Annotated in this window: 106 protein-coding genes, 4 tRNA genes, 2 pseudogenes and 1 riboswitch (2 of these 113 only partly in view); of the genes and pseudogenes, 56 read left to right on the forward strand and 56 right to left on the reverse strand. The window is 65.5% G+C overall.

What is annotated here, in order from left to right:
- The 4 genes from EJO69_RS08175 to EJO69_RS08190 all read right to left on the reverse strand — a co-directional run.
- On the reverse strand, nucleotides 1–903 hold the start of the coding sequence (locus tag EJO69_RS08175; protein WP_126040894.1) for a transglycosylase domain-containing protein. 1383 nt of this gene lie to the left of the window's left edge; only the first 903 of its 2286 coding nucleotides appear in the window; its start codon is at nucleotides 901–903; its stop codon lies beyond the left edge, outside the window.
- 8 nt (nucleotides 904–911) lie between these two features.
- The gene (locus tag EJO69_RS08180; RefSeq protein ID WP_126040896.1) at nucleotides 912–2264 is read right to left on the reverse strand and encodes an AI-2E family transporter; all 1353 of its coding nucleotides are present in this window, start codon (nucleotides 2262–2264) and stop codon (nucleotides 912–914) included.
- Nucleotides 2265–2342: 78 nt separating this feature from the next.
- A complete protein-coding gene (locus EJO69_RS08185) occupies nucleotides 2343–3647 on the reverse strand; it encodes an MFS transporter (protein WP_126040898.1) in 1305 nt (434 codons plus the stop codon).
- Complete coding sequence (locus EJO69_RS08190; RefSeq protein WP_281272835.1) at nucleotides 3647–5092, reverse strand: CCA tRNA nucleotidyltransferase; 1446 nt, start codon at nucleotides 5090–5092, stop codon at nucleotides 3647–3649. Before EJO69_RS08190 ends, EJO69_RS08185 begins: the two co-directional genes overlap by 1 nt.
- Nucleotides 5093–5197: 105 nt before the next feature.
- Here EJO69_RS08190 and EJO69_RS08195 point away from each other — a divergent pair, with 105 nt between their 5' ends.
- The 7 genes from EJO69_RS08195 to EJO69_RS08225 are packed head-to-tail and all read left to right on the forward strand — an operon-like array spanning nucleotide 5198 to nucleotide 14598.
- Nucleotides 5198–5716 carry an NUDIX domain-containing protein gene (locus EJO69_RS08195; RefSeq protein ID WP_126042456.1) on the forward strand — a complete coding sequence of 173 codons (519 nt, stop codon included), beginning with the start codon at nucleotides 5198–5200 and terminating at the stop codon, nucleotides 5714–5716.
- Nucleotides 5713–7716 carry a DUF6049 family protein gene (locus EJO69_RS08200; RefSeq protein WP_126040900.1) on the forward strand — a complete coding sequence of 668 codons (2004 nt, stop codon included), beginning with the start codon at nucleotides 5713–5715 and terminating at the stop codon, nucleotides 7714–7716. The genes EJO69_RS08195 and EJO69_RS08200 overlap by 4 nt, the downstream gene beginning before the upstream one ends.
- A gap of 3 nt (nucleotides 7717–7719) precedes the next feature.
- Entirely contained in the window at nucleotides 7720–11037 is a 3318-nt protein-coding gene (locus EJO69_RS08205; RefSeq protein ID WP_126040902.1) for a lipid II flippase MurJ, read from the forward strand.
- A gap of 10 nt (nucleotides 11038–11047) precedes the next feature.
- A complete protein-coding gene (gene trxB / locus EJO69_RS08210) occupies nucleotides 11048–11980 on the forward strand; it encodes a thioredoxin-disulfide reductase (protein ID WP_126040904.1) in 933 nt (310 codons plus the stop codon).
- Nucleotides 11970–12269 carry a thioredoxin family protein gene (locus tag EJO69_RS12775; protein WP_164519913.1) on the forward strand — a complete coding sequence of 100 codons (300 nt, stop codon included), beginning with the start codon at nucleotides 11970–11972 and terminating at the stop codon, nucleotides 12267–12269. The genes trxB and EJO69_RS12775 overlap by 11 nt, the downstream gene beginning before the upstream one ends.
- Before the next feature lie 24 nt (nucleotides 12270–12293).
- Nucleotides 12294–13625, forward strand: a complete 1332-nt coding sequence (locus EJO69_RS08220; RefSeq protein WP_126040908.1) for an aminotransferase-like domain-containing protein — start codon at nucleotides 12294–12296, stop codon at nucleotides 13623–13625.
- A 13-nt stretch (nucleotides 13626–13638) separates the two neighbouring features.
- Nucleotides 13639–14598 carry a D-alanine--D-alanine ligase family protein gene (locus tag EJO69_RS08225; protein ID WP_126040910.1) on the forward strand — a complete coding sequence of 320 codons (960 nt, stop codon included), beginning with the start codon at nucleotides 13639–13641 and terminating at the stop codon, nucleotides 14596–14598.
- A gap of 1 nt (nucleotide 14599) precedes the next feature.
- Here the strand turns inward: EJO69_RS08225 and EJO69_RS08230 are convergent, their stop codons facing one another.
- The 8 genes from EJO69_RS08230 to rpmH all read right to left on the reverse strand — a co-directional run bounded on the left by EJO69_RS08230 (nucleotide 14600) and on the right by rpmH (nucleotide 21342).
- Complete coding sequence (locus EJO69_RS08230) at nucleotides 14600–15655, reverse strand: ParB/RepB/Spo0J family partition protein (RefSeq protein WP_126040912.1); 1056 nt, start codon at nucleotides 15653–15655, stop codon at nucleotides 14600–14602.
- Nucleotides 15655–16614: a ParA family protein gene (locus EJO69_RS08235; protein WP_126040914.1), complete on the reverse strand. Its 960-nt coding sequence runs from the start codon at nucleotides 16612–16614 to the stop codon at nucleotides 15655–15657. Before EJO69_RS08235 ends, EJO69_RS08230 begins: the two co-directional genes overlap by 1 nt.
- A 1266-nt stretch (nucleotides 16615–17880) precedes the next feature.
- The gene (rsmG, locus tag EJO69_RS08240) at nucleotides 17881–18507 is read right to left on the reverse strand and encodes a 16S rRNA (guanine(527)-N(7))-methyltransferase RsmG (protein WP_126040916.1); all 627 of its coding nucleotides are present in this window, start codon (nucleotides 18505–18507) and stop codon (nucleotides 17881–17883) included.
- 5 nt (nucleotides 18508–18512) lie between these two features.
- Entirely contained in the window at nucleotides 18513–19097 is a 585-nt protein-coding gene (locus EJO69_RS08245) for a Jag family protein (RefSeq protein ID WP_126040918.1), read from the reverse strand.
- Nucleotides 19098–19151: 54 nt separating this feature from the next.
- Nucleotides 19152–20420: a membrane protein insertase YidC gene (gene yidC, locus EJO69_RS08250; protein ID WP_126040920.1), complete on the reverse strand. Its 1269-nt coding sequence runs from the start codon at nucleotides 20418–20420 to the stop codon at nucleotides 19152–19154.
- A gap of 3 nt (nucleotides 20421–20423) precedes the next feature.
- Nucleotides 20424–20861: a membrane protein insertion efficiency factor YidD gene (gene yidD / locus EJO69_RS08255; RefSeq protein ID WP_342769200.1), complete on the reverse strand. Its 438-nt coding sequence runs from the start codon at nucleotides 20859–20861 to the stop codon at nucleotides 20424–20426.
- Nucleotides 20831–21169: a ribonuclease P protein component gene (rnpA, locus tag EJO69_RS08260; protein WP_245993587.1), complete on the reverse strand. Its 339-nt coding sequence runs from the start codon at nucleotides 21167–21169 to the stop codon at nucleotides 20831–20833. Before rnpA ends, yidD begins: the two co-directional genes overlap by 31 nt.
- 35 nt (nucleotides 21170–21204) lie before the next feature.
- A complete protein-coding gene (gene rpmH, locus EJO69_RS08265; RefSeq protein WP_126042460.1) occupies nucleotides 21205–21342 on the reverse strand; it encodes a 50S ribosomal protein L34 in 138 nt (45 codons plus the stop codon).
- A 378-nt stretch (nucleotides 21343–21720) separates the two neighbouring features.
- On the opposite strand from rpmH, the gene dnaA reads away from it, so the two are divergent.
- From dnaA to EJO69_RS08330, 14 genes are all read left to right on the forward strand, one after another.
- Nucleotides 21721–23250 carry a chromosomal replication initiator protein DnaA gene (dnaA, locus tag EJO69_RS08270; RefSeq protein ID WP_126040924.1) on the forward strand — a complete coding sequence of 510 codons (1530 nt, stop codon included), beginning with the start codon at nucleotides 21721–21723 and terminating at the stop codon, nucleotides 23248–23250.
- A 366-nt stretch (nucleotides 23251–23616) separates the two neighbouring features.
- Complete coding sequence (gene dnaN, locus EJO69_RS08275; protein WP_126040926.1) at nucleotides 23617–24756, forward strand: DNA polymerase III subunit beta; 1140 nt, start codon at nucleotides 23617–23619, stop codon at nucleotides 24754–24756.
- A gap of 53 nt (nucleotides 24757–24809) precedes the next feature.
- Nucleotides 24810–26003: a DNA replication/repair protein RecF gene (gene recF / locus EJO69_RS08280; protein ID WP_126040928.1), complete on the forward strand. Its 1194-nt coding sequence runs from the start codon at nucleotides 24810–24812 to the stop codon at nucleotides 26001–26003.
- Nucleotides 25993–26583 carry a DciA family protein gene (locus tag EJO69_RS08285; RefSeq protein ID WP_126040930.1) on the forward strand — a complete coding sequence of 197 codons (591 nt, stop codon included), beginning with the start codon at nucleotides 25993–25995 and terminating at the stop codon, nucleotides 26581–26583. Before recF ends, EJO69_RS08285 begins: the two co-directional genes overlap by 11 nt.
- Nucleotides 26584–26724: 141 nt before the next feature.
- The gene (gene gyrB, locus EJO69_RS08290) at nucleotides 26725–28797 is read left to right on the forward strand and encodes a DNA topoisomerase (ATP-hydrolyzing) subunit B (RefSeq protein ID WP_126040932.1); all 2073 of its coding nucleotides are present in this window, start codon (nucleotides 26725–26727) and stop codon (nucleotides 28795–28797) included.
- Nucleotides 28798–28805: 8 nt separating this feature from the next.
- Entirely contained in the window at nucleotides 28806–31433 is a 2628-nt protein-coding gene (gene gyrA / locus EJO69_RS08295; protein WP_126040934.1) for a DNA gyrase subunit A, read from the forward strand.
- A 5-nt stretch (nucleotides 31434–31438) separates the two neighbouring features.
- On the forward strand, nucleotides 31439–31861 hold the full coding sequence (locus EJO69_RS08300) for a DUF3566 domain-containing protein (RefSeq protein ID WP_245993591.1): 423 nt from the start codon (nucleotides 31439–31441) through the stop codon (nucleotides 31859–31861).
- A gap of 196 nt (nucleotides 31862–32057) precedes the next feature.
- Nucleotides 32058–32131 (forward strand) — tRNA-Ile (locus EJO69_RS08305).
- Between the two features lie 20 nt (nucleotides 32132–32151).
- The gene (locus EJO69_RS12440; RefSeq protein ID WP_211331397.1) at nucleotides 32152–32277 is read left to right on the forward strand and encodes a DLW-39 family protein; all 126 of its coding nucleotides are present in this window, start codon (nucleotides 32152–32154) and stop codon (nucleotides 32275–32277) included.
- A tRNA-Ala gene (locus tag EJO69_RS08310) sits at nucleotides 32278–32350 on the forward strand.
- A gap of 300 nt (nucleotides 32351–32650) precedes the next feature.
- Entirely contained in the window at nucleotides 32651–33460 is an 810-nt protein-coding gene (locus EJO69_RS08315) for an ABC transporter ATP-binding protein (protein ID WP_126040935.1), read from the forward strand.
- Nucleotides 33457–34107: an ABC transporter permease gene (locus tag EJO69_RS08320; protein ID WP_126040937.1), complete on the forward strand. Its 651-nt coding sequence runs from the start codon at nucleotides 33457–33459 to the stop codon at nucleotides 34105–34107. The genes EJO69_RS08315 and EJO69_RS08320 overlap by 4 nt, the downstream gene beginning before the upstream one ends.
- Nucleotides 34074–34790: an ABC transporter permease gene (locus EJO69_RS08325; RefSeq protein WP_211331398.1), complete on the forward strand. Its 717-nt coding sequence runs from the start codon at nucleotides 34074–34076 to the stop codon at nucleotides 34788–34790. Before EJO69_RS08320 ends, EJO69_RS08325 begins: the two co-directional genes overlap by 34 nt.
- Nucleotides 34787–35677 (forward strand): ABC transporter substrate-binding protein, encoded by an 891-nt coding sequence (locus EJO69_RS08330; protein ID WP_126040939.1) that lies wholly within the window; start codon nucleotides 34787–34789, stop codon nucleotides 35675–35677. Before EJO69_RS08325 ends, EJO69_RS08330 begins: the two co-directional genes overlap by 4 nt.
- Before the next feature lie 64 nt (nucleotides 35678–35741).
- Here the strand turns inward: EJO69_RS08330 and EJO69_RS08335 are convergent, their stop codons facing one another.
- Entirely contained in the window at nucleotides 35742–36512 is a 771-nt protein-coding gene (locus EJO69_RS08335; protein WP_126040941.1) for a hypothetical protein, read from the reverse strand.
- Nucleotides 36513–36660: 148 nt separating this feature from the next.
- On the opposite strand from EJO69_RS08335, the gene EJO69_RS08340 reads away from it, so the two are divergent.
- Together EJO69_RS08340 and EJO69_RS08345 are read left to right on the forward strand one after the other, a co-directional pair.
- Nucleotides 36661–37182, forward strand: coding sequence for a peptidylprolyl isomerase (locus tag EJO69_RS08340; RefSeq protein ID WP_126040944.1), 522 nt, complete (start codon nucleotides 36661–36663; stop codon nucleotides 37180–37182).
- Complete coding sequence (locus EJO69_RS08345) at nucleotides 37179–37862, forward strand: rhomboid family intramembrane serine protease (protein ID WP_126040946.1); 684 nt, start codon at nucleotides 37179–37181, stop codon at nucleotides 37860–37862. The genes EJO69_RS08340 and EJO69_RS08345 overlap by 4 nt, the downstream gene beginning before the upstream one ends.
- 303 nt (nucleotides 37863–38165) lie before the next feature.
- Here the strand turns inward: EJO69_RS08345 and EJO69_RS08350 are convergent, their stop codons facing one another.
- On the reverse strand, nucleotides 38166–39491 hold the full coding sequence (locus EJO69_RS08350) for an MATE family efflux transporter (protein WP_245993593.1): 1326 nt from the start codon (nucleotides 39489–39491) through the stop codon (nucleotides 38166–38168).
- Between the two features lie 302 nt (nucleotides 39492–39793).
- Here EJO69_RS08350 and dnaB point away from each other — a divergent pair, with 302 nt between their 5' ends.
- Nucleotides 39794–41137, forward strand: coding sequence for a replicative DNA helicase (dnaB, locus tag EJO69_RS08355; RefSeq protein ID WP_126040947.1), 1344 nt, complete (start codon nucleotides 39794–39796; stop codon nucleotides 41135–41137).
- Nucleotides 41138–41179: 42 nt separating this feature from the next.
- On the opposite strand, the gene EJO69_RS08360 is transcribed toward dnaB, so the two are convergent.
- Genes EJO69_RS08360 through EJO69_RS08370 form a run of 3 tightly spaced genes read right to left on the reverse strand, consistent with a single transcriptional unit; the run spans nucleotide 41180 to nucleotide 43381 of the window.
- Complete coding sequence (locus EJO69_RS08360) at nucleotides 41180–41752, reverse strand: YdcF family protein (RefSeq protein WP_164519914.1); 573 nt, start codon at nucleotides 41750–41752, stop codon at nucleotides 41180–41182.
- Nucleotides 41736–42551, reverse strand: a complete 816-nt coding sequence (gene thiD, locus EJO69_RS08365; RefSeq protein ID WP_342769201.1) for a bifunctional hydroxymethylpyrimidine kinase/phosphomethylpyrimidine kinase — start codon at nucleotides 42549–42551, stop codon at nucleotides 41736–41738. The genes EJO69_RS08360 and thiD overlap by 17 nt, the downstream gene beginning before the upstream one ends.
- Entirely contained in the window at nucleotides 42548–43381 is an 834-nt protein-coding gene (locus EJO69_RS08370; RefSeq protein ID WP_126040951.1) for an aldo/keto reductase, read from the reverse strand. The genes thiD and EJO69_RS08370 overlap by 4 nt, the downstream gene beginning before the upstream one ends.
- Nucleotides 43382–43514: 133 nt before the next feature.
- Between EJO69_RS08370 and EJO69_RS08375 the strand changes: the two genes are divergently transcribed.
- The 6 genes from EJO69_RS08375 to EJO69_RS08400 all read left to right on the forward strand — a co-directional run bounded on the left by EJO69_RS08375 (nucleotide 43515) and on the right by EJO69_RS08400 (nucleotide 49870).
- On the forward strand, nucleotides 43515–43865 hold the full coding sequence (locus EJO69_RS08375; protein WP_126040952.1) for a VOC family protein: 351 nt from the start codon (nucleotides 43515–43517) through the stop codon (nucleotides 43863–43865).
- A complete protein-coding gene (locus tag EJO69_RS08380; RefSeq protein ID WP_126040955.1) occupies nucleotides 43835–44386 on the forward strand; it encodes a methylated-DNA--[protein]-cysteine S-methyltransferase in 552 nt (183 codons plus the stop codon). The genes EJO69_RS08375 and EJO69_RS08380 overlap by 31 nt, the downstream gene beginning before the upstream one ends.
- Before the next feature lie 42 nt (nucleotides 44387–44428).
- Nucleotides 44429–45763, forward strand: a complete 1335-nt coding sequence (locus EJO69_RS08385; RefSeq protein WP_126040957.1) for an alpha/beta fold hydrolase — start codon at nucleotides 44429–44431, stop codon at nucleotides 45761–45763.
- Nucleotides 45764–45897: 134 nt separating this feature from the next.
- Nucleotides 45898–46737 (forward strand): phosphotransferase, encoded by an 840-nt coding sequence (locus EJO69_RS08390; protein WP_126040959.1) that lies wholly within the window; start codon nucleotides 45898–45900, stop codon nucleotides 46735–46737.
- A gap of 113 nt (nucleotides 46738–46850) precedes the next feature.
- Nucleotides 46851–48191, forward strand: coding sequence for an SWIM zinc finger family protein (locus EJO69_RS08395; RefSeq protein ID WP_126040961.1), 1341 nt, complete (start codon nucleotides 46851–46853; stop codon nucleotides 48189–48191).
- Nucleotides 48192–48214: 23 nt separating this feature from the next.
- Nucleotides 48215–49870, forward strand: a complete 1656-nt coding sequence (locus EJO69_RS08400) for a DEAD/DEAH box helicase (RefSeq protein WP_126040963.1) — start codon at nucleotides 48215–48217, stop codon at nucleotides 49868–49870.
- An 89-nt stretch (nucleotides 49871–49959) separates the two neighbouring features.
- On the opposite strand, the gene EJO69_RS08405 is transcribed toward EJO69_RS08400, so the two are convergent.
- The 5 genes and pseudogenes from EJO69_RS08405 to ilvA form a co-directional block, all read right to left on the reverse strand.
- On the reverse strand, nucleotides 49960–50577 hold the full coding sequence (locus tag EJO69_RS08405) for a 1-acyl-sn-glycerol-3-phosphate acyltransferase (RefSeq protein WP_245993595.1): 618 nt from the start codon (nucleotides 50575–50577) through the stop codon (nucleotides 49960–49962).
- Between the two features lie 4 nt (nucleotides 50578–50581).
- Entirely contained in the window at nucleotides 50582–50890 is a 309-nt protein-coding gene (locus tag EJO69_RS08410; RefSeq protein ID WP_126040966.1) for an antibiotic biosynthesis monooxygenase family protein, read from the reverse strand.
- A gap of 18 nt (nucleotides 50891–50908) precedes the next feature.
- Nucleotides 50909–51739: a thioredoxin domain-containing protein gene (locus EJO69_RS08415; protein ID WP_164519915.1), complete on the reverse strand. Its 831-nt coding sequence runs from the start codon at nucleotides 51737–51739 to the stop codon at nucleotides 50909–50911.
- Nucleotides 51736–52754 (reverse strand): annotated as a pseudogene (locus EJO69_RS08420) (pyridoxal-phosphate dependent enzyme). Before EJO69_RS08420 ends, EJO69_RS08415 begins: the two are co-directional and overlap by 4 nt.
- A 10-nt stretch (nucleotides 52755–52764) precedes the next feature.
- Nucleotides 52765–54012, reverse strand: coding sequence for a threonine ammonia-lyase IlvA (gene ilvA, locus EJO69_RS08430; RefSeq protein ID WP_126040974.1), 1248 nt, complete (start codon nucleotides 54010–54012; stop codon nucleotides 52765–52767).
- Between the two features lie 81 nt (nucleotides 54013–54093).
- Here ilvA and EJO69_RS08435 point away from each other — a divergent pair, with 81 nt between their 5' ends.
- Genes EJO69_RS08435 through EJO69_RS08445 form a run of 3 tightly spaced genes read left to right on the forward strand, consistent with a single transcriptional unit; the run spans nucleotide 54094 to nucleotide 55702 of the window.
- Entirely contained in the window at nucleotides 54094–54726 is a 633-nt protein-coding gene (locus tag EJO69_RS08435; RefSeq protein WP_126040976.1) for a CYTH domain-containing protein, read from the forward strand.
- The gene (locus tag EJO69_RS08440; protein ID WP_126040978.1) at nucleotides 54726–55232 is read left to right on the forward strand and encodes a gluconokinase; all 507 of its coding nucleotides are present in this window, start codon (nucleotides 54726–54728) and stop codon (nucleotides 55230–55232) included. Before EJO69_RS08435 ends, EJO69_RS08440 begins: the two co-directional genes overlap by 1 nt.
- 47 nt (nucleotides 55233–55279) lie before the next feature.
- Nucleotides 55280–55702 (forward strand): YccF domain-containing protein, encoded by a 423-nt coding sequence (locus EJO69_RS08445; RefSeq protein ID WP_126040980.1) that lies wholly within the window; start codon nucleotides 55280–55282, stop codon nucleotides 55700–55702.
- On the opposite strand, the gene EJO69_RS08450 is transcribed toward EJO69_RS08445, so the two are convergent.
- Together EJO69_RS08450 and EJO69_RS08455 are read right to left on the reverse strand one after the other, a co-directional pair.
- The gene (locus tag EJO69_RS08450) at nucleotides 55699–56487 is read right to left on the reverse strand and encodes a cadmium-containing carbonic anhydrase (RefSeq protein WP_126040982.1); all 789 of its coding nucleotides are present in this window, start codon (nucleotides 56485–56487) and stop codon (nucleotides 55699–55701) included. The genes EJO69_RS08445 and EJO69_RS08450 overlap by 4 nt on opposite strands.
- Before the next feature lie 3 nt (nucleotides 56488–56490).
- Nucleotides 56491–56760, reverse strand: a complete 270-nt coding sequence (locus tag EJO69_RS08455; RefSeq protein WP_126040984.1) for a cell division protein CrgA — start codon at nucleotides 56758–56760, stop codon at nucleotides 56491–56493.
- A 65-nt stretch (nucleotides 56761–56825) separates the two neighbouring features.
- Here EJO69_RS08455 and EJO69_RS08460 point away from each other — a divergent pair, with 65 nt between their 5' ends.
- Genes EJO69_RS08460 through EJO69_RS08465 form a run of 3 tightly spaced genes read left to right on the forward strand, consistent with a single transcriptional unit; the run spans nucleotide 56826 to nucleotide 58372 of the window.
- Complete coding sequence (locus EJO69_RS08460) at nucleotides 56826–57581, forward strand: class E sortase (RefSeq protein ID WP_126040986.1); 756 nt, start codon at nucleotides 56826–56828, stop codon at nucleotides 57579–57581.
- A complete protein-coding gene (locus tag EJO69_RS12345) occupies nucleotides 57582–57737 on the forward strand; it encodes a hypothetical protein (protein WP_164519916.1) in 156 nt (51 codons plus the stop codon).
- On the forward strand, nucleotides 57737–58372 hold the full coding sequence (locus tag EJO69_RS08465) for an anthranilate synthase component II (RefSeq protein WP_126040988.1): 636 nt from the start codon (nucleotides 57737–57739) through the stop codon (nucleotides 58370–58372). Before EJO69_RS12345 ends, EJO69_RS08465 begins: the two co-directional genes overlap by 1 nt.
- 243 nt (nucleotides 58373–58615) lie before the next feature.
- Here EJO69_RS08465 and pknB read toward each other — a convergent pair whose 3' ends face one another.
- Genes pknB through EJO69_RS08495 form a run of 6 tightly spaced genes read right to left on the reverse strand, consistent with a single transcriptional unit; the run spans nucleotide 58616 to nucleotide 65848 of the window.
- Nucleotides 58616–60490 carry a Stk1 family PASTA domain-containing Ser/Thr kinase gene (gene pknB, locus EJO69_RS08470; protein WP_245993597.1) on the reverse strand — a complete coding sequence of 625 codons (1875 nt, stop codon included), beginning with the start codon at nucleotides 60488–60490 and terminating at the stop codon, nucleotides 58616–58618.
- 12 nt (nucleotides 60491–60502) lie between these two features.
- Nucleotides 60503–61960: a peptidoglycan D,D-transpeptidase FtsI family protein gene (locus EJO69_RS08475; protein ID WP_126040990.1), complete on the reverse strand. Its 1458-nt coding sequence runs from the start codon at nucleotides 61958–61960 to the stop codon at nucleotides 60503–60505.
- The gene (locus EJO69_RS08480; protein WP_126040992.1) at nucleotides 61957–63393 is read right to left on the reverse strand and encodes an FtsW/RodA/SpoVE family cell cycle protein; all 1437 of its coding nucleotides are present in this window, start codon (nucleotides 63391–63393) and stop codon (nucleotides 61957–61959) included. Before EJO69_RS08480 ends, EJO69_RS08475 begins: the two co-directional genes overlap by 4 nt.
- Nucleotides 63393–64661, reverse strand: a complete 1269-nt coding sequence (locus EJO69_RS08485; protein WP_126040994.1) for a PP2C family protein-serine/threonine phosphatase — start codon at nucleotides 64659–64661, stop codon at nucleotides 63393–63395. Before EJO69_RS08485 ends, EJO69_RS08480 begins: the two co-directional genes overlap by 1 nt.
- 6 nt (nucleotides 64662–64667) lie before the next feature.
- Nucleotides 64668–65150, reverse strand: coding sequence for an FHA domain-containing protein FhaB/FipA (locus EJO69_RS08490; RefSeq protein ID WP_126040996.1), 483 nt, complete (start codon nucleotides 65148–65150; stop codon nucleotides 64668–64670).
- Nucleotides 65147–65848, reverse strand: coding sequence for an FHA domain-containing protein (locus EJO69_RS08495; RefSeq protein WP_126040998.1), 702 nt, complete (start codon nucleotides 65846–65848; stop codon nucleotides 65147–65149). The genes EJO69_RS08490 and EJO69_RS08495 overlap by 4 nt, the downstream gene beginning before the upstream one ends.
- Before the next feature lie 282 nt (nucleotides 65849–66130).
- On the opposite strand from EJO69_RS08495, the gene EJO69_RS08500 reads away from it, so the two are divergent.
- Nucleotides 66131–66217, forward strand: a tRNA-Leu gene (locus tag EJO69_RS08500).
- Nucleotides 66218–66418: 201 nt separating this feature from the next.
- Complete coding sequence (locus tag EJO69_RS08505) at nucleotides 66419–66898, forward strand: cupin domain-containing protein (protein ID WP_211331399.1); 480 nt, start codon at nucleotides 66419–66421, stop codon at nucleotides 66896–66898.
- Nucleotides 66899–66971: 73 nt separating this feature from the next.
- Here the strand turns inward: EJO69_RS08505 and EJO69_RS08510 are convergent, their stop codons facing one another.
- The 5 genes from EJO69_RS08510 to EJO69_RS08530 all read right to left on the reverse strand — a co-directional run bounded on the left by EJO69_RS08510 (nucleotide 66972) and on the right by EJO69_RS08530 (nucleotide 71550).
- Complete coding sequence (locus tag EJO69_RS08510) at nucleotides 66972–67802, reverse strand: phosphoenolpyruvate hydrolase family protein (RefSeq protein ID WP_126041000.1); 831 nt, start codon at nucleotides 67800–67802, stop codon at nucleotides 66972–66974.
- Nucleotides 67802–69019 (reverse strand): Tm-1-like ATP-binding domain-containing protein, encoded by a 1218-nt coding sequence (locus tag EJO69_RS08515; RefSeq protein ID WP_126041002.1) that lies wholly within the window; start codon nucleotides 69017–69019, stop codon nucleotides 67802–67804. Before EJO69_RS08515 ends, EJO69_RS08510 begins: the two co-directional genes overlap by 1 nt.
- Before the next feature lie 96 nt (nucleotides 69020–69115).
- Nucleotides 69116–69937 carry an ammonia-dependent NAD(+) synthetase gene (nadE, locus tag EJO69_RS08520; RefSeq protein WP_126041004.1) on the reverse strand — a complete coding sequence of 274 codons (822 nt, stop codon included), beginning with the start codon at nucleotides 69935–69937 and terminating at the stop codon, nucleotides 69116–69118.
- Between the two features lie 248 nt (nucleotides 69938–70185).
- Nucleotides 70186–70578 (reverse strand): RNA-binding S4 domain-containing protein, encoded by a 393-nt coding sequence (locus EJO69_RS08525; RefSeq protein WP_126041006.1) that lies wholly within the window; start codon nucleotides 70576–70578, stop codon nucleotides 70186–70188.
- A 9-nt stretch (nucleotides 70579–70587) separates the two neighbouring features.
- Nucleotides 70588–71550 carry an IS481 family transposase gene (locus EJO69_RS08530; RefSeq protein WP_126041008.1) on the reverse strand — a complete coding sequence of 321 codons (963 nt, stop codon included), beginning with the start codon at nucleotides 71548–71550 and terminating at the stop codon, nucleotides 70588–70590.
- A gap of 214 nt (nucleotides 71551–71764) precedes the next feature.
- Here EJO69_RS08530 and EJO69_RS08535 point away from each other — a divergent pair, with 214 nt between their 5' ends.
- Nucleotides 71765–73093 (forward strand): hypothetical protein, encoded by a 1329-nt coding sequence (locus EJO69_RS08535; protein WP_126041010.1) that lies wholly within the window; start codon nucleotides 71765–71767, stop codon nucleotides 73091–73093.
- Here EJO69_RS08535 and EJO69_RS08540 read toward each other — a convergent pair.
- The 3 genes from EJO69_RS08540 to EJO69_RS08550 all read right to left on the reverse strand — a co-directional run bounded on the left by EJO69_RS08540 (nucleotide 73080) and on the right by EJO69_RS08550 (nucleotide 77020).
- Nucleotides 73080–74048, reverse strand: coding sequence for a hypothetical protein (locus EJO69_RS08540; protein WP_126041012.1), 969 nt, complete (start codon nucleotides 74046–74048; stop codon nucleotides 73080–73082). The genes EJO69_RS08535 and EJO69_RS08540 overlap by 14 nt on opposite strands.
- Before the next feature lie 226 nt (nucleotides 74049–74274).
- Entirely contained in the window at nucleotides 74275–76446 is a 2172-nt protein-coding gene (locus EJO69_RS08545) for an acyl-CoA dehydrogenase family protein (protein WP_126041014.1), read from the reverse strand.
- Nucleotides 76403–77020 (reverse strand): TetR/AcrR family transcriptional regulator, encoded by a 618-nt coding sequence (locus tag EJO69_RS08550; RefSeq protein ID WP_164519917.1) that lies wholly within the window; start codon nucleotides 77018–77020, stop codon nucleotides 76403–76405. Before EJO69_RS08550 ends, EJO69_RS08545 begins: the two co-directional genes overlap by 44 nt.
- A gap of 46 nt (nucleotides 77021–77066) precedes the next feature.
- On the opposite strand from EJO69_RS08550, the gene EJO69_RS08555 reads away from it, so the two are divergent.
- From EJO69_RS08555 to EJO69_RS08570, 4 genes are read left to right on the forward strand one after another with little or no spacing between them, the layout of a single operon-like run.
- Nucleotides 77067–78359, forward strand: a complete 1293-nt coding sequence (locus EJO69_RS08555) for an acetyl-CoA C-acetyltransferase (protein WP_211331400.1) — start codon at nucleotides 77067–77069, stop codon at nucleotides 78357–78359.
- Nucleotides 78360–78368: 9 nt separating this feature from the next.
- Entirely contained in the window at nucleotides 78369–79706 is a 1338-nt protein-coding gene (locus EJO69_RS08560) for a 3-oxoacyl-ACP reductase (RefSeq protein ID WP_126041018.1), read from the forward strand.
- Nucleotides 79707–79708: 2 nt separating this feature from the next.
- Nucleotides 79709–80575: a MaoC/PaaZ C-terminal domain-containing protein gene (locus tag EJO69_RS08565; RefSeq protein ID WP_126041020.1), complete on the forward strand. Its 867-nt coding sequence runs from the start codon at nucleotides 79709–79711 to the stop codon at nucleotides 80573–80575.
- Nucleotides 80576–80622: 47 nt separating this feature from the next.
- On the forward strand, nucleotides 80623–81141 hold the full coding sequence (locus EJO69_RS08570) for a PepSY domain-containing protein (RefSeq protein WP_126041022.1): 519 nt from the start codon (nucleotides 80623–80625) through the stop codon (nucleotides 81139–81141).
- Between the two features lie 141 nt (nucleotides 81142–81282).
- Here the strand turns inward: EJO69_RS08570 and EJO69_RS08575 are convergent, their stop codons facing one another.
- Nucleotides 81283–82395 (reverse strand): IS1249 family transposase, encoded by a 1113-nt coding sequence (locus tag EJO69_RS08575; protein WP_126037883.1) that lies wholly within the window; start codon nucleotides 82393–82395, stop codon nucleotides 81283–81285.
- A gap of 222 nt (nucleotides 82396–82617) precedes the next feature.
- On the opposite strand from EJO69_RS08575, the gene EJO69_RS08580 reads away from it, so the two are divergent.
- The 4 genes from EJO69_RS08580 (at nucleotide 82618) to tgt (ending at nucleotide 86008) form a co-directional block, all read left to right on the forward strand.
- On the forward strand, nucleotides 82618–83580 hold the full coding sequence (locus EJO69_RS08580; protein ID WP_126037940.1) for an IS481 family transposase: 963 nt from the start codon (nucleotides 82618–82620) through the stop codon (nucleotides 83578–83580).
- Nucleotides 83581–83619: 39 nt separating this feature from the next.
- Nucleotides 83620–83967 carry a winged helix-turn-helix transcriptional regulator gene (locus EJO69_RS08585; RefSeq protein ID WP_211331401.1) on the forward strand — a complete coding sequence of 116 codons (348 nt, stop codon included), beginning with the start codon at nucleotides 83620–83622 and terminating at the stop codon, nucleotides 83965–83967.
- A gap of 107 nt (nucleotides 83968–84074) precedes the next feature.
- Nucleotides 84075–84743: a queuosine precursor transporter gene (locus tag EJO69_RS08590; RefSeq protein ID WP_126041024.1), complete on the forward strand. Its 669-nt coding sequence runs from the start codon at nucleotides 84075–84077 to the stop codon at nucleotides 84741–84743.
- A 47-nt stretch (nucleotides 84744–84790) separates the two neighbouring features.
- Nucleotides 84791–86008: a tRNA guanosine(34) transglycosylase Tgt gene (gene tgt / locus EJO69_RS08595; protein WP_425454745.1), complete on the forward strand. Its 1218-nt coding sequence runs from the start codon at nucleotides 84791–84793 to the stop codon at nucleotides 86006–86008.
- Between the two features lie 82 nt (nucleotides 86009–86090).
- Here the strand turns inward: tgt and EJO69_RS08600 are convergent, their stop codons facing one another.
- A complete protein-coding gene (locus EJO69_RS08600; protein ID WP_126041027.1) occupies nucleotides 86091–87476 on the reverse strand; it encodes an FtsX-like permease family protein in 1386 nt (461 codons plus the stop codon).
- Nucleotides 87473–88102, reverse strand: a pseudogene (locus EJO69_RS08605) (ABC transporter ATP-binding protein); the annotation flags it as partial. The gene EJO69_RS08600 and the pseudogene EJO69_RS08605, both read right to left, overlap by 4 nt.
- Before the next feature lie 165 nt (nucleotides 88103–88267).
- Between EJO69_RS08605 and EJO69_RS08610 the strand changes: the two are divergent.
- Both EJO69_RS08610 and EJO69_RS08615 read left to right on the forward strand, forming a co-directional pair.
- Nucleotides 88268–89083 (forward strand): sensor histidine kinase, encoded by an 816-nt coding sequence (locus tag EJO69_RS08610; RefSeq protein ID WP_126041031.1) that lies wholly within the window; start codon nucleotides 88268–88270, stop codon nucleotides 89081–89083.
- A complete protein-coding gene (locus EJO69_RS08615; protein ID WP_126041033.1) occupies nucleotides 89074–89730 on the forward strand; it encodes a LuxR C-terminal-related transcriptional regulator in 657 nt (218 codons plus the stop codon). The genes EJO69_RS08610 and EJO69_RS08615 overlap by 10 nt, the downstream gene beginning before the upstream one ends.
- Nucleotide 89731: 1 nt before the next feature.
- Here the strand turns inward: EJO69_RS08615 and EJO69_RS08620 are convergent, their stop codons facing one another.
- Nucleotides 89732–90913: an alpha-amylase family glycosyl hydrolase gene (locus EJO69_RS08620; protein WP_245993599.1), complete on the reverse strand. Its 1182-nt coding sequence runs from the start codon at nucleotides 90911–90913 to the stop codon at nucleotides 89732–89734.
- A 116-nt stretch (nucleotides 90914–91029) separates the two neighbouring features.
- On the opposite strand from EJO69_RS08620, the gene EJO69_RS08625 reads away from it, so the two are divergent.
- On the forward strand, nucleotides 91030–91596 hold the full coding sequence (locus EJO69_RS08625; protein ID WP_126041036.1) for a hypothetical protein: 567 nt from the start codon (nucleotides 91030–91032) through the stop codon (nucleotides 91594–91596).
- Between the two features lie 104 nt (nucleotides 91597–91700).
- Here EJO69_RS08625 and EJO69_RS08630 read toward each other — a convergent pair whose 3' ends face one another.
- The 5 genes from EJO69_RS08630 to EJO69_RS08650 form a co-directional block, all read right to left on the reverse strand.
- Entirely contained in the window at nucleotides 91701–92201 is a 501-nt protein-coding gene (locus EJO69_RS08630) for an O-acetyl-ADP-ribose deacetylase (protein ID WP_126041038.1), read from the reverse strand.
- 20 nt (nucleotides 92202–92221) lie between these two features.
- Nucleotides 92222–93427, reverse strand: a complete 1206-nt coding sequence (locus tag EJO69_RS08635) for an APC family permease (protein WP_126041040.1) — start codon at nucleotides 93425–93427, stop codon at nucleotides 92222–92224.
- A 31-nt stretch (nucleotides 93428–93458) separates the two neighbouring features.
- The gene (locus tag EJO69_RS08640) at nucleotides 93459–94505 is read right to left on the reverse strand and encodes an acyltransferase family protein (RefSeq protein WP_164519919.1); all 1047 of its coding nucleotides are present in this window, start codon (nucleotides 94503–94505) and stop codon (nucleotides 93459–93461) included.
- Nucleotides 94506–94556: 51 nt separating this feature from the next.
- The gene (locus EJO69_RS08645; protein ID WP_126041044.1) at nucleotides 94557–95315 is read right to left on the reverse strand and encodes an enoyl-CoA hydratase/isomerase family protein; all 759 of its coding nucleotides are present in this window, start codon (nucleotides 95313–95315) and stop codon (nucleotides 94557–94559) included.
- 85 nt (nucleotides 95316–95400) lie between these two features.
- Nucleotides 95401–96351 (reverse strand): P1 family peptidase, encoded by a 951-nt coding sequence (locus EJO69_RS08650; RefSeq protein WP_126041046.1) that lies wholly within the window; start codon nucleotides 96349–96351, stop codon nucleotides 95401–95403.
- Here EJO69_RS08650 and hrpB point away from each other — a divergent pair.
- The 6 genes from hrpB (at nucleotide 96350) to ribH (ending at nucleotide 103574) form a co-directional block, all read left to right on the forward strand.
- Nucleotides 96350–98770 (forward strand): ATP-dependent helicase HrpB, encoded by a 2421-nt coding sequence (hrpB, locus tag EJO69_RS08655; RefSeq protein WP_245993601.1) that lies wholly within the window; start codon nucleotides 96350–96352, stop codon nucleotides 98768–98770. The two genes, EJO69_RS08650 and hrpB, sit on opposite strands and share 2 nt — an antisense overlap.
- The gene (locus EJO69_RS08660) at nucleotides 98767–99765 is read left to right on the forward strand and encodes a hypothetical protein (protein ID WP_126041048.1); all 999 of its coding nucleotides are present in this window, start codon (nucleotides 98767–98769) and stop codon (nucleotides 99763–99765) included. The genes hrpB and EJO69_RS08660 overlap by 4 nt, the downstream gene beginning before the upstream one ends.
- Nucleotides 99766–100026: 261 nt before the next feature.
- Nucleotides 100027–100156: riboswitch (FMN riboswitch) on the forward strand.
- A gap of 89 nt (nucleotides 100157–100245) precedes the next feature.
- Nucleotides 100246–101298: a bifunctional diaminohydroxyphosphoribosylaminopyrimidine deaminase/5-amino-6-(5-phosphoribosylamino)uracil reductase RibD gene (gene ribD, locus EJO69_RS08665; protein ID WP_126041050.1), complete on the forward strand. Its 1053-nt coding sequence runs from the start codon at nucleotides 100246–100248 to the stop codon at nucleotides 101296–101298.
- A complete protein-coding gene (locus tag EJO69_RS08670) occupies nucleotides 101283–101885 on the forward strand; it encodes a riboflavin synthase (protein ID WP_126041052.1) in 603 nt (200 codons plus the stop codon). The genes ribD and EJO69_RS08670 overlap by 16 nt, the downstream gene beginning before the upstream one ends.
- Nucleotides 101882–103102 (forward strand): GTP cyclohydrolase II, encoded by a 1221-nt coding sequence (ribA, locus tag EJO69_RS08675; RefSeq protein ID WP_126041054.1) that lies wholly within the window; start codon nucleotides 101882–101884, stop codon nucleotides 103100–103102. The genes EJO69_RS08670 and ribA overlap by 4 nt, the downstream gene beginning before the upstream one ends.
- Nucleotide 103103: 1 nt before the next feature.
- Entirely contained in the window at nucleotides 103104–103574 is a 471-nt protein-coding gene (ribH, locus tag EJO69_RS08680; RefSeq protein WP_126041056.1) for a 6,7-dimethyl-8-ribityllumazine synthase, read from the forward strand.
- 72 nt (nucleotides 103575–103646) lie between these two features.
- Here ribH and EJO69_RS08685 read toward each other — a convergent pair whose 3' ends face one another.
- From EJO69_RS08685 to EJO69_RS08725, 9 genes are all read right to left on the reverse strand, one after another.
- On the reverse strand, nucleotides 103647–104750 hold the full coding sequence (locus EJO69_RS08685) for a class I SAM-dependent methyltransferase (protein WP_245993603.1): 1104 nt from the start codon (nucleotides 104748–104750) through the stop codon (nucleotides 103647–103649).
- Nucleotides 104751–104892: 142 nt separating this feature from the next.
- Complete coding sequence (putP, locus tag EJO69_RS08690; RefSeq protein ID WP_126041058.1) at nucleotides 104893–106503, reverse strand: sodium/proline symporter PutP; 1611 nt, start codon at nucleotides 106501–106503, stop codon at nucleotides 104893–104895.
- A 435-nt stretch (nucleotides 106504–106938) separates the two neighbouring features.
- Nucleotides 106939–107856 carry a glycine betaine ABC transporter substrate-binding protein gene (locus EJO69_RS08695; RefSeq protein ID WP_126041060.1) on the reverse strand — a complete coding sequence of 306 codons (918 nt, stop codon included), beginning with the start codon at nucleotides 107854–107856 and terminating at the stop codon, nucleotides 106939–106941.
- A gap of 47 nt (nucleotides 107857–107903) precedes the next feature.
- A complete protein-coding gene (locus tag EJO69_RS08700) occupies nucleotides 107904–108812 on the reverse strand; it encodes a glycine betaine ABC transporter substrate-binding protein (RefSeq protein ID WP_126041062.1) in 909 nt (302 codons plus the stop codon).
- A gap of 127 nt (nucleotides 108813–108939) precedes the next feature.
- Entirely contained in the window at nucleotides 108940–110115 is a 1176-nt protein-coding gene (locus EJO69_RS12605; RefSeq protein WP_126041064.1) for an ABC transporter permease, read from the reverse strand.
- Nucleotides 110115–111392, reverse strand: coding sequence for a quaternary amine ABC transporter ATP-binding protein (locus EJO69_RS08710; RefSeq protein WP_126041066.1), 1278 nt, complete (start codon nucleotides 111390–111392; stop codon nucleotides 110115–110117). Before EJO69_RS08710 ends, EJO69_RS12605 begins: the two co-directional genes overlap by 1 nt.
- A gap of 547 nt (nucleotides 111393–111939) precedes the next feature.
- Nucleotides 111940–112584 carry a DUF2510 domain-containing protein gene (locus EJO69_RS08715; RefSeq protein ID WP_126041068.1) on the reverse strand — a complete coding sequence of 215 codons (645 nt, stop codon included), beginning with the start codon at nucleotides 112582–112584 and terminating at the stop codon, nucleotides 111940–111942.
- A gap of 172 nt (nucleotides 112585–112756) precedes the next feature.
- Nucleotides 112757–112832, reverse strand: a tRNA-Arg gene (locus tag EJO69_RS08720).
- A 134-nt stretch (nucleotides 112833–112966) separates the two neighbouring features.
- A protein-coding gene (locus EJO69_RS08725) for a peptidoglycan bridge formation glycyltransferase FemA/FemB family protein (RefSeq protein WP_126041070.1) crosses the window boundary here: on the reverse strand, nucleotides 112967–113516 show its 3' end. Its footprint extends 728 nt past the window's final position; only the last 550 of its 1278 coding nucleotides appear in the window; its start codon lies off the right edge, out of view — the gene reads right to left on this strand; its stop codon occupies nucleotides 112967–112969.

The raw sequence follows: 113516 nt of genomic DNA on the forward strand, positions 1-113516 counted from the left end.
CTCCCGGCGCACCTCGTCGAGGATGTGGCCGGTGGGTCCTGCGAACTGGTTCTGGCTGGCGGGCTCGACGGTCTGCGGAAAGCGTGCCTCGGCGGCCTGCTCGGGGGTGATCCAGCCGTCCTCCGTCATGCGGCGGATGACGCGCTCCCAGCGCGCGGCCGCGGTGTCCGGGTCAACGGCCGGGTCCCAGCGGGATGGGGAGGGGATGACGGCGACGAGCAGCGCAGTCTGGTCGAGCGTGAGGTCGGCTGCGTCGACGTCGAAGTAGGCCTGGGCGGCCTCCTGGATCCCGTACGTGCCGCGACCGAAGTAGATCGTATTGAGGTAGTTCTCGAGGATCTCGTCCTTCGACTGCTCCTGATCGATCTTGAGGGCGAGGACCGCCTCGCGGAGCTTGCCGGCGATGTCGGTCGTCGTGCCCATGTAGTACCGCTCGACGTACTGCTGGGTCAGGGTCGACCCGCCCTGGCGGGGCAGGCCGCGAAGGTTGTTGATCGCCGCGCGGGCGGTTCCGCGGATGTCGACGCCTGCATTCTCGTAGAAGCGCTGATCCTCCGATGCGACCACGGCGTGGGGCACATACTCGGGGAGCGACGTGAGGGAGACAGAGGTGCGCTGGACGTCGGCGAACGTGCCGAGCTTCGTCTCGCCATCGGCGTAGTAGATGTCGGTCGACTGGGCGAGCGCGAAATCGTCGGGCTCCGGCACGTCGGTGGTGGCGTAGAGGTAGGCGAAGGCACCGACCCCGATGGCGATGACGGCGAGGATGGAGCCGAGGATGAACCGCCATGACGGCAGCCAGCGCCGGATCGGGCCCTTCCCCCTGCGGGGGTAGTTCCACAGCGGCGTCCGGGTCTTCTGCGCTCTGCCCGTCCGGGCGGCGCTGGTTCGCTTTCCTGCCATGCGCCCGATTATTCCCTACGTGCGCTGCGTCTGCGCATAATCCTGCGCTGTTTCACTTTTTCCGAGCCACCCGCCGGCCGCTTGATTCCCCGGGCCGCGCGGGCGACCACCGTCGGCAGACCGCCCCACATGTGGGGCGAGGAATAGGTGACCTCGTAGCGCCCTGAACTGAGCTTCCGCTCCGCCTCGCTCTCCGAGATGAGGAACGCGTCGAGCCATCTCGTCGACGTCGAGGAGTCGACGAGGATCGCCTTGAAGAAGAGGGTGAGCGGCACCGCGAGGAGTGCACCGAGGGGGCCGATGACGACCCCCCACACCATGAGCGAGAGGAACGTGACCGTCACCGACAGTCCGACCGCATCGGCCGTGAACTTCGGCTGGATGAGGGACTGGATGACGAAGTTGATGAGGGAGTAGGCGACGATGACCCACAGCATGAGCTGCCAGCCGCCCTCGAGGAGACCGATGAGGGCGGGCGGGACGACGCCGAGGATGAAGCCGATGTTCGGGATGTAGTTCGTGACGAAGGCGATGACGGCCCACGCGAGCGAGAGGGGAATGCCCAGAGCCTCGAGCGCGATCCAGTCGAAGACGGCGACGATGGCGCCGAAGATCGTCGACACGAGCCAATACTGGCGCACACGTCCCTCGAAGCCGGACAGCGCCTCGTGCAGCTCCGGCTCCGCCTTCTCGACGATCGAGGAGCGAGCATCCATCGTCATCGTGTCGATGACGATGAAGAAGATGGACAGGGCGATGACGGCGAGCAGCCCGCCGAAGCCCGAGATCTGGTTGATGAGGGTGCCGACCGTCGACATGATCGTATTGAGGTCGAGCTGGCCGAGCAGGGTATCGATCCCCGACACGTCATACCCCTGCTCCTGGAGGAACTGGTTGTTCTCGAGGAAGTCGGAGATGTCGTTGACCATCCGGGTGAAATCCCTCTGGTAGGAGGCGATGACGTCCGGCAGGGGGAGGAACGCGAGCACGGTGACGCCGATGACGAGGGACAGCGTGAGGACAAGGACGAGGATCGAGGCGATGGCGGAGACCCACTTCGGAACCCCTCGGCGCACCATGAATCGGTGGATCGGGCGGATCGTGAGGACAAGCGTGAGCGCGAGGAAGGCCGGGGCGAGGATCGCGGAGAAGCGGCTCAGCCCCCACAGCCCCACCGTCATGAGGGCGCCGACGATGATGATCCAGGCCCCGCTCGGAATCGTGCTCCGCCTGCCCTGGTTGAGGACGACCGATTGGTCAGCGGCCTCTCGGGAACGTGTCCCCTCACTCTCCCTGCCGGTCTCAGCCGTGTCCGGGGTTGCCGCGCTCGGCGCGGTCGGTTGCGTCTCGTCTCTGGTCACGCGAGCCACCCTTCTCTTCCAGATCTGAGAGTACAGCCACAGCCAGCCATTATCCGCACGATGGCGGGGACCCCCGGGTCAGCCGGGCTGGGCGATCGGGCGCGGCATGCCGCTCAGCCTTCTCGTCGCATGTGTGTACCAGGCGGCCAGCAGCAGATAGAGAAGGACGAGCGAGGCGAAGCTGATTCTCGACCAGCCCGTGTCGGGAAGGATGAGGGCGGCAAGTGCCGCCGCGCCGACGAAGGCCGCGTTGTACAGCATGTCGTAGAGGGCGAAGGCCCGGCCTCGGTAGCCGTCGACGACGTCCCGCTGGACGATCGTGTCGACCGCGATCTTCGCTCCCTGCACACCGAGCCCCATGAGCACCGCGGCGACGGCGATCCACGGCAGGGTTGGGGTTGCCAGAAGGATGGCCTGCGAGAGGGTGGAGATGCCGAGGCAGGCGACGATCCACTGCCACGGCCGCATCCGCTCATGCGCAATCGGGGTGAGGACGATGGCCGACCCGTTGCCCGCGAGAGAGAGTCCCGCGAGGAGGGCGAACATGGCGAGGCCCGCATCGGGATCAGCCGGGTCTGTCAAGAGGTTGCGGGAGATGAGGAGGAGGGCGATGAAGTTGACGCCGTAGAGGAAGCGGTGGACCGCCATGACGACGAGGGCGTGGGCGGGAGTGCCGCGCATCGCGAGGTACCGCGCGCCGAGCCACAGCTCCTCGAAGACTGCCATGACCTGCGATCCGAGGGGCACCTCGGCTCGGTCATCGGGGCCGAGCTCGCGGTAGCCGAGCCTCGCGGCGGCCCACACGGCGCCGAGAAGAAGCAGCGCGGCCACGACCAGCGCCGAGGCGTCGCGCGCTGCCCCCTCCGGGGTCAGCCTGTTGATGACGAAGCCGAGGGCGGCGCCGACTGCCGTGGCGACGGCCCCGATGGTGGGAACGATGGAGTTCGCCATGATGAGCTGCCTGCGCGGCACGACGTGGGGCAGGCCCGCGGACAGCGCGGAGAGGAGGAAGCGGTTGATGCCGAGGGTGATGAGTGCGAGGACGGAGACGGGGAGGAAGCCTGCACCCGTGAACATGAGCGCGGCGAGGATGAGGCACAGCAGTGCCCGGATCGCGTTCCCCCAGAAGAGGACCGCCTGGCGGCTCCATCGGTCGAGCAGGGGGCCGACGAACGGGCCGACGATCGTGAACGGCAGCAGGAGGACCGTGAAGGCGGCCGCTACGCCGGCGGCCGTCGTCATCGTCGTCGGGTTGAAGAAGTAGAGGGTGGCGAGACCAACCTGGAACATACCGTCCCCGGACTGGGAGATGAGGCGGACGCGGAAGAGCCGCCTGAAGCCGTCGTGGACTAGGAGGGATCTGAGGTCGGCGAGGACCGCCACTAGAGGTTCTCCTCCGCCCATTCCCGCAGGCGCCGCTCGGCCTCGTCCGGGTCGAGCGGACCGTGCTCCATCCGCAGGTCGAGAAGATGCTTCCGGGCCCTGCCGACTGCCGGCCCGGGTGCGAGTCCGAGGATCTCCATGATCTGACTGCCGTCGAGGTCCGGGCGGACGGCGGCGAGCTCCTCCTTCTCCTCCAGCTCCGCGATCCTGTTCTCGAGATCGTCGTAGGCGGCCTGCAGCCTCATCGCCTTGCGCTGGTTGCGCGTCGTGCTGTCGGCGCGGGTGAGCCTGTGGAGCCGCTCGAGGAGATGCCCGGCATCATTGACGTAGCGGCGCACCGCCGAATCGGTCCACACCGCCTCGCCGTACCCGTGGAAGCGCTGATGAAGCTCGACGAGGCGGGACACGTCCTTGATCGTCTGCTTGTCGAACCGCAACTCCCGCATGCGCTGGCGGGTCATCTTCGCCCCGACGATGTCGTGCTGATGGAAGGTGACCTTGCCGCCCGGTCCGAACCGGCGGGTGGGCGGCTTGCCCACGTCATGCATGAGCGCCGCGAACCGGAGGACGAAGTCCGGTCCCGGCACGGGGCCGTCCGCGTCGGTCTCGAGCTCGATGGCCTGGTCGACGACGGTCAGCGTGTGCTCGTAGACGTCCTTGTGCCGCCCATGCTCGTCGACCGTCGACTTGAGGGCCGCAACCTCGGGCAGGACCAGCTCGGCCACGCCCGTGTATTCCATGAGCTCGATGCCCCGCCTGGGGTGGGGGGAGATCATGAGCCTCTCCAGCTCCGAGCGGATCCGCTCGGCTGAAACGATCGACAGCCGGTCGGCGAGCTCCGACATCGCCGACATGGTCGGCTCGTCCACGTCGAAACCGAGCTGGGCCGTGAACCGGGCCGCCCGCATAATCCGCAGCGGATCGTCGGAGAAGGAGATGATCGGGTCGATCGGGGTGCGGAGCAGCCCGTCGACAAGGTCGGACAGGCCACCGCAGGGGTCGACGAGCTCGAGCGACGGCAGGCGCACCGCCATCGCGTTGACCGTGAAGTCCCGGCGTGTGAGATCCCCCTCGAGAGTATCGCCGAAGGCGACCTGGGGCTTGCGGGAATCCGGGTCGTACTCGTCCGATCGGTAGGTCGTCACCTCGACGGTGAGGCCGTGGAGGGACGCACCGATGGTGCCGAACTCCCGGCCGATATCCCACGTCGTCGCGCCCGCCGCGTTGAGCAGGGCGAGGGTCTCGTCCGGCCGCGCAGACGTGGTGAAGTCCATGTCGTTCGCGGCGATGCCCAGGAACGCGTCGCGCACCGGCCCGCCGACAAGAGCGAACTCGTGGCCCGCCTCCGCAAAGCGCTTGGAGAGGCGCATGACTGCGGGCGGCAGATGCGTGAGGGCCGCCTGTGCGACCCCGAGACGGCGCGCGGTTTCCTGAGGGTTGGACACCTTCTGTCACGTCCTTAACTGGGGCAGGGCCACGCCGTGACGTGCCTGCTGGGATAGACTTGCGCGAACATTATTACAGTTAAGAGTATGCCGATGCCGGACCCGATGCCTCGACCGCGCGGCCCACAGCCGTGGCGCCGTGCGGCTCCGGCGACCCGAATCGGCGCCCGCCGCTCCTATCTGCCTGTGGTCAATGAGACATCGGCCGGTGGGATTGTCGTCAAGCCCGTCGAGGGCATCGCCTGGGTCGCGGTCATCGCTCGCCGCAACCGGGCCGGTCGCCTCGAGTGGTGCCTTCCCAAGGGTCATCTCGAGGGCGAGGAGACGGCCGAGGAGGCCGCGGTTCGGGAGATCCACGAGGAGACCGGCATCCTCGGACAGATCCTCACCCACCTCGCAACCATCGATTATTGGTTCTCCGGCACCGATCGGCGTGTTCACAAGGTCGTTCATCACTTCCTGCTCGAGGCCCTCTCCGGCGAGCTGACGACGGAGAACGATCCCGACCAGGAGGCCGAGGACGTCGCATGGATCCGGCTCGACCAGGTCGCCTCTCGCCTCGCCTATCCGAACGAGCGCCGCATCGCATCGCTCGCCCGGGATGTGCTGACAGGGAAAGCGTGAAACGGCTGCTGACGGCGGTCTGCGCTGCCGCACTGCTCGGTGCCGCTCCGCCCGCCGCGGCGAGCAGCGCCGAGCCGATCGAGATCGAGATCACCGACATCTCCCCCGTTCACCGCGCGGGCGACTCACTCCCGGTGAGCGTGACGGTGACGAACCCGGGTTCTCGGATCGAGAACGTGCCCTTCGACCTCACCGTCCAGGCCTCTGTCCCGCTTTATCGCTCGACCGTGACCTCCTGGCTGGCGGACGAGACGATCAATGCGCAGATGCTCACCCTCGACCGCCGCACGGTTGACCTGCCCCGCGGGGAGACAACCTTTGACATCGACCTGCCCTCGGACGTGCTGACGTGGGGCAATACCGCGACTTCGTGGGGTCCGCGCGGCGTCCAGGCCAGCGTCAATGTCGACGATGAGACGATCGTCGACCGGACCTTCCTCACGACCGAGCCCTCCTTCGAGCTGGAGCCGATGACGTTCACGGCGATTGTCCCGATCACGGTCTCAGCCGAGGAGCTCGAGCAGGTGCCGACCTCTCTCGAGCGCTACGACCAGTCCGTGACGGCGCTCCGAGAAGGATCCCTCGAGCCGGGCGAGGATCTGCCGGACCCGATCGGCGCCGCCCTCCAGTCCGCGACCGACCGCGTCATTGACGACATCGAGTCCCTCACCAGCCCCGGCATCACCCTCGCGCTCGATTCCTCCTTCGCGGCCTCCTCCTACGGGACGGTCAACGAGACGGAAGAGGCGCTCGATGACTTCGCCTCGGGCGACGGCCACGAGCTGGCCCTCCTGCCCGCACTCGACGCCGATCTCTCCGCCTGGGCGGAGACCGCCGCAGACGACCTCTTCCTGCCCCACATCGAGCAGATGGAGAGCGCGCGGGCGGATCTGGCGGAGCGCGGGATCACGGCCCGGACTGATCTGCTGGTGGCACCCACGACCGCGGAGGTCGCCGCCCTCGGATTGGAGAACGGAGCCGAGGTCCTCGCGGTGCTCGGCTCCGATGTGCCGGCGAGCCAGCCGCTCAACTGGACCCCCTCCGCCCATGCCGTCATCGACGGAAGCCCGGCGATCGTCGCCGATGAGGAGCTGTCGCGCCTCCTGTCGGGCGAGGGGGATCTGTCGGACCTCGACCGCCGGCAGGCACTCGTCGCCCTCACCGCCATCCACTACCGTGAGCGCCCGAACGACCACCGACCGCTCGCCCTGCTCCTGCCCCGCGGGACGGACCCGGCCGCGATCAATGACAGTATCGAGTCGCTCAACGGAAGCTCGTGGCTCGAGGGCGGGACGGCATCCGACATCGAACGACTGCCGCTCGACCCGTTCGACCGTGAGGGTTTGACGAGCGCCGACGCCGAGACGGGCGCCCTCGGTGCGGCGGTCCCCTCGATCAACGAGGCGGGCCGTCTCGTCACGACGATCGGGGATCTCACGACGCAGCCGAGACTCTTCCGCGACGCTGTCGCCGCGACGGCCGGCGTGGTCGGATCGGGATCACTCCCTCCCCGGGAGCTCGACCGCCGGACGAACGACCTCGTCGAGCTTGCGGACACGCTGACCTCACAGCTCGCAGTCCAGCCCTCATCGACCGTCAATCTCATCTCCCGCGCATCCGAGTTCCCCGTCCATGTCACCTCGTCTCTGCCAGTCCCGATCACGGTCGCTGTCGAGATGCAGAGCGACGACCGGAGACTCCAGTTCGAGCCCGTGTCAACTGTTCTCCAGCCGAACACGACGACGACCGTCGGCGTCCCCGTCCGGGCGATCGGCTCGGGCAACGTCAGCACGCAGGTCGATATCCTCGGTCCCGTTGGACAGGTCATCGGCACCGGGACCGAGATCAATATCCGAGTACGAGCGGACTGGGAGAATGTGGGCACCGCGATCATCGCGGGGGTCTTCCTCCTCATCCTCATCGTCGGCATCATCCGCTCAGCCCGGCGCGGCACCCGCACCCCGCCCATCGCCGAGGCTGACCTTGAATCGGAGGAGTAGACAGTGGCTGGCGGTATTGCCCGCAGTTCTGCGGTGATGTTCGCGGGCACGCTCGTGTCACGCCTCCTCGGGCTCGTCAGGTCCCCGCTGCTGTTCGGCATCGCAGTCGGCCTCAACTACCCCGCAGGCAATGCGTTCGACATCGCCAACAAGCTTCCAACCCTCATCTACATGCTCGTCGCCGGTGGTGTCGTCAACGCCGTCCTCGTGCCCGCCATCGTCCGGGCCTCGAGCCGCCATGATGATGGCGGGGCCGCCTACATCAACAAGATGGTGACCCTCGGCGTGCTCGTCCTCGGCGCGATCACGACCGTGCTCACCCTCGCCTCCCCGCTCCTCGTCACGCTCTTCGCCTCGGGGCTCCAGGGCGAGTGGTATCAGCTGGCTGTCGCCTTCGCCTACTGGTGCGTGCCCCAGGTGTTCTTCTACGGCATGTACACGCTGCTCGGCCAGATCCTCAACGCGCGGGAGAACTTCGGGCCGTTCATGTGGGCCCCGGTCCTCAACAACATCGTCGCCATCGGCGGCATGCTGGCCCTGCTCAGCATCGACGGGCCGACGACCCCGGAGAATGCTCTCGACGCGTCACTGTGGGACGGCAGCCGAATCGCGATCCTCGGCGGCAGCGCCACCCTCGGTATCATCGTCCAGGCCGCCATTCTCCTCATCCCGCTGTATCGGATGGGGGTGCGGCTCAAGCCCGACTTCGCATTCCGCGGGGCGGGGCTGCGCTCTGTCGCCCAATCGGGCGGCTGGGTTCTCGCCTCAATGGGTGCCGGTATGATCCCGACCCTCCTCATCTCGAACGTCGCCTCGGTCGCCTCCCAGCGTGCGTCGACGATGAGCCCGCTCGATGCGCTCGGAGTACCCGGCAACGCGGCCTACACGACCGCCTACAGCCTCTACTCGCTCCCGACCTCCCTTGTCGTCGTCTCGATCGTCACGGCGATCTTCACGCGCATGGCCCAGAAGGCCACGAGCGGGAACCTCGCAGGGGTTCGTGACGATACGTCGCGCGCCCTGCGCATCGTCGCCGTCTTCACGTTCCTCGCGACCGCCCTCATCGCCGTCCTCGCCACCCCCGCCATCCGCATCATCAGCCCCGGATCGGCGTGGGAGGAGGTCTCCTCGATCGGCCCGGTCCTCCTGACCATGTCGCTCGGACTGGTCGGCGTCGGCTCCTTCACCGTCCTCCAACGGGTCTACTACGCCCTCGAGGATGCCAAGGGCCTGTTCGTCATCCAGATCCCCTTCTTCATCCTCCACTCCGTCCTCATCCTCTCGACGATCCTCCTGCCCGCCCGGTTCATCGTCGTCGGCGTCGGGCTGTCGATGGCGATCACCAACACGGCCACCTTCGTCGCCGCGCTCCTGCAGCTGCGTCGCCGCCTGGGCGGGATCGACGGTCACACCATCCTCGCCTCCTTCACTCGGCTGGGAGCAGCGGCCCTCGTCGCCACCGCCGCAGGCTTCATGGTCCTGCGGCTATTCGGCCCCCTGACGGCCGAGTTCACGTTCTCGCAGGCGGTCGCCCGAATTCTCGTCATCACCCCCGTCGTCACCGCCATCTACCTGGGGATCATGTGGCTGGGGAGGATGCCGGAGCTGCAGGTCCTCATGCGGCCCCTCATGGGCGTGTTGCGGCGCCTTCAGCGCAGGCCATCACCACAAGCCACTACACTGGATGGAATTGAGAGATCCTCGACCGACGGAGTGAATGTGTCCTTGAACCTGTTGCCAGGACGGCGGCTGCGCGATCGCTACGAACTCGTGGACCACTTGGAGTCGACGGACGGCATGGAGATCTGGCAGGGCGTCGACACCGTGCTCGGCGCGGACGTCCGCCTCATGATCCTGCCCACCGACCAGCCGACGCGGGAGGCGACCGTGGATGCCGCCCGCCGGGGCGTCCTCGTCGACGACGTCCGACTCATCAAGCTTCTGTCGATCTTCGACATGCCGGGCGCATCCGTCATCGTCTCCGAGCTTCCGACCGGGACGACGATGGCGGAGTACATCGCCTCTGGCCCCGTCCCCGAGGATCAGGCGCGCGCGATCGTCGGCGAGACGGCGGGCGCGCTTGATGCGGGGACGCGCCGCGGCGTCCGTCACCTGACCCTTCGCGAGGAGCTCGTTCGCCTTGACCCCGAAGGCTCGGTCTTTGTCGACGGGCTCGGGGTCGATGCCGCGTTCGCCGGCGAACACGCCGCCGACGTCGATCCGGATGCGCTCGACCGGAGGGACGCCGAGAATCTTGCCGTCCTCCTCGCAGCCCTCGTCCTCGGTGAGGAGTCCCCCGAGGCTGACCGGACAGAGTTTCTCCAGCGCGCCGCGGAGGAGAGCAGTGACGAGACAATCTCGACGCTCCTTGCCGATGTGAGCCGCGGTGAGGGCCCCCAGTCGACGAGCGGCATCATCAAGGCCCTCGCACCGTGGGGCAGCATCGACGCGGCCAGCATGCCCGACCTTCAGCCGACGCAGGCGATGACAGCGGTCACCGATCCGTTCGCCGAGCCGGTCCAGCCTGCGAAGGCCACCGTCGCCAGCCCGATCGCCGCCCCGGTGATCCGTCCGGCCCCAACCGTCTGGCCCCAGCGCACCCCCGAGTCGCCCTCCGATCCCTCCTCATGGACCGCCCTCTCGGCCGAGCCGGAGGACAATAACCGGTCCGATAACTCGTCGAATATCCTCCTCGGCATCATCGCCGTCCTCGTCCTCCTCATCGGCGTCTTCGCGTTCCGCTACCTGACGAGCGACACGAGCCCGGTCACGATCGCGGACGATGAGACGACGGCCGCCGCCGAGGAGACGACCGGCGAGGAGCCGACGCCGGCCGAGGAGCCGACGACGGAAGAGGTCATCGAGTACCCGGATCCGCAGATCCAGTCGATCAGTCTCCTCAACCCGCAGGCGGCACAGCTCGATCCGACGACGGTCGACTCCCAGGACAACCCGGGCTCGATCCCGAATCTCTCCGACGGCAATCCTGGTACGTCGTGGTCGTCCTGGTGGTATTCCGATCAGGGCTTCTGGCTCAAGGACGGCATCGGCCTCGAGATTACGCTCGCTGAGGAAACCGAAATCACCGACGTTGTTCTCGCCGTTGATGGGAATGGCGGGCTGGTCCAGTGGCGGGATACCGTCAACGCCGCTCCCGACTCGGGCCAGATCCTTGCGGAGTCCGCCATGTCCTCCGAGACGGTGCTGACAGCAGCCGAACCGGTCGTCTCTCAGACGATCATTCTGTGGTTCGACGAGCTGCCGACCGCCAACTCGGATGGACTGTTCCGCATCGACATCTCCGAAATCACTGTTCGCTGAAGAGGAATCAATGACTGAGATCCACGACATCATCATCGTCGGCTCCGGCCCTGCCGGATACACCGCCGCCATCTACACCGCACGCGCGGGGCTCAACCCGATCGTGCTGGCGGGTGCCATCGACGCGGGTGGTGCGCTGATGACCACGACTGAGGTCGAGAACTTCCCGGGCTTCCCGGAGGGCATCCAGGGGCCCGAACTCATGGAGAACATGAGGGAGCAGGCGGAGCGCTTCGGCGCCGATGTCCGCTTCGAGGACGCGGTTGAGCTCAAGCTCGAGGGCGACATCAAGGAGATCAAGACCGACACGGCCGACCACAGGGCGAAGGCGGTCATCCTCGCCCTCGGCAGCGAGTACCGCAAGCTCGGCCTCGAGGGTGAGTCCACCTACTCGGGCAAGGGTGTCTCGTGGTGCGCCACGTGTGACGGCTTCTTCTTCAAGGGACAGGAGATCGCGGTCGTCGGCGGCGGCGACTCCGCCGTCACGGAAGCCCTGTTCCTCACGAAGTTCGCCTCCAAGGTGACCGTCATCCACCGCCGCGACGAGCTGCGCGCATCGAAGGTCATGGCGGACCGACTGCTCGCCGACGAGAAGGTCGAGATGGCGTGGAACAGCGCCGTCACGAAGATCAATGGAACGCCCGATGGTCGCCTCCAGTCGGTCACGCTGACGGATACAAAGACGGGTGAGCAGCGCGAGCTTCCCGTCGGTGGTCTCTTCATCGCCATCGGCCACGACCCTCGCACAGCCATCGTCAAGGACGAGATCAATCTCGACGCCAACGGCTACATCACCGTGGACCAGCCGACGACGGCGACTTCGATCCCCGGCGTCTTCGCCTGCGGCGATGTCGTCGACCACCGCTACCGCCAGGCCATCACCGCGGCCGGGACGGGATGCTCGGCAGCGCTCGATGCCGAGTCCTACCTTGATGCACTGTGAGGTCCTGTTCTTCACAGCTCCCTGGTGCGATCCCTGCCATCAGGCAGCCCCGATCTTCTCTGAGGTGACGAGAGAGCTCGGCATCGCCGCATCGATCGTCGATGCCGACTTGACCCCGGACCTGGCCGACAGGTTCGGGGTTGAGTCTCTCCCAACGGTCGTCGTCCTCTGTGAGGGTGAGGTTCGCGATAGTCTTGCAGGGACCAGGCCCAAAGCTGAGCTGCGGAGCTTCCTTCGCCGTTCAATCGGCGCGGTACACCCGCCTGACGGCCCCGGGGTGGCAGACTAGAACAGGTCCAGCAGAGGAGTAGACATGGCACATCCGTCCGACAGCAGCGCGGGATCGGCACGTGCCTCGGCCGGCAATCGGCTCGACCCCTGGTACTCCTCCTACGCGGACAGATCGCTCGGCATGCGGGCCTCCGAGGTGCGCAGCCTCTTCGCGGTCGCCAACAGGCCCGAGGTCGTGTCCCTCGCCGGCGGCATGCCCAATATCGAGGGTCTCCCTCTCGACTTCCTTGCGGAAATGACGGCCAGGCTCCTGCGGGATCGCGGCCCCAAGCTGCTCCAGTACGGCGGAGGTCAGGGTGAGGAGGAGATCCGCACCCAGATCGTCGAGGTCATGCGCTATGACGGCATCCACGCGCATCCCGACGATGTCATCGTGACGACGGGCTCCCAGCAGGCGCTCGACCTCATGACCCAGATCTTTATCAACCCAGGCGACGCGATCGTCGCCGAAGCCCCCTCCTACGTGGGCGCGCTCGGCGTCTTCCGGGCCTACCAGGCCGAGGTCATCCACACCCCCATGGACGATCACGGCCTCATCCCCTCGGCCCTCGAAGAGACACTGCGGCGCGCCGAGGCCCTGGGCAAGCAGGTGAAGTTCCTCTACACGGTCCCGAACTTCCACAACCCTGCGGGCGTCACACTGTCCCTCGAGCGGCGACCCCAGGTCGTTGAGATCTGTCGGCGCCACGGCGTCATCATCCTCGAGGACAATCCCTACGGCCTTCTCGGCTTCGACTCGGAGCCCCTGCCTGCTCTTCAGACCTTCGATCCCGATGCCGTCGTCTATCTGGGATCGTTCTCGAAGATCTTCGCCCCCGGCTATCGTGTCGGGTGGGCGCTTGCGCCTCACGCCGTCACCCAACGCATGGTCCTTGCCGCGGAATCGGCGATTCTGTCGCCGAACATGATGGGACAGCTCTCGATCGCGGAGTACCTCAAGTCCTACGACTGGTTCCAGCAGGTCAAGGAGTACCGCAGCATGTACCGTGAGCGCCGCGATGCGATGCTCGAGTCCCTTGCGGAGTATCTGCCGAGTTCAACATGGACAGTCCCGGACGGTGGTTTCTACACCTGGGTGACGCTGCCCGAGGGCCTGGACGCCCATGCGATGCTTCCACGGGCCGTCACCCACCGCGTCGCCTATGTCTCCGGCACGGCATTCTTCGCCAACGGCGAGGGCCGAGATTACATGCGGCTCTCCTACTGCTATCCCACGCCTGAGAACATCCGTGAGGGCGTCCGCCGCCTCGGTACCGTCGTCGAGGCAGAGAAGGAGCTCGTCAACATGTTCGGTGCACAGCGCCGGACACCGCCGGGATCCACTGTTGAATATCCGTCGACCGAGACCATCTGAAGCTGGAGCAGCCATGACTCAACCACGCACTGTCGCGATTCTCGCCGGAGGACTCAACCACGAGCGGGACGTGTCGATCCACTCGGGTCGCCGCGTTGCGGGCGCCCTCGCGGAGGCCGGCTTCCACGTCAAGATGCTCGATGTCGACTCGAACCTCCTCCAGCGCCTGGATGCGATCGAACCGGACGTCGTCTGGCCTCTCATCCACGGTTCGACGGGTGAGGACGGCTCTCTGCAGGATCTCCTCGAGCTCATCGGCCTGCCCTATGTGGGCTCAAACGCCCACGGCTGCCGGCTTGGCTTCCAGAAGCCGGTGGCGAAGACGATCCTCTCGAATGTGGGCATCGCGGTGCCGGATTCCACGTCGCTTCCCCAGTCCCTCTTCCGTGAGGTTGGTGCAACCGCGATCCTCGATCTCGTCGCCGCCCGCTACGGCTTCCCCGTTGTCGTCAAGCCCGCGGCCGGAGGCAGCGCCCTCGGTGTCAGCATTGTCTCGGAGGCGAAGGACCTGCCCGGCGCGATGGTCGATAGCTTCGCGTACGGCAATCAGGTCCTCATCGAGAAGTACATCGCGGGCTCCGAAGTGGCCGTGTCCGTCATCGAGGTCGAGAAGGGCGAACCATTCGCACTTCCGCCCGTCGAGATCGTCACCAACGGCCGTTACGACTACGACGCCCGGTACAACGCCGGTCGGTCGGAGTACTTCGTCCCTGCCCGACTCTCGGACGACCTGCTCGACAGGTGTATGGAAGCAGCACTGACCGCCCACCGCACTCTCCATCTGCGCCATATCTCCCGCACGGACCTCATCGTGGACGCCGATGGCACACCGTGGTTCATCGATGTCAATTCCGCACCTGGAATGACACAGACATCACTCCTCCCACAGGCCGTTACGCGATACGCCGAGGAGAACGGAATGGCCCCGACAGATCTGTATGCACAAATCGTCGAGGCCGCACTCACGTTCTGACCTACACGCCGTCCGGAATCCGTTCGACGGGCAGCGAAAGGACGTCGAGGATGCGGTTGAGATCCTCGATTGAGCCGAAGTCCACGGTCATCGTCCCCTTCCGTGCGCCCAAGCGAATCTTGACGCGGGTATCGAGCCTGTTGGACAGGTCTTCCGACAGTCGCATGAGCTGTGGAGCCGTCTCGCGAGTAGCCCGCCCTGCAGAACGCACACGCGGTTCGTCACCCAGCGCGACGATCTCTTCGACGGCGCGAACCGAGAGGCCCTCTGCGACGATCCGCTGAGCGAGGCGTTCCATGGCAGCAGGATCTGTCAGTCCTAGCAGTGCCCGTGCGTGCCCGGCTGAGAGCACTCCCGCGGCGACCCGCCGCTGCACGAGGGGCGGCAGCTTGAGCAGCCGAAGTGTATTGGAGATCTGCGGTCGCGAGCGTGCGATTCGGCGCGACAGCTCCTCCTGCGTGCATCCGAAGTCCTCGAGAAGCTGCTGATAGGCGGAGGCCTCTTCGAGGGGATTCAACTCGACGCGATGGAGGTTCTCCAACAGAGCATCGCGAAGCAGATCATCATCGGCGGTATCGCGGACAATTGCCGGAATCGACTCCAGGCCAGCTCTCGCCGAGGCGCGCCAGCGACGCTCGCCCATGATGAGCTCATATCCTCCATCGGGAACATGTCTCACGACAATGGGTTGGAGTAATCCAACCTCGGCGATGGAGTCTGCGAGCTCGGCCAGTTCGTCCTCGTCGAAGACTGTGCGGGGCTGCTTCGTATTGGCAAAAATCTGGTCAACAGGAATCTCAGTGAGCACCGCGCCTGGTACGGGAACGAGCCCCGCAGGTTCGTCTGGTGTTGGCACGTAGGGCTCCGGAGTCTCCACTTGGTCGAGTGCCTCCGGAGTAGGTGCGGATTCGACAGCCGTCAATGGGCCGTCACCGAAGAAGACATCGATCGCCTGCCGCTTGGGGAGGTCACCGTCGGTCTCTTGGGGTGCAGGGAATAGCGCCGAGATTCCCTTCCCGAGACTCTTGCGCGCCGGAGTTTTCCGCCGTTCTGCCATTACTTCGCCCCCTGCTTCACGATCTCCAACGCTGCCTGCTCATACGCAATGGCACCAGGCGAGGAGGGGTTGTACGTGATGACTGTCTGTTCGAAGCTCGGTGCCTCAGAAATTCGAACGGATCGCGGAATTTTGGTGTTGAGCGTCTTGTCCGGGAAGTGCTCCCGCACGTCCTGGGCCACCTCGTTCGCGAGGTTTGTCCGACGATCGAACATCGTCAACAGGATAGTTGAAATATCAAGTACTTCGTTGAAGGCGTTTTTGACGAGCTGGACGTTATTGAGCAGCTGGCTGAGGCCTTCGAGCGCGTAGTATTCGCACTGAATAGGGATGAAGACCTCGTTGGCCGCGACCATCGCATTGATGGTCAGAAGACCAAGACTGGGCGGGCAATCGATCAGGACGTAGTCCAACCGTGCCTCGCCATTGTCTTCAGCTGAACTGAGGTAATCATCGAGAGCTGCCTTCAATCGGCTTTCCCGATTCTTCACTGTGACCAGCTCGATTTCGGCGCCAGACAGTTCTATGGTCGCCGGCACAACAGAGAGTGCAGGGCCTTCTTCGCTGTGCTGTACAACCTCGCGGATAGACATGTCCCCCAGGAGCACGTCATAGATTGAGGCGACTTCGGAGTGATGCTCGATGCCAAGTGCGGTCGAGGCATTGCCCTGCGGGTCAGAGTCGATCACCAACACGTTCAGCCCATGCTTTGCCAAGGCCGCGGCAATGTTGACGGCTGTAGTTGTCTTGCCGACACCGCCCTTTTGGTTGGTGACGGCCATGATCCTGGTACTTATGGGCTTCGCAAAATCCGCCTCCATGAGCCTCTGACGTGCAGATTTGGTGTGAGCCAGCTCTGAGGCGATTGGCGAGCCGGCGCTCTCGGTCGCGATAGTGTCGTAAAAGGTTGAGTTTCGCGCTGTTTGTGAGCGCAATTGCTTGTTACGGGGATCAGCCATTCGAACTCCTGTTGTTCTTATGCCTTGATTCTACGCACCGACGGTAGATTTTCCGGGAAGCCATATGCGTGTTTCACGTGAAACACGTCGTACGTTTTTTCGTGACACTACGGCCATTGAGTAAAGCTGCGGTTGTCGATGCGCGGTCGTTCCTCGCTCCAAGTTTCACGTGAAACACTGCGAACAAACTGACGTCTGTGTTCGAGGCAGTGATCTGCCGTCCGGTCGAGGGTACAACCGTGTACTTGCTCAGGTCGCGTTTCACGTGAAACCACGCGTCCACGCTAATGACGTACAATCTGTGCGCACCGGTTCGAGACCGCAGCACATGACCTGCCGACCTTGTACCTGCGCGACTCGAATATGCGCTAGTCCTAGAATTCGAGAGTTGTTTTGATCGATCGCTACTGACACGCCACAGTCCGCCTCACCCGTGTTTCACGTGAAACACCAGTTGAGCGTAGTCGGTTTGCGGGAGGTTATCTTGCCTTCTTGTAGCCGTTTCACGTGAAACACTCACGTCGCCCGTTTCCGGCCGACACTCGGGACAGTGGGATTATGGGCCACGCAATACGTGACATGCGAAAAGGCTCTAGCGTTCGAGCGCGTAGTTACCATTTATGCGCACGCCTTAGTGAAGGCCGGCTTTCCAACTGTGACAAGCCCCCGAATGTGAGTAAGAAACCATGGTATAGCAGACCCCAACGAGGCGTTGCACCGCAATGCGGCTTCGACGTCCTATGTGCCACCATCCGTGACGATTCGGAAGAAACTGATTGAGGGTAACGATCAGCCAAAACTGCGGCTAGCTATCAAGGCGTTGCGATGAGGGTTAATGCGGGGTGCATCGATGGAGAGACAGAGTGAAGAGGTCGATGGCTGCGGGGAGGGAGCCCGGCTCGTGAAAATGTGAATGTACGTCAGACGCCGGGCCGCGAGAGCTGAACCGTTTCACGTGAAACAATACACGGGGGACATCGCCGGCACAGCACTCGAACCGGAGCACTGCCCGCCGGGGAGATACGCAGGTGGGTGCCTCCAATCAACCTTGTGGAGACAGTTTGTCGACGTAGATACTTCCGGCAACAGTCAACGACGCTGACCGTCAATCGGAACGAAAAGATCTCCGGAAAACGCTCAGTTCGAAAAGGGTTCAGGAGGATAGCCGGCCATGTACATAGGCAATGACAGTACTGACCATCTGAGTCACCTACATCGCGCGGTCAAGCCAATCCTACTATAGCATTACAGTAAGACTATATCTTGTCACTTCTTTTCGGCCACAACGACGCGTGTCGCCTCGTCGGTCCCCGGGACGTCCACGACGTGAAGGTCAACCCACGCCACCTTGTTCTTCTTGAACACCGACTGTGCATCGTCGATCTCGATACCGGCGCGCTCTCCCTTGAGCGCGACTAAGTGACCGCCACTCTTGAGGACAGGCATTGCCATTGGAATCAGCTTCTTGAGGGCCGCGACTGCACGGGCGGTGACGACCTGGACTTGGAACTCACCATGCAGCTCTTCAATCCTTGTGCGATGGATCGTCACGTTGGAAAGGTCCAAGGCGTCGGTCACTTCGCTGAGCCACGCGACCCGGCGTTCCATCGACTCAGCCAGATGAACATGCACATCGGGTCGAGTCGCTGCGAGCACAATTCCTGGGAGGCCGCCGCCTGACCCAACGTCGATCGTGACCGCGCGGTCCGGAATGAAGGAATTGATCGCCATCGAGTTAAGGATGTGACGCGACCAAAGCCTCGGGAGTTCCCGGGGACCGATCAAGCCCCGCTCCTCGCCCTGGTCCCAAAGCATCTGGGCGTAGGTATCCAGCTTCTCCCAACTGTCACCGAGCAGCTCGGGACCGTTGGAGGGGGTGTCATCGTGACGCATAGAGACTAGTCTTCGTCCTCGGTGTCATCGCCGTCGCCGTCCTCATAATCCTCGCTGTCATCGACATACTCCTCAGCGTCGTCCTCGTCATCCGCGAGACCGATGACGACGTGACGATTCGGGCCGACGCCTTCCGAGTCGGATGCAAGACCCGCAGCGGCGACAGCATCGTGAACGACCTTCCGCTCGAACGGGTTCATCGGCTCGAGGTGCTTCTCTTCTCCGCTTTCGAGAACATCCTTGATCGCCTTCTTGGCGAGAGCCAGCACGCGCTCTCGATGGTGTGCACGGTAACCATCGATGTCGAGCATGAGGCGCGACCTCTCACCAGTCGCCGTCTGCACGGCGAGGCGAGTCAACTCCTGAAGAGCATCAAGGACCTCTCCGTTCTTGCCGACAAGCTTCTTGAGTCGGGGATCCGAGCCGTCGTCGGTGACGATGGCAAGGCTGGCCCGATCAGCCTCGATCGAGATGTCGATATCGCCGTCAAGGTCAGCAATATCGAGAAGCTCCTCGAGGTAATCTGCGGCAATGTCGCCCTCTGCGTCGAGGCGCTTGATCAGGTCCTCGCGGTCTTTCGAGTCAGGCATGATGTCCCTATCTGTGTATGTGAAGCGAACAGCGCTTCAAAGCATTGATCTGTACTACTTGCCCTTGCGCTTTTCGCGCTGGATGCGACGCTGCTCGGCACGTCGTGCGGCCCTGACGGCGGCCCTCTCGGCAGCCGTCAGCCCACCCTTGTCGACCTCTTCGAGGTCTTCAGCGATGTGCTCCACCGCCTCGTCCACGATGTCCTCAGGCTCGCGCTCAGCTTCGGCTGATGGCTGGGGTGCATCGGCGCGGCGCTGCTTCTTCGACTTCTTCTTCGGTTGCGAAACCGGCGTTTCCTCGAGTTCTGCGGTGGGCTCGGGCTCGGCTCCGGGAATGATCTTCTTGGCCTCGTCCTTGTCGATTCCACGCTTCTTCGCCCGGTTCTTCCCAACCGGCTGCTGACGCTGACCCTTCGTCTCCTCGACCACGGTCGATTCGGCCTTCTCCTCCGGAGGAAGACCCTTCTTGATACGGCGTTCACGGTCACGCTTCTCCTTCGCCTTGTAGGCGTCAGAGCCGGGTGCCGGTGCGTTGGTGATCATGTAGAGCTGCTGGCCGAAGGACCAGATATTGGAGACGACCCAGTAGATGAGAACGCCAACGGGGAAAGCAATGCCTGAGACAAGGAAGATGACCGGGAAGAGCCAGATCATGATCTGCTGCGTCCGGTACATCGGGTTGTCGGAGCTCTTGGCCTCCTCCGGCATGTTCTTCGAGATCATCATGCGCTGCGACACGAACATCGTGGCCGACATGATGATGACGAGAATCATCGCGACAATGCGGACGGTGAGCTCGTCGCCGCCGCCGAGCGTCGGCTGGTTGAACGAGGCTGCAAGAGGAGCACCGAATACCTTTGATGACTCGATCTCCAGCGCTGCCGCCTGATCAAGAGGACCAATGGCGCCGCGGCTTCCCTCAGCGATCGGAACAACGTTATTGAGAACCCGGAACAGCGCGAGGAAAATGGGCGTCTGGATGAGGAGCGGCATACACGCCGCGAACGGAGAGGTGCCTGCATCCTTGTAGATCGCCTGCATCTCCGCCTGCATGCGCTGCTGAGAGTACGTGTCCTTCTTACCCTTGTACTTCTTCTGCAGCTTCTTCAGCTCCGGCTGGATGAGCTGCTGGGCGCGAGAGGAATTGATCTGCTTCTTGAACAGGGGCAGGATCAGGATCCTGACGACGACGGTGAGGCCGACGATCGACCACACCCACGCCGAGCCGGCGCCATCGGCAAGACCGATGGCTGTGAGCCCGCGGTGGATGATGTCCATGATCCACGCGATGACCCACATAATGGGGAAGAGGATGGTATCCAAGGCTCAGTCTTTCCTAGTCTCGCAGTCATGCCGCTCGCGCGGCCCGTCAATATTCGTGTTCTGCTGTGCCTCATGCGGCACGCTGTCCTCGCCTGAGTGATTCTCTCTGGACGCGGCAGAACTGCTGGCCTCTTCTTCGCCCCACAGACTGAGGAGCTCACTGTGTCCCAGCGGCCTGCCGGGCCATGCCCCCTTCTCAGGAACATAGTCGGCTCCACCTTTGGACCACGGGTTGCATCGGAGAATACGCCAAGTGGCTATCAGTGTACCCTTGCCCGCACCGTGGATCTGAACCGACTCGAGCGCATAGGAGGAGCAGCTCGGGTAGTACCGGCATCGCGGCGCGAAACGTGGTGAAATGCGCCGCTGATAGAAGCGGATAATGGCGGACAGCGCCCGGGCCACGATACTCATCGACTCAGACCCGTTGCGTTCGACCATGCGCGATCCAGGTCCCTTGCGAGTGCGTCGGCGGTCAGTCCCGCGGCGTCGGGGAAGACGCGGATGACGAGACTCTCACCCGGGTGCAGTCGGTCGAGGCGATCCCGCATGAGATGGCGCAGCTGCCGCCGGACACGGTTGCGCTTGATCGCGTTGCCAACGGTTTTCGGCACGACGAAGCCGACCAGGGCAGAATCCTGGTCGGCTGTGCCCGCTCTGTCCGGAGAACAGAGGTGGACCATGAGGCTATGTGCCCTGCCTCGAACTCCGCCTCTGATCGTGGCCCGAAAGTCTCCGGACGTCCGCATACGGTTGTGCGCCGGAAGCACGAGCCCTCAGCGACTCAGGCAGAGAGCTTTGCGCGGCCCTTGCGACGGCGACCGGCCAGAATCGCGCGGCCGGCTCGGGTAGCCATGCGCTTGCGGAAGCCGTGCACCTTCGAACGCTTGCGGTTGTTGGGCTGGAAAGTCCGCTTCACCATGATGATCTCCACTCGGTCGTCGGCTAACGAGTCGGTCGATAGCCACATAACCAGAAAAGACTAGGCAAAAGGGTGCGACGGGTCAATGAGATGCCTGGTGAGGTGAGCAGTCTCACCGGCACCGGGACCGCATGAAAATTTGTCGTCGACGTAATTCACATCCGGGGAAAAAGTTTCATCCACAGCTGTGTAATCACAATATTGTAGTTCCATGGTTTGGCCAAAGCTCAGGCCGAAAAACCACCCTCGAACTTTTCCACAGTTGTGGATAAGGCTGTGGAGAGAGGCCCGCCAAACGTGTCGTGGAACGAGGAATCTGGCCTACGATGAGGCGAGTACCCGCGAGCAGCGGCCCGCTTTCACACAAGGAGTTCCTCAATGTCAGATCCTCGCGTTGCCCTTGATGCCTGGACCGCTGCCATTGAGCTCCTTCGAGCTGAAGACGAACTGACCGACTCACAGACCGCTTTCGTCCGCATGGCGCACCCGCTTGCGACCGTGGACGACATCTTCGTCGTCGCCGTGAGCTCGGACTTCATCAAGTCGTGGATCGAGGAGAACGCCTCACGGGCAATGGAGGGCAAGCTCACCGACATACTCGGCCGGGAGAAGCGCATCCTCATCTCTGTGGATTCGTCGCTGGGCGAGGCTCCGCTCCAGCAGACATCTGAACCCATTCATTCCCGCGGATTCACGCCGGAACCGACGCCCGCATCGACGCACACGGAATACGCCGAGCCTGTCAGTCCTTCCGCCATGTCCTTTGATCCGAGGGACGATGCCCTGTCTGTTGCCTCGGCGGCTGATGCCGCTGCGGATCGGCCCCGTCGAGGACCCGGCGCCTCGGAGACGACACTGCGGACGGCCGGGCTCAATCCGCGGTACACATTCGACTCCTTCGTCATCGGCGAGTCCAACCGATTCGCGCACGGGACCTCCTTCGCCGTCGCCGAGGCGCCGGGTCAGACCTATAGTCCGCTGTTCATCTACGGCGACTCGGGAATGGGCAAGACCCACCTCATGCATGCGATCGGGAACTACGCCCTCAATCTGTACCCGGAGCTCAAGGTCAAGTACGTCTCCGCCGAGGAGTTCACGAACGACTTCGTCAACTCGCTCGACAAGAACACGAAGCATCGCTTCAAGGAGCGCTACCGCTCGATCGATATCCTCCTCATCGATGACATCCAATTCTTCGGCGACAAAGAGGGCACGGTCGAGGAGTTTTTCCACACGTTCAATGCCCTCTCCAACGCCAATAAGCAGATCGTCATCTCCTCCGACGTTGCCCCGCACCTGCTGCGCGACTTCGAGGACCGCATGATCTCGCGCTTCGCGTCCGGCATCACCGCCAATATCAGGCCCCCTGACCTCGAGACGCGCATGGCGATCATCAATCGCAAGGCGGCGAGTGATGGCCTGTCGGTTCCCCCGGACGTCTCCGAGTACATCGCGACGAAGGTTGCGACGAACGTCCGTGAGATCGAAGGGGCACTGCGGCGCGTCACCGCGTACTGCGATCTGTCGAAGCAGGACCTCACGGTGGCACTCGCCGAGATGGTGCTCAAGGACATCATCGCCGACCCGGATTCACTCGAGATCACGGCCGGCCTCATCATGGCTCAGACCGCGAGCTACTTCCGGATCACCATCGATGACCTCAGTTCCCCGGATCGGACGAGGATGATGGTGACGGCTCGACAGATCGCCATGTATCTCTGCAGGGAGCTGACCGACCTGTCGCTGCCGAAGATCGGCGATCTTTTCGGCGGTCGCGACCACACCACGGTCATGCACGCCTACCGGAAGATCTCGAACCAGATGGCGCAGAAGGAACAGGTCTTCGGCGACGTGTCCGCTCTCACAGCACAGATCAAGCAGGCGGCCACGAAGAACGCGCGGGGATAAGGAAAACTCGGCTTGTCCACAGATTCTGTGGACAAAGCAGGACAACTCGCCAATTTCTGTGGATGAATCATCGTATTTGTGGATTCGATTTTGTCTCGAATGGCTCAATCCACAGAATTGCGAAATCATCCACAGAGCCGTCCAGGATCTTCCCACAGGCGAATTGTGGCCGATGCGGGGAAAGAGTCGGTTTTCAACATGTTCCACAGGGCCTACTACTGCTTCTGAAATTACATATTCTTTGGAAATTCGAGCCAACAGATGCCTCAACCGGCTCAGTTCGCGGATTCCCGCAGTCGCCATCCGCACTGCGAGGAAGTCGCGTAAGGTAATGCTAGTTACAGGACTTACAGGAAGGACTCCAGGGTGGAGCTGAGGGTCGATCGCGACGTGCTTGCCGATGCTGTCACGTGGGCAGCGAAAACAATTCCGAGCCGTCCAGCCATACCCGTCCTCGCGGGCATCAAGCTTGTCGCCGACAGTGCAGGCACGCTGCAGGTCTCGGCGTATGACCCGGAGACGACAGCGTTGGTCGAGACGGAGGCCAGTGTCGACACCTCGGGAGAGTGCCTCGTCAACGGCCGGATCCTCGCCGAGATCTGCCGCAGCCTTCCCGGACGGCCGGTTGATCTCAAGCTCGACGGAACAAAGCTCGAACTCGTGTGCGGCAGCGCCCGCTTCTCGCTTCACTCGATGGCGCTCGACGAATATCCGTCCCTGCCCTCGACGGACGACGTCATCGGCACCGTCGATGGCTCGGAATGGCTCGAGGCGGTCACCCAGGTGTCCTCCGCAGCGTCCCATGATGAGACGCTGCCACTGCTCGTGTCGGTCTGCCTCGAGATCGATGGCGAGAACATGACGCTCATGGCGACCGACAGGTATCGACTCGCCGTTCGCGAACTGACCTGGTCCCCATCCAAGACCGATGTGTCGGATCGAATCCTCGTCAAAGCATCGCGACTCCTCGAGATCGCAAAGTCCTACGGCTCGGCCGGTCCTATCACGCTCGCCCTGGATGAAGCCGGCAGCGCGAAGATGATCGGTTTCGACGCGGTCGGCCGCGAGAGCACCTCCCGGCTCATTGACGGGGATTACCCGCAGGTGCGCTCGCTGTTCCCGAAGGACATCAACGGCTATGCCGTCGTCTCTCGCACGGATCTGCTCGAGGCGATCAAGCGCTCGAGGATCGTCGTCGAGCGTAACTCGGCCGTTCGACTCTCCTTCACGGAGGGTCAGGTCACGGTCGAGGCGGGCCAGGGAGGCGATTCCGCCCAGGCGAAGGAAGTGCTTCAGGCGAGCCTCAATGGCGAAGACATCACGATGGCGTTCAACCCGTCGTACCTGCTTGACGCCCTGACCGTGACGAATGCGCCGTACGTTCGAATCTCTTTCACCCATTCGACGAAGCCAGCCGTTGTGTCGGCCCAGGAGGAGCTCGGGGGTGACGACTCGCTCGACTTCCGCGTCCTGCTCATGCCGATCCGCGCGTTCGGTGTCAATTGATGTGGTGGAGGGATACTGTTTCGGGGGTTTGACAAGAGGGGGCGGCTGCTAGCGTGTGGATCTCGAATCTTGCGCTCAACGACTTCCGCTCCTACCCGAATGCGGTTCTCGAATTCGAGCCGGGCGCCACTCTGTTCATTGGAGAGAATGGCCAGGGCAAGACCAACATCGTCGAGGCGATCGCCTATCTCGCGACGTTCTCGTCCCACCGAGTTGCGGCCGATGCCGCACTCGTCCGACAGGGAGGGCCGGCCGCCGTCATCCGTGCCAAAGCACACAATGGCGAGCGGGAATCGATGCTCGAGATTGAGATCCTTGCCGGAAGGGCGAACAGAGCGAGGCTCAATCGCGGCGCCGTCAAGCCTCGCGAGCTCCTCGGGATTGTCAGGGCCGTCGTCTTCGCCCCGGAAGACCTGCAGCTCATCTCCGGTGACCCAGGTGTGCGACGTCGATTTCTTGACGATGCCGCAATTCAGCAGCGGCCGCGAATGGCGGGCGTCAAGACCGAATATGACAAGGTTCTGCGCCACCGCACGGCACTGCTCAAGTCATCCGGCGCCGCGCGACGTCGAGGACAGCCGGTCGACGAGATCAGCTTTGCTGTGTGGGATGACCGATTGGCCGATCTCGGCGCCCAGATCGTCGCTCATCGTGCCGCCCTCGTGCGAGACCTTCGCCCCCACGTTGTCACGATGTACGAGAAGATCGCCCCCGGCCGGGGCACACCCCACGTCGTCTACGAGGCGAATGTCGACCGGCAGGCGTCGGCAGTTCCGTCGCCGCAGGACCTGGAGGCGTCCGGTTATGGCGCGCTCGAGGAGATAGAAGATGGTCTGCTCGATGTGGATGCCGTCAGGGAGCGGCTCAGGGCATCGATCGTGGAGCGCCGAGATCGTGAGATCGACAGAGGAATCAACCTCGTCGGACCCCATCGCGACGACCTCGTTCTCGGGTTGGGGACGCTGCCGGCCAAGGGCTTCGCATCGCACGGCGAGACGTGGTCCTACGCGCTGGCCCTGCGGCTCGCCGAATGGGCGCTGCTGCGTGAGGGCGACGAATCCGATCCCATTCTCATCCTCGACGATGTCTTCGCCGAGCTCGATCTGCGCCGGCGCTCTGCCCTCGCGGACATGATCGTCGACACCGAACAGGTCTTCATCACCGCGGCGGTCGGCGACGACATTCCGCCGGAGCTCGACGGCACACGCTTCCGTGTCCATGACGGGACCGTGACCCGTGATCGTTGAGGAGGCTCGTGCGCAGGCCCGTCGGTCGACGGGCGATGACGTGTGCCTTGCCGCGCTCGAGCGGGCGCGTGAGATGCAGGTGCGCCACGGCTATCGGAGAGTCGGCAAACCGAAGCCGTTCGTCGGCAAGGGCGCCCACCGTGAGGACCCGGGCGTGAACCTGGCGATTCAGACGCCGGGGCCGGGATGGGGTGACGTCGGATCCGGCCCTCGTCCGTCGTGGCGGGATCCGCGTCCGATCGGGGAGACGCTCGGCCGTTTCACGGCGGGTGCCGGATGGTCTCGGCAGCTGGCTGTGGCGAAGCTGCGCAACTCGTGGGAGGAGATCGTCGGCCCGACGGTTGCCAAGCACGCCGTCCTTGAGGAGTTCGAGGATGGTGCGCTCACGATCCTCGCCTCGTCGCACTCCTGGGCAGTCAACCTGCGCTCACTCCTTCCGCAGGTGGAGAAGGCGATTGTCGACGCGATCGGCGAGGGGATCGTCGAATCGATCACCGTGCGAAATGTGCAGCAGGTGTCGTGGAAGCATGGGCGCCTCTCGGTGCCCGGGCGGGGCCCGCGAGATACCTACGATCAGTGACATTCTGAATAGGCCATTTCGACAAATACCGGTAGAATGAGATGGGCCCCGATTCTGGGTTGACCTACTGGTCTCAGGGGCCAGGCCGCGAGAAGCGATTCTGAGTACGTTATCGGGGACGCCGGTCTGCATTGAACCTATATGAGGAGAATCCTGCACGTGGATGACGAACGCTCGCCCGAGACCCGCCGGCCCGGCACGGTCGATGAGAATCAGGCCTATGACGCCGCCGACATCACGGTCCTCGAGGGCCTCGAGGCGGTTCGCAAGCGACCGGGCATGTACATCGGCTCGACCGGCGAGCGGGGCCTGCACCACCTGGTATACGAGGTCGTCGACAACTCCGTCGATGAGGCTCTCGCCGGGTACTGCGACCATATCGAGGTGACGCTGCTGGAGAATGGTGGTGTTCAGGTCGTCGATAACGGGCGAGGAATCCCCGTGGCGATGCACCCGACCGAGGGTAAGCCTGCCGTTGAGGTCGTGATGACCGTCCTGCACGCCGGCGGCAAGTTCGGCAACGGCGGGTACGCGGTGTCGGGCGGCCTGCACGGCGTCGGCGTCTCCGTCGTCAACGCGCTGTCGACTCGGATGGCGACAGAGATTAAGCGGGACGGATCGTACTGGACGATCGGCTACGAGAACGGCGTCACCGTCGAACCTCTCGAGCAGGGGATCGCGACGGACGAGACGGGGACGACACAGACCTTCTGGCCGAACCCGAGCATCTTCGAGACGGTCGACTTCGACTTCGAGACTCTGCGCAAGCGCTTCCACCAGATGGCGTTCCTCAACAAGGGTCTGCGGATCACGCTCATCGACCACCGCCCCGAGGCTGTGCCCGAGGGTGACGAGGTGACGGGCGATGAACAGGGCACGGCGAATGACCCGATCATGGGCCATCGCGAAGTCTCCTACCGCTATGAGGGCGGGCTCCTCGACTACGTCAAGTTCCTCAACGGGATGAAGAAGGTCGAGCTCGTCCACCCGGACCCGATCTACTTCGAATCGGAGGACACCGAGAAGCAGATCTCCCTCGAGATCGCGATGCAGTGGACGGGTGCCTACTCGGAATCGATCCACACCTTCGCGAACACGATCAACACGACTGAGGGCGGTACCCACGAAGAGGGATTCCGGTCGGCGCTGACGACGATCATCAACAAGTACGCCCGCGAGAAGAGTCTCCTCAAGGACAAGGATCCGAACCTGTCGGGCGAGGACGTTCGAGAGGGCCTCACGGCCGTCATCTCCGTCAAGCTCGGCGAACCGCAGTTCGAGGGCCAGACGAAGACGAAGCTCGGCAACACCGAGGCCCGGACCTTCGTCCAGCAGCAGACCTATCAGCAGCTCGCCGACTGGTTCGACTCACACCCGAACGAGGCGCGGGACATCATTCGGAAGTCGACCCAGGCCTACCAGGCCAGGATCGCGGCGAGGAAGGCCCGTGAGGCGACGCGTCGCAAGTCTGTCCTCGAGTCGGCGTCGATGCCCGGCAAGCTCAAGGACTGCACATCAAGGAATCCCGCGGAGTGCGAGATCTACATCGTCGAGGGCGACTCGGCGGGTGGGTCAGCGGTCAACGGCCGCGATCCGAAGCACCAGGCGATCCTTCCCATCCGAGGAAAGATCCTCAACGTTGAGAAGGCACGGCTCGATCGTGCGCTCTCGTCCGATACCATCCAGTCCCTCATCACCGCCTTCGGCACCGGAGTCGGCGAAGAGTTCGACATCAGCAAGCTGCGGTACCACAAGGTCATCTTCATGGCGGATGCCGACGTCGATGGCCAGCACATCGCGACGCTCCTGCTCACCCTCGTCTACCGGTACATGCGGCCGCTCATCGAAGAGGGCCATGTGTTCCTCGCGATGCCGCCGCTCTACCGGATCAAGTGGACGAACGCCCCCCACGACTATGTCTTCTCCGATAAGGAGCGGGAGGAGGCTCTCGAGGCGGGCAGAGCCGCTGGCAAGAGGCTCCCGAAGGACAAGACAGTCGGCGCCATCCAGCGCTACAAGGGCCTGGGCGAGATGAACGACAGCGAGCTGTGGGACACGACGATGAACCCGGAGACCCGCACGCTCAAGCAGGTGGAGATCGGCGAGGCGGCCGCGACCGATGAGACGTTCTCGATCCTCATGGGTGAGGACGTCGAATCCCGCAGGAGCTTCATCCAGCGCAACGCGCACGACGTGCGCTTCCTCGATATTTAAGGGCAGCAGTGAGCGAAGAAACCGAAGTCTACAACCACGGCGCAATCGTCGAGGTCGATCTCCAGCGGGAGATGGAGAAGTCGTACCTCGACTACTCGATGTCCGTCATCGTCGGGCGTGCGCTGCCCGACGTCCGAGACGGGATGAAGCCCGTCCACCGCCGCGTCATCTACGCGATGTGGGACGGCGGCTACCGGCCGACCTCGTCCTTCTCAAAGTCGGCGAAGATCGTCGGCGATGTCATGGGTCACTACCACCCGCATGGCGACTCGGCGATCTACGACACGATGGTGCGCCTCGTCCAGCCGTGGAGCATGCGTTACCCGCTCGTGTCCGGCCAGGGCAACTTCGGTACGGCCGGCGACCTGGGGGCGGCAGCCCCCCGATACACCGAGGCGCGGATGGCGCCGCTCGCTGTTGAGATGGTGCGCGACATCGAGCAGGAGACCGTCGATTTCGAGCCGAACTACGATGGCTCGCTCATGGAGCCAAAGGTTCTCACCGCACGTTTCCCGAACCTGCTCGTCAACGGTTCCGAGGGCATCGCGGTCGGCATGGCGACCCGTATCCCGCCCCACAACCTCCGCGAGGTCGCCGAGGGAGCCCAGTGGTTCCTCGAGAACCCGGATGTGACGAAGGAGGAGCTGCTCGCGCAGCTCATGCTCCGCATCAAGGGTCCGGACTTCCCGAGCGGCGCAACGATCCTCGGGAAGAAGGGCATTGAGGACACGTACCGCACCGGCCGCGGCTCGATCACGCAGCGTGCGGTTGTCGAGGTCGATGAGATCAATGGTCGTCAGTGCCTCGTCGTCACGGACCTGCCCTACCAGGTCAACCCCGACCGGCTGCTCGAGAAGATGGTCGAGGGGATCAAGGAGGGGCGCCTGCCCGGCATCGCCGACATCCGCGACGAGACGTCGGGCCGCGCCGGCCAGCGCATCGTCATCGTCCTCAAGCGGGATGCCGTGGCGAAGGTCGTGCTCAACAACCTGTACAAGCACACGCAGCTGCAGAACAACTTCCCGGCCAACATGCTCGCCCTCGTCGACGGCGTTCCGCGCACGCTCTCGCTCGACGGCTTCATCCGGCATTGGGTGAACCACCAGATCGAGGTCATCCAGCGCCGGACAACCTTCCGTCTCCGGAAGGCGAAGGAGCTTCTCCACATCCTCACCGCCTATCTCAAGGCGCTCGATAATCTTGACGAGGTCATCGCCCTCATCCGTCGCTCGCCGACGGCCGACGTCGCCCGCGAGGGCCTCATCGAGCTTCTCGACATCGACGCGGAGCAGGCGAATGCGATCCTCTCCCTCCAGCTGCGCAGGCTTGCCGCGCTCGAGCGGCAGAAGATTCTTGATGATTACGCGAAGGCCGAAGCGGAGGTGCTCGATTACGAGGACATCCTCGCCCGCCCTGAGCGTCAGCGCTCGATCGTGTCATCGGAGCTCGCGGAGATCGTCGACAAGTTCGGTGACGAGCGTCGGACGAGGATTCTTCCCTTCGATGGGGAGATGTCAGTCGAGGACCTCATTCCCGAGGAGGATGTCGTCGTCACCGTCACCCGCGGCGGCTTCGCCAAGCGTACGAAGGTGTCGGAGTACCGTGCCCAGCATCGCGGCGGCAAGGGCGTGCGCGGAGCCTCGCTCCGCGGCGATGATGTCATCGATCGATTCGGGGTGGCCTCCACCCACGACTGGCATCTCTTCTTCACGAACCTCGGTCGTGTCTACCGGATCAAGGGCTACGAGATCCCCGAGGGAGGACGCGATTCGAAGGGCCAGCACGTGGCGAATCTGCTTGCATTCCAGCCGGGTGAGCACATCGTCACCGCCCTCAACATCTCGTCGTACACCGACGCGGAGTACCTCGTCCTCGCCACCCAGGATGGCCTCGTCAAGAAGACGAAGCTCGCGGATTTCGACTCCCCGCGCACAGGTGGCCTCATCGCCATCAGGCTGCGCGAGCACGTCGATGGGTCGACGGACCAGGTTGTGGCGGCACGGCTCGCCGACGACAGTGATGAGCTCATCCTTGTCTCGAAGAAGGGCCAATCGATCCGCTTCAGCGCGAACGACGACAGCCTGCGCCCCATGGGCCGAGCCACGTCGGGTGTACGCGGGATGAAGTTCCGTGACGACGACTCGCTGCTGTCGATGGACGTGGTCCGCGATGACTGTGAGGTGTTCGTTGTGACAGAGGGCGGGTTCGCGAAGCGGACACGCGTGTCGGAATACCGCAGCCAGGGCCGCGGCGGTTACGGAATCAAGGTCGCCAACCTGGTGGAGGAGCGCGGCGACCTCGTCGGTGCACTCATCACCCAGCCGACCGACGAGGTCCTCGTCATCATGAATTCCGGCAAGATCGTACGATCTGCAGTGGCCGAGGTGTCGTTGACAGGACGCAACACTCAGGGGGTCATGTTCGCTCGGCCCGATGCAACCGACAGGATCGTCGCGATCGCGAAGAACGTCGAGAGCGCCGTTGACCGCCTGCCGGGGGACAGCGCAGAGTCTGCCGGATCGGCGGAATCGACGTCTCCCGCGGACGTCGAGGCGCCGCTCCAGACCGAACCCAACGCGACGACGGACGACGGTGCGGTAGCGTCTGACGTAGACCATGCCGACGATGAGGACTGAGAGTGATGAGCATCGACGAGACGAAACAGGCTGAGGCGCCCGAGGCGAGGCCGGCGAGAACCCGACCCGGCATCCGCCGAGCTCATATGACGATCTCGAGGATCGATCCGTGGTCGGCGCTCAAGGTCTCCTTCCTCCTCGCGGTTGGCCTCGGTGTCATGATCGTCGTGTCGGCGGTTGTCCTGTGGATGGTGTTCGATGCGATGAACGTGTTCGCGTCGATTCGTGATCTTCTCGAGACACTCGGATCGGAACCGCTGCTCGAGCTCATGCAGTATCTCGAGTTCGGCCGCGTCGTCTCCTTCTCGATCATCGTCGCCGTCATCGACATCATCCTCTTCACGTTCCTCGGCGGAATCATGGCGCTTCTCTACAACCTGATCGCGGCGCTCGTCGGCGGTACGCACATCACCATCACCGACGAGTGACCGTCGCCGGCCGCGAGCTGTATGGAATTGCGGTCGACAGACGATCACGGTATGATAACGGCAGTGCCGTGGCCGCCAGTTGAATCATCCTGGCGGCCACGAGACATGTAAGTGTCGGCAGGCTCACGGTCAGCCCGTTTTGTAGGGAAGCGGCCGCTGGGTTAACCTTGTTTGGCACGTTGCAGCAACGTACAGAGGGCCTATAGCTCAGTCGGTTAGAGCGCTTCCCTGATAAGGAAGAGGTCGCTGGTTCGAGTCCAGCTAGGCCCACTCCCAACTGATTGGTGACCATGAAGAAGCTCGTGATGCTCCTCCTCGCCAGCGGCGTCGGCTATGCGGCGTGGCTGAGGATTGCGGCGGACCGTGCCAATCAGGCAGTATGGGAAGAGGTCGCGGACCCGGCTCCGACGATCTAGGGGGCTATGGCGCAATTGGTAGCGCATCTGCTTTGCAAGCAGAGGGTTCGGGGTTCGAGTCCCCGTGGCTCCACAGGAAAGCGCGGCACTTCGGTGCCGCGCTTCTGCATTGTCGCCGGGGCACGCTCGAACGACCGAGCCGTCCTGGCAAGCGCCCTGACGGTCGCAACATTCCCCACGCACCATTGAAGCTGTGAGCGTGGCACGACGATGATCCGGCTTCGCCGCGATCGGCCTGCGGCATGCTCGGCGGCGGGTACAGGGCGCGCCCGATAGTTGTCGCCGCATGGTTGCGTCTCGTGATGGAAGTTACAGATGTGGCTCACTTTGTCGCTAAGCTTGGCACCACCGTCAGACAAAGCGAGGTTCGCACATGATCCAGTTCCGTGAGGTGGGCAAGACGTACCCGGATGGAACCGTTGCCGTCGACAGCTTCACCTACACGGTCGACGATGGCAGGATCGTGGCGCTCGTCGGATCATCCGGCTCAGGCAAGACCACACTCCTGCGTATGGTCAATCGGATGGTCGAACCGACTCGCGGCAGTGTGCTCGTGGCCGGCAGGGACGTGGCGAGTCTCGACAGAGTCGCCCTGCGCCGCTCAATCGGGTACGTCCTCCAGGCGGGCGGACTCCTGCCGCACCGAACTGTTATCGACAACGTCGCGACTGTGCCGATTCTCCAGGGTGTGAAGCGGAGGGAGGCGAGGTCGGCGGCTGCGGAACTTCTGGAGCGCGTGGGCCTGAGCGCGGCGATGGGCCGGCGCTACCCGGCACAGCTGTCGGGCGGCCAGCAGCAGAGGGTGGGCGTCGCCCGGGCGCTCGCCGGCGACCCCACGGTGCTCCTCATGGACGAGCCGTTCGGAGCCGTGGATCCGATTGTGCGCCGCGACCTTCAGGATGAGCTGCGGAGGCTCCAGCGGGAGATTGGAAAGACCATCGTCCTCGTCACCCACGACATCGACGAGGCGTTCAACGTGGCCCACGATGTTGTCCTCCTTCGTCAGGGTGGGGTCATCGCGCAATCAGGGACGCCGGAGGAGATTCTGGCCAATCCGAAGGACCAGTACGTGCGCGACTTCATCGGAGCGGACCGGGCCGACCGGAACTTCTCGGTGAGGGAGATCGGGGGGCGCAGGATCGTCGTCGATGGTGATGGCCGCCCGGCGGGGCTCCTGCGATGACGTGGCTCTCACACTCCTGGGGCCGCATCGGAGAGCTGCTCCTCACCCACCTGTCGATCGCGATCCCGCCGATCATCTTTGCCATCCTCCTCGCTGTCCCCATCGGTCGAATCGCATTCCGCCACCCACGGGTCGGCGGCCCGCTGCTCTCGGCCGCGACGCTGCTGTACGCCATCCCGGCGCTGCCCCTCCTCATCGTCATCCCCGTCGTCTTCGGCACAAGCCTGCGGTCGCCGACGACGATCATCATTGCGCTGACCGCCTACGGGGTTGCCCTCCTCGTGCGGAGCGCGGCGGACGGCTTCGCGTCGGTCGAGACGACGGTCCGTGAGGCGGCGATCGCGGTCGGCTACTCGAACCGGCAGATGCTGTGGATGGTCGACCTGCCGCTCGCCACCCCTGTCATCATCTCCGGAGTCCGCGTCGTCACGGTCAGCACGGTCGGCTTGACGACGATCGGGGCGCTGGTCGGCATACCGAGCCTCGGGAGCCTCTTCACGGATGGTTTCCAGCGGGCGATCCCCGCCTCCGTCATCACCGGCATCCTCCTGACGGTCATCGTCGCGCTCCTCCTCGACGGCATCGTCCAGTACGTCGGTCGGCGGATCACGCCATGGACGAGGGCGACATCGGCGGTGCCGGCATGATCCTCGAGGACACGATCGCCTGGCTGACCGATGCAGACCGCTGGACGGGGGCCGGCAGCATTCCTCAGCGCCTGGCCGAGCACGTCGGCATCACATTCCTCGTCGTCCTCCTCGGCGCGCTCATCGCCATCCCAGTCGGCATCCTCATCGGGCATTCGCGGCGCGGGAAGACCGCGGTCGTGGGCCTTGCTGGCGCGCTCCGAGCCATTCCATCTCTTGGCCTGCTCACCCTCGTTGGCCTCTATCTGGGGATCGGGCTCAAGGCCCCGATCGTCGCCCTCCTCGTCCTCGCCATTCCGTCGCTCCTCGCGGGGGCCTACGCGGGTGTCGAATCCGTCGACCGGCAGACGGTCGATGCGGCGCGGGCGATCGGCATGAGCGAGTGGCAGATCATCACGCGGGTGGAGCTGCCGCTCGCGTCCCCTGTCATCATCGGCGGGATCCGCGCCGCCACCCTCCAGGTCGTGGCCACGGCGACCCTGGCCGCGTATGTCTCTGACTATGGGCTGGGTCGGTATGTATTCTCAGGCCTCAAGGGTGGAGACTATTCGCCCATGCTCGGCGGCGCGATCCTCGTCTCGGTTCTCGCCATCGTTCTTGAACTCATCCTTGCGGGCGTCCACTCCGTCTCCCGCAGACTCTCCGATCCGGCAAGCACAGCTACTGCAAAGGGAACATTATGAAACGCATCATCGCCATCGCAGCCGTCCTCGGACTGGGCCTTGCGGCCTGTTCGGATGACGACCCGCTCGAGTCTGGAGGGGAGCAGCAGGCCGACGCGATCGTCATCGGCTCCCAGGACTACTACTCGAACGAGATCATCGCCGAGATCTACGCCCAGGCGCTTGAAGCGGAGGGGTACGAGGTCAAGAGGGACTTCCGCATCGGCCAGCGCGAGGCCTACGTTCCCGACATCGAATCCGGCGAGATTGACCTGTTCCCCGAGTACTCCGGGCCGCTCCTGCGCTACTGGGAGGGTGAGACGGACGTGAGGGAGGCCGATGAGGTCTACGAGGCGCTCGGCGGCGCCGCGCCCGATGGCATCCGCCTTCTCGACTACTCGCCGGCGACCGACCAGGACGCCTACTTCGTGACGACGGAGTTTGCGGAGGAGTGGGGCCTCGAGTCGCTCGCCGACCTGGCCGATGTGGATGTCCCCATTGTCATCGGAGGCAACTCCGAGCTCGAGACGAGGCCGAATGGTCCCGATGGTCTCAAGGAGTTCTACGGCGTCGATGTCGGGTTCACCCCGATTGAGGATGGCGGGGGCCAGCTGACGGTCAACGCACTCGAGGCCGACGATATTCAGATGGCGCTCATCTACACCGCCGATCCGAAGATCGCCGATCTCGACATCGTCATGCTCGAGGACACCGAGAACATGTTCCTCGCCTCGCACGTCGTGCCCATCGCCTCCGAGAACGTCGACGAGGGGGCCGAGGAGATCATCAACAGGATCAGCGCGGCAATGGATACCGACGCGCTCGTCGCACTCAATGCGCGCTCGGTGAACGAGCAGCTGCCGGCCTCGACGATCGCCGCAGACTGGCTCGCCGAGCAGGACCTCTGAGTCCGATCCAGCCCAGCATACGAAGGAGGAGGCCCGAATCATCGGGCCTCCTCCTCGTCTCTGACTAGCTGTTCTCGGGCTTGCCGAGATCCGACCTGCGGTCGGCATCGGCCAGACCGGCCTGTGCGGCCGCCTCGGCCTCGCTCAGCGGGGGCGTGTCGACCTTCTCGCCCTGGACGGGGTCGTTGACGACGGCCTGAGCCTCGGCGACCGGGTCGACCGGGGCGGGGGGCGTCGGCTCAGCGGCACGCGCGGCGGCGTCCTCAGCGGCGATGTCCTCCCAGTAGGCCTCTGCCCACGGGTCCTCGACGGGCTGGCTGCGCTTCCAGACGACGTAGCCGATGCCGGCGGCGGATGCGGCGACGACGAGCCAGCCGAAGCGCATGCCGCGCCTCTTCTTGGCGGGCGGCGTCGTGAGGGCCTTGGAGGACGCGGCGGAGATGGCCTGCGCCCTGCTCTTGAGGTCACCCTCCTTGGCGGCTTCAATGCGGGCGGCCTCGGCGGCCGCGCGCAGGCGCGGAAGGTAGTCCTGCTCCCACATCTCGCCCGCGTGGTGGGTGGCATCCTGTGCCCGGCGGGACGCCGTCTCGATCTTCGGTGCGGCCCACTTCGCGCCGTGGTCTGCGTAGCGCTTGGCCTGCTTGCTCGCGCGGGTTGCGTAGACGTTGGCCTCGCTGCCCGCCTTCTCCGCGAAGTGCTTCGCGTGCTCGCTGAGGCTTCCCGCACGGGTGCCGAGGAGCTCTGCCCACTCGTGCGCCTGGCGGCTCAGCACGTCTCCCAATTCCCCAGTCTGGGACTTCGCCAGCTCTGGAGCGCTCTTCTTCTTGCCGAACATTCGACACCTCCATGTGGATGGTAGTAACCCAATGAAGTCTATCTCTCATCAAACACCTCTGCTGGCCTTGAGGAAACTTGGCAGTGAAATACGCCGATGGCGCAAGGAGATGTTGGGACGGGGGGCTGTTAGTGGGAAGATGGTCCACATGAAAGCAACACTGCATACGAATCATGGCGACATCGTCGTCGAACTGTACCCCAACCACGCCCCCGCGACAGTCGCCAACTTCACCGAGCTCGCGACCGGCGAGCGCGAATGGCAGGACCCGAAGACGGGCGAGCGCACCTCCGAGCCGCTGTACAACGGCGTTGTCTTCCACCGCATCATCCCCGGCTTCATGATCCAGGGCGGCGACCCCCTCGGCACGGGCACCGGCGGCCCGGGCTACAACTTCGACGATGAGATCCACCCGGAGCTCACGTTCACCGAGCCCTACGTGCTCGCAATGGCGAACGCGGGCAAGATCCAGGGTCGCGGCACGAACGGCTCGCAGTTCTTCATCACGGTCGCCCCCACGACGTGGCTGCAGGGCAACCACACGATCTTCGGCCGCGTCGCCGACGAGGAGTCGCGAGGCGTCGTCGACGCCATCGCAGCGGTCCCCACGAACGCACAGGATCGCCCGCTCGAAGACGTCGTCATCAACTCCATCTCCGTCTCTTCATGACCGACGATCCGGATCCGGTGCCGGCTGACCGCACGCCGGATCCGGATAGACGACCCCGACGACGGCGGCCCCTCCCGGTCGTCACCATCGCGCTCATCGCGATCTGCGTGGCGCTCTACGGAGTGGGCCGGCTGTGGTCGGAGATCGACTCAGCCCTCATCTTCGCGCCGTGGTTGGGTGAGGTCGAGCCGTATCGGTTCATCGGCTCCGCCTTCATCCACGCCGATTTCTGGCATCTCATCTTCAACATGTATGCCCTCTGGCTTGTCGGCCAGGCGATCGAGCCGGTCCTCGGACGATGGCGCTTCATCGGGCTCTATGCACTCTCCGCGATCGCGGGCAATGTCGCCGTGCTCGCCCTAGCCGACCCGACGGGGATCAGCTACTACACCTTCGTCGTCGGTGCCTCAGGCGCAGTCTTCGGGCTGTTCGGCGCGCTCTTCGTCATCGCACGCGGTCTCTCCCGTGACACGACACCGCTGCTCATCCTCCTCGCCATCAACCTCGTCTTCGGATTCATTGTCGAGGGGATCTCGTGGCAGTCCCATATCGGCGGACTCCTCATCGGAATGCTGCTCGCGTACATCTATACGAAGTCCCAGAAGATGTGGACCAACATCGCAGCAGCGGGAGCTGTGCTGGCGGGCCTTGCCTGTACGGCCTATTTCATCTATCTCTGAGCGCTGGGACGTTCCTCCCGAATCCGCCCTGTGGGGCGGATTACTTATTTCTTTCCCACAACACGGTTTCTCACACCCTCCCTCGCTTATCCACAGAGTTGTGCACAGCTGGGGATAGTTGCCTCATCGAACTACCGTCTAACCGCTGGCAGATCGCGGAATTACATGGGTGTACTTATCCACCTGTGGAGAGATTCTGTGGATAACTCTGGAGAGCTTCCACAGGGGTGGATGAGTTTGTGGGTAAGACGTCCGTGTGCTAGTAGCAGGCCATGCTCGCGACGCCGACCGTTTGCGTGCCGTTCACCGGGACTCGCCGAGAACGATCCACCGATCGCCGCGGGTGCGGGCGAAGAGTGTTGCGCTCCGCAGGCCCATGAAGATGCTCGCGTAGCCCGCCCAGAGAAGGATGAGGCCGAGCCGGCCGAGGTCGCTGCCGGGACCCGCGAGCAGTGCGGGGACCGGGGCGTAGGCGAGTAGCGCGACCAGCATCATCACCGCGAGGTGTCTCATGTCGCCCGCTCCGATGAGGACGCCGTCGAGCATGTAGGCGACCGCCGCGATCGGCAGGCCGATCGCGCAGACGATGAGACCGGCCCGGGCCCAGTCGACCACCGCGTCCGAGGAGGAGAACGCCTGGGGAATCCACGCCGAGCCGAGGGCGAGGACGAGGCCGAGGAGGATGCCGACGCCAATACCCCACTGCAGGCATCGAGCAAGGACGGCCCGGACCCTGCTCTCAGCTCGTGCCCCGAGGGCCTGCCCGACGAGGGCCTGTGCGGCGATCGCGAGAGCGTCGAGGCCGTAGGCGGCGAAGTTCCATACCGCGTTGATGATCTGGTGGGCGGCGAGGGCGGTCGTACCGAGGGCCGCCGCCGCTGTGACGGTGAGGAGGATGGAGGCCCGGAGGCTGAGCGTGCGGATGATGAGGGGAACGGAGTCGCGAAGGGACCTGAGCACGCCCGCCCCGGAGGGGAGGAGGGAGGCGCCCTCCCGTGAGGCCTCTCGGACGACGACGGCGGCGAGAGCGATCCCCATGCCGGTCTGTGCGAGCGCGGTTCCGTAGCCCGCTCCCGCGGTCCCGAGTCCGGCCGGGTAGATGAGGAGGTAGGAGAGCGGGATATTGGCGAGAGCACCGATTGTCGCGACGGTGAGTGGCGTTCGCGTGTCGAGCATGCCGCGCACGGTTCCGGTGGCCGCGAGGACGGTGAGCATGCCTGGCAGTCCCCACGCGCTTGCGGCGAGATAGGAGCGGCCCTCGATCAGCACGGCCTCCTCCGGATTGAACCAGCCGAGGATCGTCTCTCCGCCCACGAGGAGGGTGAGTCCGAGCAGCGCACCGAGCCCGGCTGCGAGCCAGAGACCATCCACACCGAGCCGCAGCGCCTTCTGCCGGTTGCCTGCGCCGAAGTGGCGGGCGGTCGACGCGGTCGTGGCATAGGCGAGAAAGATGCAGATTCCGACGATCGTCGTAAGGATCGTTGAGGCGAGGGACAGCCCCGCGAGGGGGGTGACTCCGAGGCGGCCGACGAGTGCCGTATCGACGAGGACGAGGGTCGGTTCCGCGAGGAGTGTCGCGAGAGTCGGCAGGGCCAGCCCGAGGATCTGGCGGTCGAGGGTGTTCTTCACGACCCCACTGTAGGACGGCCTCAAGCTGGCCTTGAAGGTCGCAGCGACCTTGGAGTGTTGGTCATCTGTCCCCACTTGACGTTATCCACAGGTGTGGAGAGAACTGGGGATGATTTCCGCGAATTAGCGGCCTTTCCAGCGGTTGACAATGAGGCTCGGTGTCTTTCTGTGGAAAACCGGCCGTTGTGTCCCCAGGTTATCCACGGTCAGAATGGCGTGTCTCCACTGACAACGTGCGAATGTCCACAGGTTATCCACAGTCCGAAGGTGGGTATAGTCCACGTAGACGGAAAAGGAGACACATGAGCGAATCTGGCGGTTTCGAGCGGACCCCGCCGCAGAATATTGAGGCTGAGATGTCGGTTCTGGGCGGCATGCTGCTGTCCAAGGATGCGGTCGCGGACGTGACCGAGATTCTCAAGCCCGACGACTTCTACAGGCCTTCGCACAGCCTCATCTTCGAGATCATCATGCAGTTCTTCGGCGAGGGCCAGCCCGCGGACGCGGTGACGGTCGGCAGCGAGCTGCAGCGCCGCGGGGAGCTCGAGCGCGTGGGCGGACTGCCCTACCTCCACTCCCTCGTCGCCTCGGTCCCGACCGCGGCGAACGCCTCCTACTACGCGACGATCGTCCGCGAGCAGGCCCAGCTCCGCAGTCTTGTCGAAGCGGGGACACGAATCGTCCAGCTCGGCTACTCGACGGATGGCGCTGAGGTCGATCAGCTCGTCAACATGGCGCAGTCCGAGGTCTACTCGCTCACCGACACGGCCGAGAACCGCGAATACGCCGCCATGGAGGCGATCGTCAATGACCTCGTCGAAACCCTCGAGCACAACGAGTCGAGGGGAGGGGAGCTCGATGGCATCCCCTCGGGATTCCGCCCCGTCGACGACATGCTCAACGGCTTCCGCGGCGGTCAGATGATCATCGTCGCCGCCCGCCCCGGCGCCGGCAAGTCAACGTTCGCGATGGACGTGTGCCGTGCCGCCTCCGTCCACAACAACCTGCCGTCTGTCTACTTCTCCCTCGAGATGAACAGGACGGAGCTGTCGATGCGCGTGCTCGCGGCCGAGTCCAGCGTGTTCCTCGATCGGATGATCAAGGGGAACATGACGGCCGATGACTGGCGCCGCGTCGTTGTCGGTCTCGAGCGGATCTCGAAGGCCCCCCTCATCGTCGACGATTCTCCCAACCTGACAATGGCGGAGATCCGGGCCAAGTGCCGCCGGCTCAAGCAGCAGCACGACATTCAGCTCATCGTCATCGACTACCTCCAGCTGCTCACCTCCGGCGCGAAGCATGTCGAGTCCCGTCAGCAGGAGGTCTCCGACTTCTCTCGATCGATCAAGCTGCTCGCCAAGGAGCTCAACGTCCCGATCATCGCCGTCGCCCAGCTCAACCGCGACTCCGAGAAGCGCGAGACGAAGAAGCCGATGGTCTCGGACCTGCGCGAATCCGGCTCGCTCGAGCAGGACGCGGACGTCGTCATCCTTCTCCACCGCGAAGACATGTACAAGTCCCGCGAGGAGCAGCCAAGTGGACTCGGCGAGGTCATCGTCGGCAAACATCGTGCCGGCCCGGTCGGCTCGATCATGCTGAGCTTCCAGGGCCACTACGCCCGGTTCGTCGAGGCCGCCGAGATCTAGGCTCCGCGGAGGGGGATGTCCGAGGCGTCGGGACCCGCACGCTCACCCGGGGGTCAACCGTCTCCTCATCGCCCGCCCACCCCAGAGAATGAGGGCGCCGATCTCGCGAAGGACGGCCCTTGGGCTGGTGGGGTGATGAGCGGCGACTGCCCGGGGGACAAAGCCGAGCGTCCTCGCCATGAGGAGCGCGCGGGGCAGGTGGTAGGAGGACGTCACGATCGTGACGGGTACACCCTCCAGTGAATACTGGGCGAGCGAGGCTGGATTTGGGGCCTGCTCGAACGGCCGTCCCGCCCACGCGTCAGGGAAGCCGGGATCCGTGAGAATGGCACGCAGGTGGAGCAGATTCTCCTCGGTCGTCCCCGAGCGGGCCTCTTCGATGAGGACGGAGCGGGGGATACCATGCTGCTCGAGCAGGGAGGCCATGACGCGGGCCTCCGGCTCGCTGCCATCGCCCCCGCCGAGGCAGAAGACGTAGGGCTCGATGCCATGGGCGGCGGCTGATCTCCACTGCGCGGCCGCCGCAGCCACCCGGGAGCGCAGTGCGGGCGAGGCAACCCCGTCCCGCACCGTGCTCCCGAGAACCGCGATGATCGGTCTAGTGCGAGTACGCACCCTGCCACACGGTGTCGTACGGCGGGTGGGCGACGATCCTGTGCTCAATGCCCGCCGTCACCATGTCCTTGGCGACCTGCACGGCCTGCTTGAGCTCGGTGCCCTTCGCCAGTTCGGCGGTGATGGCGGCCGCGAGCGTGCATCCCGCGCCGTTGACGCGGTGTTCGCCGACCTTCGGTGCGCGGTAGATCGTGGCCTCGCTGCCGTCCCACAGGACGTCGATCGCCTCATCGCCCGGAAGGTCGATGCCGCCCTTGACGACGACCGCCTTCGGTCCGGTGTCGGCGATCCGCTTCGCGGCCTCAATGAGGTCGTCGACCGTCTCGAGGGAATCCATGCCTGCGAGCGTGCGCGCCTCGAAGTGGTTCGGGGTCGTCACAGTCGCCTGCGAGAGGACCTCGCGGCGCAGCGCGGCATCGGTGTCGAAGGCCTGACCCGGCTCCTGACCCTTGCAGATGAGGACGGGGTCGACGACGATGTTCTTCCACGGCTGGGAGCGCAGCCCCTCTGCCACCGTCTCGATGGTGGGAACGGTGCCGAGCATGCCGATCTTCACGGTGTCGAGGTCGAAGGCCGCAGTGGCGGCAGCGATCTGCTCGGCGATGAGGTCGGCGGGCATCGGCGTGAAGCTGTGGTTCCAGTCGTTGTCGGGATGCAGGGCCACGACGCATGTGATCGTGCTGAGTCCGTAGGTGCCCAGCTCGTGGAACGTCCGGAGATCGACCTGGAGGCCGGCGACGCCGGCCGATTCAGATCCTGCGATCGTGTACGCGAATGTCATGATGTCCTTTCCGATCACAGCCGATCCATCGTGCGAGGGTTCGAACCCTGTCGGCCCTCCTCGCCACGGTCGAGCGCTGTGATGTTCTCATAATCCTGCTCGGTGAGCGGTACGTCAAAAATGTCCATATTGGAGATAATGCGCTCGGGTGTGACGGACTTGGGGATGACAACGTCGCCACGGTGGATGTGCCACGCGAGGACAACCTGCGCGGGGGTGGCTCCGATCCGCTCCGCGATCCGGGCGATGACGGGGTCACCAAGGGCGGCGCCCCGGCCGAGCGGGGACCACGCCTGCGTGACGATCCCGGCCTCGGCGTTCTTCCGGCGGGACTCCTCGTTCGTGAAGTAGGGGTGGACCTCGATCTGGTTGACGGCGGGGACGATGTCGCTGCCGTTCAGAAGGACGTCGATGTGTTCGGGCAGGAAGTTCGAGACGCCGATCGAGGTCGACCTGCCGTCCGCATAGAACTCCTCGAGAACCTTCCACGTCGACAGGAAGTCGCCACCGTAGAGGGTCGGCAGGGGCCAGTGGATGAGGAAGAGGTCGACGTAGTCGGTCTGGAGATCCTCGAGGGATTGGGCGAACGAGGAGCGGGCGGCATCCGCCTCATGATTCGTATTGTTGAGCTTCGTCGTCAGGAAGATCTCGCTCCGGGGAATCCCGGACTGGGCGATGGCCTGACCGACCTCGGCTTCGTTGCCGTACATCTGGGCCGTGTCGATGTGGCGGTAGCCGGCCTCGAGTGCGAGCGTGACCGCGTGGACCGTGTCGGAGGGTGCGATCTTGTAGGTGCCGTAGCCGAGCTGGGGGATGGAGTGCCCTGTGTTCATCGTCAATTCAGTCATGGCCCCATTCTCTCCCGCCCCGGCCGAATGCGACAGCGCAGAGAAACAGCCATCAATCGGACACCGTGCTCACTGAATGAAACTGCAGGTCATTCGTGCGCCACGACCGCATCGCACTTGCTAACTTTGTGTCATGCAGATCATACCGATCCTTGTCGTCGACGATGTCGAGGAGGCTCTGGACTTCTACACCAGAGCCTTCCGCGCTCGCGTCTACAAGGTCGTCGGCGACATCACGGCGATGCAGGTGCAGGATCAGGCATTCGGGGTCCGCAGAGGCGATGAGGACGAGCTCGAATCGTCCTGTGACCGAGTCCGCCTCGTCATCGAGACCGCCGCCCCGGAAGTCCTCCAGGAGGCCGCGCTCAACTTTGGCGCGGAAATCATCGAGCCCGTCGACTACCGTGATTCAGGCGTCCGCGCTGGGCGCTTCATCGACCCGTTTGGATTCCAATGGACAACGACAACACCCGTCCCCCGCTAGGCGGGGTCTACGACCTCGGATTCGCGACGCTGTCCGTCTTCGTCGACGCCGGCGGCTCCGTCATCGCCTCCAGCTTCAAAAGCCTCGACGAGATTGCTGCGGGCCGGCCCTACACACGAGGTGATCTTCCCGAGCATGTTGCACAGGCTCTCGACGCGTGGAGGGAGGGCTACTTCGAACCGCTCATGGAGGTCCCGGTCCGGATCACCGGGACGCCGCGGCTCATGCAGATGAGGAGCGCACTGCGGAGCGTGCCGGCGGGCGAGGTCATCACCTACAGCGACCTTGCCGAGAGGGCCGGTCTGCCTGGCCTCTCTCGCCTCGCGGGCCGGGCCTGCTCGGAGAACCCCTGCCTCCTCTTCGTCCCCTGCCACAGAGTCGTTGCCGCCTCCAACGTCGGCCCGCCCGTCATCGCCGGCTCCTACGCGGGCACCGGCGAGGTCAAGCAACTCCTGCTCGAGCACGAAGGAGTGGCCGTGAGGAGTGGCCCCGCCCCGCGCGACGACGCATCCGGCTTCTGAGGCGCGACCGCTCGAGGTGGTGACTCGGGGGATAATCACCCCATGGCACTTGAGACTGACACCTATCGGATCGCAGCGGACACGTTCCTCGACCACCGGATCAGCGTCCCGCTCGACCGGAGCGGAACAATCCCCGGCGGTATCACCGTTTTCGCGCGCGAGATCGTGCGCGACGGGGGCGAGAAGGCACCGCGGCTGGTCTTCTTCCAAGGCGGCCCCGGATCGGCGGCGCCCCGCCCCGCGGCCGTCGGGGGATGGATCGAGTGGGCACTCGGACACTATCGGGTGGTCCTCATCGATCAGCGCGGCACGGGAGCCTCCCACCCAATCGACGCGGCCGTCATCGGCGAGCAGGGCGACCCGCAGGCCCAGGCCGATTTTCTCGCCTGCTTCCGAGCGGACTCGATCATTGCCGATGCGGAGGACCTGAGGCACGAGCTTCAGGGTGACGAGCCGTGGCACGTGCTCGGCCAGTCCTACGGCGGCTTCATCAACACCGCCTATCTCTCCCGTGCGCCCGAGGGCCTCGCGTCGGTCATGATCACCGCCGGACTGCCGTCTGTCACGCGGCACGCGATCGAGACCTACCGCCTCACGTGGCCGCTGACGGAGAAGCGCTGCGCGGAGATGTACAGGACATTCCCCGGGCTTCGGGACCGGGTGTGGGATGTGGCCGTCCATCTTGACGAGCACGACGAGCGCCTCGTGACGGGCGAACGGCTGAGCGCGGCTCGCATGCGCATGCTCGGACTGCTCCTCGGCTACTCTTACGGCCCTCAGTCCCTCCACTTCATGTTCGCCGACCCGTTCGTCACCGTCCGGGGCGAGAAGCGGCTGAACTCCCGATTCCTCATCGAGGCCTCCGAGCACCTGTCATTCGCCGCCAATCCCATCTACGGAGTGCTCCACGAGTCGATCTACGCAGGCACCGCGGCTGGCCCCACCGACTGGGCTGCGCACCGTGCCCGCAGCGAATTCCCCCAATTCGCGCTCCCGGGCACGCCCGACTCGCCCTTCTCCACCGAAAGAGAGGTGCAGGACGCCGGAACCGACCTTCTCTTCTCGGGTGAGCACGTATTCCCGTGGCAGATGCGCGAGGATCCGGCCCTCGCCCCGCTCGCCGAGGCGGCGCACCTTGTCGCGGCTCGCCCGTTCGACTCCCTCTACGACCTCGATGTGCTCGCGGAGAATACGGTCCCCGCCTCCGGCTGGATCTATTGGGACGACATGTTCGTTCCTGCAGCGCTCTCCCTCGAGACTGCGGAACAGATCCGGGGATTCCAGCCCATCATCACGAACGACTATCACCACGACGGGCTCAGGGCCGATGGCGCGAAGCTGCTCGAGAGAATGCACGTGCTCAACTCACGGACCTGATGATTTCGTGTCGTTCGGCGGGGCGAGTGTCGCCTCGCCTGGTGACGCCGTCGCGTGAATCACGGCGAAGGGCAGTCAAACTGTGTTGGACTTCTACAGTGAGAACACGACGCGCACAGAAGGGCGACTAGACGATGGCACCGACGATCCCTCAACCGGTGGTCGACCGGCTGGCCCTCGACGTTCCCGCTGACCTGGCTCCCGACGGCCGACCTGCCTACGTGGGTGAAGCCGGCGGTATCGAGGCATATCGCTGGGGCAGCCTCCTCATGCGGCTGCCGACGTCGGATGAGGCCGTGAACTCGATCGAGAATGAGAGCCGATGGCTCGAGGAGGCGACGGCCGGACTCGTCCGGGCGGGTATCAGCGCGCCGATCCCCCGATACCGGGGCAGCCCGAGCGCTGCTTTCACCCGCCCCTGGCTGCTCGTCGCCGTCGACGGAGAGCCGCTTCCCACCGTCCCGGTGGATGACCGGGGGCGGATCGCTCGCGACCTGGCGGTCGGGCTCGCCGCGCTCCACGCGAAGGCCCCAGCCGCCGCTCCGGCGGTGGCTTCGCTGAACGCAATGGCGGAGGCCCTCGAGGAGGCCGTGGCCGGAAATCCGCAGGCCGACCGACTGCGAGCTCTCTTCGCCAGGGGAGTCGAGGCGGACCCTTGGGAGGGGGAGCCCGTCTGGTGCCACGCCCGCCTCGACCCGGGCAGTCTGCTGACAGCGGGAGGGCGGCTCGTCGGCGTCGGCTTCACCGGCATCGGCCGCGGCGACCCGGCAGTCGACTATGCGATCTTCCATCTCGGTTTCACAGCCCAGCAGAGAGCGGATGCCCGCGTCATCCTCCGCGCCCTCGGCGCAGCCGACGATGGGGCGCTGTGGACGCGGGCGGAGGGATGGGCGGCCTACAGAGCGGCGAGTCTCGTCGCGTCTGGTGAGCCGCTGGCGCGCGACTACGTGGACCTACTCCTCGCCGACAGCTGAGCGAAGGGCGCGGGCGGGGAGAGGACTGCCCCCGGGGGAGAAATCTGCCCCCCGGGCAGTGGCTGATACCACCGACACCCCATCGGGACCGAGGGGCGTCGTAAACTGGAGGAATGGCTGAAAACCTGTCCCACCATGCGCGGGATCTCTCGGATGAGGATCTGGAGGAGATCTTCGACGTCCGGACGATCGAGCGCGGACGCGGCTACAGTCGTGACGGCCGCGTCGAGTCGATCTCGGACGACGACCAGATCGTCGCCCGAGTTCGGGGGAATGGCCGAAGCTACCTCGTCGTCATCGAAGACCTCGACCCGTTCGAGGGGCAGTGCACGTGCCCGGTCGGCCACCTGTGCAAGCACATGGTCGCGACGCTCCTCGTGCTCGGGGCAGGGGGTGACATGGGCTGGCGTGGCCTCCTCACCGCCATCACGGCCCAGCGTAGGCCCAATGGGATCAGCCTCGGACTCGGCCTCGGTACCCGACATGACGGTGTCCCGCTCACCCCTTACCGCAGGTCGGGAGAGCACTGGGTGAAGCTGCCCTGGCCTGACCTCATGAACAGCAGCTGGCAGTCGACGACGGACGGTCTGAATGGCGAGCAGGTCGCCGTGCTGCGCCACCTCCATCGCACCGCCCGGCGCACCCGCCCCTGGAACTCGCCGTCCGACATACTCCTGTCGGACCTCGGTGCCGAGGCAGTCTCCTTCCTGCGGCAGGTCGCCAGTTCGGGGATGACGGTGCTCGACCCGGACATGCAGGCCGTCGAGCTGGCGGACGACGCGTGGCATGTGCGGCTTGAGATTGAGGGTGAGACCGACCTGACGGCGCGGCCGGTGGCGGCCCGCCCCGATGGGATCCGCGCCTACGCCCTTCCGGGCGTCGTCCCCGCGATTGCCCTGTCCCAGGGCCGGATCGCCCCCGTCGACACGGCCGTGCCCACGCAGATCCATTCGATGATCGCGGCGAAGAGCAGCATCCACGTGGACGATGCGGACAGGCTCGAGTTCGAGGCCGACTTCATTCCTGCACTCGGCGGCGTCGAGCTGCACTCGCCGGACGGCTCGTTCAGCCCGACAGAGTTCACTGAGCCGAGGCTCCATCTCCACGTAACGAGGGCGGGGCCCGCGTTTCGGCTGGAGTGGCGTCAGGCGAGGAGGGCAGCCGGCCATGCGGAGCCCCTCATCACCGACCTCGGTGTGCGGCTCGACGAGGACGCCGCCATCGTCGATACCTTCTGGAGGGAGGCGGGCCTACCATCGCAGGGTGCGATCCCGGCCCCACGGCAGATCGGTCCCGAGCATCTCGGCGCCTTCCGAGAGGTCTTCGTCCCCGCGCTCGAAGAGCACGGCATCGGCGTCACCTTCGGAGAGCGGGGCGACATCACCTTCGTCAACTCTGCCCCGAGCTCAAGGTCAATGCGGCGAGCGAGCGGGATTGGCTCGACCTCGCCCTGACGGTCGAAGTCGAGGGTCACAGTGTGCCCCTTCCCGTCCTCTATGCGGCCCTGGTGGGCGGTCAGCCCTACCTCGAGTTCGGCGATATCCTCATCAAACTCGGCGCCGAGTTCGATCAGCTGCGGGCCCTGCTCCGAGAGGCGGCGATGCTCGGACGGATTAGGGGCAAGACGATCAGCGTTCCCACCCCGCAGGCGCATGCACTGAGTCTGCCGGATGACCTGCTTGAGGGAATTCTCGCCGACAGGCTCAGCCGTCTCGATCGACTGGCTGAGCCCGTCGCTGTCCCGCAGGGACTGGAGGGCACGCTCCGTCCCTATCAGGTGTCGGGATTCTCGTGGCTGGCCCGACTCGCGGAGGCGAGATACGGCGGGATTCTCGCGGACGATATGGGGCTGGGCAAGACCATCCAGATCCTCGCCGCCCTCGCCCACCTCAAAGAGACGGAACAGCTGGCCGGGCCGGTCCTCATCGTCGCACCCACCTCCGTCGTCTCGACGTGGGCGAACGAGGCCGCCCGCTTCACGCCCGGACTGACCGTGAGGACGGTCGATGCGACGAGGAAGAAGCGCCGTATCGGCCTGGCTGAGATGGCGGGCGCGGACATCATCGTCACGTCCTATACGCTTCTGCGGCTCGAGGGCGACGAGTACGGCGACATTCAATGGACGGGACTCGTGCTCGACGAGGCGCAGGCTGTCAAGAACCCCCGGACCGTCGGCTACCGGGCGATCATGTCGCTCGATCGGGAGTGGGCCTTCGCGGTGACCGGCACCCCGGTCGAGAACACCATCGGGGACCTGGCGGCGCTCTTCGCCCTTGTCAGCCCGGGGCTGCTGCCCGGCTCGGAGCGGTTCGCGGAGAAGTTCCGGCGTCCGATTGAGAGGACGGGGGACCCTGCTGCTCGCGCACTTCTCCGGAAGCTCACAAAGCCGTTCCTTATGCGGCGCCGCAAGGACGATGTCGCGCGAGACCTGCCCGAGAAGGTGTCGACAGTTCTAACGGTACCGATGGATGAAGCGCACGAGAGGCGCTACATCAAGCAGCTGGAGAGGGAGCGTCAGGAGGTCCTCGGCCTCATCCGGGACCCTGACGGCAATCGGATCTCCATCCTCGCCTCGCTCACCCGCCTGCGGCGCCTCGCCATCGACCCTGGACTGCTCGAGGCGCGGAAGACACCGGCGGCGAAGACTGAGGTGCTCATGGAGCACCTGCAGTCGCTCCTGCCCTCGGGGCACCAGGTTCTCGTCTTCTCCCAGTTCACGAGCTACCTCGCCCGGATCGCCGAACAGCTCGAGAAGGAGAAGATCCCCTACGCCTACCTTGACGGTGCGACCCGCAACCGGGACCGGGCGATCGACTCCTTCAAGTCCGGGCAGAATCCGGTCTTCCTCATCTCCCTCAAGGCGGGCGGTGTCGGACTCACCCTCATCGAGGCCGACTACGTGTTCGTCATGGACCCGTGGTGGAACCCGGCCGCCGAGGAGCAGGCGATCGACCGCGCCCACCGTATCGGCCAGGACAAGCACGTCCACGTCTACCGGCTGGCTTCAGCCGGCACAATCGAGGAGAAGGTTCTCGCCCTGCAGGAGCGCAAGCGAAAGCTCGCCGGATTCATCGACGAGGGTGCTGGTTCCCAGATCAGCGCCGACGACATTCGGGCGCTTCTCGAGGCGTAGTGACGATGCGTTCGGTGGGTTGCGGCGCGCGACAGAGTCGTGAAAGCGGCGCCGCTGTGCTCCGGCATGGCAGAGTCAGCCCGCAGGCCTCAGGTCATCGGGTGATCGTCGGCCGGCCGGAGCAGGTAGGCGGCGGCCTCGGGATCCGTCTCGGCGCGCAGCCGTGGCAGTGAGGTCTGCTCGGGCTTGAAGCCGCGCTTGTCGCGGTAGAAATCGCGGATCGCCTCCATGTCGGCGTCGATATCCCACGTTGGGTAGTAGGTGGGACCGGTGCCGAAGGTCTTCGTCACCGAGTCGACGAAGCCGAAGGTGAGCGGCAGATTGTTCTCATACGCCATCCGGTAGAAGCCGGACTTCCAGTACTCCTGCTTCGACCGCGTGCCCTTGGGGGTGATGCAGAGCGTGAACGTCTCGTTCTCGGCGACCGCCTGGGCGATGCCGGAGGTGATACCGGTCGACTGACGCCGGTTGACGGGAATGCCGCCGAGCCAGCGGACGAGCGACTTGAGCACGGGATACTTCATGACCTCGTCTTTGACGAGGAAGTTGAAGGACCGTCCCTCGAGCCACATGATGATGACCATGAGCACCGCGTCCATGTTCGACGTGTGGGGTGCGCCGAGGACGATGGATTTCGCGGGCCAGGACTCGATGTGCGGCGTCCACGGGGTGAGGGCCGTCAGGCCCTTGGCAATGCTCTTCTTCAACGCTTTACTGACCACTGCGCACCGCTGTCGAATAGTTCCAGACCTCGGAGGAGATGCCGACAGGGCGCTGGCCCTCGGGTCGGCCGTGCCCCTCCCGGAAATTCGGCGAGTCCCGCCATGCAGCGAAGGAATCCTCGTCCGCCCAGCGGGTGATGACGAGCCACGTCGCGCGGCCGTCCTCCGGGCGGAGCAGCTCGAAGCCCTCAAAACCCGGCACATCGTCCATGGCACCCGCCCGCGGGGCGAAGCGCTCGGCAAGCGCATCGCCGGAGCCCTCGGGCACGTCGATGGCGTTGATCTTCACGACAGTCATGATCAATCCTTCCCGATGCTAGGCTAACCTGCTCTCCACCAACTCGAGGAATTGTTCTTCGGGGAGAGCTCCGGGAACGAGCGTGTCGTGGACGATGAAAGTGGGGGTGCCCGTGACGCCGAGGGCGAGCGCCTGCTCCCGGGAGGTCATGATCTCGGCGAGCGAGTCGGCGCTGGTCATGGCAGCCCGGAAGGCGTCGATGTCGGGCACGCCGACACGCTCCGCCACATCCTCCAAGTAGGCACCGTCGTAGGCAGGGTTGGCCTCGTCGTACACATCCTCATAGAGGGCGTCGCGGTACTCCCAGAATCGCTCCTGCTCACCGGCGGCTCGCGCGGCGAGCGCCGCGTAGACGGAGGCATCTCCGCGCACCGGGTGGTCGCGGTATTCGATCCGGACCTGTCCGGACTCGATGTAGGGCTCGAGCGCCTGCGAGACCTCGACATGCCACTGGGCGCAGTACCAGCACCGATAGTCGGCGTACTGGACGATGACGATCTCCGCATCGACATCACCGCGCGCGTAGGGATCGTTGGGATCCCTTGTCGCCTGCTGGAGCAGCAGCTCCTGTGATGATTCGGCATCGAGCGGATCCGAGGGTGCGCGCCCCGTGCCGTCACGCGGCGGCTGGGCGCCTCCCTGACCGGGGGAGTCGGCCGGTGGCGGGGCAGCGGACGAGACCTGGTCGAGGGTCGCGGTGCTCTCGGACGCCTCCGGTGCCCCATCGTCGCCGCCCAGTGCGAGGACGAGTCCGATCGCGAGTGCGATAACGGCGACGATGAGGATGGAGATGGCGGTGACGAGGCCCCGGTTGGAGGGGGCCGCGCCACCGCGCGGATCAGATGTCACGAAAGCCAGGCCTGCATCTGGGCGATCGCGTCGTCCGGCTTCGCGAGGCAGGCCGCGAAGGTGTCGAGGTCGACGTTGCCGCCCGAGAGGACGACGCCGACACGGGAGCCCCGCTCGATCCTGCCGTCCGCGACGAGCTTCTTGATACCGGCAAGGCCGAGCACGCCGGTCGGCTCGGAGACGAGCTTGAGGCGATCTGCGACGAGCTTCATCGACGTGAAGATCTCCTCATCGGGGACGGAGACGATGCCATCGACCTTCGCCTTCATGATTTCGAAGGTGAGCTCGGAGATGTGGCGGACGCGAGCGCCGTCAGCGATCGTCATCGGGGACGGGATTGTGACGATCTCGCCCTTCTCGAGCGACTGCTCGGCATCGTTCGCCGCGGCGGGCTCGACACCCCAGACCTTGACGTTCGGGTTGAAGACCTTTGCGGACAGGGCCGAGCCGGAGATGAGGCCGCCGCCGCCCACGGGCACGACGACATCATCGAGGTGACCGACCTCGCGGACGAGTTCCATGACCGCGGTGCCGTGGCCGGCGATCAGTTCGGCGTCGTCGAACGACGGGATGACCGCCCAGTTACGCTCCTTCGCGATCTCGGCTGCCATGGCGATGCGGTCGTCCTTCTCGGGGTCGTACATCATGACCTCGACACCGTACGACGTCGCCATGTCGACCTTGACCTTGGGGAGTCCGTCGCCATGAGGACGACGACGGGGATCTCCAGCTGGTACGAGGCGAGCGCCATGGCCTGGCCGTGGTTGCCCGACGAGTAGGTGACAACGCCGCGCTCCTTCGAGACGAGGCCGCGCTCGGCGCGGGCGAGGACCGCGTTGAACACACCGCGGGACTTGAACGACCCGGCTCGCTGCTGGTTCTCGCACTTGATGAGGACCTCGACGCCGAGGTACTTGTTGAGCAGACGAGAGCCGACGACGCGGGTCTCGTGGATGTACGGCTTGATCCGAGCTGCGGCTGCCGCAACATCTTCGAACGTAGGCATATCGGTCATTTCTTCTCCTTCAGAGCAGGAAGCTGAACGCGGGGGTGTCCGGTTCGAGTTTCTCTATTACCAGCGGCGATGCCTTCATCCTCTCCAGGAGGGAGGAGATGCGGCTCGGAACGTCGATCTCGATGCCGACGAGGGCCGGACCGGTCTCGCGGTTGTTCTTCTTCGTGTATTCGAAGAGGACGATGTCCTCGTCGTCGGAGAGGACGTCATCGAGGAAGTGGCGCAGCGCGCCCGGCTGCTGTGGGAACGTGACGAGGAAGTAGTGGCGCAGACCCTCGTGGACCGCCGAGCGCTCGATGATCTCGTCGTATCGGGACAGGTCGTTGTTGCCGCCGGAGACGATGCAGACGACGGGGCTGTCCTCGGCCGTGACGAGGCCGAGCGCCACCACGGTCGAGGCGAGCGCACCGGCGGGCTCCGCGATGATGCCATCCGACTGATAGAGCTCGATCATCTCCGTGCAGACGGCCCCCTCGGGGACCTGGACCACCTCGTCGACGAGGTCGCGGATGATGGGGAATGTGAGGTCGCCGACCCGGGCGACGGCGGTGCCGTCGACGAAGCCGTCGATATCGGGCAGGTAGACGGGTTGGCCCGCCTCGAGCGCCGCCGTCATCGATGCCGCTCCGGCCGGCTCGACACCGATGATCTTGGTGTCGGGAGCGTTCTCCGCCACCCAGATTGCGGTGCCGGCGGCAAGGCCGCCGCCGCCGATGGGGACGATGACGGTCTTGGGGCGTGTCGAGGCCTGCTCGAACACCTCTTTGATGACGGTGCCCTGGCCCGCGATCGTGCGGGGATCGTCGAAGGGGTGGACGTAGACCGCGCCCGTCTTCTCGGCGTACTCCTTCGAGGCGGCTGAGGCCTCGTCGAAGGAGTCCCCGGTGATGATCTGCTCGATCCAGGCACCGCCGATGTCCTGGATGCGGCGGCGCTTCTGGCGCGGCGTCGTCGTGGGCAGGAAGACCTTCCCGTGGATGCGGAGCTGACGGCAGGCGAAGGCGACTCCCTGGGCATGGTTACCGGCAGATGCGCAGACCACCCCGAGGGCGCGCTCCTCCTCCGTTAGTGTGGAGATGAAGCTGTACGCGCCGCGTACCTTGTACGAGCGACCGACTTGGAGGTCCTCTCGCTTGAGAAGCACATCGCCCTTCAGCAGGCCCGACAGCCGCAGCGAGAGCTCGAGCGGCGTCCGTCGAACCATGGGTCCGAGACGCCCCGCCGCGGCGGTGACGTCTGTTCCAGTTGGCTGTCGCATGTCTCCATGGTGCCACGCAGAATCTGAAGAAGGATGGCACTTCGTCCCATATGCACCGGAATTCAGTAAAGAGAAGATGAGATGGATATCGACCCGATAGAGCAGATCTTCGAGTTCGAGCGGAAGTTCTTCGTCTCCGCTCTGCCCGACATCGTCGAGCACGCCAGTCACACCCTCATCATCCAGGGCTATGTGTTCGCTGAGGATGGCTACGCCATCCGCGTGCGCGTCACCGTCCCCGACACGGCACTCTCCTTCGAGGGTTTCGACCCGGAGGTCGATCGGTTCGGCGCCTACGAGCGTCGGATGCTGGCCGGGCTGACGGCGAAACTCAGCGGCGCGTGGATCACGGTCAAGTCCCCGCCGATCTCCGGCCAGCGCTATGAGCTGGACCAGCAGCTCGATGTGAGCGTTGCCGTCTCGATCCTCCAACGGTCCCATCGGATCGTCATCAAGAACCGCCACTCGCTGTGGCTGGGCGAGGACGGGTGGGAGATCGACGAATTCGGCGGGCAGAACACCGGCCTCGTCATCGCCGAATGTGAGCGGACCGGGCCGGTCGTCGACCTCGTCATTCCCGACTTCTGCGAGACCGAGGTGTCATCGGACCTCAGATTCACGAATGATTATCTCTCGCGTCAGCCCTGGGTCGGGTGGGGTGCGCAGTTCCTCGCCGAGCTCGCCGCTCGAGGACCCCACTTCGAGGACAGCTGATGGTCCGCCACATCGTCTGCATGGGAGTATCGGCCACCGGCAAGACAACAATCGGCAGGCTCCTCGCGCAACGCTTCGGAGACATCGAGTTCCTCGAGGGCGATGACCTCCACAGCCAGGAGAACAGGGACCGCATGGCCCGGGGCGTCGCTCTCACCGATGAGGATCGTGCCCCCTGGCTCGCGAGGATCAGGGAGTGGATGAACGACCGGGGTCGGTCCGGGCGGTCCACCGTCGTCGCCTGTTCGGCGCTCAAAAGAGGCTATCGGGACGTGCTGCGGGAGGCGGAGGGCGACGTCGTCTTCGTCCATATCAGCCCGCCCGAGGATCTCCTGCGGGCGAGGATGAGGGAGCGGACCGGGCACTATATGGGGCCCGAGCAGCTCGACGATCAGCTGGCGACACTCGAGCCGCTCGGCAGCGACGAGGCGGGCTTCACCGTCGACAACCGGCAGGGGCCCGAGATGGTCGCCGACGAGATCGCCACCCGCCTCACTGCCCTGTGAGCCCCGGTCTCGCGGCGTAGACTGGAGTCGGCAAGCGAAAGGCTCCCATGAACTTCCTGTTGAACGTCATCTGGCTCGTCTTCGGCGGCTTCATCCTCTTCCTCGAATACATCGTCGCCGGGGTGCTCGCCGTCATCTTCATCATCACGATTCCCGTCGGCGTCGCCTGCTTCAGGATCGCCGCCTACGTCCTGTGGCCGTTCGGGAAGGTCGTCGTCGCCAAGCCGGGCGCGGGCGCCGGCAGCACGATCATGAACGTCCTGTGGTTCCTTCTGCCGGGCTGGGTGCTCGCGCTCAGCCACTTGGTCACCGCCTTCTTCCAGGCGATCACCATCATCGGGATCCCGCTGGCCATCGCCAACCTCAAGATGATCCCGATCACGTGCTTCCCGTTCGGGAAGGACGTCATGTCCGAGGACGAGGCCAGACGCCGACGAGAGCACGTGCTGCTCGTCGGCCCCCGCGCCTAGTTGTGATGGAGGACGGTCATCGTCGGTTCCGCGAGGAACGCGAGCGTCGCGATCGTGAAGGCGTTCATCGCCGACAGCGCACGCTCACGATCGACGCCGAACTGATCTGCCAGCCAATCGGCCGCGACCTCGAGTGACCAGACGTCGACGTCGAACACGTCGACCCCGCCGAGGCGATCGAGTGTGTTCTGGTCGATCGTCGTGCCCTTCTCGTGGTTGACGACGATCGCGATCTCCGAGTGGACCCCGCGGAGCGGTGTGACGCGCGAGCCCGGGTCCTCGTGGAAGATGCGATAGATGCCGGCCGAGTCGAGAGCCTCCCCCGTCAGGGAGGCGAGTGGGTAGGTCGTGGGCACCCGCATGTCGAGCGCCTCGGCGCATTCGCGCACGAGTGGTTCGGTCTCGTTGGCGAGGGCGATGATGTCGGGAGCCCAGTCGAGGGCGCCGCACCCGCTCGAATGATCATCGGGGCCGGTGTGGATATGCGGCTCCATCCCCGCCTCGGTCAGCCGCGCCGCGAGCTCGCCGGCACCCCACATGGGGTCGGCGATGCCGCGGGTCGCCGCAAGCCCGATGAGGAGGCTGAGGCTCGCGCCGGGCGCGCACGGAGCGATGGTCTGATACGGGGTTGTCGGACGCCGGCCGTCGATGCAGCGCCCGGGGAGGAGTTCGTCGGTCGCCGTGTAGAGCGACCCGTCGGCGTCGGCCAGCGCGAGCGGGCCGAGTGCCGGGTGATCGGGATCAGGTGCTATCGACCCGCGTGCCAGCTTCGCAAACTGCTCCATCGATCACTTCCATCCGAGTGTCATGAGGAAACCGACAAGCATGACGCCGAAGCCGACGAACAGGTTGTAGTTGCCATTGTCGAACGGGATCGGCCAATTGCCGCTGGTCACGTACGCGGTCACGACGATGATGAGTCCGAGCACCATGAGACCCACCATCAGGGGGGCCCACCATCTCGGTGAGGATGTCGGCTCACGGCCCTTTTCGATCTCGACCTCTCTCTGGGCGCGCTTCTTCTCGACTGCGGCCTTGCGGTGCCTCGACTCGGGCATGTTCGCTCCTTCGGATTGGGGTGGCATAATCTTAACCGGACAACCCGCGAATTGAGGAGGCGGCGATGCGGCACAGCGCCCCTGCCAGGCCATCTGCCCTTTCGCGCGTGCTCGGCGTGGTCGGCGAAGTCCTTCTCACCGCCGGAATCATCGTCTTTCTCTTCCTTGTGTGGCAGCTCTGGTGGACCGATGTCATCGCCAGCCGCGAGCAGTCCCGGCTCGTCGAGAGCTTCTACGACGAGAACAATGGCATGGGTTCGGACGGTGATGCGGCGGAGAGGGTCCCCGCCCCCGAGTACCGGACGGACCCGCCGTCCGCCGCGGGCACCGGCGCCATTCGCGACAGCGTCGACACGAACGAGCTGTGGGCGGTGCTCCACGTTCCGGCCTTCGGCGACGACTACCAGGTCGGGATCGCCGAGGGCATCGACCTCAAGTCCGTGCTCGACCGGGGGAGCCTCGGCCACTATCCGGAGACCCAGCTCCCCGGGGAGGTCGGCAACTTCGCCGTCGCCGGGCACCGGCAGTCCTATGGCGCGCCCCTGTGGAACCAGCCGAACCTCGCAATCGGCGCCCCCCTCATTGTCGAAACCTCCGATACCTACTACGTCTACCGGGTGACCGAACACGACATCGTTGCCCCCAGCGCCATCGAGGTGCTCGCGCCCGTCCCCATGCAGCCCGGCGCACCCCCGAACGGCCACTTCATGACGCTGACAACCTGTCATCCACCGTTCGTCTCGAATGAGCGCTGGATCACGTTCGCCGAGCTCGACTACTGGGCGCCCCGCTCCGAGGGCACCCCGAAGGAGATGCTGTAGATGTACTCCGCGCTGTACCGATGGCTGCCCGGACCGACCTGGCTGAAGATCATCCAGGTTCTTCTCCTCCTCGCCGCCGCCATCGTCCTCCTCTTCGGCTGGGTGTTCCCGTGGGCGGCCGATAATCTTCCGATCACAGACAATACGGTGGGCTGATGAGCAAGATTCTGATCGTCGACAACTACGACTCGTTCGTCTACACGATCGCCGACTACCTGCAGCAGCTCGGCGCCGAGGTCGACATCGTCCGCAACGACCAGGTCGAGCCGGACGAGGCGGCCGACTACGACGGTGTCCTCATCTCCCCCGGCCCGGGTGCGCCGGCGGACGCAGGAGTCTCGCTCGACATGATCCGCTACTGCTCGGACGCGGGGAAGCCCCTCCTCGGGGTGTGTCTCGGCCACCAGGCTCTTGCCGAGGCCTTCGGTGGGACGGTTGCCCACTCGCCGGAGCTCATGCACGGGAAGACTTCCCAGATCGCCCACTCGGGCGACGGGGTGTTCGATTCCCTGCCGAGCCCGCTCGAGGTGACCCGCTACCATTCCCTCGCGATCGAGGACGGCACGGTCCCCGAGGATCTCGAGGTGACGGCCAGCGTGCTGACTGCCAACGGCGAGGTCATCATGGCAGTCCAGCACCGCTCCCTGCCGCTGTGGGGCGTCCAGTTCCACCCCGAATCCATCCTCACCCAGGGCGGCCATCGGATGCTGGCGAACTGGCTCGCCCTCACGGGTGACGAGGAGGCAGTGGGGGCCTCAGCCAGCCTCGCTCCCCTCATCAACCGAGGCTGACACACGGAGGTTCGTGCGTGCCCGGGCGTCCTGAAGGACGTTAGCTGGGTCGTGAGCACTCCTCTACTGGTCCGCTGCTGAATCCCGGCGCGGCATCCGTCGCCACCCACATGGGCCTGTGTCGAGGGATCACCTCACGCGCCCAGCGTTGCGATTAAAAGCGGCGATATGACTGCGACCGCCGCAGTCCTCATGCTGCGGCGGTCGCTCGTCCGGATTCTCGTGACCGGGAGTGATCTCCGGCTAGTTCCCGCGGCCGGGATTCGTCTCCGGCGGCCCTGTTGTCGTCGCCCGCGGGTTGCTCTCCTCATCGGTCGGGTCCGTCGTCGGATCCGGTGAGGGCTCCTCGGTTGTCGGCTCGGGAGTGGGCGACGGGGTCGGCGGTGCGACGGCGACCGTGATGGTGATGCGCTGGCCCTGGTCGACGATTGATCCCTCGCGGAAGTCCTGGCCGATGACGGTATCGGGGTCCGCCTCGTCGGTCGGGGATGATTCGATCCGGTAGCTGAGCCCGCGAGCATCCAGTTCGGCGGTGGCGATCTCGACATTCATGCCGAGAAGGTTTGGCACCGTCACGCGACCCGACGAGACTTCAGCATTGACGACCGTTCCTCGGGCGACCTGCTCGTTCGGGGCTGGGTCGGTTGACACGATCTCGCCCTCGCTGAACTCCGGCCTGTTGTCGACCGTCGTCGTCGATCCCCACGTCAATCCCTCGGCCTCGATCGCCCGGCGGGCGGCATCGACGCTGAGGCCAGTCACGTCGGGGACGGTCGTCTCGCCGACACCGGCGGAGAACACGACCTCGACGGTCGACCCGGTCTCGACCGACGTTCCGACCGGCGGATTGGCCGAGACGAACAGACCGCTCTCGACCCCGTCGGTCTCGACGGGCTCCCCGATCGTCATCTCCAGTCCGAGGTCGCTGAGCGCGGCACGCGCCTCCTGTTGGTCCATCCCCGCGAGGTTCGGGACCTCGACGAGCTCGACGGTCGGTGTCGGCTCCTCGGGGGAGTCATTGCCGGCGAAGACCTGGAACGCGATGAAACCGAGAATGGCGAGGAGGAGGACGATGATCGCCCAAAGCCAGCTGTTGCTCCTCTTCTCCCTCTGGGCGGGGAGTTGGCCCGTCTGGTACGGAGGGTAGCTTCCCGTGGCGGGAGCGCCATCGGCCGCCGCCGGAATCGCGGCGGTCCCCATGAGGGCCGTCGCGGCCGCTGCGGGGACCGCGTACGCGCTTGTCGCCGGTGCGGTGACCTGCTGGCCGCGCACGGCCGAGAGAAGATCACGGCGGAAGGCCGCGGCGGTCTGGTACCGGTCCTCGCGGTCCTTGGCGAGGGCCTTGAGGACGACGCGGTCGATGGTGTCGGGGATGTCGGCCGTCACCGACGAGGGTGGGACCGGTGCCTCTGAGACGTGCTGGTAGGCGACGGAGATCGCCGTGTCCCCGGTGAAGGGGGGCTTGCCGGTCAGCATCTCGTACAGCAGGCACCCGGCGGAGTAGAGGTCGGAGCGCGTGTCGACAACCTCGCCGCGGGCCTGCTCGGGGGACAGGTACTGGGCCGTGCCGACGACCGTATTCGTCTGTGTGACGGACGAGTGGGCGTCCGCCATGGCGCGGGCGATCCCGAAGTCCATCACCTTGACGGACCCGTCGGGGGTCAGCATGATGTTGCCCGGCTTGATGTCCCGGTGGATGATGCCCTCACGGTGCGAGTACTCGAGGGCCGAGAGAACGCCCGCGGCCACGTGCGCGGCCTCGTCGATCGGAATCGGGTCCCCGTCCGCGAGAAGGTCGCGGACGGTCTGCCCGTTGACGTACTCCATGACGATGAAGGGGAGAGTGACCAGCCCGTGGCGGGTGTCGATCTCCTCCTCGCCGGTGTCGTAGACGGCGACGATCGATGGATGGTTGAGAGCCGCGGAGGATTGGGCCTCTCTCCGGAATCGGGCGAGGAAAGTCTCGTCCGCCGCCATGTCCGATCGCAGGATCTTGATTGCGACGGTGCGGGAGAGCCGCGTGTCGTAGGCGATGTACACCTGCGCCATGCCGCCGCGCCCGATCAGCCGGCCGACCTCATAGCGGTCAGCCAACATCCGGGGGAGTTGATCCACCATGTTCAACCTTTCCTATTCCGACAGCGCTGCCTGGAGCACTGAGCGCGCCATCGGGGCGGCAAGTGAGCCGCCATCGGTACCAAAACCTTGATAGCCACCATTCTCCACGACGACGGCGATCGCAAACTGCGGGTCCTCGGCCGGGGCGAAGCCGATGAACCAGGCGTGCGGCGGAATCGACGTCGAGATCTCGGCGGTGCCGGTCTTGCCGGCGACATCGATGCCGGGGATCTGGGCGCGGAAGCCCGTCCCGTTGGCGACCACGTCGACCATCATCTCCGTCATCTGCGCGGCGCTGTCCTCGCCCATGGCGACGGAGAGCTCCTCCGGGTCGGTCACCCGAAGGACGTCGAGGTCGGGAGACAGCGTGCGCTCGACCAGGTAGGGCCGCATGAGAGAGCCGTCGTTGGCGATCGCGGAGGCGACCATCGCCATCTGCATCGGCGTCACCCGGACGTCGAACTGGCCGAAGGCGCTCTGTGCGAGCTCCGCCTGCGTCGTCGCATCCGGGAACCTCGACGGGGTCACAGCCATGGGGATCGCCAGCTCCTGGCCGAAGCCGAATGCCTCCGCCTGCTCCCGCATCGTCTCCTCACCCATCTCGACCGCCGCGATCGCGAAGGGCGTATTGCAGGACTGGCGGAGCGACTGAAGGAGCGTCGCCTGGCCGGACCCGTCACCGCAGGTGGCCTCGCCCGGGTTGTTGATCGTGTGGGACGTGCCGGGCGGCGAATACTGCGTGGGCGCGTCGATCAGCTCATCGGGCTCGTAGCCGTTCTCGAGCATCGCCGTCGCTGTCACGACCTTGAAGGCCGATCCGGGTGCGTAGAGGTCGCCGGCGACGGCACGGTTGATGAGGGGGCGGCTCTCGTCCGTTGATAGGGCCTCGTAGCTCTCCCGCGCCGCAGCCGCATCGTGCGAGGCGAGCAGGTTCGGGTCGTAGCTCGGCACCGACACCATCGCGAGGATTCTGCCCGTGTCCGGTTCGAGGACGACAATCGAGCCCCGCTGACCGTTGAGCGCGTCGACGGCGGCCTGCTGAATCTGCGGATCGAGGGTCAGTTCGACGCCGCCGCCGCGCGGTTCATTGCCAGTGACAAGATCCCGAAGGCGCTGCAGAGCGAGCGACTGCGAGGAGCCACCCAGGACGTCGTTCTCTAAGCGCTCGATCCCCGTCATCGAATTGAACGCGACAGAGAAGTACCCGGTCGAATGGGCGTAGAGCTCACCCTGACCGTAGGTGCGAAGGAACTGATAGACGTCATCGGCGGGTTCGGACGAGGCGACGGTCTGGTCGGCGACGATGATGGGGCCGCGCTCGCGGCCGTACTCTTCGTAGATCGTCCGCGCGTTCCGGGAGTCGGCTGTGAGGGCCGGGGCACGGACGAACTGGATCATGGTCACGGCGATCATGAGGGCGAGGAACATGAGGAGCGCGAGGGTCGCGACGCGTCTGATGGGCTGGTTCATGGCATCCTCATCGCCTCGGTGTCGGCGCGATCGGCCTCGGTCGGTTCCGATGCGGCCTCGGGGTTCTCAGCCACGCCGTCATCGTCCCAGGCGGAGGGGATCGGATCTGCGGAGGGGATGTTCGGCCGGCGGGCGGCATTCGAGATCCGCAGCAGCAGGCCGATGACGATCCAGTTGAGGACGAGGGAGGAGCCGCCGAGGGCGACGAGGGGAAGCGTGAGCCCCGTTAGGGGGATGAGGCGGGTGACGCCGCCGACGACGACGAAGACCTGGAGCGCGATCATGAAGGACAGCCCGGCGGCGAGCAGCTTGCCGAAGCCGTCCCGGACGTAGGCGGCGCTGCGCAGGCCGCGGATGACGAGGACGAGGTAGAGGGCGAGGATCGCGAACACCCCGGCCATGCCGAGCTCCTCGCCGATGCTGGCGATGATGAAGTCCGAATTCGCCTGCGGCACGATGCTCGGGTAACCCTGGCCGAGACCCGTGCCGAAGAGACCGCCCGATGCCATCCCGAAGTTGCCCTGAACGACCTGGTAGGAGCCGAACGGCGCGTCGTAGACCTGCGGCTCCATCGCGTTCAGCCACACGTTGAACCGCGCTGTCACATGCGGGAACAGTTGGAACACGACGAACCCGCCGCCGAGTGCGAGCAGACCCCCGATGATGATCCAGGACAGCCGGTCGGTGGCGACGTAGAGCATGGAGACGAACAGTCCGAAGAAGAGGAGGGACGTGCCGAGGTCCTTCTGGAAGATGAGGACGGCGATGCAGACGAGCCAGGCGAGGAGGAGCGGCGCGAAGTGCCGCAGCTGCGGCAGTCGCAGCCCCAGCACCTTCGGTCCCGCCAGGGCGAGGTTGTCTCGGTTGACGACGAGGTAGCCGGCGAAGAAGATCGCGAAGAAGATCTTCGCCGCCTCAGCGGGCTGGAAGGAGAACCCGGCGACGTCGATCCAGATCCGCGCCCCATAGATCTCGCGCCCGAGCCCGGGAATGAGGGGGAGGATAAGGAAGACCGATCCGACAACGAGAGACGTATACGTGTAGCGGCGGAGGATTCGGTGGTCGCGGATCGTCATGACCGTGAGGACGGCGAGGGCGATCCCGATGAGGGTGAAGATGGCCTGGGAGGATCCCTGCGTGGATCCAAGGGCGATGTCGATCCGCTCGATCATCCCGAGCCCGATTCCGTTGAGCGCCAACGCGGCGGGGAAGAGAACGGGATCCGCATAGGGCGCGGCCCAGCGGATGAGGAGGTGGGCGCCCAGGGCGGCGCCGGCGAAGATGACCGCCGCGGAGGCCATGTTCTCCGGCATTGCCCCATTCGCGCCCAGGTGGACGAGCGCGTAGGCGCCGAGTCCGATCATGACAGAGACGATCGTGAGGGCCAGCTCGGGGAGCCTCCCCGGGCGGGCCGCCTGCTGAACAGCTGCCATCAGGGAGTCTCCTCCGGCTGGCTGCCGCTGTCGCTCCGGTCCGGCGGAGTCTCAGCCTCAGTCGGATCCTCCGTCGGCTCATCCGAGCCGTCCTCGACCACCTGGTCGCGGAGGAACTGGGCCTCGAGGTCGGCGACGAATCTCTCCGCATCCCTCCGCGAGGAGTGTGTGACGGGCTCTCGGAGCCTGCGCTGGGCGGTGTCCGTCAGATCATCGATGGCGAGGCTCGATCTCTCCTCCAAGTGGGAGAGCTCGATGGGACCGAGCGACTGCGGAACACCGCGGTAGATCGCGACGTTCCCCTCCGCCTCGTAGACGTAGTACTGGGACTGGGTCCAGAACCATCCACCGAAGATCGCCCCCGCGGCGAGAAGGACGAATCCGATGATGACGGCGAGTCGGGCAGGCCATCGGCGCCTCTTCGCCGGTTCATCCCCCCCATTCCCGTCGGCGCCCGGTCCGCCGACGGAGCCGGGCAGCTGAGACGCCGCCGCGCCGACGACGATCGGAGTCGTATCGGGCGCCGTCGACTGGGTCATATGACGATCGTCGAGGACGTCGGCCACGACGACTGTCACGTTGTCGGGAGCGCCCCCCGCCAGTGCCAGTTCGATGAGCCGGTCCGCGCACTTCTCGAGGTTGGCGCAGTGGAGGAGGGTGTGTGCGATCGTCTCGTTGGAGACGACGCCGAAGAGCCCGTCTGAGCAGAGCAGCCAGCGGTCGCCGACGACGGCTTCGCGGACGGACTCGTCGAGCTCGACCTCGCCCTCCGTGTCGCCGAGCGCCCGCATGATGACATTCCTCTTGGGATGGTTCGCCGCCTCTTCGGGGGTGATCTGGCCGTGGTCGAGGAGGTATTGGACGAGCGTATGGTCCTTCGTCACCTGGATGAGGGACTCGCCGCGCAGCAGGTAGGCGCGGGAGTCGCCGATGTGGACCATACCGAGCTTGTTTCCGGCGCGGAGGATGGCGATGCAGGTGGTGCCCATGCCCTTGAGGGATCTGTCTCTGCCCGCCATGGCGATGAGCTCCTCGTGGGCGTCCGTCACGGCCTTCCGCAGGAGCGGCAGCAGGTCATCGGCTCGATGGACATCGTCGAGAGGGGCCAGGAGCGACACGGTCGTGCTTGAGGCCGTGTCTCCGCCGGCTGCGCCGCCCATGCCGTCCGCGAGGACGAGCAGATGGGGACCTGCGTAGCCCGAGTCCTGGTTGCTCTTCCTGATGGAGCCGATGTCGGAGCGGGCTGCGTACCGAAGCTGAACTGCCATGATCCCCTACCGCTGCATCGTCATCGACGTCTGACCGACCGTCACGCTGTCGCCCGGTTTCACAGGCGTCGGCTGGTCGATGCGCTGACCGTGGACAAAGGTGCCGTTCGTCGACTGGAGGTCTTCGACATACCACTGGCCCTCTGAGTGGAAGAAGCGGGCGTGCCTGGCGGACGAATAGGAATCATCGAGAACCAGTGCGGAATCGGGTGAGCGTCCGACGATGATCGACGAGGCACCGAGCGGTACTGTCGTCCCAGCGAGCGGCCCGGCCGACACGACGATCTTCGTCGGCACGCCGCGCTGCGGCTTGGGGGCGGCGGACTTCCGGGGACGCGCGTACGACACGGGCGCCGCCGCGGCGGTCTGCCGGCCGCGGGCCTTGATGCCGTAGATATCGCGACGCAGGGTCGCCATGACGGCAAGCACGAAGACCCACAGCAGGACGAGGAACGCGATGTGGAGGATTGTGAGGACCAGATCGCTCATGCGTAGGTCTCCGGATTGGTCCAGAACATGATCCTGGTCCGACCGATCGTGATCGTATTGCCGTCGACGAGTGTGGCGGCCGTGATGCGATGCCCCTCGACGAAGCTGCCGTTGGTCGAATTGAGGTCCGTGGCGATGACTCCGCGCGGGGTCACCCGCAGCTCGAGGTGGTGCCGGGAGACCCCCGTGTCGTCGACGACGATGTCGGCGTCGGAGCCTCGGCCGATGATCGTCACCGGCCCTGTCAACAGATAGCGCTGGCCCTGAACATCGATGATCGGGTTGGCAGGGGAGGGGGCGGATGTGGTCACGGGTGCAACAGCTCCTCGCACGGTCTGGGAGTCGACGCGGACAGTTCCGGTGCCCGCCTCCTCATTGGAGGTGAACGAGACCGTGAGTGGTCCCAAGAAGGTGTATCCCTGCGATGTCGCATACTTAATGGCGTGATCGATGAGTTCGTCGGCGATTGATTCACGGCCCCACTGGTCAAGCCGGGCGTAGTCATCCGGCGAGAGAGTCACCGTGAAGACGTTGGGGGATATCGTCCGTGAGCGGGAGTAGACGGCGGCGCCCTCGTCCATCGCGCGGTTGATCGCCGAGGCGATCTCGACCGGCTTGATCTCGGACTTGAATGCTCGACCGAAGACGGAGTTGACGGCATTCTCGATGCCGCGTTCGAACTTGCCGAAGACACCCACGTTTCATCTCCTTCCAGAGACAGTCGGCCGTTTGAGCTGCCCACACGGTAGTGGAGACTCGCGTCCGCCGGTCCGGCGACAGGAGTTCCGCGAGGTTCTCCCGTACCTGACCCTACCGCTCTGATGCCTGATTCTACTGCCAGCGCGGGTCGGCGCGCGAGGAGCGGGGTGCGGGTGGGGCAACCATGCCCCTGGGGACGCTGGCACGTAGGCGTCGTCACAGTAGGTCGGCTTTGAGGGAGGGACCGGCGCACGCTAGACTGGGCAGGCTGGAAGCAGCGCGCGCAAGTGGCGGAATAGGCAGACGCGCACGGTTCAGGTCCGTGTGCCCGAGAGGGCGTGGGGGTTCAACTCCCCCCTTGCGCACCAGCAGAGACGGCGACCATCGGTCGCCGTCTCTCTTTTCGTTGCGGTGGGGATCGTGGTGGAGTCGCTAGTCGAGCAGACGTGGACTCGCTCGATGGTCATGCCCCGCACGGTCGATATCGCTGCCCGCACAGATCCTCGCGCATGGCGTGCCCGCGATCACCGTGCCCGATAGACTGGTCTCATCCACTGTGAGGAAGGTTAATGATGACGATCGAGGATATTGGCCCTAAGCCGCACGCTTTCGATATCGAGACGGCGACGCGGAAGAACGAGAACTACAGAACGACGGTCTGGACCGGCAAGTACCTCCAGGTCACCCTCATGTCCATCGAGCCCGGCAGCTCCATTGGACTTGAGAAGCACCCCGACACCGACCAGTTCCTCCGTATCGACGCGGGCGAGGGTAAGTGCGTCATGGGGGACTCCGAGGACGATCTTGACTTCGAGCAGGCCGTCTCCGACGGCTGGTCGATCCAGGTTCCTGCCGGCAAGTGGCACGACGTCATCAACACGGGTGATGAGCCGCTGCGCCTCTACACGATCTACGCCCCCGTCCACCACGCCCAGGGCATCATTCACAAGACCGCCGAGGACTCCGAGCGCGACGAGGAGAACGGTGTCGATGTTCCGCCCGAGTGGACGGTCCAGCCCGACAGCTCCTCCGAGGACGAGCACGCCTGATCGCTGCCGACGTCGATAGTGGAATGCCCCCGACATCGGGGGCATTCCACTATCTTGACCTCCGAGCGGGTGATCAGCGGGTGATCGCCTTGAACGCCTCGGTCTGGGACTTGATGCCGCGCTCGGCGGCGAAGCGCTCGATCGATGAGGCTCCGAAGAAGCCTGCGAGCTCGGGCAGAGCCTTGATGACGTAGGCGGCATCCTCGGGCTCGGCGATGGGGCCGCCATGGCAGATGACGAGAATGTCGGGGTTGACCTCGCGGCCGGCGGCAATGATGTCGCGGATCCTCTCGATGGAGTCGTCGAGGGTGAGGGCGGTCTGAGCGCCGATCGTGCCCTTCGTCGTCAGTCCCATGTGCGCGACGAGGATATCGGCACCAGCATCGGCCATTGCCCGCGCGTCGTCCGGCGTGAAGACGTAGGGGCACGTGAGCATTCCGAGGCTGTGGGCCTCCCGGATCATCTCGACCTCAAGGCCGTAGCCCATGCCGGTCTCCTCGAGGTTCTGGCGGAACACGCCATCGATGAGGCCGACGGTCGGAAAGTTCTGGACGCCGGAGAAGCCCTGCGCCTTGAGGTCGCGGAGGAAGTTCGGCATGATCCGGAACGGATCCGTGCCGCAGACCCCCGCGAGGACCGGCGTGTGCTCGACGACGGGCAGGACCTCGGAGCCCATCTCGACAACGATCGCGTTCGCGTCCCCATAGGGCATGAGACCCGAAAGGGATCCCCGTCCCGCCATCCTGAATCGGCCCGAGTTGTAGATGATGAGGAGGTCGGCTCCGCCGGCCTCGGAGAACTTCGCGGTGATACCGGTCCCGGCGCCGACGCCGAGAAGGACCTCGTTGCGGGCGACCTTCTCCTTGAAGCCGGCGAGGACCTCGTCACGAGTCAGGGTGTTCATCAGTGGGTTCCTTTCGAGGTATCGATGAGATCAATGAGGGCCTGAGCTGCGGCCTCTGCGAAAACGGGGTCGTTGATGTCGGTGTCCAGCCGGTGGAGGGTGACGTGCTCGTTGTCGATGCCCTTCTCCAGAGCATCGAACAGCGCCTCGTCGGCCCTCCTGTCATAGAAGGGGCCGCCCTCGACTGCGATGGCGGAGACGCCCTTGAGGGGGATGAAGACCTCGGTGGACTGCGTGGCCCGATTGAGCTTCTCGGCGAGCTTCTCCCCGAGCTGCCTGTTCTCGTCCGCCGTCGTCCTTATGAGGGTGATCTGCGGGTTGTGAGGGTAGAGGTTGCGGCCCCGGTAGTGTGCGGGAACTGTATCGGGGCTGCCGAAGTTGACCATGTCGAGCGCGCCGAGCGACACGACCTGGGGGACTCTGGCATCGATCGCTGCTTCGTGGCGATGAGGACCGGCTGCGAGGATGCCGCCGAACAGCTCATCGCACCACTCGGTTGCGGTGATATCGAGGACCCCGACGAAGTAGCCGTCGCGGATCAGCTGCTCCATCGACTTGCCCCCGGCCCCGGTCGCGTGGAAGACGACGACCTCGTAGCCGCGGTCCTCAAGATACTCCTGCGCCCGGCTGACGCAGGGTGTGGTCACGCCGAACATTGTGGCCGCAATGTGGGGCTTGGCATCGGCATCGTGGCCACGCTCGACGGCGAGCATGCCGACCATGGCGCCGACCGCGTTCCTCAGAATGGTCTGGAGGATCGAGTTGAGACCCTGCACATCGACGATCGAGGGGATCATGACGATATCGGACGTGCCGACATATTCGGAGACCGTGCCGCCCGCCATGGTCGAGACCATGACTTTCGGGACCCCAACCGGCAGTGTCCTCATGCCGGCAGTTGCGAGCGCGGTTCCGCCGGAGCCGCCGAGGGAGAAGACACCGTCGATACTCCCCTCCGCGTAGAGGGTGGAGACGATCGACGTGACGCCGAGCGTCATCGCCGCCATCGCGCGTCCTCGATCCTCGGTGAGCTCGCCGAGGTCGGCGCCGCCGGCCCTGGCGACGTCGGACCCATCGATATCGACGGGTATGGTCGCGGGGCGAGTGCCCGCGTGGATCATGAGCGTCTGGACGCCCTGCCTGTCGAACAGGTCCCGACAGAAGTCGAATTCCCGCCCTTTGGTATCGAATGTTCCTACTATTGCAACGGTTGCCATTGATCCTGCCCTCGCCTTTGAATGACCTGATACAGGATCAACGTTACCTGAGTCACGCCGCCGGTCCGGATGGAATGCGGCGCCTCACTCAGCAGGTCACCTCCACCACGTGTCGGACACGTCGGCCGGCATGCGCCGCTTGTGGCGGGAGCGGTTGAAATACCACTCGATCCGCTCGGCGGCCGCTGTGGCGACCTCCTTACCCTCGAGGTAATCGTCGATGTCGTCGTAGGCGAGACCGAGCTCGTCCTCGTCGGTGCGGCCCGGATCATCATCGAGCAGGTCGGCTGTCGGGACCTTGTTCCACAGCTCCTCCGGCCCGCCGAGCTCCTTCGTCAGGAGGCGGACCTGACGCTTGGTGAGACCGGCGAGCGGCAGGACGTCCGCCCCGCCATCGCCATACTTTGTGAAGAAGCCCGTGACCGACTCCGCCGCGTGATCCGTGCCGATGACGAGAAGCCCCAAGTCGCCGGCAATCGCGTACTGGGCCATCATCCGCAGGCGGGCCTTGGCATTGCCCTTGTTGAAGTCGGACATGCGCCTGTCGGTGGCGAGATCATGCTCCTTCTCGAATGCGTCGACGGCGGGGCCGATATTGAAGGTCATGCGACGGTCGGGGTCGACGAAATCAAGAGCCGCCTGGGCGTGGTGCTCATCGGCCTGAACATGATGGGGGAGTCGAACGGCGAAGAACTCGGTCGACAGTCCCTGCTCGCGGGCCCGCTCTGCCGCGAGCTGCCCGAGCCTGCCCCCGAGGGTCGAGTCGACTCCGCCGGAGATGCCGAGCACGTAGCCCTTGGCGTTGGCGGCGATGAGGTAGTCGGTCAGGAACCCGACACGCCGCTCGATCTCCTCCTGAGGGTCGATCGTCGCCTTGACGCCGAGTTCTTCAATGATCTTCGCCTGGAGTTCTCGCATGACCAGAGACTACTACGCAGGCACCTGAGAAGTCTGTGGAGATAGTCGAGAGAACTGTGGATAAGTGTCGAAGAGTCGTGGAAAAGTGCCGGTTTTCCTGTGGATGTGAGGCGTTCCGCTGTGGATACAGCTGTGGACGGTGTGGGGACCGGTGAATGACACCAGTGTTTTTCAGGAGGTGACGACGGCACCGGATGTGGACGAGGCAGGAATCGAGAGTCCTGGGCCCGGTGCCTCGACCTCATCTGTCACTCCTCGTCGAGCCGACCCCAGTTCGCCTCGATGCCGCGCAGCCGGTCGAGCTCGCGGCGCTCCTTCTTCGTCGGGCGGCCGGTGCCGCGATCCCGAGAGAAGACGGGCGGGATGAAGACGCGTGGCCGCTCCGGCGTGTGGTTGATGTAGCACTCCTGCGCGAGCGGCGCACTCGTCCTCTTGAGGATGAGCTTCGTGACCTCGAGGATCCGGTCCATCCCCTCGATTCGCAGCCGCACCTCATCGCCGACCTTGATCTTGTGGCTCGCCTTAACAGGGCTGCCATTGACTCGGACGTGACCCGCCCTGCAGGCGCTCGTCGCCATCGTGCGCGTCTTCAGCTGGCGCACGGCCCACAGCCACACATCGACCCTGACGCTCTCGCTCATGGCGCCAGTCTAGCTGTAGTTCCCAGTGAGGTTGTGAACACGGTCTGAGGGAGTCTGTCCTCCGATTCCGGTGTGGGGTCGGTGATGATTGTAGTGGTGGAGCCAGGTGCTGTACGTTGCGGCCCTGGCTCCGTCGCTTTCGTACATCTGGGCGTAGGCCCACTCGGTGGCGAGGGTGCGGTTGAAACGTTCAACTTTCCCGTTGGTCTGGGGCCGATACGGACGAGTTCGACGATGTTTCACATCAGGTCCGAGCGCGGCTGCGAACGTTCGAGAGCGGTAACAAGACCCGTTATCGGTCATCACCGCCGCAACGGTCACTCCGGCCTGGGCGAAGAACATGCGCGCTCGGTGCCAGAACGCGGCGGCTGTTTCTTTCTTCTCGTCGGCAAGGATCTCGGAGTAGGCCAGACGCGAGTAGTCATCGACCGCGTGATGCAGAAACGCGTACCCGACGCCATGGCGACGGTTACGCTTGCCGTTGGCGCGTCCGAGCATGCGATGTCCACCACCGTCAGGGATACGGCCGAGCTTCTTGATGTCGACATGCACAAGCTCGCCCGGACGCTGTTTCTCGTAGCGCACAGGGCGAGGCTTACGGACGGGCAGCCCGGTTGCTTGATCCAGATGTGCCAGCAGAGGCATCCGGTACCGGGCAAGGACGCGTTCGACCGTGGACCGCGGGATGCCCAGGTGGTAGCTGATCCGGTGCGGTCCCCACCGGCGGGTGAACCGCAGGCTGATGATGCGGTGCTCGCGCCGCTCCGCAAGCCTCATGGGTGAGTGATGCGGGCGCGAGGAACGATCCACGAGAGGTTCACCCGCGCGGTATCGGGACGCCCATTTCGATGCGGTGGCAGGTGAGACCTGGAATCGCTCCGCTGCGCGTCGGATCGACCATCCCTGATCGACGATCAGAGAAGCCAGGCGCTGCCTGCCCACAGGGGTCAATGGTGCGTTAGCGTGGGACATGAAGACCTCCGGTTACTGGATGCGAGTGTGGTAACCCACATCCTGCCGGAGGTCTTCATCTAACTCGAGCGTTCACAACCTCCCGAGGAACTACATCTAGCGGCACGTTCTGCGGCGCACGCGGCCCTCAGCGCGCCCACCCTTCACCGGACGTCAGCAGACTCCTCACACGCACGTCATACTGCGTTCATCTCCATCCCGCACAGTGAGGGACATGCGCCGTGCAGGGACCGTCGAGCGGAGGCTCATCGACGAGACCATCGTCGATGACTTCCGCGCTCTTGTGGCGCGCCTCGGCATCATGAGCACCGTGTCGAGCCTCTATGGCGGCGAGCCACCGTGCGACGGAGTCGAGCTTCCGAACAGGCCCATCCGCCTCCATCACTGCACCGCTGACGGCAGCGCCCGCTGGCTCCTGGTCGCGGGCTCCTCCGACGCCGACCCGTGGGCCCATGTCGATACGGCACCCCTGTGGGTCCAGGAGCGGTACGACATGATGCTGCGCCCCGGGCTCGTCGCGTGGGGGAGCCCGACCGCGTGGGAGGTCTCCGACGGACGGAGGGTTCTCGAGCACGACGGTGTCCTGCCGGTCGTCGACATCGCGCGCCCGTGGCTGACAGACGGGATCAGGACAGTTGTCCGCTCCGCGCTATCCGATGGGGCGACGATCGCCCACCTGGGGGAGATCCTTCCCTCCGACGAGCCGGACGTGCGGGCGGACGCCGATATTCCCGCGCTCTCCGTCGCGCTGTGGAATGCCCTGACGTCCCCTGCCATCACGAACAGTCCCGAGAGGCTCGCGGGGTCCCTGCGCGCCTCCGCCACCCACGTCCGCCTCCATCCCGTCACTGGGGAGCGCATATCGAAGGCCCGGGCCCGTGTCGACCTGCTCTGGAGAAGCCTCCTCCCTGAGCAGGATCGGCCCGTGGGGCCGGTCGACGGCCCGCTGGCCGTGACGCCGCGGCGAGGGGACATGGAGCGGCAGGTCATCGCGCGCAACACCGCCCTGCTCCGGGGATGGGCGACGGCGGCGATGGCGGAGGCCGCCCGCCAGGTCCCGCTCGCCGAGCGACGGTTCGGCTTCGACGAGCGCGGACTCAGCGTCCGCGACGGGTCCTCGTGGGCCCGGCTCATCGGATTCTCAGAGGATCGACTCGCGATCGTGGGGGACGGCCCCGCCCGCGCCCCGCACAGTAGCCCGGCCTCGACGAGGCCGGGCTGGCTCCCTGATCTTTCGGAGTTCGGCGGGACTGTCGCGTGGACGGTGCGCGGTTACTGGCGCGGTGACCGGCTGACGGGCCCGCTCGAGACGATCCCCGAGTTCGCCGCTCTTGCCGCAGTGAAGCCGGATCGCGAGCCGAATCTTGCGGCCGCATTGGCGCGGGTTCCGGAGCCGGTCGGCGCGGATGCGCGGGATGAGGTGCTGGGGATGATGCGGGGGCTGCAGGACTTCACGTGGAGCGGCGCGATTCTCGCCGCGTCACCGCCATTCGGCGGCGCACTGACCGTCTATCCCTTCGAGGGCCGCGTCAGCCGCGCATAACGACATCCGCGGTGAAGCGGTCCGCCTCGTCGTCATCGGACACGACGGCGATGTAGAACGCATCGCCCATCCCACGCCGGTACTGCTCGGGGTTGCGGGCCACGAGGCGAATGCGATCACCCCATCGTTCGGCGAGATCCTGAGGACGGTGCCGATAGCTGACCCCATCACGGCGCGACACGTAGATGGCGATCTGCTCCTTCGGCGGGGGAGACGTCGGCCCAACCGACAGGCGCACGTCTTGGCGGGCGACCTCCGCGGCGTAGATCTGGTACGTGTCGATGTCCCCCGCGTAGTTGTACATGTCGAGCGTGAAGGCGGGCGGCGCGCTGCGGGACACGCGGATGATCCGCGGCTCAGCACCTGGCGGGAACGCGACCTGGACGTGGAGGAAGGTGAGCCGAGCGCGGAGCGCCTCGGCGGCCTGGCGGCCGAGCCGGACGACGGCCGGCGGCAGCGGCACGACGGTTCGATACGCGTACTCGCTCGCGGAGATCAGCGGCCACGCGGTCACCCCCTCGAAGAGGACGGTCCTGTCGTGGCCGATGATCGCATCCCAGGAGTAGACCTGACCGGCCGAGTCGCCGACCGGCAGGCCCGCCTCGGCGACGGCCTCGAGGGAATCGCTGTCCGAGGCGCTCCAGGTGATGCCGCTGATGTTGAAATCCCTGCGCAGCCTCGCATCCTGGCTCAGCCAGTGGCTGTTGTTCGAATCAAGGTGATCCGGCTTGCCGTGCCTGTGGGCGAAGTAGGCGACGGCCCGGTAGACCGCGTCGTAGTCATCGAGGGTATGGACCTGGCGGTAGTCGTGCAGGTGATGGACCAGGCGCCGGTCCAGCCCCGCGGCATCCGCGTCACCGATCCCGATCACCCGCACTCCTGCGAGAGCGAGATGTTCGCACAGGTTGACATTGATCTGCGGGAAATCGGGAGAGATGAAGATGAATGTGCTCATATCGCCTCCGGTCGACTCCCTTGATCTTATGCCGGACGATCGCCGGGGCGCTCCAATGCGTGCGAAAGGACATGAGTGCGAAAGGAGAGGAGACCGGGGAGGTTCGTTCGCGCGCTCGCCTGCTCCTCGGACGAACGGGTCCGCCGTTGCAGGGCACCACGAACCACCGCCGCGAAACGACGGTGAACCGGAGCGATCGCCGGGGCTGGATACCGGCGATCGCCTCTCAGTCGGCCCTGCTGGCGGCCTTCTCCGCGAGGTCCCTCTTGTAGAGGATCTTCTCGTCGATCGGGGCCTCGTTCGAGGCGCGGTGCCGGCGGTAGTACTCCGCCGCCTGGGCCTGCCGCTCGGCCTCGAGTCCGGACGAGATCGGGGCACGCCAGTGCTCCTGCGTGTATCCGAATGCGGCGACAAGGTCGAGCGCGTGCGGGCGGATCTTCGTCAGCAGCCGGTTGATGTAGTCCCGCAGAGTGCGCGCCCTGCCGAGCGACAGGTGCCCGTTGATGACGTACCAGGAGAGGTTCTCCTCGATCGTGGTCAGCGCGAACAGGTCGCGCAGTCGAACGAGGACGGCCTTCGTCGCATCGTCCCCAATCTTCTCCAGGCCTTGGTTGAACGCGGTGAGGAGGATGAGGTCGACGTGGGCCTTCGCGGCCTCGATGAGCTCGAGCTGGTGGGAGTTGACGAGCGCGGCAGCATCCTCCTTCGGCATGTTCGGGGCCTGGCGGAGGTTGAGGCTGAGCTCCTCGACCATGGATTCGGCCCGGGTCGACAGGAGCTCAAGCTGCAGCTCCGGGTCGCGCAGCGAGGCCGCTGTACGGCGGACGGAACCGAGGTCCGCAGCCGACTGAAGCAGGCGACGCCACGGGGTGTGGCGGGTCGAGAACGCCTCGGCGCGGGAGGCGATGAACTTCGTGACGTCGCCCGCGTCCATCCCCTTGAGCGACTTCGCGTACTCGCCGAGGAGGCGCTTGCCGACCAGCTGGAGGAGCACGTGGTTGTCACCCTCAAAGGTTGCGTACACGTCGAGGTCGTCGTGAAGGCCGACGAGGCGGTTCTCTGCCATGTACCCGGCCCCGCCGCAGGCCTCGCGGGCCGTCTGGATGGTCTCGAGGGCCAGCCATGTGGAGTTGGGCTTGAGCGCCGCCGCCATCGTCTCGAGGTCCTCGCGGTTCTCGTCGGTGTCGCCCTCGCCGCTGAACACCTCGTGGTAGGCGTGCAGCAGATCCTCCTGCGCGAAGGCGGCCGCGTAGGTCCTCGCGAGGAGCGGGAACAGACGGTGCTGGTGGAGCTGGTAGTCGAGCAGGACAACCTCGTTGACGCCCGTGAAGTCCGCGAACTGTCGGCGCTGGCTGCCGTAGGTGATGGCGATGCCGAGGGCGAGCTCGGCGGCGCTGATCGCGGCCCCCGACAGCGAGACGCGGCCCTGGACGAGGGTGGTCAGCATCGTGAAGAAGCGCCGGCCCGGGGAGGGGATGGGGGAGGAGTAGGTGCCGTCGGCCGCGACGTCCCCGTAGCGGTTGAGGAGATTCGTGCGCGGCACACGGACGTGGTCGAATGCGATCCGGCCGTTGTCGATGCCATTGAGGCCGCCCTTCTCCCCGTCGTCCTCGATGGTGATGCCGGGGAGGACCTTCCCGTCCTCCCGGATGGGCACGAAGAAGCAGTGGACGCCGTGGTTGACGCCGCGGGTGATGAGCTGGGCAAAGACGACGGCCGCGTGGCCGTGGAGGGCGGCGTTGCCGAGATACTCCTTCGTCGCGGCGCGGAAGGGCGTCGTGATGACGAACTCCTCCGCCTCCTCGTCGTAGACGGCCGTCGTGCCGACGGCCGACACGTCTGAGCCGTGCCCGATCTCCGTCATGGCGTAGATGCCGGGGATCTCGAGGCTCATCGTCTTCGCCAGCCAGCGGGAGTGGTGCTCCTCGGTGCCGAGATGAAGAATGGCCGAGGCGAACAGTCCGAACTGGACGCCTGCCTTGATCTGGAGGGACGGATCGCTGGCGACGAGCTCCTCGAAGGCTGCGAGATTGCCGCCCGGGTCGTTCATCCCGCCGAGGGACCCGGGCAGCATCTGCGCAGACCAGTTCCGCTTGGCGAGCTCCTTGAGCCTGGCGAGTGTGAGCTCCCTGTGCTCCTCGCGCGGCATATCGATCGGCCGGGCGAATGCCGGGTCGGCCGAGATCTCCCTGCCCCAGGCCCGCATGTGGGCCCAGCGACCGTCGAGGATCTGGGTGAGTCCGGGGACGTCGATGTGGTGGATGTCGTCGACGTGGAGGTGGGATTCGGCGGGGGATGCGTTGACGTGGTCGGCGGCGATCGGTCCGGCCGAGTTGGCCGCGAGGTCTGCGCCGTCAGAGGTCTCCCCGGAGGGTACCGGGGGAATCGTTGTCGTCATGGGGGACTCCCGAAAGGATCGAAGTGAGGATGAAGTCGGTGATCTGTTCTCTGCTCATGGTTCTGTCTGAATCCATCCACGACCGGAAGGCGGCGTTGACGAATCCGATGACTCCGGCAGACCAGGCATCGAGCCGGTCGGCGGGGAGCCTGCCCGCCATCGACTCAGCGACGAGTCGGGCGCAGTCATCGAGGAACTGCGACAGTCCCTCGGAGGGCTGGGTGACGAAGTGGTAGACGTTGACTGAACTGGCTGCCGCGTCGACATACATCCGCACCATCGTGCAGATCGACTCCTCGGGCGTCGACCCGGCCCGAACCCCCGCCTCCAGCCTGTCCCGCATGCGGGACAGGATCGACTCGCCCAATGCCTGCTTGAGCTCGTCCTTGTCCTGGAAATACCGGTAGACGATCGACTTCGACGTGCCGCTGGCGGCGGCGATCGCCGCCATCGTCACATCGGGACCATCCGTGTGGATGAGCCGGCGGGCAACATGGATGAGCTCGGCTCGCCGCTGTTCGCGGTGATCAGCCCAGCGCGTAGTCCGCCTGTCAGTCGAAGTGGTGGGGTTCACAAAACCGACGGTATCAGATACTCTCGGTTCTGCATACCTTGTCATCTTGATCGGAGAACTCGTGAATCATCCTCGCAGAGCGGCCATCCTGGGCGGCAACAGAATCCCCTTCGCGCGCGCAGGCAAAGCCTATCGGAACGTCAGCAACCAGGACATGCTGACCGCCGCCCTGGACGGGCTGGTCGCCCGATTCTCCCTCCAGGGGGAGCTGCTCGGCGATGTCGCCGCCGGCGCAGTGCTCAAGCATGCCAAGGATTTCAACCTCACCCGTGAGGCCGTCCTCGGATCCGCTCTCGACTCGCGCACGCCCGCCATCGACCTGCAGCGCGCCTGCGCGACGGGCCTCGACGGCGTTGCGCTCGTCGCCAACAAGATCGCCCTCGGCCAGATCGAGGTCGGCATCGGCGGCGGAGTCGACTCGACGTCAGACGCACCGATCGAGGTGAGCGGCGATCTGCGCGCCATCCTCCACAGGGCGAACTCGGCGCGCACGACGAAGGACAGGCTCAAGGCGCTCGCGGCGATCCGCCCCAGCCATCTCAAGCCCTCTGCGCCCTCGGCGGCCGAGGTGCGCACGGGCCTCAACATGGGCCAGCACCAGGCCCTGTCGACGGAGCGCTGGAACGTCACCCGCGAGGAGCAGGACGAGATCGCCTTCGAGTCCCACAGGCGGCTCGCCGCGGCCTACGAGAAGGGGTTCTTCGATGACCTCATGACCGGCTACCAGGGCCTCGCGCGTGACGAGAACCTCCGCGAGTCGACCATGGAGAAGCTCGCCTCCCTCAAGCCCGCCTTCGGCGGCCCCGAGGGGACGATGACGGCCGGCAACTCGACACCGCTGTCCGATGGCGCCTCGACCGTCCTCATCGCTTCCGAGGAGTGGGCGGAGAGGCACGGCCACCAGCCCCTCGCCTACATCCGCGATGTCCACACCCGCTCGGTCGACTTCACGTCCGGAGCCGACCTGCTGTCGGCGCCCGCCTACGCCGCGCCGGAGATGCTGGCCCGCAACGGCCTCACACTCGAGGATATGGACTTCGTCGAGATCCACGAGGCCTTCGCCGCCACCGTTGTCATGATCCTCAAGGCCTGGGAGGACGAGGAGTTCGGCAGGAATGAGCTCGGGCTCGAGGGCGCCTTCGGCACCGTCCCGCGGGACCGCCTCAACGTCTACGGATCGTCGCTCGCCGCGGGGCACCCCTTCGCCGCGACGGGCGGACGCATTGTCGCCACCCTCGCGAAGACCCTGTACGAGGCCGGCCCCGGCAAGCTCGGCCTCATCTCGATCTGCGCCGCCGGCGGTCAGGGCACCGTCGCCCTCCTCGAATCGGCTCGATGAAAGGCAATCATGAAGCTCGACTACACGACATTCGTCCGATCCGCCCCCGGCCGGTTCATCGCCGGTAAGACCGGCCTGCCCCAGCCGACCGATCTGCCGCGGTACGAGGACAGGGCAGAGCCGATCCTCGGCCCCGTCCTCGTCCTCGGCACGTCCGATGAGACGGAGAGGATCGCCGAGCAGCTCCTCGCGTGGGATGGGGACGTGCGCAGGCACGGCGACGATCTCGACAGGATCGGCACGATCGTCGTCGTGCTCGACGAGATCGCGACCCCGACAGATACCTCAAGCATCCTCCGCGGCCTGCCCGCCGCGTACAAGAAGATGAGGGTGGGCGGCCGGATCGTCACCATCTCCCGCACGGCCGACAGCCCGGAGCCGGCGGTCAACGCGGCCCGGGCCGGCGTTGAGGGCTTCGTCCGCACCCTCGCGAAGGAGGCCCGGAAAGGGACGACAGCGAACGGCATTGTCGTCGATGACGGCGTCGCTCTCACCGAGTCCTCGGTGATCGGTGCGCTGCGCTTCCTCCTCGCCGCGAAGTCAGCCTTCGTCTCCGGCCAGACGCTGCGCGTCTCGGCCCCGGGAGGCGGCCTTCCTGCCCGGTGGGAGGCCCCTCTCGAGGGCAGGACGGCCCTCGTGACCGGTGCCGCGCGCGGGATCGGCGCATCGATCGCGCGCACACTCGTTCGCGACGGCGCGAAGGTCATCATCCTCGATGTGCCGGCCGCCGGCAGTGCGCTCGCGGACCTGGCGAACGAGATCGGTGCAATCCCGATCCAGATGGACATCACGGCCGCCGATGCCGGTCGTCGCATCGTCGACGAGCTGACGAAGAGGGACCTCGTCCTTCACGTCCTCGTCCACAACGCCGGCATCACCCGCGACAAGTACTACGTCAATATGGATGAGGAGCGCTGGAACTCCGTCATCGACGTCAACATCGCGGCACAGCTCCGCATCAACGACACCCTGCTCGATTCGGACCGAGTGGGCGAGGAGTTCAGACTCGTGTCGCTCGCCTCGACCTCGGGGATTGCGGGCAACGCGGGTCAGGCGAACTATGCCTACTCGAAGTCCGCCGTCATGGGCATGGTCGCCGCCCTCGCCCCGATCCTCGCGGAGCGCGGCGGCACCGCCAATGCTGTCGCCCCCGGCTTCATCGAGACGGACATGACGCACAGGATCCCGCCCGTGCAGCGGGAGATCTTCCGTCGGTCCAACTCGCTCAAGCAGGGCGGTCTGCCGGTCGACGTCGCCGAGACCGTCTCGTTCCTGTCCAGCCTTCCCGCCGGTGGCTGCCTCGGCCAGACGCTGCGCGTGTGCGGTCAGAATCTCGTGGGACGGTGACCATGATCAACCACGATGAGCTGCCGTCCTTCGGCAGGACCTTCGGAGCGGCCGCACTTCAAGCGGCGAGAATGAAGGTGCGCCCGAGCAGGTCAGGAGAGCTTCCCGGTACCGAGGCCCGTGCGGTCGTGGCCGCGGATGCGGCGACGCATGCCGACTTCGTCCACCTTGTGGGCGACACGGTGACGGACCACCTCCACCCGGGCTACGTCCACGTCCTCGGATTCCCGCTCACCATGTCGCTTCTCGTGCAGAAGGACTTCCCGCTGCCGCTGCTCGGCATGATCCATTTGACGAACCACGTCACCCAGACCCGCGGCATCGAGCTCGGCGAGGAGATGGAGATGATCGCCTCGATCGGGAACCCGAAGCCGCACTATGCGGGCACCGTCCTCGAGTCCGTCATCCGCGTCCTCGTCGGCGGCGAGGAGGTGCTGGTCGACACGGCCGGCTACCTCGTCCGCGGGTCGGACCTCGGCGGACCGCGCCCCGAGCGGCCTGAGCGCGAGGAGTTCGTTCCCGGGCCCGCCACGGCCCAGTGGCGTCTCGGTGCGGACGCCGGCCGGCGCTACGCGAAGGTTTCGGGCGACGCGAATCCGATTCACCTGACGAAGCTCACCGCCAAGCCCTTCGGCTTCCCCCGGCCCATCGTCCACGGGATGTATTCCGCCTCGCGGGCCTACTCCGCGACCGGTATCGGCAATGACGGTCCGCGCGAGTGGTTCGTTGAGTTCGAGGCCCCGGTGTCGCTGCCCGGCACCGTCCAGTTCGCCGCGGAGCGGTCGAACGGGCGGATCGAGTACGCGGGGTGGCGGGCGGCTCGAGGTGAGAAGCCCGCGCGGCGCCACTTCACCGGTTATGTCGAGTGACAAGGATTCGGGAGGGATTCCGGCAATTATCAGTCAACTCTGATTAGATGAACGGTATGTGGAAGAGGTGGGCTGCGGCAGCGCTGGTGCTGTCGGTCGCGGGCTGTGCGACTACAGACGACCCGTATATTCCCCCCTCCGCCACCGCCGAAATCGACACCTCGCCCGGTCCTGCGAACACAGAGATCTTCTCGGTGATCGAGCGGGCCGAGTCCGTGGTCGACGGGAGCGCGGTCGGCGTCGAGGCTCGGCTCGACGCCTATACGGTCAAGGTCCTCACCGATGGGCGCCTCGCCGAGGTCACGGTCGTCGGCACGGGGATCATCATCAACAGGCTCGGGGATGCCGACGATGATGTGGAGGCGTTCGTTGAATCGACCGTTGTCACCCTCGCGGATGCGATCGACGCGGCGGCGAACGCCTACCCCGGGAGGGTCATCTCGGCCCAGGTCGACCTCGACGGGGGCCCGAGTTTCGTCGTGACGATCGAGGCCGACGGAGATACGGTGCCGGTCACCGTGGACGGCTCGAGCGCCGAGGTGAGCATCCCGTCCGAATCGTCGTGATTATCCTAATATTTGGGACAGATTCAAGACACTAGTTGTAGTTCCTCGGGAGGTTGTGAACGCTCGAGTTAGATGAAGACCTCCGGCAGGATGTGGGCTTATAGGACATAACGTGTTGCTGGTGGGGTTGGAGGTTCGGGGTCAGTAGTCCTGTTGGAAGGGGCTGCTGTGGTGGAGGTCGGTCCAGTTGACGGCAGTGCCCCACCGGTTGATCTCGTGTTGGGCATGGGCTCGGTGATCTGCGGCGGTGAACAGCGCAGTGATCTGCTGATCGGTTGGCGTGGCGGTAAGGATCTGCGCTGGCGTCAAGGGATATTCGGTGCGTGCGTACAGCCACCAGCACACGGACTTGATCTGGTGGGTCAGTCCCATTCCGCGGTGGTGGCGCAGCAGGTCACGGATACGACTGTTGAGCCCTTCGATCCGATTCGTCGTCGCGGGCACATCCAGGCCCGCGAGGTCCTCGCGCAGGTAGGTGAACAGGGTGCCACGCCGGGCGAGAGTGTTCAGCGAGTTCTTCGCTCGCACGAGCCGGTCATGGGTGTTGACATAGCTGCCGTCGGGCAGACGCGTCTTCTGCGCGAGGAAGCCCTTCCACCGGGCGTTCCACGCCGTGAGCTCGACCAGCCAGGCCAGGGATTCCTCGCGGGTGCGGATCGCCAACAGGCCCCTGGCGAGCTCATAGAGCTCCACTCCGGCCTGGGTACGCGGCCGGCTGGTGGTGTAGCGCTTGACCACGCTGAACGCGTGGAACGTGCAGCGCTGAACGTGGGTGGTGGGCCACTGCTGGGCAAGGGCCGAGACAATGCCGCTGCCCCCGTCGCACACGACCACATCAGGGGCGGCAATCCGGGAGAACAGTGCCGCCCACGCGTCCGTGCGCTCGGTGCGGGCCACGTACCAGCCCACTACGTGCGTGGGCGTGCACGCGATCAGGATCGCGGCCCGCCGGTGCAGATAGATCGCGTCCACGAACACGACCGGGTGAACCTCGTCCACCAGTGGCGATAACGGCCACAGGCTCCAGAACGGGGCGAATCGTCGTCGGGCCTGCCGTCCACCTCCGGGCAGGTCGAGGTAGGTGCCCGTGCCGGTGACAAACCTCAAGAACGCAGCGAAATCACGGGCCCGCGTGTCGAGTCGTCTTGTGCCTGTGGCCGAGCAGGCCTTGCATCGGAAACGTTGTCGGCCTGAGGCGGTTTTGCCGTGACGGATCATGACCCGGCCGCACAAGCCGCATGAAGGATTGCCCATCCCTCAATTCAAACCGACTCCGACACCGACCTTTCCGCATCACACCAGGCAAAAATGGGTCTTCCAGCAACACGAAATGTCCAACCAAGAACTCAGGCCAAACCGACTCCGAGCACCGAAAACCGCGCCACCACAACGAAAAACCCGGATCCCAGCAACACGAAATGTCCTATAAGCCAGGATGTGGGTTACCACACTCGCATCCAGTAACCGGAGGTCTTCATGTCCCACGCTAACGCACCATTGACCCCTGTGGGCAGGCAGCGCCTGGCTTCTCTGATCGTCGATCAGGGATGGTCGATCCGACGCGCAGCGGAGCGATTCCAGGTCTCACCTGCCACCGCATCGAAATGGGCGTCCCGATACCGCGCGGGTGAACCTCTCGTGGATCGTTCCTCGCGCCCGCATCACTCACCCATGAGGCTTGCGGAGCGGCGCGAGCACCGCATCATCAGCCTGCGGTTCACCCGCCGGTGGGGACCGCACCGGATCAGCTACCACCTGGGCATCCCGCGGTCCACGGTCGAACGCGTCCTTGCCCGGTACCGGATGCCTCTGCTGGCACATCTGGATCAAGCAACCGGGCTGCCCGTCCGTAAGCCTCGCCCTGTGCGCTACGAGAAACAGCGTCCGGGCGAGCTTGTGCATGTCGACATCAAGAAGCTCGGCCGTATCCCTGACGGTGGTGGACATCGCATGCTCGGACGCGCCAACGGCAAGCGTAACCGTCGCCATGGCGTCGGGTACGCGTTTCTGCATCACGCGGTCGATGACTACTCGCGTCTGGCCTACTCCGAGATCCTTGCCGACGAGAAGAAAGAAACAGCCGCCGCGTTCTGGCACCGAGCGCGCATGTTCTTCGCCCAGGCCGGAGTGACCGTTGCGGCGGTGATGACCGATAACGGGTCTTGTTACCGCTCTCGAACGTTCGCAGCCGCGCTCGGACCTGATGTGAAACATCGTCGAACTCGTCCGTATCGGCCCCAGACCAACGGGAAAGTTGAACGTTTCAACCGCACCCTCGCCACCGAGTGGGCCTACGCCCAGATGTACGAAAGCGACGGAGCCAGGGCCGCAACGTACAGCACCTGGCTCCACCACTACAATCATCACCGACCCCACACCGGAATCGGAGGACAGACTCCCTCAGACCGTGTTCACAACCTCACTGGGAACTACAACTAGTCCCAATGTCACGCGTTCTCCCGTGCCTAGGCTTGTGCCATGGAGACACGGGATGGTCGTGAGAAGGGGGGCATGGACATCCCCCTGGAGAAATGCAGGAAGCTCGAGGAGATCCACTTCATCCTCGGCAAGCGCTGGATGGGGCCGATCGTCGATACCCTCCGGCAGCGGCCCGCCCACTTCAACGAGCTCTCCCGGGTCCTCGACGTCTCGCGCCGCATGCTCTCCGCTCGCCTTAAGGAGCTCGTCGCCATCGGCGTCGTCGAACGCACGGAGGAGAACGGGACGATCACGTACGCCCTCACGCCCTCGGGTGAGGAGCTCGGTCCCTCCCTCGACATCATGAGGGAATGGGCGATCCGTCACCTGGATCGCATGGAGTCGTAGTCCGCTACACTATCTGTCGGAGCGGAGCGATCCGCTCCACGCGCGATGCGCGGATCTCGGTGGTGGCAGCGCCGGATCATTTCTGCAATCGTCTTCCAGAGGTGTTCATGTCTGCCCGTTTCGCCCCCGTCCGCCGGAGCCACTACGACCTCATCGTCGTCCTCTTCGTTTCGTTCCTCCTCCTGTCGAACATCGCCGCGACGAAGCTCATCGAGATCGATGTCCTCGAATGGAGCCTTGTCTTCGACGGCGGCGCGATTCTCTTCCCGCTCACCTACATCCTCGGCGACGTCATCTCCGAGGTGTACGGGTTCAAGCCGGCGAGGCGGGCGATCCTGCTCGGTATGGCAGTCTCCATCCTCGCCTCCGCCGTCTTCTACCTCGTCCAGATCGCACCCCCCGCAGCCGATTATGAGAACCAGGCGGCGTTCGAGGCCGTACTCGGCTTCGTGCCCCGGATCGTCGCCGCCTCGGTCATCGCCTACGCCGTCGGCCAGCTCATCAACGCCTGGGTGCTCGTCAAGATCAAGGAGCGCTACGGCGAGGGGAACCTCTGGGTGCGCCTCCTCGGATCGACCGTGGCCGGCACCGCCGCAGACACGGCGATCTTCTGCACCGTCGCGTGGGCCGGTGTCATGCCGGTCGGCACGATCCTCAACCTCATGATCGTCGGCTACGTCTACAAGGTCGCCGTCGAATTCGTCCTGCTGCCGCTCACCTACCGTGTCGTCGCCCTCGTCAAACAGAACGAACCCGCCTACCAGGAGATCGCGTGACCTTCACTGTCGGAGCCCGCTTGGACGGCCTCGGCCGCACCGGGACCATGACCACCCCGCACGGCACCGTTGAGACCCCTGCCTTCATCCCCGTCGGCACGAAGGCGACCGTCAAGGCCGTCCTGCCCGAGACGGTCAAGGATCTCGGGGCTCAGGCCGTGCTCGCCAACGCCTACCACCTGTTCCTCCAGCCCGGCTCCGACATCGTCGACGCCGCGGGTGGCCTGGGCCGGTTCATGAACTGGCCCGGCCCGACCTTCACGGACTCGGGCGGATTCCAGGTCATGAGCCTCGGCACCGGGTACCAGAAGGTCCTGTCGGAGCAGTTCGCCGGGACGGGGCAGAAGGGCCGGGACGGGTCCGACCTCGAGGTCGCGGAGAACAAGATCCGCCGTGCCCACGTCGACGATGATGGCGTGACGTTCCGCTCCCACCTCGACGGGACGAAGCACCGCTTCACCGCCGAGGTGTCGATGAGGATCCAGCACGAACTCGGAGCCGACATCATCTTCGCCTTCGACGAGCTCACCACTCTGCTCAACTCGCGCGCCTACCAGGTCGAGGCGCTCGAGCGGACGCGGCTGTGGGCGGAGCGCTGCCTCATTGCCCATCGGCAGCTGACCGAGGAGCGGGCCGACAAGCCCTATCAGCAGCTCTTCGGTGTCATCCAGGGCGCTCAATACGAGGACCTCCGCAGGCAGGCCGCACGGGACCTCGGCTCGATGGAGATCGATGGGCAGTCCTTCGACGGCTTCGGCATCGGCGGAGCCCTCGAGAAGGAAAACCTCGGCACGATCGTCGGATGGGTGAGCGAGGAGCTGCCCGAGAATAGGGCCCGCCACCTGCTCGGCATCTCCGAGCCGGATGATCTGTTCGCCGCAGTTGAGGCGGGGGCCGACACCTTCGACTGCGTCAACCCGTCCCGCGTGGCCCGCAACGCCGCCATCTACTCACCCGACGGCCGGTTCAACATCACCCGCTCCGAGTTCAGGCGGAACTTCACGCCGCTCGTCGAGGGCTGCGGCTGCTACACGTGCACGCACTACACGAAGGCCTACCTCCACCACACGTTCAAGGCGAAGGAGATGATCTCCTCGACCCTCGCCACGATCCACAACGAGTACTACACGGTCCAGCTGGTTGACTCGATCCGCCGATCGATCATCGACGGCTCCTTCGACGAGCTCAAAGAAGAGACCCTCGGCAGGTTCTACGCGAGGACCGCGACGAGGGGTGTCCGCTCTGTCGCGGGCACCCCTCGCTGATCTTGATCCGATCCCGATCAGTTTCCCAACGGATCCCGATCGGATACTCACCGGACGTCCCAACGGTCGATGCGCTGATTGTTCAGTCGTTGCGCCGGTAGTCCGAGGTGAGGATCTTCGTCTCGATCGGCTGTGAGGCGCTCGCCGCGGCGAGGCACAGGACGAAGCCGGCGGCGATGGCGCCGACGAGTGTCGGAATCCCGCTCATCTCCATACTGAAGTCCGGGGTGTTCGCGACCATGGCATAGAGAGTAAGGAAGCCGAGGGGGATGACGATCCCGAGGGTGACGATGAGGGGGAGGAGCACCTGCCGGTGACGGGCGCGGTTGAGCACCCTGCGCGGGGTCCCCATTCTCGTGAGGGCGACGGTCTGGTCCGCTCGGTCGACCGTGAACGACGCCTGGTTGATGAGGGTCGAGGTGGCGGCGACGATGAGACCGATGAGGAGCGTGATCGTGGCTCCCGTGCCCACGTCCGTGATCTGCAGGTTGTAGATCGGATCATCGGGAACCTTCGGCATCCCCGAGACAAACGCGGCGATGAAGCCGATGAAGGCGAGCGCGGAGATATTGCGCCATGCCTCGCGCGGCTGCGCGACCAGTCTCCTCGTGGCCAGTAGCGTCGACGGGCTCGACGTACGGGTGAAGGGCCGTGCGACGAGCTGGATGATCCAGGGGCCGATGAGGTTGACGGTGAAGAGGATGAGGAGAAGCATGCCGGAGATCGCCGCGATGAGAAGAGCATCGGATTCTCGGAGGTTGAATGTGCGAGAGGCGACGATGAAGACCGCGACGGCACCGATGAAGGCGATGACCCGCCAGAACTGCAGCGCCTTGGGCGTCTCCCGGCGGGCGACTCCGAGGGGGCTGATGACGACCTGCTGAAGCCCGATCGCGGTCGACAGGGCGGACAGAAGGACGATGAAGACCATGACCGCGGCAATGACCCACCAGGGGGCGATCATCTCCGACGTCGCAATCGGCTCGTTATGGAAGGACACGAACTGCCACAGCGGCAGGCTGGAGAGGTAGAGCACCGCGCCCAGTGCTGCGCCGGCGAGCGTGAGAACAACCGATTCGATGACGGACATGAGGACGACCTCGCCGCCGGTCATGCCGATGAGGCGGAGGGAGGCGAGCCGGCGTGCTCGGCCGGACGCGCCGAGGCGGGCCGCGCCCCCGCCCAGGCCGAAGATCGGCACGACGAGGATCGCGCAGGCCGTTGCGGCCAGGAACACGTAGGTCTGGGCGAATTCCTCAGCACTCCAGTAGCTGTACCTGTTGTCGCTCGTCATATCAAAGAGCGCCTGCGGCGGGCTGTCGAACCGGTCGACGAACATGCTCGTGCCGCCGGCCACCGTGAGAGCAAGCATCGTTGTCACCGCGAAGGCGGTGATGGCGAGCAGGTCGAGGCCCGAACTGTTGGTCTTGATCCGTGAGAGCGCGAGGCGCGTGGAGAGCGCGATCATCGGCCGACACCCAGCTTCCGATCGTCGTGGACGACCGCATCCCTGATCTCGACCAGCCGGTTGCACCACTTCGCGACCTCCATGTCGTGCGTGACGACGATGAGCGTCGCGCCCGACATCTGGCAGACCGTCGTGAGGATCTGCATGACCTCATGCCCGGTCGCCTGATCGAGAGCGCCGGTCGGCTCGTCCGCGAAGACGACGGCGGGCCGGTGGACGAGGGAGCGGGCGATGGCGACGCGCTGCGCCTGACCGCCCGACATCTCGCCCGGCTTCCTTGACTCCATTCCCGACAGGCCGAGCCGCTCGAGCCACCGGGAGGCCTCACGGAGCGCCTTCGACCGCTTCCAGCCGGCCAGGAGGAGGGGGAAGGCCACGTTCTCCGCCGCGCTCAGCTCGTCGACGAGCTGACCGTCCTGGAAGACGAAGCCGAAGCGCTCCCTGCGCAGGCGGGACCTCTCGTGGTCCCGCAGGCCTGTCACGTCCGTATCGCCCAACCACACGGTGCCGGAGTCGGGGCGCAGGATCCCGGAGAGCACGTGGAGGAGGGTCGACTTGCCGGAGCCGGAGGGGCCCATGATGGCGAGAGACTCACCCGGCTCGACCGTGAGCGATACTTCGGCGAGCGCGCTCACCGGACCGTATGTCTTGACGAGGTTCGTTGACCTCAGCGTTTCTTTCATAGCCACAATTCCACCCGTCCTCCGCCCTGCGCACCATCCACCTGTGTACCGAACCGGAGTGGACTCAGCTCTACTCCCGTCGAGAGCGAACCCCACTAGGATAGGGCCATGCGCGCCAGCCCACTCAACCTTGCCATCGCCCTCGGCGTGCTCGGCATCATCGCGGCCCAGCTCCTGCTCGGCCACCCCTATGCAGGGCTCTTCACGGCCTTCGCCGTCGTCCTCACCCTCGGACTGCAGCGTCGCCCGCCCGCTGAGCAGGCGGGGACGGTCGACAACCCTGCCGAGCTGAGGCGCTCGCGGAGGGAGATTGTCGGCGCCTTCGAGATCGAGCGCCGCCGCATCGAGCGCGACCTCCACGACGGGGCGCAGCAGTATCTCGTGGCGGCGACGATGAAGATGGGAGAGGTATCTCTTGGGCTCGACCCGGACAGCCCCGAGGGACGGCTGTTGAGCGCGGCGCAGGAGGATGCGGGGCGGGCTATGAAGGCGCTCCGGGAGACCGTCCACGGCATCCACCCCCAGGTGCTGACCGACATGGGCCTCGAGGCGGCGGTGCGGGACCTCGCCGACCGCTTCGACGGGGTCGAGGTCCGCTGCCCCCATCCGCTGCCGTCACTCCCCTCCGGCATCACCGCCTCCGGCTACTTCTTCGTCTCCGAGGCGCTGACGAATGCGGCGAAGTACGGCGGGCCCGCCGTTGTGCTTCTCGCCGCCGACAGCTCCCTCCACATCACCGTCACCGACCGGGGCCCCGGCGGTGCCGTCATCCGGCCCGGCCACGGACTGTCCGGCATGAGGGAACGGCTGGCCGCCTTCGGCGGAAGCCTCGAGGTGTCGAGCCCGCAGGGCGGGCCGACAGAGGTGCGGGCACGGATGCCGCTCCTGCTCAACGTCGGAGAATCGGGGTATGTATGCGACTGATCATCGCCGACGATTCGGCGCTCCTGCGGGAGGGTCTCATCGGCCTCATCGAGCGGCAGGGCCACGAGGTGCTCGCCGCCGCGGAGGACGCGCCCGGCCTCATTCACGCCGTCCAGAGCGCGGTCGCGGCTGGAGATTCTCCCGACGCCGTCATCGCCGATGTCCGGATGCCGCCGGGGATGGCGACGGACGGGCTCGATGCGGCCGTCAGGCTCCGCGAGGACCACCCCGATCTCGGCATCATGATCCTCTCTCAGTACGTCGCACCGGCGTACGCCTCCCGTTTCCTCAATGGATCAGGCGGCGGGTTCGGGTACCTGCTCAAGGATCGGGTGGCGAAGGTGGGGGACTTCCTCCGGTCGCTCTCGGTCGTCGCCTCGGGCGGGATCGTCATCGACCCGGAGGTCGCCACGCAGCTCGCCCGAGCGAGGTCGGGTCCGCTCGACTCGCTGACCCCGCGGGAGCGGGAGGTTCTCGCGCTCATGGCGGAGGGTCTGTCCAATACCCAGATCTCGGAGAAGCTCCACCTGTCGGCCGGCGCGGTCTCGAAGTACGTCGCCGCCGTGTTCCTCAAGCTGGGGCTGCCGGTCGGCGAGGAGAACCGCCGCGTCCGCGCCGTCCTCGCCTACCTCACCGCGAGCAGGTGAGTCAGCCGTCGATCTCCGGCAGGCGCCAGATGATCTGATCGTCAAGGCTGACGACGGCCGAGTCGGCGGTCAGGTCCAGATCGACGGTCATCTCCCGCCCTTCTCCGTGGACCCGGTACGTCATCGTCGTATTGCTGAGGTCGGCCGTCTCCACCTGAGCATTCTGCAGCCAGGTGTGCTCCCTGCGGAGGTTCGCGCCCCAGCGGTAGATGGTGAGGATCTGCTCCGAGGCCGGATCGATGGCATCGGCGGGACTCGGGGGGAGCGGGGGTCGCAGCGGATCGTCGGCCGCGAAGCCCTCGGCCTTCGTGCCCAGCCACCCGAACTCGTCGCCCGCGTAGATCGAGGGGATGCCGGGCAGAGTGAAGAGGAGCACCGCTGCCATGGCGGCCCGCCGCTGGCCGAGCGTCGATGCGATCCGCTCGACGTCATGGTTGCCGATGAACGTGTTCGGCGTGAAGGACTCGAGCAGCTGGGCGTGGCGCTGCAGCGTCCAATCGAGCTCGAAGAGGTTCTCATCCGTCAGGCTCGACCAGATGGCCTTCCACAGCTCATATTGAGTGATGGAGTCGAGGCGGTCGATCCCCGTGAAGCTCGGGTAGTCGCCGTGGATGACCTCACCGAGGAACCAGGCGTCGGGGAAGGCCTTCTTGACCGGGGGAAGGATCCGCTCCCAGACGGAGGGCTCCATCCGGTACGCGGCGTCCATCCGCCATCCCGCTGCGCCCCGCTCGAGCCAGTGGGTGAGGGTGTCGGTGATGTAGTCGATGACGACGGGGTCCGAGTGGTCGAGCTCGAGCAGGCCGCCATGCCCCTCGAACAGCCTCGGCGACCCATCCTCATTCCGCGCCACGTGATCCTCGAGGGGGTGGCCCTGCGCAATATGGTTGAAGACGCCGTCGAGGATGATGCCCAGGCCGAGCTCACCGGCGGCCGCGACGAGGTCATCGAAGTCGGCCTCGGTGCCGAGCCGGGGATCGATGGCCCGATGGTCGAGCGTGTCGTAGCCGTGGCTGCTTGATGCGAAGATCGGGCCGAGAAGAAGGCTGTCGGCCAGCCCGGCCGCGTGGCCGAGCCACGGCAGGAGCCGGCGGAGCCGATGCTCATCGGCCCCCGCCTCCGACCAGTCGCGAATCGGTGCACCGGTCGCACCGAGGGGATAGACCTGCCAGATAGTGTTCACACCTCCCATCTTCACCCATTCGACATCAACCGCAAAGAAGCGACAGGCGCCTTGTGGCGCCGAGGAACTCGTGCTCTAGACTGTGCGCGGAAGTGATGTTGATAGAGGACAGGCTGGTGAGCGTCGTGAAGTCGAGTAGGGCCCAAGCGGCGGCAGCCGCGTGTCTCCTCGCGGTCTCCGCGTGCAGCGCGGTGGAGACGGACCGGGCGGAGGGATCCGTCACGAGGAGCGTGGCGACCGAGGAGCAGGATCAGGCGCAGGTGGCGGAATCTGCCGGCGTCACGCACACCGTGCAGGTCACAGTCCCCGACGATTGGTATGAGATTGAGCCGAAGGAGGGCTTCGAGTACCAGTACCTCTGGGAGGGGAACGACTGGGACGACATCCTGGCGCAGACATTCGCCGCGGAGTCCTTCACCTTCAGCCCGGACTTCTTCGTCGGCCTCCTCAGGCCCAGCTTCGGCGACCAGGCCACCATTGAGGTGCGTGAGGATGTCGCTGACATCAGCGGCTACCCCGCCATCACCATCGACATCGTCTACGACTCAGGCTCATTCACCTCGTTCACCTACGTCGACGTCGACGGGCGGCTATGGGAGTTCACCGTCAACGCGCTCACCCCCGAGGGATTGCGCCGCGGCGAGGAGATCAACGCGACCGCAGAGTTCTCGACCGGCACCTGACGCCCACCGGGGTGCGAGACCCCGCATCAATCGCAGACCCCGCGCCAGCCCCAGACCCCGCGTCAATCCAGGCCTGAAGGTGCGCGACACAGGCGTTGCTCCAGTCAGAGGGCGTCCCGCCACACCGCCAGCGCATCCTCCGAGAAGAGGACGACCCTGGCCAGGGGGATCGGCCCCGCATAGGACGACAGGGCGTCGAGGCCGATGCGGGCGACGTCCGCCATCGTCCACCCGTACACTCCGGCCGAAATGGCGGGGAAGGCAATCGATTGGGCGCCGAGGATCTCGGCGGCGCGCAGGCTCTCGGCGAAGCACGACCGGAGTAGAGCGGGATCGGTCTCGCCCGCGCCCCTGTTCGGGCCGACCGTATGGATGATCCACCGTGCCGGCATGCGAAAGGCCGGTGTCGCCACGGCTCTGCCGACCGGCAGGCCATCAACCCACAGCTCCCGCAGCCCGCGGCAGGCGGCGAGCAGTTCTGGGCCTGCGGCCCGGTGGATCGCGCCATCGACCCCGCCGCCGCCCAGGAGCGACGAGTTCGCGGCATTGACGACCGCGTCAACATGCTCGGTGGTGATGTCCCCAGAGACCAGTTCAATCTTCATGGGGTCACCCTAGCGGCTGGCTACAGGCGCTGGAATGCGGGGCGCAGGATGAGCCCCGCTGTGAGGACCCCGGCGCCGGCGATGACCGACCCGGCGGGCAGGGAGAGGGCGACCGCGAGGCAGCCGACGAGGCCGAGTGCCTGCAGCCATCTCGGGTAGCGCCGGTAGTCGGTCTGCGTCCACGCGCTGAGGTTGGCGACCGCGTAGTAGAGGAGCACCCCGAAGGAGGAGAAGCCGATCGCGCCCTCGAGGGGAACGAAGAGGACGAGGAGGACGGTGACGATGAGGAGGAGCAGCTCGATCCGGTGGGGCACGCCGCGGGGATGGACGGCGGCGAGTCCGCCCGGCAGGTCCCCCTCCCGTGCCATCGCCAGCCCCGTCCGTCCGATGCCGGCCATGAGCCCCAGGAGCGAGCCGCTGCAGGCGGCCGCCACTCCCGCGGTGAGGATGACCTGGACTGCCGGGCTGTCGCTCAGGTCGGCGAGCGGGTGTGTAGAGCCGGCAAGCGCGTCGATTCCGAGGAGCGTGACGAGGCTGAAGGCGACGAGTGCATAAAGGGCGAGGACGAAGCCGAGCGCGGTCATGATCGCACGGGGGATCGACCGCTCGGGGTCCTTCACCTCTTCACCGAGCGTCGCGATCCTCGCGTAGCCCGCGAACGCGAAGAACAGCAGGCCCGCGCCCTGGAGGACCCCGAGGGCGGAGGAATCGACCGGCGCGCTCGCGACCGCGGTCCGCTCGCTCCAGCCGGCGCCGAGGACGACCGCGAGCGAGGTGAGGGTGATGACGAGGATGACGGCTGTGGCTCCCGCGGTGCGGGTGATGCCGGCGTGGTTGATGCCGGCGACAACGAGGAGGATGAGTGCGGCCGCGATCTCGCGATGGTCGGGGGCGACATAGTGACCGAAGGTCAGCGCCATCGCCGCCACCGATGCGGTCTTTCCAATGAGGAATGACCACCCGGCCGCGTACCCCCACCAGGGGCCGAGCCTCTCCCGCCCGAACACGTACGTCCCTCCCGACGTCGGATATTGGGCGGCGAGCTGGGCCGATGACGTCGCGTTGCAGAAGGCGATGATGGCGGCGATGACAAGAGAGAGATAGAGGAGGCCGCCCGCGGCTGCGGCCGCTGGGCCGAATGAGGCGAAGAGCCCTGCCCCGATCATGGATCCGATGCCGATGACAGTGGCGCCGCCGAGCGAGAGTCGGCGCTTCAGTTCACTCATAGGACCAAAGTACCGACTTTCCGACCGTGAGTCAGATTGCGGCTGCCTTCTTGCGCCGCGGCCACGGCAGCTCGAAGAAGAGCCACTTGATGGGCGGCACGAGGTTTGCGAGGTGAACGGTGAGGGCGGGAATGATGAGGCCGATCGCCATCATGAGCAGGAAATGACCGGCCGCGCCGATGTCGAGATGGCTGCTGATCGACCACGAGTAGATGAGGAAGAGGTGGAAGTGCATGACATAGAAGTACAGCGAGTTCCTGCCGATGAACTCGAGCGGCTTCGTCCATGCGGACGACGTGATCGATGGCGCGAAGGCGAGGACGAGACCGATGAAGGCGAGAGGGCCCCAGATGAACTCGAGCCGGTAGCGCACCGGGGTTCCCGAGACGTAGAGGTAGGCCGTGACGACGAACATGGCGAGCAGGGTAAGGGCGATGAGCGGCCGACGGCAGACGCGCGTGATGGCCTCCCGGTGCTTCATCGCGACCGCGCCGAGGAAGAAGTACGTCATGAGGTTCGCGAAGCGCAGCTCGGTCGTGCCCGTGTCGACATCGGCGATGAGCTGGGCGGCGCTGATGCCGACACCGAGCGCGGCGCCCGACCACAGCGGCAGGCGGAGCCACGCGAGGGCCTGGGCGATGAGGTAGTAGAAGAACAGGTTCCGCAGATACCAGAGGGCCGTCTGATTGGGGTCCTCCGGCCAGAGGATGTTCATCGGGATGACGGACAGGGACTGGTCCCGGTAGATCCACAGGATGACGAAGAAGAGGGCGATCCACACCGCGTAGGGCCACGCGAGCTTGGTGAACTTGCCGGGCAGGAAGCTCCGCCAGCCCTTCGCGAGCGAGCGCGGCACAAGCATGCCCGAGAGGAACATGAGGAGCGGCATGCGGATGAGGACGAGCACCTGGTTGGAGACGAGCATCCAGTCCGAACTGGCGAACACAGTCTCAACCCGGCCAACGGCCTCCGTGTGGCCGTAGATGACCGCAATGATGGCGAGGCCGCGCACCACATCCATCCAGATCGCGCGCGACCGGACCGCCGCTTGAGGGCGGGCTGGCTGAGTAGTCGTCACGGGGACGAGGCTACCAGCGCGCATCCCCGCTGGGACATGCATGAGAGACGGTTAACTGGCGCGGGCCTTCTTCATCTTCCGGACCGCCTTCTCGAGCTTGAGCTGCGTGCGGGGATCAGAGATCACGCGCGCGAAGTGGGTGGCCTCGAGATCGAGAACGTCGGAGATGTCGACCCCGCGGCCCTTCCGATTCGGCGGCGGGAGCTCCTTGAGGGCACGCTTGACGCCCTTGCGGTCGGTGCGGTCGATGACAGCATCGATGAGCCCGTACTCGAGCGCCTTCGTCACGCCCAGCAGCTCCGAGGACTGCATGAGCTCATCGGCGAGCTCCGTGCCGATCTGGCGCCGGAGCAGCTCGTGCGTACCGAAGTCGGAGGGGAGGCCGAGCTTCGAGTACGCGGTGATGAAGCGGGACCGGTGGGTGGCGAGGCGATAGTCGCAGGCGAGGGCGATCCCGAGGCCCGCCCCGGCGCAGGAGCCGTCGATGAGCGCGACCGTAGTCGAGGAGGAGAAGAGGAGATCCTCGATGACATTCCCGCCGCGGCGGACAATATCCTCCACGCCCTTGGCATCGTCCTGAGCCTGCTCGGCGAGCGCCGCGACAGTCGACAGGCCGCCACCCGAGGAGAAGCTGCCGTTCCTTCCCGTGAGGACGATGATTCCGTTGGGGGCATTCTCGATCGCCTGTGTCAGCGCACCGACCAGCGGCAGATCCATGGCATTCTTCGTCGCGGGATCATCCATCGTGATCCAGAACTGGTCTTTGTCCTGGACGGCGGTGACCCGAGGATCGCTCAGCGGGGTTTTCACACAGCCCACAATAGCCCGTTACGCCGCGATTGTGGACGCCTGAGGTTCAGAGCAGGGACGGCTCTGCCCCGACGACCGGCCGTGGTCAGCGCGACCGTTGCGCGAATGGGAGGTCGGCGATCGCCGGGATCCCGGGCAGCGATGTCGCTGACCTGACCCCGTCGAGGACGGCGAGGCGCGCGGCCTCCGCGGCGAGGAAGCAGACGGCGTTGGTGTGGGCCTGGACGGTGCCGGTCGACACGGCGAAGATCGTATCCCCATCGTCCATCGTGTGGACGGGGCGGATCGAGCGCGCCAGACCGTCGTGAGCGGACGAGGCGACTTTCGTCGCCTGCGGCTTCGTCAGAGCCGCATTTGTCGCAACGATGCCGATCGTCGTGTTCGTGAGGCCCCCGCTCGTTCCCGCATACATCTCAGTCGGCAGGAATCCCGACTCGCTGTGCGTGCCGGCGATCTTCTCTGCGCCGTCGTAGATGTCGCCGAGGGCATTGACGACCACGGCGGCGGAGACGACGATGGTGCCGCTGCGGACGGCCGCCTGACCGAGCCCGCCCTTCATGACACCTCCGGTGGGGCCGAGGTGCTTGCCGATCGTGGCCCCCGTGCCCGCGCCGACATTCCCGCGGCTGCGGTCGTCTGCCGCCGACTGGACAGCGCGCCGGCCGAGGTCGGGGGAGGGCCGGGCGCCGCCGGTGACTGGAAGGTCGAAGATGACGGCGGCGGGGACGATGGGGACGAGACCGAACCCGGTGTCGAGGCCGCGCCCGGCGCTCTCGAGCTCCGCCATCACCCCATCCGCTGCCGCGAGCCCGAAGGCGGACCCGCCGGTGAGGACGATCGCGGTCACCTGTTGGACGGCTGCCGTGGGATCGAGCAGATCGGTCTCACGCGTGCCCGGAGCCGAGCCCCGCACATCGACACCCGCTGTTCCACCGGTGTCGATGACGGCGACGGTCACTCCGGTGCCGCCCTCGCTCGCGTGTCCGAGCCGCAGCCCGCCCGCATCGGTCAGTGCCCCGTTCTCAAGGATCTCCATGGGCCGACCCTACCGGGTGGGATCCGAGTACGGTGGAGTGATGTTCGAGTTGGATCTGCCGGTCGGTGCAGCCCTACCCGAGTTGGGGCGGGCGATGGAGGATGTCGGTGCGGCTGTGCTGTCCGCACCTCCCGGCTCCGGCAAGACCACCCTCGTTCCGCCCTACCTCGCGTCGATCACCGAGGGTACCATTCTCGTGTCCCAGCCGCGCCGCATGGCGGCGCGGGCGGCCGCACGGCGCCTCGCGGGCCTTCTCGGAGAGAAGGTGGGTGAGAGCGTCGGCTACTCCGTCCGCGGCGACACGAAGAGGTCCCGCGCCACCCGCATCGAATTCGTCACCGCTGGTGTCCTCCTGAGGAGGATCCTGGCCGATCCGGACCTGGATGGCGTCGGAGCGGTCGTGCTCGACGAGGTCCATGAACGGCACCTCGACTCGGATCTCTCGGCGGCGCTTCTCCTCGACATCCGGGATCTGACGGGACTGCGGCTCGTCGCCATGTCCGCAACCCTCGCCGCCGATGTGTGGGCGCGGCTGCTCGACGCCCCCATCGTCGAGGCCCACGCACGGACCTTTCCCGTCGACGTGCTCCACCGGCCGGGACCTGCACCTCTCGGCGTGCGGGGAGTGGAGCGGGACTTCCTCGCCCACGTCGCCGCCGAGGTCCGGTTGGCGGCCGATGAGCAGGAGGGGAGCGTCCTCGTCTTCCTCCCGGGCCGCCGCGAGATCGAGACCGTCGCGGGCATGCTCGACCGTCGCGTCAGGGTTCTCCACGGTTCGGTGCCGGCGCGGGAGCAGGACGAGATCCTGGCCGGCGGCCCACAGCAGCAGATCGTCCTCGCCACCTCGATCGCCGAATCCTCGCTCACCGTCCCGGGCGTCACGCAGGTCGTCGACAGCGGGTTGGCCCGAGAGCCCCGCACCCGCTACCAGTCGGGGATCACCGGCCTCGTCACCGTCTTCGAATCGAAGGCCGGAGCTGCTCAGCGTGCGGGCCGTGCCGGTCGTCTCGGGCCGGGCACGGCCCGGATCCTCATGAGCCAAACAAGCTGGTCGCGGCTTGCCGACTATCCCGAACCGGAGATCCGCACGGCCGACCTCACGGATTTCCTCCTCTCCGCGCTGCGGTGGGGAGATCCCAGCGATCTGCGGCTGCCCGATCCTCCCCCGGAGCCGGCACTCCGCTCCGCGGAGCAGATCCTTCGGCGCTTGGGCGCGATCGACGGCGGGATCACCGAGTTCGGTCGGCGCATCTCCGCCATCCCCGCCCACCCCCGCACGTCCGTAGCCCTGCTGCGGCTCTACGACCGGATCGGCACTCGGCGGGCGGCGGAGATCATCGCCCTCCTCGAGGAGGATCAGCCCGTGCCCGGCGCGGACCTGGCCGCCGCGTGGCGGGACATGGTCCGCCGCCCCACGCCGTCGTGGCGCCAGTCGGTCAGGCGCCTGTCGGGGCTCGTCCCGGACGCTGCCGGATCGCCAGTGACGGCCGATGAGGCGGTCGGCGAGGTCGTGGCCGCCGCCTACCCTGACAGGATTGCCGTGCTCCGGTCGGGCACGTATCTCACAGCTGCCGGGACGGGTGCTGTTCTGCCGCAGGGGTCGCCGCTCACGGGATCGGAGTGGCTGGCGATTGCCGATCTCGCCGATTCGGGGCGGGCGGATGCGATGATCCGCTCCGCCATCCCCATCAGCCGCGACCTCGCCTCGGATATGGGCGGGATCGAGGAGACACTCCACGAGATCGCGGGACGGCGCGTGCGAGCCTGGCGGGTGCGCCGCCTCGGAGCGATCGAACTCAACCGCTGGCCGGCCGACATCGACCCCGACGCGGCCCGCCCCCTCCTCATCCGCTCCCTGCCGGACCTGCTCTCCTGGTCGGACAGCGCTCTCCACCTGCGCCAGCGGCTCGACTTCCTCCACCGCACTCTCGGAGCGCCGTGGCCGGACGTGAGTGACGAGGGGCTGTCCGACCGTGCGGAGGAATGGCTCGGCCCGGAGCTCGACCGATGGAGCAGGGGCGGTGCGATCCAGGCGGATCTGGTCGACTGCCTGCGACGCCTCCTGCCGTGGCCGGAGGCGGTTGACCTTGAGAGACTTGCGCCCGCACGGATTGAATCGCCCGCCGGCGGCACCGCGAAGATCCACTACGACGCCGAGAAGCCGTATTCGGCGATGAAGGTGCAGGAGTGCTTTGGGTGGCAGGACTCGCCCCTGCTCGCCGGGGGAGTCCGGCTCCAGATCCAGCTGCTCTCGCCTGCCGCCCGGCCCCTTGCTGTCACCGACGATCTGGCCTCGTTCTGGCGCGGCGCCTATTCTCAGGTGAGGGCCGAGAACCGGGGCCGCTATCCGAAGCATCCCTGGCCAGAGGACCCGCTGAGCGCGACGCCGACGAGGAAGACGACGAGGAGGGCCACGTGAGCGACTACCGGGCGCTGAAGAGACAGGCTGAGGATGCTGTTCGTGAGATGAGGGACTGGCTCGTGAGGGACGGCCAGGACCCCTCGTCCGTCGAGGTCCTCGGCCGCATCAACGGCCCCGGCGTCACGTTCTTCGCCATGCGGTTCCGCCTTCCAGGTGTCGAGGACTGGCTGCTGGGCGTGGCGGGCGGATACCTGGGCGACACGCTCACGCTGACCGGGCACACGCTGACCGCCTACGAGCCGGTGACCGACAGCTTCGGCGAGGACGCAACCGCCCTCATCACCGCAATGGACAGGGCGCTCACGGCCGGAGCTGTGGCCGAGGGTCGCTCCGTGGCCGATTCACTCACCGCGACACTTCTGCTCCGCCATCCCATCGACGTGGCAGCCCTCCAGCGGACCCTCGACGGCGAGCTGCGGGACGGGACGCTCCACCGCGGCGCCTCGCTGCTCCGCCCCGCTCCGGCGATCGATGACCTCACGCCGATCGCCGAGCGCGCCTACCTGTGGCCGCGGGCAGTCGAGGAGACGTCCCAGCACACCGCGAGCCTCGTCATCGACACGTCCGGGGAGGACACGGCTGCGCGGGCCCGCACCCACACGGAGCTCGTCGCCTCCCTCATCGACGACCACGTCCTCGGCATCCACGCGAACGGCACGGTCTACGAGCCGGGCTTCTATCGGCAGGTGGTTGAGACCACCCCGCCGGGCTCCCCGCCCGTGCTCGCCCTCGTCCACCTGGGTCTCGCCAAGCGTCTCGGCAGGCTCTACGGATTCACCGAGGGACTGGTCGATGTGGGGAAGGATGAATTCCTGCTCACGGGCACGAGCCCGGAGGTGCTTCAGCAGGTGCTGCTCGAGCTCGCCTCGCATGTCCTCGTCACGGGAGTCGTCATCCCCGATGGCACCGACCTCACTCTGTCGACGGGCGCAGTGCTCCACCTCAACCGGCAGGGCACAGGCGAGAAGGCGGTCCTGGCGGGATCGCTGTAGAAGCGGCCCTCGAACGTCCACAGGCCCAGGGCTCGCCCTGCTCGCAGCCAATCAGGCGGCTGGTGTCGAAGCTCCCACTGCCGAGGCTGCGTACTCGAGTCAGACATCACAGCTATCGCCGCATTCAGTGCGTACGAGGGGGACGCCAGCGGTGCTGGCTGAGCGCTTGGCGTTCTTGAGCGCGTCAGGACTGTCAGTTCACCTCCCGCGGACACGATTGCCGCTGGGCTGCGCCTCATGTTAATTTGTGCCTGACAAAGTGTACGTGCACTGGGGGCGGTGAAATTCCGCGCCGGCGGTTATAGTCCGCGACCCGGCCACAGCCAGTGGCCGGTTGATCAGGTGAAAATCCTGAACCGACGGTGAAAGTCCGGATGGGAAGCGCGCGTATCGGACGGCGTTTGCCGTACCGTCGTGCCCCCTCGCCTGCGCGCCTGCCGGAGGGGACAGATGATCGTGACAGCGGCCGAGGATGCGGCCATGACCCGAGCGCTTAGCGTGGCGTCGTCTCCCGACTTTCGACCGGGCCCCAACCCGCGGGTCGGATGTGTCTTGCTCGATCCAGAGGGTGCGACGGTCTCTGAAGGGTGGCACCGAGGAGCAGGGACACCACACGCTGAGGCCGACGCCCTCTCCAAGGCCGGCGCGTCAGCTCGGGGCGCCACTGCCGTCGTCACTCTAGAGCCCTGCGATCACTCGGGCCGGACGGGACCATGCACACGCGCGCTCATCGACGCCGGTGTTTCCCGTGTCGTCTTCGCGCAGTCCGACCCGAACCCGCAGGCCTCAAAGGGCGCGCAGGCTCTTCGCGCGGCGGGCGTCGATGCTGTCGGCGGCCATCGCTCTGCTGAGGCCGCGGAACTGAACCGTGCCTGGTCCTTCGCCGTCACACACGGCCGGCCCTACGTCACATGGAAATATGCCGCCACCCTCGACGGGCGCAGCGCGGCAGTCGATGGCACCTCCGCGTGGATCACCTCTCGCGCAGCCCGTTCAGATACTCATCGCCTGCGGGGCGAATGCGATGTCATCATGGTCGGGACGAACACCGTGGTCGTGGATGACCCTCAGCTCACCGTGCGCGATTCGGATGGTCGCGCCGTCGCGCATCAGCCGCTTCGTGTCATCGTCGGTGAGCGACCCCTCAGCGGCAGCCACCGAATCTTCGACGACGCGGCCGACACCCTTCACCTGCAGACTCGAGATCCCGCAAGGGTGCTGGAAGAACTGCACCGCCTCGAGCGGCGCCACGTCTTTCTCGAGGGCGGACCCACCGTGGCTGCTGCTTTCCTTCGTGCGGGTGTCGTCGATGAGATCGTCGCCTACCTTGCGCCAGCTCTCCTCGGAGCCGGTCGGTTCGCCATCGGCCCGCTCGGCATCGAGTCCATGACCGACATCCTCAGATTCACGATGACCGACGTCACGGTTATCCCTCCCACCATCCCCACGGACGAAGCCAACATTCGAGTGACGATGCGCGGCTCCGTCCAGCAGCACAACGAAGAAGGTCCCTATATATGTTCACCGGAATAGTCGAAGAGCTTGGCTCTGTCATCAGCCTGGACGAGCAGAACGATGCACTGCGCCTCACCGTGCGCGGTGCGCTGGCCACGTCCGATGCGGTCCCCGGTGACTCGATCGCCGTCAACGGCTGCTGCCTCACCGTGACGTCGTGTGACGGTGACGAGTTCACCGCCGATGTCATGAGAGAGACACTCATGAAGACCTCGCTGGGAATCCTCGAGCCCGGGAGCCGGGTGAACCTCGAGCGCGCCGTCACGCCGAGCACGCGCCTCGGCGGGCACATGGTCCAGGGGCACGTGGACGGCACCGGTCAGATCCTTGACCGGCAGCCCAGCGAGCACTGGGAGATCGTGACGATCTCGGTGCCCGACGCCGTGAGTCGCTACATCGTCCGAAAGGGGTCGATCGCGGTCGACGGCGTCAGTCTCACCGTCGTCGACACCGCATCCAACGGTCCGGCGGGAGCATCGTTCACCGTGAGCCTCATCCCCGAGACGCTGGCGAGGACGACGCTCGGGTTCAAGGAGCCAGACGACACCGTCAACCTCGAAGTGGATATCATCGCCAAGTACGTCGAGAAGCTGGTGGCCCGATGAGCGCCGCGACGGTCCTGCGCCTGGATACGGTCGACCACGCGATCCGCAGCATCGCGGTTGGTCACGCCGTCGTCGTCACGGGCGGCGAGAATGAGGGCGGAGATCTCGTCTTCGCGGTCTCTCAGGCCAAGCCGGAGCTCATCGCGTTCGCCCTTAGGCATTCGCGCGGGCAGGTCGACCTCCCGATGCCGGAGGAGACGCTCGACCAGCTGACAGCTGAGCTCTTGTCACGAGACAATCCCGCGAGCACAGATCCCGCACGGTCACGGGGCGCGAGCGTTGAGGCCACCGATCGTGCAAGCGCGGCGATCAGGGCTCTTGCGTACGAGGTGAAACGCGTGTCGGCCGACACCGGCCGACTCCGTCCGATGCGGACTCTCACCGGCGGCGTCCTCGCGCGCCGCCGCTCCGCGGAGGCCTCCGTCGATCTGGCTCGTCTGGCGGGCGCGGCTCCCGTCGGCGCTGTCGTCCGCCTCGTCAACAGCGACGGCACGAGGAAGGACGGCCCTCAGCTGCGTGACTTCGCTGACGAGCATGACCTGCTGGTAGTGTCCATCGACAGTCTTCTCGCCCACCGGCATCTCCGCGAAGAGCTCGTGCGGAAGACAGGGGGGACGAGACTCCCCACCATCTATGGCGACTTCACCGCTCACGGGTACAGAACGAGCGTGGAGGGAGTCGAACATGTCGCTCTTGTCCTCGGTGATCTTCGGGGCGACGACCCCGTGCTGACGAGAATCCATTCCGAATGTCTGACCGGTGACGCCTTCGGCAGCCGCCGCTGTGACTGCGGCCCCCAGCTTCAGCAGGCGCTCGAGAGGATCCACACTCGCGGACGAGGCGTCGTCGTCTACCTGCGCGGCCACGAGGGTCGCGGAATCGGACTGGCCGCGAAACTGCGGGCCTACCAGCTTCAGGACGCAGGGTTGGACACCGTCGATGCCAACCTTGAACAGGGCCTTGCTGCAGATGACCGGCACTATGGCGATGCCGCCCAGATTCTGCGAGATCTCGGCGTGGAGCGCGTCGACCTGCTGACGAACAACCCGGACAAGTCCAGTGCACTCGAGCAATTCGGAATCGGAGTAGCACACCAGGTGCCGTCCGCTGTCAGCCCTAATCCCCACAATCTCGCCTATCTCATCACGAAGCGCGACCGCATGGGCCACACGCTGCCTGGGCTGGACGAGCTGTGCACAACCGCTGGAGGACGCTGACATGAGCACGACCAAGACCCCTGCCCCTACTCCCAACCTCGACACCTCGGGCCTGAGCGCTGCGATTGTTGCGGCTACCTGGCACGCCCGGTTCATGGATGGCCTTATCGCCGGTGCGGAACGGGCGTGCGCTGATGCGGGGATCGAGCCGCTCCTCGTGCGTGTCCCCGGGGCCTTCGAACTCCCCGTCGTCGCCGACCGTCTCGCCCAGACCTACGATGTCGTTGTGGCACTGGGTGTTGTCATCAGGGGTGAAAGCCCGCACTTCGACTACGTGTGCCGAGCTGCGACTGACGGCCTCACACGGGTTGCCCTCGATCGTGCGACACCCGTCGGCTTCGGTCTGCTCACCTGCGACAACGACCAGCAGGCCTTCGATCGCGCCGGACTCGATGGTTCGCGTGAAGACAGCGGATATGCGGCTGCCATCGCGGCTCTCGAAACCGCGGTGGCATTGCGCCGGCTTCCGTAATTGCGCCCAGCAGCCTCCCGCTGGTGAGAGCCCCGCACGGAGGATGATCCAGCCGGAGTGCGTCTGGGTCGCTCACTCCGACCGTGCGGCCGAGATCAGGACCTCCATGTGGTCCGTGTGCGGGAACATGTCGAAGACCTGGGCGCGGAGGGCCGTGAAGCCCATGATCTCGAGATCCCTCGCCGCCGAGTCGAAGCTGCAGGAGGAGTAGAGGACCCGGTCAATGTCGGAGTCGCGGATCCACTCCGCGAGGTCGCCGATGCCGCGGCGCGGAGGGTTGACGATGAGGAGATCGGGGGTCGTCTCCTGCTCGCGGGCCCACTCTCCCGCGTCGGCCGCGACGAATGTTGGGGCCCCGCCGGCGGCGCGGACCGCATCCTCCGACAGCTCCACCCCGCGGACGGTCCGCCACGGACGGGCGACGGACTTCGCGAAGCCGCCCACCCCGCAGTACAGATCCCAGATTGATGAAGGGTCGATCTCGTCGACCCACGCGGCCGCAGTCGCATAGAGGACGCGGGTGATGTCGGTGTTGGTCTGGAAGAAGCCCTGCGGCCTCAGGTTCAGCTCGAGTGGGCCCAGGCTCATGTCGAACACCTCCGGTCCGAAGAGGTGGATCTCCGTCGGACCCTCGGGGAGCGCCACGTGCTCCGGCAGGAGGTTGGCGGTGGCGGTCGTGAGAGGGATCTGCTCGGCCAGCCACGGCAGGTGCTGGCGGATCGACGGAATAGAGGCCTCGGAGCGCAGGACGAAGCGGACGAGGAGCCTCCCCGCCGGATTGACGGTGACGAGGATCGACTTCAGCTCACCCGACCGGTGGGGCACCGAGTAGGGGACGAGGCCGGCGCGGGTGATGAACTCGGTCAGCGGGCCGTGAGCGTCGGTGATGGGAGCCTCGTAGAGGAGGCAGTCCCGGAGGTCCTGCCCGTAGCCGTTGCGGAGGATCCCGAGAGTCGGCTGCTCCGTCGACCCGGCGACGATGATCTTCGCCTTATTCCGGAAGCCGTACTCGGCGCTCGCAACCGGCGGCAGCCACTCCGCGCAGGGAAGCAGGGACTCGGCGATGGACTGCTTGGTGGACAGCTGATCGGCGTAGGGGACCGCGAGGTGTGTGCACGAGCGGCACAGACCCTCGTTGAAGTAGGAGCAGCGCGTCAGGCTGCCGGGAACCGTCACGCAGACATCGTAGCCGACCGGCTGGGGGCGGCAGGGACGGGTGTGCGATGCGACGGGACCGCGTGCATGACGGCGGGATGGACGATGCCCCGCTCATCGAGCGGGGCATCGGGTCCTGTCAGGCCTGTGGCGGATTGACGGATCAGGCCTGAGGTGGATTGATCGGATCAGCCGATCGCGGCGAGCGTTCGATGATGTTGCCATCTGCGTCGAGGTGACGGCTGGAGGCGGTCTTCGCCTCGTCGACATCCCACACCTTCGTCAGGCGGACAGCCTGGTCGAACTCGGTGTTGATCTCCTCCTGGATGTCCGCCGGGTACGGGGTCATCCTCGAGACCAGCCACGTCACGAGCAGGGCGGTGAGGAAGGCGGGCACCATCTCGTAGAGGTCGAAGATGCCGCCGTCGATGTTGCCCCAGACGATGACGATCGCGGCGCCGGTGATCATGCCGGCCATCGCACCTCGTGCCGTCAGGCCCTTCCAGAACAGGGCGAGGATGACGATCGGCCCGAAGGACGAGCCGAAGCCCGCCCATGCGAATCCGACCAGGTTGAGGACGGTGTCGTTCGGGGTGATGGAGATGCCTGCGGCGATGAGGGCGGTGATGAGAACCGCGATCCTGCCTGCGCGGACGCCGCCGGTGCGCGACATCCTCTTCTTCGTGATCCCGGAGTAGACATCCTCGACCATCGCCGACGAGCTCACGAGCAGCTGGGAGGAGATGGTCGACATGATCGCGGCGAGAACCGCGGCCAGGATGAGGCCGCCGATGAGGGGGTGGAAGAGGGCGGCGGTCAATGCGATGAAGACGGTCTCCGGGTCGCTCAGCGGATTCGTCTCAGGCTGGAAGTAGGAGATGCCGACGATCGCGGTGAGGACGGCGCCGCCGACGGAGATGATCATCCAGCTGATGCCGATGCGGCGCCCGTAGACGGCGTCCTGCGGGGTGCGCAACGCCATGAAGCGGACGACGATGTGGGGCTGGCCGACGTAGCCCATGCCCCAGCCGATCGCGCCGAGCACCGCCATGACGGTGAGGCCGGCGAAGGGGTCGAGGCCATTCGGTATCCCGGAGCCGGTCAGGATCTGATCGTTGACAATCGAGGCGACGTCGCCTGGGCCGCCGGCCTGAATGGTCACGGTGATGGGAACGATGAGGAGGGCCGCCATCATGAGCAGACCCTGTGCCATATCCGTCCATGCGACGGCGATGAAGCCGCCCGCGAAGGTGTAGACGACGACGATGACGGCGATGAGGAGCATGCCCCAGATGTAGTCCCAGCCGAAGGCGGACTCGAAGTACTTGCCCGAGGCCACGAGCTGGGACGAGATGTAGAAGATGAAGAAGATCAGCGTGATGATGCCGGCCGTGATCGTCAGGCCCCGACCCGTTCCCGCCAGGCGGGCGTTGAAGAAGGAGGGGATTGTGATCGAATCGCGGGCGATCTCCGTGTACGAGCGGAGCCTCGGGGCGACGAACTTCCAGTTGAGATACTGGCCGATCGTCAGGCCGACGGCGATCCAGCCCTCGACAAGGCCAGCAGCGTAGATCGCGCCGGGCAGACCCATGAGGAGCCAGCCGGACATATCCGAGGCGCCTGCCGACAGCGCGGCCGGGAACGGGTGGAGCCTGCGCCCGGCAAGCATGTAGTCGTCGTAGTTCTTCGTCTTCTTGAATCCCCACACTCCGATGAGGATCATGGCGAGGAAATAGACGATCAGTGCGATCGTCTGTCCTGTTATCTGACTCATTATCTTCCCTTTCTCAGGCGCGGCGGTGCGCCGAGTGGTCACCTCTCCCAAGCGGCGGTGCAGAAGCCGAAAGCGGTCGGCGGGAGAGACCTACGCCACTTCTTGATATCGAGATACTAGCGGAATGCAAAGCCGTGCACGGCTGTGTTACCAAGTTGCGCCTTTGGGTGAGCCTACGACTCGGGCGACGCGATTGGTCGGCGGTCTCAGATTTTTCCATAGGAAAAGGCGCAGAAACGGAACAAAACGGTGTAAAAGTGGCGAATTCCCGGCTCGGAGGTCCAAAACCGTCCCGCTGAGCATCAATACCGCGGGTACTCGCGCGGTTATCTAGTACTTCGGTCCTAGGAAAACGTGCGTGTCCGATGAACGCGGTCCCTCGAATGTCGTGACATGCGGAAGGGCCGGGACTCGCCCGGCCCTTCCCGCGATGCCTCAGTTGGCGTCGATCGTGAAGCGGTCCTTCACATCGGGGTTCTCATCGAGCCACTCGCCGACGGTCTCTGCGGTGTCGCGATCAGCGTTCTCGTTGAGGGCGTAGTTCTCCAGGTCGGAGAGCTCCTCATCGGAGAGCGTGAAGTTCGAGAGCACCTCGGCGACCTCCGGGTAGTCGTCCATGAAGCCGCTGCGGCCGAAGGATTTGATGTCCTCGGCGGCGCCGTAGGCGCCCTCCGGATCCTCGAGATCACGGATGTCGTAGGCGCCGTACGCCCAGTGCGGCGACCAGAGGGTCACAACGATGTTGCGGCCTTCGTTCATCGCGCCCTCAAGCTCGGCGAGCATCGCGGCGGTCGAGGAGATCTTGAAGTCCATGCCCTCGAGGCCGTAGGTCGGGATGACCTCTTCCTGGGTGATGCGGGTGATGCCGGCGCCGCCGTCGATGCCGATGATCTCGTTGTTGAACTCGTCGGCGCTGTCGGCGAGCTCGTCGATCGACTGGATTGGGGCATCCCCGTTGACGGTGAGGGCCAGCTTTGCCTCCTCGTACCAGGTGCCGAGCTCTTCGATGTCATCGCCGTACTTTTCGAGGTAGGTTGCGTGTGTGACGGGCAGCCACGCGTCGAGCAGGAGATCCATGTCGCCGGTCGAGAGGCCCGTGAAGATCACGCCGATCTCACCATTGACGAGCTCAACGTCGTAGCCCTGCTCCTCGAGGGCGATCTCTGCCATGTGGGAGACGACGACGCCCTCATCCCATCCAGCCGGGACACCGATTGAGATCTCGCCGGTCGCGGCGGTCTCGCCGCCGGCGTCCGTTGTCTCATCGGCAGCGTTGTCGTCGCCGCAGGCGGCGAGGAGGGACATGGCGAGGGCAGCGGTGAGCGCCGCGCCGGCCTTCTTTCGAATCATCATTTCTATTCCTTCTTTCGTTGGGATCGTGCCTGGTGAGAGCGCGCGACTCAGGAGTCTGAGTCGACGGTGAAGCGCTCCTTGACCTCGGGGTTGTCATCGAGCCACTCGGAGACCGCCGTGTAGGTGTCGCGGTCCGCGTTCTCGTTCATGACGTAGTTGCCGGCCCTGCTGAGGTCGTCCTCGGTCAGGTGAACCTCGCCGATCATCTCCGCGACGTCGGGGTAGTCCGCGGTGAAGCCGTCCCGAGCGAAGGTGTGCAGCTGATCGGGCTCGCCGAAAGCCAGCTCGGGGTCCTCGAGGTTCTTGATGTCGTAGGCGGCGTACGCCCAGTGCGGCACCCAGAGGGTGACGGCGATGTTGCGGCCATCCGCCATCGCACCGTCGAGCTCGGCGAGCATCGCGGCGGTCGAGGAGATCTTGAAGTCCATGCCCTCCAGGCCGTAGGTCGGGATGACCTCTTCCTGGGTGATGCGGGTGATGCCGGCGCCGCCGTCGATGCCGATGATCTCGTTGTTGAAGAGATCGGCGTTCTCGGCGAGCTCGGCGATGGAGTCGATCGGAGCATCCGCGTTGACCGCGATGTTCGAGATGTTCTCCTCGTACCAGTAGCCGAGATCCTCGGTCGTATCGCCGTAGGCCTCGAGGTAGTTGGCGTGGAGGGTCGGCAGAGCGACCTCCATGAGCAGGTCGAGGTCGCCGGTCGAGACGCCGGCGAACATCATGCCGATGTCGCCGTCGGTGAGCGAGACCTCGTAGCCCTGCTCCTCCAGCGTCACGGCTGTCATGTTGGAGATGAGGACACCCTCATCCCATCCTGCGGGAACGCCGATGGCGATCTCGCCCGCCGGGGACTGAGCGTCCCCCGCGTTGTCATCATCGCTTCCGCATGCGGAGAGCACTGCGGCAGCGGCGATGGTGGTGGTCAGTGCAACGGTCCGTGTGGTCCGTGAGATCATAACTTCCTTCCCCGTCGAAACGGGTTGTTGTGTGTTCTTCTCGTGGATCTGCGTTCTGGATCTGCGTTCTGGTTGTGTTCTGGTTGTGTTCTGGTTGTGTTCTGGTTGTGTTCTGGTTGTGTGGGTCCTAGTTCGCGAGCTGTTCGTGCTTGGATGTGCCGAACGCGGCCGTCACCCGGTCGAGGTACATGGCGAGGATGACGACGGCGATACCGGACTCGGCGCCGAGGGAGATGTTGACCTGCGTCACCGACGTGTAGACGTCCTGTCCGAGGCCACCGGCGCCGACCATGCCGGCGATGACGACCATCGAGAGCGCGAGCATGATGACCTGGTTGACACCGCCCATGATCGTTGCGCGTGCCAGCGGCAGCTCGATCTGTCCGAGAATGCGACCGGGGTGCGCGCCGAAGGCGTGCGCCGCCTCGACAACCTCCTTGTCGACCTGCTTGATGCCGAGCTCGGTGAAGCGGACGGCGGGTGCGATCGAGAAGAGGATCGTGGCGACGATGCCGGGGACGACGCCGATGCCGAAGAGCACGACGAACGGGATGAGGTAGACGAAGGCGGGCATCGTCTGCAGGAAGTCGAGGATCGGTCGAACGGCGGTCGAGACGGCACGGTTCTTGGCCGCGAGGATGCCGATCGGGATGCCGAGGATGATGGCGATGATGGACGCGACGAGGACGAGGGCGAAGGTTGACATCGCATTCGTCCACTGGTCGACGCCATAGATGACGGCGAAGCCGATGAGCGAGCCCAGCGCGAGACGCCAGCCCTTCGTCGCGAACGCGACGAGTACGAGGAGCGCTCCGATCGTCCACTCTGGCAGGTTATCCACGCCGTGGATCATGGCGCCGTCCTCCGCCACCCCGTTGACGAGGAACCACTGGTCGATCGCGAAGGCGAGCGCGAGCGTGAAGATGACCGCGAGGGCGACCCGAAGGTTCGTCCAGAAGTAGGCGCCGACAGCAATGGCTGCGAAGACGATTGCCACGACCCACCACGGGAGGGCGAGGCCGCCGCCGGTGACGAATTCGTTGAGAAGGTATCCGAGTGCGACGGCGCCCGCGGTCGCGGCCCCTGCCTGCCAGCCCTTCCACAGGGCGAGGATGATGACGAGGATGACGCCGATCGAGAGGAAGTCGGGGGTGGTGAGGAGGTTCGCGAGGAACCTGTACATCGGCAGGAGCAGATCGTCGGAGAGCCAGTCGAAGAGGCCCTTGAGATTCGCGGTCAGCCAGTCGACGGCGGACCGGGCCCAGGATCCGAGGGGGATCTCAAAGAGGAGTTCGTTGGACATCAGTTCTTCTCCTCCGCATCGGCAGTGGGCTCTGAATCAACAGCTGAGGGGGCGCTCGCCGCAGAGGCGGCGCTGAGGTCGACAGGCATGACGACGTCATCCTGGCCGAGCGCACGCAGCAGCGTGACGTTGGGGATAACGCCGAGCAGTCGATTGTCGTCAGAGACGACAGGGACCGTGAGTCGGTCGCCGGCGGCGGGGGCCACCACCTGGTTGAGCGGGGTGTCGGGGCCGACACCGGGGTGCATGGGGTGAATGAGGTCCTCGATTGAGTTGAGGCGCGGGTTCCTGCGCAGGGCTGAGACGATCTCATCGACATAGACGGAGCCGACGAGGTGCCGCGATCCGCCCTCGGTCACCCAGCCGCCCGGCGAATCGATCTCCGCGAGCTTCTTGAGGATGACGTTGGGACCGTCGCCGCGGTACAGACGGGTGAGCGGCTTGACCATGATCGAGGAGGCGGTGATGACGCGGGACCGGTCGACGTCCTGGACGAATCGTTCGATGTAGTCGTTCGACGGGTTCGTGAGGATCTCCTCGGCCGTGCCGATCTGGTCGATCGAACCGTTCCGCATGACGGCGATGCGGTTGCCGACGAACATCGCCTCGTTGAGGTCGTGGGTGATGAAGATGATGGTGCGGCGCTTGACCTCCTGGATCTCGAGGAGCAGCTCCTGCATGTCCCGCCTGATCAGCGGGTCGAGCGCTGAGAACGCCTCGTCCATGAGGAGGATCGGCGCATCCGCCGTCAGTGCGCGCGCCAGACCGACGCGCTGCCGCATACCGCCGGACAGTTCGGACGGGTAGTTGTTCTCCCAGCCCCGCAGGCCCGTCGTCTCGAGGGACTCAGCCGCCCTCTCGAGACGCTCTTCCTTCTTCACGCCCGCAATTTCAAGGGGGTACGCGGCGTTGTCGATGACAGTCCGGTGCGGCAGCAGTGCGAAGTGCTGGAACACCATCGACATCGAATCGGCGCGCAGCTTACGCACAGCCGACTTCGACATCGCGGTGATCTCGTCATCTCCGATAAAGATTTTCCCGCCCGTCGCCGGTCCCAGAGCATTGAGTGTCCGCAGGAGCGTGGACTTGCCGGAGCCCGACAGTCCCATCACGACAAAGATCTCGCCCGGTGCCACCTCGAAGCTCACATCGTTGACCGCGACGGTCACGTCCTCTGGAATCTCATCGAGGCTCGCGCCCTTCTGAAGCATCTTCGTCGCTTTGGCCGCGTCCTTTCCGAATACCTTGTAGACGCTTTCGCACCGAAGGCCCTTCATCTACTATCTCCACTCGTACGGTTCATATTCTTCTTACTCGTTCGTGAACTGGGGCACAAAAATCACATACCTCACAGACCTTAACCAGAGTCCCAGCATCGGGACCTCACATCAAGTAACGATTTTGTAACGAAACTGGGGTTCGATTCTGGGATATCCCTGGGATAACAGGCTTTGTGGCGAAGGCCGAGCTCGCTCAGTTTTCGTAAATTGTGATCCATGAGACGAATGTTCATTCATGTTTTCAAGGTATATGCGACGATTATGCGCCCACATTGCCGGGCTGTGGCGGGGATCGCGCCGTGAAATGAGCCCGCCGAGCGAGGCTCAAATGGCGAGGCAGGGGTGTAGGGCTCGCCCTTGGCTCTATTTTATGCAACTAGGTCAGCGCCGTGGGCAGCGGGAGCGTCTGCACTCGCGATCGCTGACTAACGGGAGCGAGTTTCCTCAAATGATCGTCGGGAAACGGTAAAGAGGCGGATGTTCGGGAGGTGCTCTCGAACATCCGCCTCGCCATGGACGACTCGGCCGGCAACAAGGGTGATCTTTAGGGCGACCCGAAGCCGTAGGTGTACTGGCTGGTGGTCCAGTTCATCGTCGCGTTGTAGTTGTAGCCGGATTGTGAACCGTTTTCGTCGGGCTCCGTCGTGATGACAAAGCAGTCGAAGACGGTTGTCTGTTCTGCAAGATCGTCGAGTGAGCCTCCGGCGACCGGCGAGCAGATCGCTTCCAGGATCGGCCCGTCGATCAGTCCGCTCGCGGCGTGCTCTTCGGCCATTGTCACTATGCTGGCCTCGATCTCATCAACACTGTCTCGTCGTGCGTCCCGTTCCTGTTCCTGCCGGCGCTCCGCGCGCTCCTCTTCTTCTCGGACGCGCTCAGCCTCCTCGGCCGCCTCGATGCTGGCGGCCTCCTCTGCGGCCGCGATGCTGGCGGCCTCCTCTGCGCGGGCAGACTCCTCTGCCAGAGCACGGTCTCGATCGGCCTTGAACATGAGGCCCACAATAATGAGGCCCACAATGACGGCTGATGCGATGCCTGCCACCAGCCATGCTCGGACGCGGCGAGAGTTGCCCTGTCGGCCCGACTCCGGCGCCGGGATCGACAGCCATGTCGTTCCATCCCAATAACGCTGAACTCCGTCCGGTCCGGGATACCAGCCCGGCTCCGCAAGGCCGTTTTTGTTCTCCATGAGTGCCCTCTCTTGCGGTGGATGTCCGCCAGTCGCCTTTGACACTCCGAGTATGTCAGCTGGTGAGGAACAAAACTGGCATTGAATCGGCGGCTCCTGCGATGCCGATTGAGCCGGGAACGGAAGATCCCCTCAGGCAATGCCTGAGGGGATCTCGCTGGTGATAGTCACCTGGCGCGCCCGGAGGGATTCGAACCCCCAACCTTCTGATCCGTAGTCAGATGCTCTATCCGTTGAGCTACGGGCGCCAGTCACTGGGACGTCATTCATCATAACGCGCTTTCTGCAGACTATGCGAATCGCGGATAGATGAAAGCGGTCACGATTTCTTAGGCCGCGTCGGAGTCGGTGTCCGTTCGAGCCCGACGCGGCCCGGAGCGGATCAGCCGATCGCGCCGAGTGCCTTGGCCAGCAGGGGCCGGATCGGGGCCTCCCACGTGCCGACGAGCTCCTCGACATCGCCCTTGAACTGTCGCTTGAAGTGGAGGACACCAGCGTCGGAGGCATCCTCGGTGAAGTCGCCCGTGATGCCGAAGGTGTTGTAGCGGTCGATTCCGTGCTCGACCGCCCATTCCAACATGGCGCGGTGGACGAGGTAGATGCCGTAGTACGACTGGTACTCCCGGTAGGAGCCGGAGAGGAGATAGACGAGCTCGTTCGGGCAGGCGATGAAGAGAGATCCGGCGAGCACGATCTCGTTGCCAGCCGTCGCTCGGTGAGAGCGGGTCTCCTCGGCGCGGCGCTCGAGCACCTCACGTCGCGATTTCGCCTCGTTGCGGGCGGTGCGCTGCTTCTTCGCGAGGTTCTTCCCCTCCGCCTCGAGAGCCTGCTCGTGCTCGTCAACAGCGGCGACCTTGGCGGTGAGCTCGGCGGTCTCGGTGGCGATACCGGCGAGGTAGTCGTCGCAGTTGAGGACCGCGACCGGTGCGAAC

Origin of the sequence: Flaviflexus salsibiostraticola (assembly GCF_003952265.1) — a bacterium.
Lineage (GTDB): Bacteria > Actinomycetota > Actinomycetes > Actinomycetales > Actinomycetaceae > Flaviflexus > Flaviflexus salsibiostraticola.

Coding starts and splice junctions, on each gene's coding strand:
- EJO69_RS08195 (WP_126042456.1), top strand. CDS start 5,198: ATGCCTCGACCGCGCGGCCCACAGCCGTGGCGCCGTGCGGCTCCGGCG.
- trxB (WP_126040904.1), top strand. CDS start 11,048: ATGACTGAGATCCACGACATCATCATCGTCGGCTCCGGCCCTGCCGGA.
- EJO69_RS12775 (WP_164519913.1), top strand. CDS start 11,970: ATGCACTGTGAGGTCCTGTTCTTCACAGCTCCCTGGTGCGATCCCTGC.
- EJO69_RS08220 (WP_126040908.1), top strand. CDS start 12,294: ATGGCACATCCGTCCGACAGCAGCGCGGGATCGGCACGTGCCTCGGCC.
- EJO69_RS08225 (WP_126040910.1), top strand. CDS start 13,639: ATGACTCAACCACGCACTGTCGCGATTCTCGCCGGAGGACTCAACCAC.
- EJO69_RS08230 (WP_126040912.1), bottom strand. CDS start 15,655: ATGGCAGAACGGCGGAAAACTCCGGCGCGCAAGAGTCTCGGGAAGGGA.
- EJO69_RS08235 (WP_126040914.1), bottom strand. CDS start 16,614: ATGGCTGATCCCCGTAACAAGCAATTGCGCTCACAAACAGCGCGAAAC.
- rsmG (WP_126040916.1), bottom strand. CDS start 18,507: ATGCGTCACGATGACACCCCCTCCAACGGTCCCGAGCTGCTCGGTGAC.
- EJO69_RS08245 (WP_126040918.1), bottom strand. CDS start 19,097: ATGCCTGACTCGAAAGACCGCGAGGACCTGATCAAGCGCCTCGACGCA.
- yidD (WP_342769200.1), bottom strand. CDS start 20,861: ATGGTCGAACGCAACGGGTCTGAGTCGATGAGTATCGTGGCCCGGGCG.
- rnpA (WP_245993587.1), bottom strand. CDS start 21,169: ATGCGGACGTCCGGAGACTTTCGGGCCACGATCAGAGGCGGAGTTCGA.
- rpmH (WP_126042460.1), bottom strand. CDS start 21,342: ATGGTGAAGCGGACTTTCCAGCCCAACAACCGCAAGCGTTCGAAGGTG.
- dnaA (WP_126040924.1), top strand. CDS start 21,721: ATGTCAGATCCTCGCGTTGCCCTTGATGCCTGGACCGCTGCCATTGAG.
- gyrB (WP_126040932.1), top strand. CDS start 26,725: ATGAGGAGAATCCTGCACGTGGATGACGAACGCTCGCCCGAGACCCGC.
- EJO69_RS08300 (WP_245993591.1), top strand. CDS start 31,439: ATGAGCATCGACGAGACGAAACAGGCTGAGGCGCCCGAGGCGAGGCCG.
- EJO69_RS12440 (WP_211331397.1), top strand. CDS start 32,152: ATGAAGAAGCTCGTGATGCTCCTCCTCGCCAGCGGCGTCGGCTATGCG.
- EJO69_RS08315 (WP_126040935.1), top strand. CDS start 32,651: ATGATCCAGTTCCGTGAGGTGGGCAAGACGTACCCGGATGGAACCGTT.
- EJO69_RS08320 (WP_126040937.1), top strand. CDS start 33,457: ATGACGTGGCTCTCACACTCCTGGGGCCGCATCGGAGAGCTGCTCCTC.
- EJO69_RS08325 (WP_211331398.1), top strand. CDS start 34,074: ATGGACGAGGGCGACATCGGCGGTGCCGGCATGATCCTCGAGGACACG.
- EJO69_RS08330 (WP_126040939.1), top strand. CDS start 34,787: ATGAAACGCATCATCGCCATCGCAGCCGTCCTCGGACTGGGCCTTGCG.
- EJO69_RS08335 (WP_126040941.1), bottom strand. CDS start 36,512: ATGTTCGGCAAGAAGAAGAGCGCTCCAGAGCTGGCGAAGTCCCAGACT.
- EJO69_RS08340 (WP_126040944.1), top strand. CDS start 36,661: ATGAAAGCAACACTGCATACGAATCATGGCGACATCGTCGTCGAACTG.
- EJO69_RS08345 (WP_126040946.1), top strand. CDS start 37,179: ATGACCGACGATCCGGATCCGGTGCCGGCTGACCGCACGCCGGATCCG.
- dnaB (WP_126040947.1), top strand. CDS start 39,794: ATGAGCGAATCTGGCGGTTTCGAGCGGACCCCGCCGCAGAATATTGAG.
- EJO69_RS08370 (WP_126040951.1), bottom strand. CDS start 43,381: ATGACTGAATTGACGATGAACACAGGGCACTCCATCCCCCAGCTCGGC.
- EJO69_RS08375 (WP_126040952.1), top strand. CDS start 43,515: ATGCAGATCATACCGATCCTTGTCGTCGACGATGTCGAGGAGGCTCTG.
- EJO69_RS08380 (WP_126040955.1), top strand. CDS start 43,835: ATGGACAACGACAACACCCGTCCCCCGCTAGGCGGGGTCTACGACCTC.
- EJO69_RS08385 (WP_126040957.1), top strand. CDS start 44,429: ATGGCACTTGAGACTGACACCTATCGGATCGCAGCGGACACGTTCCTC.
- EJO69_RS08390 (WP_126040959.1), top strand. CDS start 45,898: ATGGCACCGACGATCCCTCAACCGGTGGTCGACCGGCTGGCCCTCGAC.
- EJO69_RS08395 (WP_126040961.1), top strand. CDS start 46,851: ATGGCTGAAAACCTGTCCCACCATGCGCGGGATCTCTCGGATGAGGAT.
- EJO69_RS08410 (WP_126040966.1), bottom strand. CDS start 50,890: ATGACTGTCGTGAAGATCAACGCCATCGACGTGCCCGAGGGCTCCGGC.
- ilvA (WP_126040974.1), bottom strand. CDS start 54,012: ATGCGACAGCCAACTGGAACAGACGTCACCGCCGCGGCGGGGCGTCTC.
- EJO69_RS08435 (WP_126040976.1), top strand. CDS start 54,094: ATGGATATCGACCCGATAGAGCAGATCTTCGAGTTCGAGCGGAAGTTC.
- EJO69_RS08440 (WP_126040978.1), top strand. CDS start 54,726: ATGGTCCGCCACATCGTCTGCATGGGAGTATCGGCCACCGGCAAGACA.
- EJO69_RS08445 (WP_126040980.1), top strand. CDS start 55,280: ATGAACTTCCTGTTGAACGTCATCTGGCTCGTCTTCGGCGGCTTCATC.
- EJO69_RS08450 (WP_126040982.1), bottom strand. CDS start 56,487: ATGGAGCAGTTTGCGAAGCTGGCACGCGGGTCGATAGCACCTGATCCC.
- EJO69_RS08455 (WP_126040984.1), bottom strand. CDS start 56,760: ATGCCCGAGTCGAGGCACCGCAAGGCCGCAGTCGAGAAGAAGCGCGCC.
- EJO69_RS08460 (WP_126040986.1), top strand. CDS start 56,826: ATGCGGCACAGCGCCCCTGCCAGGCCATCTGCCCTTTCGCGCGTGCTC.
- EJO69_RS12345 (WP_164519916.1), top strand. CDS start 57,582: ATGTACTCCGCGCTGTACCGATGGCTGCCCGGACCGACCTGGCTGAAG.
- EJO69_RS08465 (WP_126040988.1), top strand. CDS start 57,737: ATGAGCAAGATTCTGATCGTCGACAACTACGACTCGTTCGTCTACACG.
- pknB (WP_245993597.1), bottom strand. CDS start 60,490: ATGGTGGATCAACTCCCCCGGATGTTGGCTGACCGCTATGAGGTCGGC.
- EJO69_RS08475 (WP_126040990.1), bottom strand. CDS start 61,960: ATGAACCAGCCCATCAGACGCGTCGCGACCCTCGCGCTCCTCATGTTC.
- EJO69_RS08480 (WP_126040992.1), bottom strand. CDS start 63,393: ATGGCAGCTGTTCAGCAGGCGGCCCGCCCGGGGAGGCTCCCCGAGCTG.
- EJO69_RS08485 (WP_126040994.1), bottom strand. CDS start 64,661: ATGGCAGTTCAGCTTCGGTACGCAGCCCGCTCCGACATCGGCTCCATC.
- EJO69_RS08490 (WP_126040996.1), bottom strand. CDS start 65,150: ATGAGCGATCTGGTCCTCACAATCCTCCACATCGCGTTCCTCGTCCTG.
- EJO69_RS08505 (WP_211331399.1), top strand. CDS start 66,419: ATGATGACGATCGAGGATATTGGCCCTAAGCCGCACGCTTTCGATATC.
- EJO69_RS08510 (WP_126041000.1), bottom strand. CDS start 67,802: ATGAACACCCTGACTCGTGACGAGGTCCTCGCCGGCTTCAAGGAGAAG.
- EJO69_RS08515 (WP_126041002.1), bottom strand. CDS start 69,019: ATGGCAACCGTTGCAATAGTAGGAACATTCGATACCAAAGGGCGGGAA.
- nadE (WP_126041004.1), bottom strand. CDS start 69,937: ATGCGAGAACTCCAGGCGAAGATCATTGAAGAACTCGGCGTCAAGGCG.
- EJO69_RS08525 (WP_126041006.1), bottom strand. CDS start 70,578: ATGAGCGAGAGCGTCAGGGTCGATGTGTGGCTGTGGGCCGTGCGCCAG.
- EJO69_RS08530 (WP_126041008.1), bottom strand. CDS start 71,550: ATGTCCCACGCTAACGCACCATTGACCCCTGTGGGCAGGCAGCGCCTG.
- EJO69_RS08535 (WP_126041010.1), top strand. CDS start 71,765: ATGCGCCGTGCAGGGACCGTCGAGCGGAGGCTCATCGACGAGACCATC.
- EJO69_RS08540 (WP_126041012.1), bottom strand. CDS start 74,048: ATGAGCACATTCATCTTCATCTCTCCCGATTTCCCGCAGATCAATGTC.
- EJO69_RS08545 (WP_126041014.1), bottom strand. CDS start 76,446: ATGACGACAACGATTCCCCCGGTACCCTCCGGGGAGACCTCTGACGGC.
- EJO69_RS08560 (WP_126041018.1), top strand. CDS start 78,369: ATGAAGCTCGACTACACGACATTCGTCCGATCCGCCCCCGGCCGGTTC.
- EJO69_RS08565 (WP_126041020.1), top strand. CDS start 79,709: ATGATCAACCACGATGAGCTGCCGTCCTTCGGCAGGACCTTCGGAGCG.
- EJO69_RS08570 (WP_126041022.1), top strand. CDS start 80,623: ATGAACGGTATGTGGAAGAGGTGGGCTGCGGCAGCGCTGGTGCTGTCG.
- EJO69_RS08575 (WP_126037883.1), bottom strand. CDS start 82,395: ATGGGCAATCCTTCATGCGGCTTGTGCGGCCGGGTCATGATCCGTCAC.
- EJO69_RS08580 (WP_126037940.1), top strand. CDS start 82,618: ATGTCCCACGCTAACGCACCATTGACCCCTGTGGGCAGGCAGCGCCTG.
- EJO69_RS08585 (WP_211331401.1), top strand. CDS start 83,620: ATGGAGACACGGGATGGTCGTGAGAAGGGGGGCATGGACATCCCCCTG.
- EJO69_RS08590 (WP_126041024.1), top strand. CDS start 84,075: ATGTCTGCCCGTTTCGCCCCCGTCCGCCGGAGCCACTACGACCTCATC.
- tgt (WP_425454745.1), top strand. CDS start 84,791: ATGACCACCCCGCACGGCACCGTTGAGACCCCTGCCTTCATCCCCGTC.
- EJO69_RS08600 (WP_126041027.1), bottom strand. CDS start 87,476: ATGATCGCGCTCTCCACGCGCCTCGCGCTCTCACGGATCAAGACCAAC.
- EJO69_RS08610 (WP_126041031.1), top strand. CDS start 88,268: ATGCGCGCCAGCCCACTCAACCTTGCCATCGCCCTCGGCGTGCTCGGC.
- EJO69_RS08615 (WP_126041033.1), top strand. CDS start 89,074: ATGCGACTGATCATCGCCGACGATTCGGCGCTCCTGCGGGAGGGTCTC.
- EJO69_RS08630 (WP_126041038.1), bottom strand. CDS start 92,201: ATGAAGATTGAACTGGTCTCTGGGGACATCACCACCGAGCATGTTGAC.
- EJO69_RS08635 (WP_126041040.1), bottom strand. CDS start 93,427: ATGAGTGAACTGAAGCGCCGACTCTCGCTCGGCGGCGCCACTGTCATC.
- hrpB (WP_245993601.1), top strand. CDS start 96,350: ATGGGCCGACCCTACCGGGTGGGATCCGAGTACGGTGGAGTGATGTTC.
- EJO69_RS08650 (WP_126041046.1), bottom strand. CDS start 96,351: ATGGAGATCCTTGAGAACGGGGCACTGACCGATGCGGGCGGGCTGCGG.
- ribD (WP_126041050.1), top strand. CDS start 100,246: ATGACCCGAGCGCTTAGCGTGGCGTCGTCTCCCGACTTTCGACCGGGC.
- EJO69_RS08670 (WP_126041052.1), top strand. CDS start 101,283: ATGTTCACCGGAATAGTCGAAGAGCTTGGCTCTGTCATCAGCCTGGAC.
- ribA (WP_126041054.1), top strand. CDS start 101,882: ATGAGCGCCGCGACGGTCCTGCGCCTGGATACGGTCGACCACGCGATC.
- ribH (WP_126041056.1), top strand. CDS start 103,104: ATGAGCACGACCAAGACCCCTGCCCCTACTCCCAACCTCGACACCTCG.
- putP (WP_126041058.1), bottom strand. CDS start 106,503: ATGAGTCAGATAACAGGACAGACGATCGCACTGATCGTCTATTTCCTC.
- EJO69_RS08695 (WP_126041060.1), bottom strand. CDS start 107,856: ATGATGATTCGAAAGAAGGCCGGCGCGGCGCTCACCGCTGCCCTCGCC.
- EJO69_RS08700 (WP_126041062.1), bottom strand. CDS start 108,812: ATGATCTCACGGACCACACGGACCGTTGCACTGACCACCACCATCGCC.
- EJO69_RS12605 (WP_126041064.1), bottom strand. CDS start 110,115: ATGTCCAACGAACTCCTCTTTGAGATCCCCCTCGGATCCTGGGCCCGG.
- EJO69_RS08710 (WP_126041066.1), bottom strand. CDS start 111,392: ATGAAGGGCCTTCGGTGCGAAAGCGTCTACAAGGTATTCGGAAAGGAC.
- EJO69_RS08715 (WP_126041068.1), bottom strand. CDS start 112,584: ATGGAGAACAAAAACGGCCTTGCGGAGCCGGGCTGGTATCCCGGACCG.